General features: G+C 64.9%; 104 protein-coding genes and 2 pseudogenes (2 of these 106 only partly in view). 51 read left to right on the forward strand and 55 right to left on the reverse strand.

Translation table 11 applies throughout. The features are described from left to right. The 3 genes from ACK4MH_RS02575 to ACK4MH_RS02585 form a co-directional block, all read left to right on the forward strand. Positions 1-355, forward strand: the end of a protein-coding gene (locus ACK4MH_RS02575) for a Crp/Fnr family transcriptional regulator (protein ID WP_409714312.1). The gene continues 368 nt to the left of window position 1, outside the view; only the last 355 of its 723 coding nucleotides appear in the window; its start codon lies off the left edge, out of view; its stop codon occupies positions 353-355. A gap of 163 nt (positions 356-518) precedes the next feature. Beyond that, positions 519-713, forward strand: coding sequence for a hypothetical protein (locus ACK4MH_RS02580; protein ID WP_409714315.1), 195 nt, complete (start codon positions 519-521; stop codon positions 711-713). 142 nt (positions 714-855) lie between these two features. Further along, positions 856-1302, forward strand: a complete 447-nt coding sequence (locus ACK4MH_RS02585; protein ID WP_409714318.1) for a hypothetical protein — start codon at positions 856-858, stop codon at positions 1300-1302. Positions 1303-1452: 150 nt separating this feature from the next. Here the strand turns inward: ACK4MH_RS02585 and ACK4MH_RS02590 are convergent, their stop codons facing one another. From ACK4MH_RS02590 to ACK4MH_RS02605, 4 genes are all read right to left on the reverse strand, one after another. Further along, positions 1453-1992 (reverse strand): hypothetical protein, encoded by a 540-nt coding sequence (locus ACK4MH_RS02590; RefSeq protein WP_409714321.1) that lies wholly within the window; start codon positions 1990-1992, stop codon positions 1453-1455. Positions 1993-2002: 10 nt separating this feature from the next. Continuing rightward, positions 2003-3148, reverse strand: coding sequence for a zinc-dependent alcohol dehydrogenase (locus ACK4MH_RS02595; RefSeq protein ID WP_409714324.1), 1146 nt, complete (start codon positions 3146-3148; stop codon positions 2003-2005). A gap of 479 nt (positions 3149-3627) precedes the next feature. Next, positions 3628-5718, reverse strand: a complete 2091-nt coding sequence (locus ACK4MH_RS02600) for a glycoside hydrolase family 65 protein (protein ID WP_409714327.1) — start codon at positions 5716-5718, stop codon at positions 3628-3630. A 107-nt stretch (positions 5719-5825) separates the two neighbouring features. After that, positions 5826-7163, reverse strand: a complete 1338-nt coding sequence (locus tag ACK4MH_RS02605) for an alpha/beta fold hydrolase (protein ID WP_409714329.1) — start codon at positions 7161-7163, stop codon at positions 5826-5828. A gap of 161 nt (positions 7164-7324) precedes the next feature. On the opposite strand from ACK4MH_RS02605, the gene ACK4MH_RS02610 reads away from it, so the two are divergent. From ACK4MH_RS02610 to ACK4MH_RS02620, 3 genes are all read left to right on the forward strand, one after another. After that, positions 7325-8224 (forward strand): manganese catalase family protein, encoded by a 900-nt coding sequence (locus tag ACK4MH_RS02610; RefSeq protein ID WP_409714332.1) that lies wholly within the window; start codon positions 7325-7327, stop codon positions 8222-8224. A gap of 23 nt (positions 8225-8247) precedes the next feature. Beyond that, positions 8248-8487 (forward strand): DUF6894 family protein, encoded by a 240-nt coding sequence (locus tag ACK4MH_RS02615; RefSeq protein ID WP_409714335.1) that lies wholly within the window; start codon positions 8248-8250, stop codon positions 8485-8487. 113 nt (positions 8488-8600) lie between these two features. Further along, positions 8601-9269 carry a Crp/Fnr family transcriptional regulator gene (locus ACK4MH_RS02620; RefSeq protein ID WP_409714337.1) on the forward strand — a complete coding sequence of 223 codons (669 nt, stop codon included), beginning with the start codon at positions 8601-8603 and terminating at the stop codon, positions 9267-9269. Between the two features lie 8 nt (positions 9270-9277). Here the strand turns inward: ACK4MH_RS02620 and ACK4MH_RS02625 are convergent, their stop codons facing one another. The 4 genes from ACK4MH_RS02625 to ACK4MH_RS02640 all read right to left on the reverse strand — a co-directional run bounded on the left by ACK4MH_RS02625 (position 9278) and on the right by ACK4MH_RS02640 (position 15274). Further along, positions 9278-9700: a BLUF domain-containing protein gene (locus tag ACK4MH_RS02625; RefSeq protein WP_409714340.1), complete on the reverse strand. Its 423-nt coding sequence runs from the start codon at positions 9698-9700 to the stop codon at positions 9278-9280. A 29-nt stretch (positions 9701-9729) separates the two neighbouring features. Next, on the reverse strand, positions 9730-13419 hold the full coding sequence (gene glf / locus ACK4MH_RS02630) for a UDP-galactopyranose mutase (RefSeq protein ID WP_409714343.1): 3690 nt from the start codon (positions 13417-13419) through the stop codon (positions 9730-9732). Beyond that, positions 13416-14444: a UDP-glucose 4-epimerase GalE gene (galE, locus tag ACK4MH_RS02635; RefSeq protein ID WP_409714346.1), complete on the reverse strand. Its 1029-nt coding sequence runs from the start codon at positions 14442-14444 to the stop codon at positions 13416-13418. Before galE ends, glf begins: the two co-directional genes overlap by 4 nt. Before the next feature lie 137 nt (positions 14445-14581). Beyond that, positions 14582-15274 (reverse strand): IS6 family transposase, encoded by a 693-nt coding sequence (locus ACK4MH_RS02640; RefSeq protein ID WP_409714349.1) that lies wholly within the window; start codon positions 15272-15274, stop codon positions 14582-14584. A 784-nt stretch (positions 15275-16058) separates the two neighbouring features. On the opposite strand from ACK4MH_RS02640, the gene ACK4MH_RS02645 reads away from it, so the two are divergent. From ACK4MH_RS02645 to ACK4MH_RS02660, 4 genes are all read left to right on the forward strand, one after another. Then, the gene (locus tag ACK4MH_RS02645) at positions 16059-16265 is read left to right on the forward strand and encodes a ParD-like family protein (RefSeq protein ID WP_409714352.1); all 207 of its coding nucleotides are present in this window, start codon (positions 16059-16061) and stop codon (positions 16263-16265) included. Further along, a complete protein-coding gene (locus tag ACK4MH_RS02650) occupies positions 16265-16711 on the forward strand; it encodes a hypothetical protein (RefSeq protein ID WP_409714355.1) in 447 nt (148 codons plus the stop codon). Before ACK4MH_RS02645 ends, ACK4MH_RS02650 begins: the two co-directional genes overlap by 1 nt. A gap of 148 nt (positions 16712-16859) precedes the next feature. Next, positions 16860-17486, forward strand: a complete 627-nt coding sequence (locus tag ACK4MH_RS02655; protein WP_409714358.1) for a tyrosine-type recombinase/integrase — start codon at positions 16860-16862, stop codon at positions 17484-17486. A 125-nt stretch (positions 17487-17611) separates the two neighbouring features. Then, positions 17612-17836, forward strand: coding sequence for a hypothetical protein (locus ACK4MH_RS02660; RefSeq protein ID WP_409714361.1), 225 nt, complete (start codon positions 17612-17614; stop codon positions 17834-17836). Positions 17837-18394: 558 nt separating this feature from the next. Here ACK4MH_RS02660 and ACK4MH_RS02665 read toward each other — a convergent pair. The 6 genes from ACK4MH_RS02665 to ACK4MH_RS02690 form a co-directional block, all read right to left on the reverse strand. Further along, positions 18395-20179 (reverse strand): ATP-binding protein, encoded by a 1785-nt coding sequence (locus ACK4MH_RS02665; RefSeq protein ID WP_409714364.1) that lies wholly within the window; start codon positions 20177-20179, stop codon positions 18395-18397. Between the two features lie 313 nt (positions 20180-20492). Next, positions 20493-20684, reverse strand: coding sequence for a hypothetical protein (locus ACK4MH_RS02670; protein ID WP_409714367.1), 192 nt, complete (start codon positions 20682-20684; stop codon positions 20493-20495). 475 nt (positions 20685-21159) lie between these two features. Further along, entirely contained in the window at positions 21160-21660 is a 501-nt protein-coding gene (locus ACK4MH_RS02675) for a hypothetical protein (protein WP_409714370.1), read from the reverse strand. After that, complete coding sequence (locus ACK4MH_RS02680; protein ID WP_409714373.1) at positions 21660-22373, reverse strand: SOS response-associated peptidase family protein; 714 nt, start codon at positions 22371-22373, stop codon at positions 21660-21662. Before ACK4MH_RS02680 ends, ACK4MH_RS02675 begins: the two co-directional genes overlap by 1 nt. A 215-nt stretch (positions 22374-22588) precedes the next feature. Beyond that, positions 22589-22804: a DUF4287 domain-containing protein gene (locus ACK4MH_RS02685; RefSeq protein ID WP_409714376.1), complete on the reverse strand. Its 216-nt coding sequence runs from the start codon at positions 22802-22804 to the stop codon at positions 22589-22591. 192 nt (positions 22805-22996) lie between these two features. Further along, complete coding sequence (locus ACK4MH_RS02690; RefSeq protein WP_409714735.1) at positions 22997-23740, reverse strand: SDR family NAD(P)-dependent oxidoreductase; 744 nt, start codon at positions 23738-23740, stop codon at positions 22997-22999. An 84-nt stretch (positions 23741-23824) separates the two neighbouring features. Between ACK4MH_RS02690 and ACK4MH_RS02695 the strand changes: the two genes are divergently transcribed. The 5 genes from ACK4MH_RS02695 (at position 23825) to ACK4MH_RS02715 (ending at position 30907) form a co-directional block, all read left to right on the forward strand. Beyond that, positions 23825-24379 carry a TetR/AcrR family transcriptional regulator gene (locus ACK4MH_RS02695; RefSeq protein WP_409714379.1) on the forward strand — a complete coding sequence of 185 codons (555 nt, stop codon included), beginning with the start codon at positions 23825-23827 and terminating at the stop codon, positions 24377-24379. 456 nt (positions 24380-24835) lie between these two features. Next, entirely contained in the window at positions 24836-25363 is a 528-nt protein-coding gene (locus ACK4MH_RS02700) for an RNA polymerase sigma factor (RefSeq protein ID WP_409714382.1), read from the forward strand. Further along, positions 25353-26321, forward strand: a complete 969-nt coding sequence (locus tag ACK4MH_RS02705) for a FecR family protein (RefSeq protein ID WP_409714385.1) — start codon at positions 25353-25355, stop codon at positions 26319-26321. The genes ACK4MH_RS02700 and ACK4MH_RS02705 overlap by 11 nt, the downstream gene beginning before the upstream one ends. 97 nt (positions 26322-26418) lie before the next feature. Next, complete coding sequence (locus tag ACK4MH_RS02710) at positions 26419-29568, forward strand: TonB-dependent receptor (protein ID WP_409714388.1); 3150 nt, start codon at positions 26419-26421, stop codon at positions 29566-29568. A gap of 16 nt (positions 29569-29584) precedes the next feature. Beyond that, on the forward strand, positions 29585-30907 hold the full coding sequence (locus ACK4MH_RS02715; protein ID WP_409714391.1) for a fibronectin type III domain-containing protein: 1323 nt from the start codon (positions 29585-29587) through the stop codon (positions 30905-30907). A gap of 116 nt (positions 30908-31023) precedes the next feature. Here ACK4MH_RS02715 and ACK4MH_RS02720 read toward each other — a convergent pair whose 3' ends face one another. Then, positions 31024-31713 (reverse strand): IS6 family transposase, encoded by a 690-nt coding sequence (locus tag ACK4MH_RS02720; RefSeq protein ID WP_409714394.1) that lies wholly within the window; start codon positions 31711-31713, stop codon positions 31024-31026. Between the two features lie 800 nt (positions 31714-32513). On the opposite strand from ACK4MH_RS02720, the gene ACK4MH_RS02725 reads away from it, so the two are divergent. Together ACK4MH_RS02725 and ACK4MH_RS02730 are read left to right on the forward strand one after the other, a co-directional pair. Further along, complete coding sequence (locus ACK4MH_RS02725; RefSeq protein WP_409714397.1) at positions 32514-33017, forward strand: thermonuclease family protein; 504 nt, start codon at positions 32514-32516, stop codon at positions 33015-33017. A 159-nt stretch (positions 33018-33176) separates the two neighbouring features. After that, complete coding sequence (locus ACK4MH_RS02730; protein WP_409714400.1) at positions 33177-33509, forward strand: helix-turn-helix domain-containing protein; 333 nt, start codon at positions 33177-33179, stop codon at positions 33507-33509. A 381-nt stretch (positions 33510-33890) separates the two neighbouring features. Here ACK4MH_RS02730 and ACK4MH_RS02735 read toward each other — a convergent pair whose 3' ends face one another. Together ACK4MH_RS02735 and ACK4MH_RS02740 are read right to left on the reverse strand one after the other, a co-directional pair. After that, positions 33891-34100, reverse strand: coding sequence for a hypothetical protein (locus tag ACK4MH_RS02735; protein ID WP_409714403.1), 210 nt, complete (start codon positions 34098-34100; stop codon positions 33891-33893). A gap of 105 nt (positions 34101-34205) precedes the next feature. Next, entirely contained in the window at positions 34206-34493 is a 288-nt protein-coding gene (locus tag ACK4MH_RS02740; protein WP_409714406.1) for a SemiSWEET family sugar transporter, read from the reverse strand. A gap of 281 nt (positions 34494-34774) precedes the next feature. On the opposite strand from ACK4MH_RS02740, the gene ACK4MH_RS02745 reads away from it, so the two are divergent. The 6 genes from ACK4MH_RS02745 (at position 34775) to ACK4MH_RS02770 (ending at position 41412) form a co-directional block, all read left to right on the forward strand. Then, positions 34775-35152 (forward strand): DUF3060 domain-containing protein, encoded by a 378-nt coding sequence (locus tag ACK4MH_RS02745; RefSeq protein ID WP_409714409.1) that lies wholly within the window; start codon positions 34775-34777, stop codon positions 35150-35152. 445 nt (positions 35153-35597) lie between these two features. After that, positions 35598-36836 (forward strand): hypothetical protein, encoded by a 1239-nt coding sequence (locus ACK4MH_RS02750; RefSeq protein WP_409714412.1) that lies wholly within the window; start codon positions 35598-35600, stop codon positions 36834-36836. A 23-nt stretch (positions 36837-36859) separates the two neighbouring features. Continuing rightward, entirely contained in the window at positions 36860-37585 is a 726-nt protein-coding gene (locus ACK4MH_RS02755) for a hypothetical protein (RefSeq protein WP_409714415.1), read from the forward strand. Further along, the gene (locus ACK4MH_RS02760) at positions 37563-38339 is read left to right on the forward strand and encodes a hypothetical protein (RefSeq protein WP_409714418.1); all 777 of its coding nucleotides are present in this window, start codon (positions 37563-37565) and stop codon (positions 38337-38339) included. The genes ACK4MH_RS02755 and ACK4MH_RS02760 overlap by 23 nt, the downstream gene beginning before the upstream one ends. Further along, the gene (locus ACK4MH_RS02765; protein WP_409714421.1) at positions 38336-40096 is read left to right on the forward strand and encodes a type I secretion system permease/ATPase; all 1761 of its coding nucleotides are present in this window, start codon (positions 38336-38338) and stop codon (positions 40094-40096) included. The genes ACK4MH_RS02760 and ACK4MH_RS02765 overlap by 4 nt, the downstream gene beginning before the upstream one ends. Further along, on the forward strand, positions 40093-41412 hold the full coding sequence (locus ACK4MH_RS02770) for an HlyD family type I secretion periplasmic adaptor subunit (protein ID WP_409714424.1): 1320 nt from the start codon (positions 40093-40095) through the stop codon (positions 41410-41412). Before ACK4MH_RS02765 ends, ACK4MH_RS02770 begins: the two co-directional genes overlap by 4 nt. A 60-nt stretch (positions 41413-41472) precedes the next feature. Here ACK4MH_RS02770 and ACK4MH_RS02775 read toward each other — a convergent pair whose 3' ends face one another. Further along, positions 41473-42165, reverse strand: coding sequence for an IS6 family transposase (locus tag ACK4MH_RS02775; protein WP_409714427.1), 693 nt, complete (start codon positions 42163-42165; stop codon positions 41473-41475). Positions 42166-42244: 79 nt separating this feature from the next. On the opposite strand from ACK4MH_RS02775, the pseudogene ACK4MH_RS02780 reads away from it, so the two are divergent. After that, positions 42245-42628: pseudogene (locus ACK4MH_RS02780) on the forward strand (restriction endonuclease); the annotation flags it as partial. A gap of 301 nt (positions 42629-42929) precedes the next feature. On the opposite strand, the gene ACK4MH_RS02785 reads toward ACK4MH_RS02780, so the two are convergent. Both ACK4MH_RS02785 and ACK4MH_RS02790 read right to left on the reverse strand, forming a co-directional pair. After that, positions 42930-44027 (reverse strand): Fic family protein, encoded by a 1098-nt coding sequence (locus ACK4MH_RS02785; protein WP_409714429.1) that lies wholly within the window; start codon positions 44025-44027, stop codon positions 42930-42932. A gap of 110 nt (positions 44028-44137) precedes the next feature. Next, a complete protein-coding gene (locus tag ACK4MH_RS02790) occupies positions 44138-44302 on the reverse strand; it encodes a hypothetical protein (protein ID WP_409714432.1) in 165 nt (54 codons plus the stop codon). Positions 44303-44558: 256 nt separating this feature from the next. Between ACK4MH_RS02790 and ACK4MH_RS02795 the strand changes: the two genes are divergently transcribed. Next, positions 44559-45563 (forward strand): DNA/RNA non-specific endonuclease, encoded by a 1005-nt coding sequence (locus ACK4MH_RS02795; RefSeq protein ID WP_409714435.1) that lies wholly within the window; start codon positions 44559-44561, stop codon positions 45561-45563. A gap of 37 nt (positions 45564-45600) precedes the next feature. Beyond that, entirely contained in the window at positions 45601-45963 is a 363-nt protein-coding gene (locus ACK4MH_RS02800) for a hypothetical protein (RefSeq protein WP_409714438.1), read from the forward strand. On the opposite strand, the gene ACK4MH_RS02805 is transcribed toward ACK4MH_RS02800, so the two are convergent. The 4 genes from ACK4MH_RS02805 to ACK4MH_RS02820 all read right to left on the reverse strand — a co-directional run bounded on the left by ACK4MH_RS02805 (position 45964) and on the right by ACK4MH_RS02820 (position 49942). Next, on the reverse strand, positions 45964-46788 hold the full coding sequence (locus ACK4MH_RS02805) for an ankyrin repeat domain-containing protein (RefSeq protein ID WP_409714441.1): 825 nt from the start codon (positions 46786-46788) through the stop codon (positions 45964-45966). It abuts the gene before it with no gap. An 85-nt stretch (positions 46789-46873) separates the two neighbouring features. Then, positions 46874-47815: a hypothetical protein gene (locus tag ACK4MH_RS02810; protein WP_409714444.1), complete on the reverse strand. Its 942-nt coding sequence runs from the start codon at positions 47813-47815 to the stop codon at positions 46874-46876. Positions 47816-47883: 68 nt separating this feature from the next. Next, the gene (locus tag ACK4MH_RS02815) at positions 47884-48417 is read right to left on the reverse strand and encodes a hypothetical protein (RefSeq protein ID WP_409714447.1); all 534 of its coding nucleotides are present in this window, start codon (positions 48415-48417) and stop codon (positions 47884-47886) included. An 82-nt stretch (positions 48418-48499) separates the two neighbouring features. Then, positions 48500-49942 carry a hypothetical protein gene (locus ACK4MH_RS02820; protein ID WP_409714450.1) on the reverse strand — a complete coding sequence of 481 codons (1443 nt, stop codon included), beginning with the start codon at positions 49940-49942 and terminating at the stop codon, positions 48500-48502. 283 nt (positions 49943-50225) lie between these two features. Between ACK4MH_RS02820 and ACK4MH_RS02825 the strand changes: the two genes are divergently transcribed. Together ACK4MH_RS02825 and ACK4MH_RS02830 are read left to right on the forward strand one after the other, a co-directional pair. After that, on the forward strand, positions 50226-50741 hold the full coding sequence (locus ACK4MH_RS02825; RefSeq protein WP_409714453.1) for a hypothetical protein: 516 nt from the start codon (positions 50226-50228) through the stop codon (positions 50739-50741). Continuing rightward, complete coding sequence (locus ACK4MH_RS02830; RefSeq protein WP_409714456.1) at positions 50734-51270, forward strand: hypothetical protein; 537 nt, start codon at positions 50734-50736, stop codon at positions 51268-51270. The genes ACK4MH_RS02825 and ACK4MH_RS02830 overlap by 8 nt, the downstream gene beginning before the upstream one ends. A gap of 64 nt (positions 51271-51334) precedes the next feature. On the opposite strand, the gene ACK4MH_RS02835 is transcribed toward ACK4MH_RS02830, so the two are convergent. The 7 genes from ACK4MH_RS02835 to ACK4MH_RS02865 all read right to left on the reverse strand — a co-directional run bounded on the left by ACK4MH_RS02835 (position 51335) and on the right by ACK4MH_RS02865 (position 56739). Continuing rightward, positions 51335-52150, reverse strand: a complete 816-nt coding sequence (locus ACK4MH_RS02835; RefSeq protein ID WP_409714459.1) for a DUF1521 domain-containing protein — start codon at positions 52148-52150, stop codon at positions 51335-51337. A 98-nt stretch (positions 52151-52248) separates the two neighbouring features. Then, on the reverse strand, positions 52249-53049 hold the full coding sequence (sctT, locus tag ACK4MH_RS02840) for a type III secretion system export apparatus subunit SctT (RefSeq protein WP_409714462.1): 801 nt from the start codon (positions 53047-53049) through the stop codon (positions 52249-52251). Further along, positions 53050-53322 (reverse strand): type III secretion system export apparatus subunit SctS, encoded by a 273-nt coding sequence (sctS, locus tag ACK4MH_RS02845; RefSeq protein WP_409714465.1) that lies wholly within the window; start codon positions 53320-53322, stop codon positions 53050-53052. Between the two features lie 12 nt (positions 53323-53334). After that, positions 53335-53994 carry a type III secretion system export apparatus subunit SctR gene (sctR, locus tag ACK4MH_RS02850; RefSeq protein WP_409714468.1) on the reverse strand — a complete coding sequence of 220 codons (660 nt, stop codon included), beginning with the start codon at positions 53992-53994 and terminating at the stop codon, positions 53335-53337. A gap of 2 nt (positions 53995-53996) precedes the next feature. After that, positions 53997-54989: a FliM/FliN family flagellar motor switch protein gene (locus ACK4MH_RS02855; RefSeq protein WP_409714471.1), complete on the reverse strand. Its 993-nt coding sequence runs from the start codon at positions 54987-54989 to the stop codon at positions 53997-53999. A 2-nt stretch (positions 54990-54991) separates the two neighbouring features. Continuing rightward, positions 54992-55654, reverse strand: a complete 663-nt coding sequence (locus ACK4MH_RS02860; RefSeq protein ID WP_409714474.1) for a response regulator transcription factor — start codon at positions 55652-55654, stop codon at positions 54992-54994. Beyond that, positions 55651-56739 (reverse strand): sensor histidine kinase, encoded by a 1089-nt coding sequence (locus tag ACK4MH_RS02865; RefSeq protein WP_409714477.1) that lies wholly within the window; start codon positions 56737-56739, stop codon positions 55651-55653. The genes ACK4MH_RS02860 and ACK4MH_RS02865 overlap by 4 nt, the downstream gene beginning before the upstream one ends. A gap of 98 nt (positions 56740-56837) precedes the next feature. Between ACK4MH_RS02865 and ACK4MH_RS02870 the strand changes: the two genes are divergently transcribed. Next, the gene (locus ACK4MH_RS02870; protein WP_409714480.1) at positions 56838-57071 is read left to right on the forward strand and encodes a hypothetical protein; all 234 of its coding nucleotides are present in this window, start codon (positions 56838-56840) and stop codon (positions 57069-57071) included. 18 nt (positions 57072-57089) lie between these two features. Further along, a complete protein-coding gene (locus ACK4MH_RS02875; protein WP_409714483.1) occupies positions 57090-57764 on the forward strand; it encodes a hypothetical protein in 675 nt (224 codons plus the stop codon). A gap of 9 nt (positions 57765-57773) precedes the next feature. On the opposite strand, the gene ACK4MH_RS02880 is transcribed toward ACK4MH_RS02875, so the two are convergent. The 12 genes from ACK4MH_RS02880 to ACK4MH_RS02935 are packed head-to-tail and all read right to left on the reverse strand — an operon-like array spanning position 57774 to position 68620. Continuing rightward, entirely contained in the window at positions 57774-58421 is a 648-nt protein-coding gene (locus tag ACK4MH_RS02880; RefSeq protein WP_409714486.1) for a hypothetical protein, read from the reverse strand. After that, entirely contained in the window at positions 58421-58918 is a 498-nt protein-coding gene (locus ACK4MH_RS02885) for a hypothetical protein (RefSeq protein ID WP_409714489.1), read from the reverse strand. Before ACK4MH_RS02885 ends, ACK4MH_RS02880 begins: the two co-directional genes overlap by 1 nt. Further along, positions 58915-60237 carry a FliI/YscN family ATPase gene (locus ACK4MH_RS02890; RefSeq protein ID WP_409714492.1) on the reverse strand — a complete coding sequence of 441 codons (1323 nt, stop codon included), beginning with the start codon at positions 60235-60237 and terminating at the stop codon, positions 58915-58917. The genes ACK4MH_RS02885 and ACK4MH_RS02890 overlap by 4 nt, the downstream gene beginning before the upstream one ends. Continuing rightward, the gene (locus tag ACK4MH_RS02895) at positions 60234-60845 is read right to left on the reverse strand and encodes a FliH/SctL family protein (RefSeq protein WP_409714495.1); all 612 of its coding nucleotides are present in this window, start codon (positions 60843-60845) and stop codon (positions 60234-60236) included. The genes ACK4MH_RS02890 and ACK4MH_RS02895 overlap by 4 nt, the downstream gene beginning before the upstream one ends. Next, complete coding sequence (locus ACK4MH_RS02900) at positions 60842-61378, reverse strand: hypothetical protein (RefSeq protein WP_409714498.1); 537 nt, start codon at positions 61376-61378, stop codon at positions 60842-60844. The genes ACK4MH_RS02895 and ACK4MH_RS02900 overlap by 4 nt, the downstream gene beginning before the upstream one ends. Next, the gene (sctJ, locus tag ACK4MH_RS02905) at positions 61375-62100 is read right to left on the reverse strand and encodes a type III secretion system inner membrane ring lipoprotein SctJ (RefSeq protein ID WP_409714501.1); all 726 of its coding nucleotides are present in this window, start codon (positions 62098-62100) and stop codon (positions 61375-61377) included. Before sctJ ends, ACK4MH_RS02900 begins: the two co-directional genes overlap by 4 nt. 9 nt (positions 62101-62109) lie before the next feature. Then, a complete protein-coding gene (locus ACK4MH_RS02910; RefSeq protein WP_409714504.1) occupies positions 62110-62526 on the reverse strand; it encodes a hypothetical protein in 417 nt (138 codons plus the stop codon). A gap of 24 nt (positions 62527-62550) precedes the next feature. After that, a complete protein-coding gene (locus ACK4MH_RS02915) occupies positions 62551-62859 on the reverse strand; it encodes a hypothetical protein (protein ID WP_409714507.1) in 309 nt (102 codons plus the stop codon). Positions 62860-62900: 41 nt separating this feature from the next. Next, a complete protein-coding gene (locus ACK4MH_RS02920) occupies positions 62901-64052 on the reverse strand; it encodes a hypothetical protein (protein ID WP_409714510.1) in 1152 nt (383 codons plus the stop codon). A 9-nt stretch (positions 64053-64061) separates the two neighbouring features. After that, entirely contained in the window at positions 64062-65951 is a 1890-nt protein-coding gene (gene sctC / locus ACK4MH_RS02925) for a type III secretion system outer membrane ring subunit SctC (protein WP_409714513.1), read from the reverse strand. A 14-nt stretch (positions 65952-65965) separates the two neighbouring features. Further along, the gene (locus ACK4MH_RS02930; RefSeq protein ID WP_409714516.1) at positions 65966-67990 is read right to left on the reverse strand and encodes an FHIPEP family type III secretion protein; all 2025 of its coding nucleotides are present in this window, start codon (positions 67988-67990) and stop codon (positions 65966-65968) included. A gap of 51 nt (positions 67991-68041) precedes the next feature. Beyond that, positions 68042-68620: a lytic transglycosylase domain-containing protein gene (locus tag ACK4MH_RS02935; protein WP_409714519.1), complete on the reverse strand. Its 579-nt coding sequence runs from the start codon at positions 68618-68620 to the stop codon at positions 68042-68044. 402 nt (positions 68621-69022) lie between these two features. On the opposite strand from ACK4MH_RS02935, the gene ACK4MH_RS02940 reads away from it, so the two are divergent. The 4 genes from ACK4MH_RS02940 to ACK4MH_RS02955 all read left to right on the forward strand — a co-directional run bounded on the left by ACK4MH_RS02940 (position 69023) and on the right by ACK4MH_RS02955 (position 72233). Then, a complete protein-coding gene (locus ACK4MH_RS02940) occupies positions 69023-70252 on the forward strand; it encodes a flagellar biosynthesis protein FlhB (protein ID WP_409714522.1) in 1230 nt (409 codons plus the stop codon). Beyond that, entirely contained in the window at positions 70249-70635 is a 387-nt protein-coding gene (locus tag ACK4MH_RS02945; protein WP_409714524.1) for a FliO/MopB family protein, read from the forward strand. Before ACK4MH_RS02940 ends, ACK4MH_RS02945 begins: the two co-directional genes overlap by 4 nt. An 84-nt stretch (positions 70636-70719) precedes the next feature. Then, entirely contained in the window at positions 70720-71397 is a 678-nt protein-coding gene (locus tag ACK4MH_RS02950; RefSeq protein ID WP_409714527.1) for a hypothetical protein, read from the forward strand. A gap of 89 nt (positions 71398-71486) precedes the next feature. After that, a complete protein-coding gene (locus ACK4MH_RS02955) occupies positions 71487-72233 on the forward strand; it encodes a DUF6683 family protein (RefSeq protein WP_409714530.1) in 747 nt (248 codons plus the stop codon). Between the two features lie 285 nt (positions 72234-72518). Here the strand turns inward: ACK4MH_RS02955 and ACK4MH_RS02960 are convergent. Next, positions 72519-73211, reverse strand: a pseudogene (locus ACK4MH_RS02960) (IS6 family transposase). A 226-nt stretch (positions 73212-73437) separates the two neighbouring features. Here ACK4MH_RS02960 and agaR point away from each other — a divergent pair. Then, a complete protein-coding gene (gene agaR / locus ACK4MH_RS02965; RefSeq protein WP_409714533.1) occupies positions 73438-74232 on the forward strand; it encodes a transcriptional repressor AgaR in 795 nt (264 codons plus the stop codon). A gap of 45 nt (positions 74233-74277) precedes the next feature. On the opposite strand, the gene ACK4MH_RS02970 is transcribed toward agaR, so the two are convergent. Further along, positions 74278-76185, reverse strand: coding sequence for an NPCBM/NEW2 domain-containing protein (locus ACK4MH_RS02970; RefSeq protein WP_409714536.1), 1908 nt, complete (start codon positions 76183-76185; stop codon positions 74278-74280). A gap of 11 nt (positions 76186-76196) precedes the next feature. After that, on the reverse strand, positions 76197-77303 hold the full coding sequence (locus ACK4MH_RS02975; RefSeq protein WP_409714539.1) for an amidohydrolase family protein: 1107 nt from the start codon (positions 77301-77303) through the stop codon (positions 76197-76199). Between the two features lie 135 nt (positions 77304-77438). Here ACK4MH_RS02975 and ACK4MH_RS02980 point away from each other — a divergent pair, with 135 nt between their 5' ends. The 6 genes from ACK4MH_RS02980 (at position 77439) to ACK4MH_RS03005 (ending at position 87166) form a co-directional block, all read left to right on the forward strand. Continuing rightward, entirely contained in the window at positions 77439-79523 is a 2085-nt protein-coding gene (locus ACK4MH_RS02980) for a glycoside hydrolase family 36 protein (protein ID WP_409714542.1), read from the forward strand. After that, positions 79520-80428, forward strand: a complete 909-nt coding sequence (locus ACK4MH_RS02985; RefSeq protein WP_409714545.1) for an EamA family transporter — start codon at positions 79520-79522, stop codon at positions 80426-80428. The genes ACK4MH_RS02980 and ACK4MH_RS02985 overlap by 4 nt, the downstream gene beginning before the upstream one ends. 136 nt (positions 80429-80564) lie before the next feature. Next, a complete protein-coding gene (locus ACK4MH_RS02990; RefSeq protein ID WP_409714548.1) occupies positions 80565-81863 on the forward strand; it encodes a D-tagatose-bisphosphate aldolase, class II, non-catalytic subunit in 1299 nt (432 codons plus the stop codon). Beyond that, positions 81856-83019, forward strand: a complete 1164-nt coding sequence (locus tag ACK4MH_RS02995) for an SIS domain-containing protein (protein WP_409714551.1) — start codon at positions 81856-81858, stop codon at positions 83017-83019. The genes ACK4MH_RS02990 and ACK4MH_RS02995 overlap by 8 nt, the downstream gene beginning before the upstream one ends. Positions 83020-83035: 16 nt before the next feature. Beyond that, positions 83036-84001 carry an N-acetylglucosamine kinase gene (locus ACK4MH_RS03000; protein WP_409714554.1) on the forward strand — a complete coding sequence of 322 codons (966 nt, stop codon included), beginning with the start codon at positions 83036-83038 and terminating at the stop codon, positions 83999-84001. A gap of 342 nt (positions 84002-84343) precedes the next feature. Continuing rightward, positions 84344-87166 carry a TonB-dependent receptor gene (locus tag ACK4MH_RS03005; protein WP_409714557.1) on the forward strand — a complete coding sequence of 941 codons (2823 nt, stop codon included), beginning with the start codon at positions 84344-84346 and terminating at the stop codon, positions 87164-87166. A gap of 585 nt (positions 87167-87751) precedes the next feature. Here ACK4MH_RS03005 and ACK4MH_RS03010 read toward each other — a convergent pair. Continuing rightward, the gene (locus ACK4MH_RS03010; protein WP_409714560.1) at positions 87752-90265 is read right to left on the reverse strand and encodes an ABC transporter permease; all 2514 of its coding nucleotides are present in this window, start codon (positions 90263-90265) and stop codon (positions 87752-87754) included. Further along, positions 90262-90954 carry an ABC transporter ATP-binding protein gene (locus ACK4MH_RS03015; RefSeq protein ID WP_409714563.1) on the reverse strand — a complete coding sequence of 231 codons (693 nt, stop codon included), beginning with the start codon at positions 90952-90954 and terminating at the stop codon, positions 90262-90264. The genes ACK4MH_RS03010 and ACK4MH_RS03015 overlap by 4 nt, the downstream gene beginning before the upstream one ends. A 240-nt stretch (positions 90955-91194) precedes the next feature. Between ACK4MH_RS03015 and ACK4MH_RS03020 the strand changes: the two genes are divergently transcribed. From ACK4MH_RS03020 to ACK4MH_RS03040, 5 genes are all read left to right on the forward strand, one after another. Continuing rightward, on the forward strand, positions 91195-91734 hold the full coding sequence (locus ACK4MH_RS03020; protein WP_409714566.1) for an arylesterase: 540 nt from the start codon (positions 91195-91197) through the stop codon (positions 91732-91734). Between the two features lie 162 nt (positions 91735-91896). Beyond that, positions 91897-92109 carry a hypothetical protein gene (locus ACK4MH_RS03025; protein WP_409714569.1) on the forward strand — a complete coding sequence of 71 codons (213 nt, stop codon included), beginning with the start codon at positions 91897-91899 and terminating at the stop codon, positions 92107-92109. Between the two features lie 425 nt (positions 92110-92534). After that, a complete protein-coding gene (locus ACK4MH_RS03030) occupies positions 92535-94979 on the forward strand; it encodes a CHASE3 domain-containing protein (RefSeq protein WP_409714572.1) in 2445 nt (814 codons plus the stop codon). A 14-nt stretch (positions 94980-94993) separates the two neighbouring features. Next, positions 94994-95377 (forward strand): response regulator, encoded by a 384-nt coding sequence (locus ACK4MH_RS03035; RefSeq protein WP_409714575.1) that lies wholly within the window; start codon positions 94994-94996, stop codon positions 95375-95377. Beyond that, positions 95374-95643 carry an Hpt domain-containing protein gene (locus ACK4MH_RS03040; RefSeq protein WP_409714578.1) on the forward strand — a complete coding sequence of 90 codons (270 nt, stop codon included), beginning with the start codon at positions 95374-95376 and terminating at the stop codon, positions 95641-95643. The genes ACK4MH_RS03035 and ACK4MH_RS03040 overlap by 4 nt, the downstream gene beginning before the upstream one ends. Here the strand turns inward: ACK4MH_RS03040 and ACK4MH_RS03045 are convergent, their stop codons facing one another. The 5 genes from ACK4MH_RS03045 to ACK4MH_RS03065 all read right to left on the reverse strand — a co-directional run bounded on the left by ACK4MH_RS03045 (position 95644) and on the right by ACK4MH_RS03065 (position 100814). Then, positions 95644-96087: a hypothetical protein gene (locus tag ACK4MH_RS03045; RefSeq protein WP_409714581.1), complete on the reverse strand. Its 444-nt coding sequence runs from the start codon at positions 96085-96087 to the stop codon at positions 95644-95646. A gap of 14 nt (positions 96088-96101) precedes the next feature. Further along, on the reverse strand, positions 96102-96641 hold the full coding sequence (locus ACK4MH_RS03050; protein ID WP_409714584.1) for a hypothetical protein: 540 nt from the start codon (positions 96639-96641) through the stop codon (positions 96102-96104). Further along, complete coding sequence (locus ACK4MH_RS03055; RefSeq protein WP_409714587.1) at positions 96638-99355, reverse strand: hypothetical protein; 2718 nt, start codon at positions 99353-99355, stop codon at positions 96638-96640. The genes ACK4MH_RS03050 and ACK4MH_RS03055 overlap by 4 nt, the downstream gene beginning before the upstream one ends. Beyond that, entirely contained in the window at positions 99352-100173 is an 822-nt protein-coding gene (locus ACK4MH_RS03060) for a hypothetical protein (protein ID WP_409714590.1), read from the reverse strand. The genes ACK4MH_RS03055 and ACK4MH_RS03060 overlap by 4 nt, the downstream gene beginning before the upstream one ends. Before the next feature lie 113 nt (positions 100174-100286). Continuing rightward, positions 100287-100814, reverse strand: a complete 528-nt coding sequence (locus tag ACK4MH_RS03065) for a DUF4402 domain-containing protein (RefSeq protein WP_313444851.1) — start codon at positions 100812-100814, stop codon at positions 100287-100289. A gap of 255 nt (positions 100815-101069) precedes the next feature. On the opposite strand from ACK4MH_RS03065, the gene ACK4MH_RS03070 reads away from it, so the two are divergent. The 4 genes from ACK4MH_RS03070 to ACK4MH_RS03085 all read left to right on the forward strand — a co-directional run bounded on the left by ACK4MH_RS03070 (position 101070) and on the right by ACK4MH_RS03085 (position 107516). Continuing rightward, positions 101070-101705 carry a LuxR C-terminal-related transcriptional regulator gene (locus ACK4MH_RS03070; protein ID WP_409714594.1) on the forward strand — a complete coding sequence of 212 codons (636 nt, stop codon included), beginning with the start codon at positions 101070-101072 and terminating at the stop codon, positions 101703-101705. A 348-nt stretch (positions 101706-102053) separates the two neighbouring features. Further along, positions 102054-102713 carry an ImuA family protein gene (locus ACK4MH_RS03075; protein WP_409714597.1) on the forward strand — a complete coding sequence of 220 codons (660 nt, stop codon included), beginning with the start codon at positions 102054-102056 and terminating at the stop codon, positions 102711-102713. Next, positions 102604-104166, forward strand: coding sequence for a Y-family DNA polymerase (locus ACK4MH_RS03080; protein ID WP_409714600.1), 1563 nt, complete (start codon positions 102604-102606; stop codon positions 104164-104166). Before ACK4MH_RS03075 ends, ACK4MH_RS03080 begins: the two co-directional genes overlap by 110 nt. Beyond that, entirely contained in the window at positions 104163-107516 is a 3354-nt protein-coding gene (locus ACK4MH_RS03085) for an error-prone DNA polymerase (RefSeq protein WP_409714603.1), read from the forward strand. The genes ACK4MH_RS03080 and ACK4MH_RS03085 overlap by 4 nt, the downstream gene beginning before the upstream one ends. 340 nt (positions 107517-107856) lie before the next feature. Here the strand turns inward: ACK4MH_RS03085 and ACK4MH_RS03090 are convergent, their stop codons facing one another. Next, the gene (locus ACK4MH_RS03090; protein ID WP_409714606.1) at positions 107857-111465 is read right to left on the reverse strand and encodes a DEAD/DEAH box helicase; all 3609 of its coding nucleotides are present in this window, start codon (positions 111463-111465) and stop codon (positions 107857-107859) included. A 169-nt stretch (positions 111466-111634) separates the two neighbouring features. After that, positions 111635-113167 (reverse strand): S10 family serine carboxypeptidase-like protein, encoded by a 1533-nt coding sequence (locus ACK4MH_RS03095; protein WP_409714608.1) that lies wholly within the window; start codon positions 113165-113167, stop codon positions 111635-111637. 497 nt (positions 113168-113664) lie between these two features. Between ACK4MH_RS03095 and ACK4MH_RS03100 the strand changes: the two genes are divergently transcribed. Further along, positions 113665-114070, forward strand: the 5' portion of a protein-coding gene (locus ACK4MH_RS03100; RefSeq protein ID WP_409714611.1) for a TonB-dependent receptor domain-containing protein. It continues 2576 nt past the right edge of the window; only the first 406 of its 2982 coding nucleotides appear in the window; its start codon is at positions 113665-113667; its stop codon lies off the right edge, out of view.

Consider the following 114070-nt stretch of genomic DNA (forward strand, 5'->3'; position numbering starts at 1 on the left):
GATGTATCTGGCGCAACTGATCGACGAAGGCACGATGCGGGCCTGGATCACCAGCATGGGGCGGCGCGCCAGCATCGAACGCGTGGCGCACCTGATGTGCGAGCTCTATCTCAGGGCGCGGAATATCGGCCTGACGTTGGAACCCCGGCTGGCCGTGCCGCTGTCGCAGACGATGCTGGCCGACTCGCTGGGCATGACTCCGGTCCACCTGAACAGAGTGATGAAGGAGCTGCGATCCAGCGAAGCGATGACGTTGCAACGCGGCAGTCTGATCATCGAGGACCCGGCTAAGCTGATCCGCATCGCCGGCTTCGACGAGAACTATCTGCATCGGCGACTGCGACGAGCGATCTAAATCCGCCGTATCGGGTGCTTTTGCGCATTTGCGCATCCTGACCAACCTATGTTCGACGGCCTGCAGGATGCCCATGCCATGGTAATCCGCCGCCCGATTGATCGGGTGACAGAGCGATCGGCGCCTCCGCCGCGCTCTTGGTTCGCGGACTCCGGGATGTCGGATGATCTATTTCTGTTTCGTAGAACTCGAAGGCTGCAATGTTCCGTACATGGAGCCGATGCCGGTCGACACGCTTGAAGAAGCCGGTGAATACGCGCGCCGTCTCCTTTGCGATCAGCACAGGGCGTTGGGCGCCCACATCTTCGCCGACGAGGACTATCTGGGTACATTGACGCATAGCCAGACTACCAGCTGACGGTCGCTTGGGCAGTTCGGTAATGTCAGACTTTCATGCGGCAAAGAATGTTTTTCGCCCGCGCGCACAACTCGGTATGAGAGGTTCGAGGCGACCCCACAAACCGCGTTCGTTGTGTGAGGAAGACTTGGGAGGATTGATCATGGCGCCCAGGCTTAAGGTCTTCACCTGGTCGGACGGCTTCCGTGCTTTCTCGGTGGCGACCAGCTCACGGCCCAAGGCGCTGGAGGCCTGGGGCTCTAAACAGGATTTGTTTGCTGCGGGCCTGGCCAGCGAACTAAGCGGCGGGCCGGACTATGACGCCGCCGTGGCCTCGCCCGGAGAGGTAGTCGAGCGCGGCCTGACCATCGACATCGGCAAGATTTCGAAGCGCAAGCCGAGGACATCGGCCGCTCCCTCAAAGGCCAAGCGCGAGAAAATCGCCAAGCTGGAGGCGGCGCTGGAACGCCTGGACGCCGACTATCAGACGGCTTCCCCTGATATGGATGACAGGCAGCAGGCGCTGAACAATGCGCGCGCTACGCTGGACTGCGACCACGACAAGCAACGCAAGATCATGGTCGCCGATCTCAGGAGGGCGAGGGGTTAGGCCCTACCTACTGATAGCCGCCTTCTTCCTCGCGTTGGCGCGCCGCCTCTTCCTGGGCTTTATCACCATCGGCCATGTCTTCCGGATCGAGGTCTTCTTCGCGGGGTTGCGGGTCCATGGCGTCTCTCGCTTCTTAGGGGTTAATGACGGTTAGAAGGGAAGGTGGCGACGCCGCCGGTTCAGCAGCACCAGGCCCGCCACCGCGACGCCCACAACGGCCGCCGTCGCCAAGGCCGCTTGATGTCGGCGCTCGTATTTGACGAACCCCATCTCCACGAGCGGATTGGGCATCCGGCCGCGACCGATATCCTGAACCAGGCCTTCGACCGAGTTCACGCGGTCTGCGCCCATCAACAGCAGCCAATGGCCCCACTGGCCTTCGCTGAAGCGAAAGGCCGCGCGGCGCATCATGCCCGACAGACCGGCGGGGGGCGTCGATTCCCCGACCACCGCCGGGCGACGGCCGTATTCCACCGACTGAAGGATTTCGACGCCGGCGACCTGGGCTATGGGCGGCGTCCAGTTGGCGCCGGGACCGTCGTCGCGGCTGCGGTCGCGGATCGGCCAGGTCGGATCGTTCTCGGGATCGGCGTCCACGCCCCAGCCGACGACGGCCGTCGGATCGATCAACGGATAGGCGGCGGTTGGGGCCTCGTCGGCGGCGGCGTTGGCCTTATCGCTCTGTGTCATGGGGTTCCGATCACTCTGCATTGGGAATCAGGACAGGCTTGATGCAGCCGTCCAGCTTGGAGGAGAACAGATGATAGGCTTCGGCCACGTCCTCCAGAGGCACCCGGTGGGTGATCAGGCCCTTGGGGTCGATCCGGCCCGCCTGGACGTGATCGATCAGGCGCGGCAGCAGCCGTTTCACCGACGCCTGGTTGGCCCGGATGGTGACGCCCTTGTTCACGACATTGCCGATCGGGATCATGTTGCCGGTGGGCCCATAGACCCCAACGATCGAGACGACGCCGCCCTTCTTGACCGAATTGATCGCCCAGGCCAGCGGGGTCGCATTGCCCGCCTCCAGCTTGAGCTTCTTGCCGAACAGGCTGTGCCAGGCGTTGCCAGAGGCGTCTGCGCCGACGGCGTCGATACAGACGTCGGCCCCGATCTCGGTGATCTTCTTCAGGAAAACGACCGGGTCGCCGATCTCGCGGAAATCATAGACCTCCGCCGGGCAATAGGTGCGAGCGAACTCCAGCCGGTATTCGACGTGGTCGATGACGATCACCCGCCCCGCGCCGAACAGCCAGGCGCAACGCGCGGCCATCAGCCCCACCGGCCCGGCGCCGAACACCACCACCGTGTCGCCCTTCTGGATGCCGCCCATCTCCGCCGCCTGATAGCCGGTGGGCACGACATCGGTCAGCAGAACCGCGTCATCGGGGTCCATCCAGTCCGGGATCAGCGTCGGGCCGAAGTCGGCATAAGGGACGCGCACATATTCGGCCTGACCGCCGTCATAGCCGCCCGCCGTGTGGGAATAGCCGAAGATGCCGCCGACCGCCGTGGCCTGGGCGTTGGACTCATGACAGTTGCCGAACAGACCCTGTTTGCAGAAGTGGCACTGGCCGCAGGCGATGTTGAAGGGCACCAGCACCCGGTCGCCGCGCTTCAGGTTTTCGACGTCGGGTCCCACCTCCTCAACCACCCCGCAGAACTCATGGCCGAAGGTCATGCCGACCCGGGTGTCCGGCACCATGCCGTGATACAGATGCAGGTCCGAGCCGCAGATGCACGACCGCGTCACCCGCACCACGGCGTCGCGCGGATGCTGGATCACCGGCATCGGCTTGTGTTCGATCCGGACCCGTCGCGGCCCTCTGTAATCCATCGCCAGCATGCGGTTTTCCTTGTCCTGAAGGACAACCAACAGGCCTTTGACGGCGCGGTTCCTTGTGTCCGATGATGGACACCGGGCTTTGGCGAGAGCGACGACGGGCAGGCGGCGTTATACCCCGCGCCCCGACCGGACGTTTCGGTAGGGGCGATGTCGCCGTCGGGGTTGCGCCCTGGTTTCGGTTGAAGATGCGCGTGACGGGCTGGCCGACACGCCGTGCAGCAGGATCGACATCAGGCAGGTCAGGCCGCCCAGCGCCCACAGTCGTTCGCCCTGCCAGGAATGGCGAACAGGGGTTGCGCCGGGGTTGCGCAGATGATCGGCAGCGACAGCGGAACTTGCGGCGGTTAGGCCAAGAGGGTGTTCCGCGCGCCGGCGACGAACAGGATGATAATAGAGGGATCAGCCTGCCGCTCCGGACCGAAGACGCCGATACATATGCGTTAGCGCCGATCCGGTCCCACCGTCGGTCGATCTCACTTTCAGTGAAATTCGATGAGGGCCCGATCGGCCCCGTGATCTGCGCGCAGGGAGGCGGGCTTGCCGCAAAGCCAGATTCGCTCGACCGTGATGGCCTTCCAGCCTTGCGGCAGGACGACCGGGCGGTCGGGCCAGTTCGCCGGATCGCCTTGCGTCCGCAAACCGGTGAAGCCGAACAGCAGGCCCAGCAGCATCCCCGCCAGGTTGGCGAAGAAGGGTCCGGCGGCAGTCTCACTGTCGGGGTGGTCCGGACGGTATTCGAGGCATTGGTGGAAACGGCCGGCGTCGTAGGCGGCGTATCCTTCCTCGAACAGCTTCAGCGCCAGAACGCGGTCGCCGGCCCTGGCCGCCCAGGCGCCGTAAAGGGCGGGGAACATCGGCGAGCCGACATAGGCTTCCCAGTGCGACAGATAGAAGTCGAGCGTGCTGCGCTCCACCGCTTCGCCGGCCTCGTAGTCGCCTGGAAACAGCCCTGCGAGCGGAGACGGTGTCGCTCCCTTCGGTTCGTCCACCCGGAAGCCGTCATGCGCCGCGATGACCTGATCCGACCGGATCGGGAGGTAGAGATCCTCTCTTATCGCGCGCCAGGCCTCGGGCGGGGTGCGGTCCAGGGCCTCCGCCGCCGCGACGGCCCGGCCCAGCACGTCATGAACCAGCATCAGGGAGAAGGCGTCGTTGTCGGGCGGGTTAGGCACTTCTGCGGGTCCCGTGGCGCGCTTGAGTTCATATCCGCGCGTGGTGAGCGTCAGGCGGCTAACGATCCAGTCCGCGACGCCGCTGAGCACCGGCCAGGCGTCTTCGCGCAAGAAGGCCGCGTCGCCGGTCGCCTCTGCGAACAGGGCGAAGGCGCGGGCGACATGCAGGGACCCGTGATCCTCGTGCGCCGCGCCCGAGCCGCCGCCCGGGGTCGCCTCCTGCCCGGTCATCGGGGCGGCTTCCCATGGAAACTGCAATCCCTGTCGGCCAGACAGCCGGGCATTTGCGCCCGCCGCCGCCAGGCCTCGGCTGCGGAAATCCAGCACGGCCCGGGCGGCGTCGGGCTGGCTGAGGATCAGCGGAGGCAGGCAGAAAGCCTCGATGTCCCACATCACATGGCCGAAATAGTAGGTGTAGTCGCGCCACGTCGCGAGGCCGAAGATCGAGGTCGCCGCCGGCGACGCCGCGTGGACCGAACTGTTCAGATAGAAGAAGGCGGCGTCGATCAGTCCCTGATGCTCCGGTGTGGCGCCGACAGCGACGACGCGCCCTCGCCACAGCTCGCGCCAGGCTTCGCGGTTGCGAGCGCGCAGGGTGTCGAAACCCGACTGTGCGGCACGGGCCACGCGACGCACCGCCTCCTCATCCGGACGGTCATGGACGAGCGAGGGAACCAGAGCCGCCATCTGACGAAGCCGCACGCCGCGTTTGCCGACCATGCCCAGGTCATAGGCGGTCTGCAGCGGGCCGCTGGCGTCCCAGGCCGTGACGTCTCGCTCCGCCGCCGGAACGGTCTCGGTGATCAGCGCAACGCCGCAGGTCGATAGATTCCCCTCTGTCGACCAAAGCAGCGACCCGTCGCAGGCCACTTCAGGCTCGCCTGGCGTGTCGGTGCGACGGCGGGTAACCCGGCCGCGCAGATCTGCTGTCGCGACGCGGGCGCGGATTTGGACATGGCAGCGGGCGTCGGGATGGACGTTCAGCTCCTGCAGCACCACGGTCGGAGCGGTGCGACTGGCGAAGGTGACCGTCTCGAAGGCGACCTCGACGCCGCCCAACCGGGCTCGCCATCGGCTGGTCAGTTCGCCGGTTGCGAAGTCGTAGGCCTGGGCCAGGTCGGTCACGCACCACGGCTGATCCGACAGCCAGACGCCGTTGACGGCTACGTCGGCCTCCAGCGGATAGGGGACCGGTGAGGCCGCTTCGATCCGGCGTTCCGGATCCTCGCCGACGACCCCGTTGAGAAGACACATGCCGGGCGCCAAGGCCATCTCGCGTATGCGCAGCCCGACCAGGCCGTTGGCGATATAGGCGGGCAGGGCGCCGTCGCGGGGGCCGACGGCTTCGGCGGGGCTGATCGGCCGCCAGTCCTGTGGGGTCCGTTTAGCGCCAGCCATCCAGCACCTCCGCGATTTTTCGGCGCTCCGTCTTCTCCGCGACGGACATCCTCTGCATGTCGACGCACAGATGGACGGCCATCTTCGGTATGGCGTGTCGCAATGCGTCAGCCATGTCCGAGCGTTCCAGCAGGGAAGGGAGGGCGAACGCCTTCGTCGTCAGGCGTGACCTCTGTATCGGCATGATGCTCGATCAGGCCGCTCTCGACCTCGGCGCGGGAGAAGACTTCCTCCTGCCCGTCTTCGAGCAGTTGATCTTCGTCGTGGCCGAGACCGCCTTGGGCCAGTCCGGATCGGGGGTCGTTGGTGGCCGGGGCGGGTGTCGCGACGTGCGCGAAAGCCTCGACTGCAAATTCCGAGATCGCGGCGTTGTAAAGGTCGTGGCGTTCCAACAGGCCCATGTGGTTGACCCCCTCGATGTCCAGCCGCCGCCCCAGCGGAGCCGCATTCCTAATCGCCTCGCCGGCCGACGGCAGGGTGACGATATCGGCGTGACCCGTCACCACGAGCAGCGGGCCATCGAAGCCACGAACGGCGTCGGTGGCGTCCCAAGCGAACATCGCTAGATTGCCGCGCGCCGAGGCGCCGGGAGGATTGCGCGTAGACAACAGGCTGGTGTGGTCCAGCTGGCTGCGGGTCACATAGCGACCGAACCCCAGCCGATGCGCCAGATGCGCCGACCCGTTCAGATAGCCCTGCCAGGCGAACAGCCAGATCACGGGCTGAAGCACGATGGCGACCCACATCAGCGGTTCGAGCACCGGATGTCTCAGCGCCCTCATGACAGGCGAGGCGATCATGGTCTTGAGCGGGTTGGTGTAGGTTGTGTTCAGCAGGACCACGCCCTTGACCTGATTTCTTACCGCAGGTTCCCCATCGCGGATCAGCGTCTGGATCGCCATGCCGCCGATGCTGTGACCCACGAGGACGACGGGCCCGCCGGTCCATTCAACCACACGCCCGAGGTCGCGGGCGAAGGCCTCAAGCGAGATGTTACCGCGCGAGCGGCCCAGTCCCGGCAAATCCCACACGACCACGCGGAAACGATCGCCGAGAGCCCGGCGCGCGTAGTACCAGATCGTGCTGTCCAATCCCCAGCCATGAGTGAGCACCAGGGCCGGTGCGTCGGCCGGGCCGTGGCTTTCGACATAAAGGCGCGCGCCGTCGGGGCCGTCGATGATTGCGCCGTTCCCGCGTTCTGCCTTGGTTTTGTCCCTGTCCCCGCGCGCCAATAGGAAGCGGAGCGGCACATGGCCCAGCAGAGACCAGGCGATCAGCCCAAGGGCGCCCCAAAGACGCCAGTCTTCATAGACCCGCACCGCTTCTCCGGCGGGGTCCGTCACCACACGTCCGTCCTGCCACGACCAGAGGAGATAGACGGCCAGGGCGATCCAGAGGATCGATAAGACCCCCAGCAGTAGCCGGGTGAGGAAGGTAAGGGGCATGTCGGCATCCGGTGCGCAAAAACGCGCTCCGAGGCCAACCAGCCGTCCCCGACGGATGTTCCCCGAACGATCGGAAAAGCGCGCCAGTGTCCACGATGCGACTTTCGGAACAGGGGCCTTGGCGACCGGTTTGATCAGCCTGGCCTCAAAGGATCATCCCCATGTTCATGCACAACAAACGACTGATGTACACGGTGCGCGTCGCCGAGCCGAACCCCGGCCTGGCCACGCTCATGCTCGAACAATTCGGCGGCCCGCAGGGCGAGCTCGCCGCCGCCATGCGCTACTTCACCCAGGCGCTCGGCGAAGAAGATGCAGGCCGCAAGGACATGCTGCTGGACATCGCCACAGAGGAGCTGAGCCACCTGGAGGTGATCGGGTCGATCGTTTCAATGCTGAACCGCGGCGTCAAGGGACAGCTGGCCGAGGCGGCGCTGGAGGAGGCCGAACTTTACGCCTCTCTCAATGCGGGCGGTGAAAGCCACACCACGTCGATCCTTTACGGCGGCGCGCCGGCATTGGTGAACTCGGCCGGGGTGCCGTGGACCGCAGCCTATATCGACTCGATCGGCGATCCGACCTGCGACCTGCGCTCGAACATTGCGGCGGAGTCGCGCGCCAAGATCGTTTATGAACGCCTGATCAACTGCACAGACGATGCCGGCATCAAGGATGCCCTGGCCTTCCTGATGACCCGCGAGGTCGCCCACCAGAAGTCGTTCGAAAAAGCGCTCTACGCCATCGAGCCCAACTTCCCGACCGGCAAGCTCGCCGGCCTGCCGGAGTTTTCGGACAAATATTTCAACCTGTCCCAGGGCGAGGGCGACGCGCGGGGCCCGTGGAATGAAGGCGAGCAGTGGGAGTTCGTCGATGACTACGACGCCCAGGCCGCCGTCGATGGCGGTGATGGAACCGCAAGCGTCGAACTGTCCGTTCTCGAAACGGACGCTGTCGAGGCCTTCGCGACGCGAACGGCGTCGGATCCCAGCGTCAATCCCGTCACCGGCGCCGACCTCGGCGCAGGCCCGGGCGCAGGCACGATGACGCGACTGGAGGACTGACGGCGGCACCGCCCGAAGGCTGGATGCGGTACTTCTTTCATAGCGCCAATGGCGAAATCTTCACCGACAACGAAGGTGAAGAACTTGTCGATGACCTGGCGGCGCGGCGTGAAGCCGTTCTCCTGTTCGCCGCGCTGTTGCTAGACCACTCCGAGGCCTTCTGGGTGGACGGTCGGTTCAGCGTCAAGGTGATGGACGCCGGCGGGCGGGTGGTGGCGGAAGTCACCGCGTCACCCGGCGGATCGCCTTCCACCCCTCACTGAGGCGCGATCCGTTGCAGACTTAACGCATGTGAATGCAGCCCTGGACCGAAAGGCCCAGGGTTTTTTTCATGCAGACCTCTTTCGCCATGACGTCTCAACCGATGATGGAGCCCATGGCTCGTCCTGCAACCCTGCGGTTGTGGCGCGCGTTTGCGCCGTTGGACATGGACATAAGGGCTCGCGCTCTGCGCAGCGGCGGCGTGGACGCCGCCAAAAAGGGCGACGCCTTCCAGGCGCAAGGCGAGATTGCGGTGGTGCTCGGGGGCTGTCTGCTGCTGACAGTGGACCAGTCGCCCTTGTGTGCGGGCGTCGCGGGGGCGGGCGACTTGGTCGATCTGGGCGGTGGCGCCAGCGGGCGCTGGATCGCGGCGGGCGAGATTTATCGCGCTTCGCTGAAGACCTTCCTCGACGACGCTGGCGATGCCGGTCTTCGCTTTCTGCTTCTCGCCGCCGAGCGTCGACGGCAAGCGGCTGACGCCCGCCTGGCCTGCGCCATGGCCCACCCCGCAGTAGCCCGCGTCGCCAGCCTTTTGCTGGAGATCGACGCCGTCTGCGATGGGTCCGACGTGCCCCTGTGCCAGTCCGACATCGCCGCCATGCTGGCCCTTCGCCGCACCAGCGTAAACGCCGCTTGCCAGACCCTGCGCCGTGCGGGCGCTATCCGGACGATCCGTGGGAGGACGATCGTTCTGGATCGCCAGAAGCTTGCCGAGGCGGCGTGCTGTTCGCTCAGCCACGACAGTCTTCCAGATGGCGTAGCAGGCGACGTTTTCGCGGCCTGATCCGCGCCTCAGGACGCGCTTGGGTGGATCGCATCTTCGACCGCCAGACGATGCAGCAGCCGGATCGCTTCGCACGGACTTGTCCGTGACGCTTCAAGAACCTGATGCATCAGTGGCGCGAAGGACGGCGTCAGCCGTGGCACGGACATCGACCAGTCCTGAAACAGGCGTGAGGTGACCTGGCCCTGCTGCACGACGTCGATTTCGCAATGTCGGCTGTCCGACTCCAGCCGTCGCATCAGGCGGTCCAGACCCACGGCCGGTCCTTCCATTGCTTGGAAGAACCAGCCATCGTCGAAGACGAGACTGCCGGTGATGTGATCGCGGCTGTTGTTCCGCTCGGATACAGCCAGAATGTCGGCGATCAACGCAAGAGACGGCTGGAGCGTGTTCGCGCGGCTACGATACGCCCAGCGCTCCAGCTTGATCACTTGCCTTGGAGGTGTCGGGATGAGAGGGCTCAACCGGCGGGCTCGGCGAAGGCGGTCGAGACGGACTTGATCGAAGGCCGCTCAAGCCGTTCCGAAAGCCGGCGATAGGCGGCCAGAGCCTGACCCACGACCTGGTCCATATTGTAGTAACGATAGGTCGCCAGTCGCCCGACAAAACTGACGTCCGGCCGCGCCAGGGCCAGCGCTTCGTAGCGCTTGTAGAGCGCCTGGTTCTCTGGGCGAGGCACGGGGTAGTAAGGATCCCCCTCGGCCGACGGATACTCATAGGTGACGCTGGTCTTCGCGTGGATCTGGCCGGTCAGGTGCTTGTATTCGGTGACGCGGGTCTGGGGCGTGGCCTCGTCCGGGTAGTTGATTGTGGCGACGGCCTGGGCGTGCGGCTGGTTCAGGGTGGCGTGTTCGAACCGTAGCGAGCGATAGGGCAGCCGGCCGTAGCGGTGATCGAAGAATTCGTCGATCGGGCCGGTGAAGACCAGATGTTCGACATCCACCTGATCGGCGACCTCGCGATAGTCGACGCCGGTGCGCACCTCGATGTTCGGATGTTCCAGCAGGCGTTCGAACATGCGCGTGTAACCGTCCAGCGGCATGGCCTGGAAGACGTCGGTGAAATACCGGTCGTCGGTGTTGGTGCGGGTCGGAACCCGCGCCGTGACGGACCGGTCCAGCTCCGACGGGTCGAGGCCCCACTGTTTGCGCGTATAGCCGCGGAAGAAGGTCTCGTAGAGTTCGCGGCCGACCGCAGAGACCACGACGTCCTCGGACGTCTTGATCGGGGAGACCGGCTCGGCGCGCGCCTCCAGCCAGGCCGCCGCCTCGGCGTCTGTGTTCAGCTCCAGACCATAAAGCTGGTTCAGGGTGGTGCGGTTGATCGGGATCGGGGTCTGCTGATCGCCGACCTGGGCTAGGACGCGATGCTCATAAGGCCGCCAGCGCGTGAACCGCGACAGATAGGCGAACACCTCGACCGAGTTGGTGTGGAAGATGTGCGGGCCGTAGCGGTGGATCAGCAGTCCGGCGGCATCCAGTTCGTCATAGGCGTTGCCGCCGATGTGAGGGCGTCTATCGACGACCAGCACGCGCTTGCCGCCTTCGGAGGCGAGCCGTTCGGCCATCACCGCGCCGGCAAACCCTGCGCCGACGACAAGCACGTCATAGTCTGTGCGTGGCTTGCTACGCCGGATTGGCGCGCGGCTCGTCGCGGCTGAGGGCGTGCGGGTCCGGGTCACCCGGTCGAGCTGGGCGGTCATGCGCAGCAGGGTCTGGTCCCACGACAGTTCGGCCAGCAGGCCGTCGACCGCCGGAAGCCAAGCCGCCTTTGGACCACGCGCAAGCGCGAGGGCGGCCTCGCATGCCGCGATGAAGGCCTCCGGGCTGTCGGCGATTTCGACCCCTGGCAGGTCGCCATAGTGACGCACAACGTCGCGGATGGAGGTCGAGACAACCGGCCGGCCGGCCGCCAGATATTCCGGCGTCTTCGTCGGGCTGATGAAACGTGTCGACTCGTTGAGGGCGAACGGCATCAGGGCCACGTCCCACCCGGCAAGGATGGCCGGAAGATCGCCGTAGGCCGCGCTCCCGGGATAGGTCAGATTGGGCCGGCGCGGCAGTTCGCTCTCGGCGATCTTCACCACCGGGCCGACGACGACGATCGACCAGTCAGGTCGCGCATCGGCCACGGCGGCGAGCAGACCCAAATCCATCCGCTCGTCTATGACGCCGTAGAATCCGAAAGTCGGGCGATCGTCGCGCACCACTTCCATGTCGCGCGCCTGGCCAAAATGGTCGCGGTCGACACTGGAGGGGAAGGGGTGGATGTCGGCATGGAGGTGCTGCTTGGCCTCGAACAGGCTGTAGCCGCCGGTGAAGACCAGGTCGGCGTTTGCGATCAGTTCCTGCTCCAGCGGCCTCAGGCTGGCTGGCGCGAAACGGAAGTTGGCCAGCTCATCCATACAGTCATAGACGACCGCGCCCGCCGGGATGTGCCGCGAGATCGGCAGCATCATGGGCGTGTAATACCAGAGCACAGGAAGATGGACGCCACGCGCCGACAGCAGATCGTCCAACAGGTTCCGCAGACTGGATTCGACCTCGGCTGGCGACAGACCTTCAGGCAGGATCGGGGTGGCGACAATGACGACGCCGGGCTGGTCGGGCGTGAGGTGGAAGGCGACTTCGGCTTCGGGCTCGAAGATCGGCTCCTCGACGTAGATGACCGGCCGTGTGGCGGCGAGCCGCGTCATCAGATGCTGCGGACGCTGGAAGACGAAATCCCAACGCAGATGGGAGAAGCAGACCACGGCGGGATGGCTGGTATCGTCCTGGCGAAGGGGAACGACCGAGGTTGTGGGATCCGGAGCAGCCATGGACGAGTCTTTCAGCAAGAGGGAACGGGGCTCTGAAGGGATTGGAGGGGGTGCAGTCCGGCGGGCGTCGAGGGTCAGTCGCGCCGGTTCGGTCCACCAGCCCCGCACGGGGGCCGTGCCGGCCTCGCCAGCAGCAAGGGCAGTGACGAAGGCGGCCAGCGGGGTCGGGACGGGCGCGCCCTTGGACACGTCGAAGACGCCCGCCTCATAGGCATGGTTCGGCCCGACCAGCAGTCGGTCCCACCCCGCCGAGCCGAGCAAGGACCAGACGGTGACGGCCTCGACCGGAATTCCGGATCGGCGGGCGGCGCAGGCGGCGTCCCAGCACTGGGCCAGCCAGGCGATCTGTTCGTCGGCGCTGCAGCCGAGATGGCATTCGGTGACGGCGACCGGGCGGTCGTAACGCTGCGCCAGGTCCGCCAGCGCCTCGCCCCAGCGGGGGCGCCAAGTCTCCAGAGCGCGGACCGTCTCGATGTCCGCATAGGCCAGTTCGCCGTTTCCGCCGTGGCTCGCGGGCGTATGAAGCTCAAGTCGGTGGTCAAGAAACCGGTCGCTGGTGACGTAGGCGTTCATGCCGATCAGATCGGCCGGACAGGTTTCGTCGCATAGGCGATCCAGCCTCTCGGAATGCCCCATGTCATCCAGCATGGCGCGAAGCGGGTGGGCTGCGTCCACGCGACCGGCAAGTAGGTCCCAGGTCATGTAGCGTCGCAGGTTCTCAAACTCCGCCTGGGGATCGCATGGCGGGGTCGCCGTCACGTGGCCGAAGTCCTCGGTCTGGATCAGTCGCGCGTCGGGCGTGACGGTTCGAATGGACGTCATGGCGGCGGCGGTTGCGTCGATCTGGTTCAGAAGCGCGTTCCAGAACGCCTTGTCATCACGCTGATGCGGGCTCCAATGACCGTACAGGCAACTGAACCGCGCGGTGGTCAGGGGCTCGTTAACCGGGGTCCAGTCCCGCACCCACGGATAGCGCGCCGCGACGAGGCCGGCGAAGGCCGCGAGGCCTGTCGCGAAATCTGGCGTGGTCAGATCGGCCCATCGGGGCCCAGAGCCGTGATGAACCAAGCCGACGATAGGCCGGATTTCGAGCTCCGACAGCCGGGCCATATAGGCATCCGCCCAGGTCCAGTCATGGACGCTCGGCGCCATCTCGATCCGTTCCCACAACAGGGGGACCCGCAGGACGCGAAGACCCAAGGCATGGAATTGATCAAGGTCTGACAGACGGTCGTGATGCCCCGTCATCCGTATCTGGTCGATGACCTGGTCGCCAACCCGGTTGACCGTGCACTCCACGCCGCCCCAGATTTCCGGCGCGGCGGACGTCAAGATACGACCACGGCGAGCTGCGGGCGGAAGCCGAAGCGGGGTGCGCGGCGCCAAGCCACAGCGCTGGCCACAATGGCCGATAGGGAGGCGATATGAGGGTGCCAGCCCAGCCTTTCAGCGGCCTTGCGACAGTCCGCGACCAGCGCGGGAGGGTCGCCGGCGCGTCGTGCGCCGATCTGATGGGGGGAGGGGCGCCCGGTTGCCTGCTCCACGGCGGCCAGCACGTCGAATACCGAATGGCCCCGACCGCCGCCGAGATTGAACGCCGCGAAATGCTCCCCGCCCAACGGCAGGTCCAGAGCCAGACAGTGGGCCCGCGCCAGATCGGAGACGTGGACGTAGTCGCGCAGACAAGCGCCGTCCGGCGTCGGAAAGTCCGCGCCGAAGACCGTCAGCGCCGGACCGAGGCCAAGCGCGGCTTCGATCGCCAGGGGTATCAAATGGCTTTCGCAGCTATGAGCCTCGCCTAGGTCGCCGTCCTCGTCCGCGCCTGCGGCGTTGAAATACCGCAGGGCGACACCTTCCAATCCGTAAGCGCGGGCATGGGCGGCGATCATCCGCTCGGCCGCCAGCTTGCCGTCGCCATAGGGATTGATCGGAAGGGTCGGCGCGGACTCCGCCAAGCGGTCGTCCACCGCGCCGGTCGGCAGACCGTAAACGGCGGCGGTCGAGGAGAAGACCATCCGGCGCACGCCGGTCTCACGCATCGCCCACAGCACAGCGGCGACGCCGTTGACGTTGATGTCCCAGAAGGGCGCGGGATCTGCGGTTGAGCGTCCGACCTCGATCAGACCGGCGAAATGGATCACGCCGCTGATCCCGTAGTCGTTCATGACTTCCAAGAGATGGTCGCGGTCGCGCACGTCCCCGACCACCAATGGCCCCCATTGGACGGCGGCGCGATGCCCGTTGCTGAGATCGTCATAGACGACGGGGGTAATGCCGGCCCTATGCAGGGCTTTGGCGGTGTGCGCGCCGATGTAGCCGGCGCCGCCGGTTACAAGGACCGAACGTGAAGTTGTCATGGGGGCTCCTGCCAAAAGGAGCGCCGCCACAAGGCCTACGTTCCGAAAGTCAGGTGTTGGTCACAGCCTGCGGCAGCGTTGTCAGAGCGCTGTCAGGTTATCGACTTGAGGGCACAACTTGGTTAGCCCACCGAATCTCAGGCGGTTGCCACCGCCCAGGTCTCGCCAGCCCCCGTGCGAAAGTGACGGAGATTCCTACGGCTGATGAGATGTCGTTGGGCGTAGAAGGTGTTGTAGATCGCGGCGTGGGTAGTCAGAAAGCGCTGGGCTGACGCCTGGGATTTGAAGAGTTGCTGCTGCCGCTCTCGTCGGCGGATTGGTAGGTGCGAGTTTTCCGCTCGATTGTTCTCTCGAAGCCGACCCGGTGAATGGAGGTGCCGCAAGCCAAGTTGGCCCAGCGCCGCCTGGTACGATGCGAGCCCATCAGTCACGATCTTCTCTGGCTCAATGGGCTGGTTTCGCAGCAGACGCCGGAGCAGCCTCAAAGCCGCATCAGTGTCTCGCCGTCGCTGAACGACGACGTCCAGAACTTCGCCCTCATCATCGACCGCGCGCCATAGGAACATCCGCTTTCCCCCGATTGAGCAAACGACCTCGTCGAGATGCCAGCGTGGAGAAGGGGAGGGGCGAAGCTTCTTCAGCCGTCGTGCAATCTGAGGTCCAAACTTGATCGTCCAGCAACGGATCGTCTCGTAGCTGACGTCGATCCCGCGCGCGGCCATCAGCTCTTCGACGTCGCGAAAGCTTAGGCTGAAGCGAAAGTAGAGCCACACGGCCTGCCGGATCACCGCCGCTGGAAAGCGATGGCGCTTAAACGAGAGTGGCTTCACGAAATGCGATCTCCGATCAGACCGTTAGGCGGCTCTGAAGTGGAGACAAGTTAGCGTTAGACTGACAGCACCAAGCCGACGCTCAGATAAGCCGCTGCTGCCTATCCTTTTGGGCAGCGAAGGTATCCTCTAACAGGATAGTATCCGACAACCATAGCGTCCCGAGGCTGTCCGACAGTCGAGATTTCCTTGAATTCCCAGCATCGCTCTGGTCTCCGCTCAGAGGGTCCCATTGGCTCGAAGCGCATCTCCCTACCGCACACCCCGCCGTCGGTGATCCTTACAGCCTGAATTACAACGTGGCTGCCATCTGCCGAGCAAAACGAAAGCTCCGTGAAATCAGGATCGATGTGTCTAGAGGCCTGGGCTTGATAGTGCGTAAGATTGCGCTCTGCCGCTAAAGCTCTGAGCGCCGAACCGGCATTCGGAGCCGAGTTGGTGTAAGAAACCGAGGGCACGCAAGCTGACAAGAGCAATGCGATGACTAAGCCTGCCGTTCTCTGAGCGATGCTTAGCCCCATGGGCATAATCCTTTTTTCCAACTGAGACAGCTAAGTTGCCTCAGCCTGCGTCAGCTTTCCACCCCTAGCCGCAGTTCGGCGCGTCCGTTTTCCGGCCCGGAGGCCAACGCCGGTTTTCGGCGGTGAAGCCCAGGACTGAAATCGACCCTCTGCGGGCATCTCAGTAGCCGACTTCGTCTGCCGTGGAAGCCATGCCCGTGAAGCCCGAGATTGACAGCCTGATATACGGATCATAAACGCTTCGTATAGCGGAAGGAAAAGTGATGGGCCTCGTAAAAATCGACGATCAGCTGCATGAAGATGTTCGGCGGGCAAGCTCCGTCATGTGTCGATCCATCAATGCGCAGGCGGAGTTCTGGATAAAGATGGGCAAGCTGGCCGAAGCGAACCCGACCCTGACATTCAACGACATCGTCAGGGCGCAAATCGATGCGGCGGACGACCGGCATGCGTCGGCAGTCGCAGCTTGATGGATCACAGGGACAACATCCTATCCGACCCGATCACGGCCTTCCGCGACCAGATCGATCAGTTTTTTGCCCGGTACATCGATGCGTTCGCTCGTAGCGACGCGGAAGCCCTGAGTGAGATGTGGGAACCTGTCGGGCTATTTCCCTCGCCAACCGGCAACTTCGCCATGCCTCGGGATGCGTTTCGCGATCACTGCGTGACGCTGATGGACTTCTATCGGCAACAGGGCGTCGTTCGGCCCGTCGGTGAGGTCCTGTCGGCGGACGAACTGTTTCCGGATGTCGCTCAGGCGCGGATCGCTTACCGGATGTTGGGTCACGGGGACCAGCTGGTTGCTGAGTGGGAACATGTCTACATCCTCCGCCGAAGCGAAGCCTGGCGGGTGTCGCTGACGATCGCGGACGGTGAGATGGCGGCCTGGACAGCCCTGGGCGTTGGTCTCTGAGCCGAACCACATCGCGGACAGCGGCTCACCACCCCTAGCCGAACTGCGGAGAGCCTGCTCCAGGACCACGCCCGCGACGGTCCGGTTTTTGCGCAACGATGCCGTATGCGTATTCTGCGACGGGGGGCGTCGATCGCGGGAGGTGGCCATGAGCCAGCCCGATCTGTTTCGTATTCCTCGCAAATCTTGGAACGCTGGTCGAATGACCGGCGCCAAAGCACCGCTCAAGCCAAGGCACATCTGGGCGATCCGACAGCATTTGAAGTCGGTCGGCTCGGTCAGGGATCTGGCAATGTTCAACATCGCTTTGGACGCCAAACTACGAGGCTGTGACCTGGTGAAGCTTCGGCTCGGTGATGTTGCTCAAGGCGGTGTCATTCGGCAACGATCGACGATCATTCAGCAAAAGACCGGTCGGCCCGTACCGTTCGAAATCACGGAGGCCGCTAGAGAAGCTCTAGCTCATTGGTTGGAGCGCCGAGGACGACGGCGTGACGACTGGCTGTTCCCCAGCCGCAGCCGAGATGGAGAGCACATAGGCACTCGACAATATGCTCGCCTGGTCGATGCTTGGGTGAGGTCAATCGACTTGAATCCAAGCGCCTACGGTACCCACAGCCTTCGGCGGACAAAGGTGGCATTGATCTATAAGAAGACCGGCAATCTCCGCGCTTGCCAGCTACTGCTCGGCCACGGGAAATTGGAGAGCACTGTCAGGTATCTCGGCATCGAAGTGGATGACGCGCTGGAGATCTCGGAGCAGATAGACCTCTAAGCCAGCTTGGGACAATCCGCCGGAAAGCGGACTGTCCCAAGGTCTTGAAGGGGTGGAAAGCAGACATTCATTGCAACATGGATGCGCCGCTGCTCTGATAAAGCGAAGCTAGGGACTTGATCATTATGTTTTCCAGAAAGCTCAGATTTTTCTTCGCGCCGTTGTACGGATTCTTCGTCCTCGTGAGCCTGTGGCTTTACGGCATCCCTTCTGAAGTGTCCGAAGTCTTGTCTATCTTTGTGGTGCCCGGTCTGGCGGCTTATTTCCTGTATCTTTTGTATGGGGGAGTGTTCTCACGGGCGAAGAAGCTAGGAAGCAAGAGGCTGGCTCATTTTGATCAGCAACGCTGATGCTTCGGCCTGATAGCCGCTCACACCTCCGCATTGGGTCGAATTTGGTCCTGGGCTTCAGCACCGGAGGCAGACGTTGGCCTCCAGGCCGGAAAGCGGGCTGGGTCGGCGTCAGCTAGGGGTGGAAAACGGAAGCTGAGCACGACATCATTCGGCTCATGCTCCATTCAAAAATCACCCGATGGTCGGTCTTATTATCCGTCGCAGCATCGCTCTTGAGCTGTGAACGCAAACCCGATCTTTTCGCTGACCAAGTCATATGGATCGAGCGAGCGACAACGGAGGGGCTCGTGTGGATGACGCCCGGCATCGAGTGCCTGAAAACACCCGGAGCAGATGCAGTTCGCGTCGATGTTGGAGTGCTTGACCATAGGACTGCACTCGCCCGTGAACGCGAAATCGAGCGCCATAACCGAAACCTCCCTCGTAAGGTGGTCGTGAAAACTTGCGCCGAATAAAGGTCAGCTTCGGGTCGATTTCAGTCCTGGTCTTAGAGGCCGAAAGCGGACGTTGGCCCCAGGCCGGAAAGCGGTTGCGGTCGACGTCAGCCAGGGGTTGTCAGGCGACGTTGGCGAGCTCAGTTGACCGAACTGCCGTGATCGCCTGACACACTTGGTCCAATAGACGTGTCGCCTCTATCGGCTTGGAGATATGCCCGTCGGCTCCAGCTGCCATAGACTTCGCGACATCTTCTGGCATGGCGTTCGCCGAAAGCACGTAGATCGGTGTGGTGAGAACCTCGCCCGTTGCCTCTAACGCCCTGATTTTGGTGATGGCAGTGAGGCCGTCCATGACCGGCATCTGCATATCCATAAGGATCAGGTCGAAGGTCTCGCATTTTGCTGTGTTGACGGCGTCGGCCCCATTCTCGACGGACGTCAGACTGGCCCCACCCGCGCCCAGGATGAGCTCAACGACACGGCGATTGACGGGATGATCTTCGGCCAAAAGTATGCGAACGCCTTGTAAAGGTGCAGCTTCGATTTGATCTTCCTCGTCGGCCCGAACGGCCTGAGTATTTGAAGGAGCCTTGGCTAATTTCAGGGTCAAGGTGAAGGTCGCCCCCTTTCCGGGAGCGCCATCTGCGGTCAGCGTCCCTCCCATAGCACCCGCTAGTGCATGGGAAATCGACAGGCCCAGGCCTGAACCGCCAAAGCTCCGCGTGATTGAACCATCAATCTGCTCGAACCTGGAAAACAGCTTTGCTTGTGCGTTTGCATCGAACCCGATGCCGCTGTCTCGAACCTTAATGGTGAAGCGGGTGTGAGAGGCTTCAGGTTTCGCGGCCACTGTCAGGTGGATGCTCCCGCTGGGCGTGAACTTGACGGCGTTGCTCAGCAGATTGGCAATGATCTGCCTGACCCTCACGGCGTCGCCTATGTAAGCGTCAGCAGCGTCGGGATGGACGACGACTTGAAGGTCCAGCCCCTTTGCCTGGGCCTGGGGGTCGAACAACGCTGCACAAGCATTGACGGCGTCAGCCACGTTGAAGGGCTCGGCCAAGACGGTGAGCTTTCCCGCTTCGACCCTCGCAAGATCGAGAATATCTGTGAGAAGCGTCTCTAGAGTTTTCGCGGACCCCTCGATCAATTGGACCATTTCACGCTGATTTGAATCAAGATTCGTGCGCGCCAGTGCGCCGGCTACCCCCATGACCCCGTTAAGGGGCGTGCGTATCTCATGGCTCATGTTCGCCAAGAATTCCGACTTGGCCTGGTTGGCGGCCCCCGCTTTTTCAGCTGCGGCCTTCAGCTCTTCAGACGTCTTTTCCGCCAGATCCAGCGATGCCGATACGGCCCTGCTGTCCGCCAGTCCCCGTCGCGTCGCCGCGGCGAGATGAGCCACGTACATAAAGTTGGCGAGACAGACGAAGGCAGCGGTCTGCTTGCCCGGCTCGGTCACCAGCGAAATCAGAGGCAAGGCCAGAAGCAACAGGCCAAACGGCGCCGTAGCAGCCCAAACCATTGCGGCGGAGGAACTCGCGTGCAACCGCACATTCATCACCCCACCTGCAAGCACAGTGACAGCGAGCACTCGCCCCTGCCAACCTTCCATGAACCATGCCAACGGCGCGACGCTCGCAAACACGGTGGTGCTGACAACGACAGACGCGACAAAAAGCTGTTTACGCCAGTGGGGTGCGACAAACCCCTCCCTACGCATCGGCGCGCTTATCCAGGACGTGGCGAGTTGCGCAGCGACTGTCGCGATCAACCAAATGACCGGCCACGCTGCCGCGTCATGTAGAAAGACGGCTGCCGCGATTCCCACGCTGAAGAACAGCCGGATGGGAAACTCCCGGACGCGGCGGCGCGCAATATCGGTCCAGTCTTGATCTCGCATCTAGGCAAGATCACAGCGTTTGGTTGAGGGGCCGTGAACTTGTCCTAAAAATGTCAAAATGATATTTGCCGACTTGGCCGTGGTCATCGGCTGCTTGGTGGCTAACGTCCGCTATGGGTCGTGAGCGGTCTTTGGCTGTTGACCGCAAAACAGACTTACCCGGCTGCCCATCGCGTGATCAGATAGGCGCCGCCGGCGACGACCGCCCAAGCGGCGAGGCTGGCGACGACTAGGGCGATCACGCGCACCTTCCCTGACCACTTCGGCTCTGGTGCGCTCCATAGCGGGCTTCCGTTGTCGTGCTCGATCGACATCAGGCGAACGTCTGACTGATCAACTGGTCGGTCAGGTCCAGATGGGCTTCAAGAGCGGCGAGCGCTTCCGTTCGCGCCCGCTCAGCCGCTGCCCGATCGCCGGCCGTCAGGTGGGCCCCGAACTCGGTGATCTTGGCGGCGACCAGCTGCTCCGCCCCCATGGCGCGCCGCTCCAGCGTTCCGTCATCCATCGCAATTCCCCGTTGCGGTGATGCGGTCCAGCCGATGTCGCCACCGACCAGACCGCCTGACGCAGTTCCAGCACGAACCGCGACGGCTGCGGCTTAGCTTCGAAACGCAACTCTAACAACCTGGAGACGGATCATGGCCTCTAAAGAGCCTGCCTGGCTGGCGTTCGCCCGCCGCGCCGCCTCAGCCGGGCTAGATCACCAATAAATCGGCCGGACAGCGAACCGCTTATGCTGCGGGCGCGTTGGTGGGCTATGGATGAAAAGCCCCCACGCGATACCCCTATCGGTTACGAAGACGCGCCCGACGAGGTGAGCAAGGGCGCGTTCAAAATCTCTGGGCTAGCGATTGCGGCTGCTGCCGTCATCTGCCTGGCCCTGATTGCCGTGGTCGTAGTTCGATCAGGCGGCATCTAGGCGACAGGCTCCGCAACTGAGGCCGTCATCCTTTTGGGTGGCGGCCTTTCCCATTCTGGGTTCACCGAAGCGGGGTCTCCGCTATCACGATCTGCAAATCTTCATCGACATACGGGGCCAGGTAATCTCGCACCGGCTGTCGAAAACAGTCGTACCAAGGCTGCGAAGCCACGAAGTAGGACCAAAAGGGCCTGCCCTCCGCACTTTTCGAGAAGGTTCTGAGCGCAACCAGGTCCGGCACATAAAGGCGCCAGGCGATAGGTTCCGCCACACACCTGATCGCGGCGGCGATGATCTCATCCTGACCTGTCTTTGCTCTGACTCCCATTCGGTCAGCGAGGCGACTGTCTCGGTCGTAAAGATTGGCGTTGCGTTCAGTCAGAACGTCGCCGGCCAGACGGCTAGCGGCGATGCGGATGCCCCAGCTGTTCTCGGACGTGTAGGGATCGGCGTCGAAAAGCGCGGCAGCGGCGGCGCGCCGTTCGGGGCCTGGGTCTTGCGGGGGTGGCGGAGGTATCGGGGCAGTCTGCAGCGCCATGATCATGAGAACTAGAGCGGTCACTACATCTGCTCAGTGAGGTTGATTAGACTACCGCCTGCCAGTGGGCGTTGCAGTTCCTTAGCGATCTCCCACGGCGCCGACATCCACATTTCGATCTCGTTAGGTTCGGTGAGAATCACAGGCATCGCCTTGGGATGCACCGCCCCGACCTCAGCGTTCGGCTCGGTCGTCAGGAAGGCGAAGACGTCGATCGTCTCCACGCCGGTCTTGATCTTGCGGACGCCGGTGTGGGCCTGGAGGTGGATGCCGGCGAAGAAGGCCAGCGGATCGGGATCGTCACCCGCCAGCTTGAACCAGATCGGGCGGTACTTGCCGACCGCGTCCCTGCCCGGTTCGCTGAAAGCCGTGAACGGGACCAGGCACCGATGCGCCGTCGACAAGTGCGGGCGCCAGTGGCTTGAGCTGGTGTTGCGGACGTTGGTCGTCCCGCTATCGGGTTCGAACTCCAGGATCTTCTGGAAATCGACCTCGCTGCCCTTGGCTCGCAGCTTGTCGGCGCGCTTGGTCGCGTTGTCGAAGATCGCCTTCTTGGACGAAGGCATGCCACAGCGTGCGGAGGCGAGGATGCGTTCGTCGCCTTCCCATCTGACGATCGGCGCGGGGTAGTCGGGATAGATATCGCCAGGCGCCAGGTTGCCGACGGTCGATTGCATGGCTTTGGCCATGTCCATGATTGCCTGAGGACCGGAGCGCTGGCGATAGAGGTTGCACATGTGGCGACGCTCGCACGACGAACCGGGTTTGTGGAGTCACCCGAAACCGGACCGTCCTAATGGCAGCTAGGGGTCGGGAACCGTCTGATGCTAGCGGCCGAAAAGTTGACTTTCGAGCCGCACGCTGAATGTCGTGTTTCCGGCAATCAGTGAATTACCGATCCTGGCGCTCTTCTGATGTAAGGCCGTAGCCGGCATTGTCCCCGTATCTGCCGCTACTTCAGGCCGTCACTGGCTAAAGTGTACGCCACTATGGCGTTGGCGTGGCCGTGACCGAGGCCGTGCTCGTTCTTGAGAAGCGTGACGAGCTCCATATGCTTGGCGGGATAACCGGAGCGGACAATCTGCTGCCAATGAGCGATGGGCTCGCCATACTTCTTCTCGATAGAAGGGAAGTAGGAAACAGGCCCCTTCGGTGCGGCGTCGCTCATGTAATCTCTCCGAGATGGCGTCTGTCGTAATGAGAAAGGCTAGCACGAACGTCTGATATGCGCCTCTGCGCTAATGTCCGAAACTGGCGCATGACGGACGCTCCGAAGCAGGTGAGGGCATGGCGCTATTGCGCCTAAGCGCCATTCAGTGAAGTCGGCTGGGGGCAGAAGTCTGCTCCGCCCGGTTCCGTGTCAAACCGCCGCGACACCGCCGTCTACAAACAGCTCGTGGCCTGCGATGAAACTGCTGTCGTCAGACGCCAGGAAGAGCACGGCTCGCCCGACCTCATCGGTCTGTCCCAACCGCCCCAAGGGCACGTTCCGATTCAAAGTCTCTTCTGTTTCCGGTCGCGCATCCAGGAAGTTGCGCATCAGGGGCGTGGCGGTGCCGCCGGGGGCCACGACGTTGACCCGGATGCCCTGCGCCTGGAGGTCGGACGTCCAGCTTCTTGCGAAGGAACGCACGGCGGCCTTGCTGGCGTTGTAAAGCGATTGTCCGGGGAAACCCTTACTCCCGGCGATCGAGCCATTCAGGATGATGGCGCCTCCGGCCGACATCAGCGGCAACGCCTTCTGAACCGTGTAGATGACCGCTTTGACGTTCAGGTCGAACATGCTGTCGTAGTGGGCGTCAGCGATTTCCTCGATCGGGACGATCGCGTGCATGCCGGCGTTGGCGAACACCACGTCAACCCGGCCGTGGTCCTGCCGAACCCGATCGTAAAGCCGGTCCAGATCGGCGGAGTTTGTGACATCGCCTTGGACGCCGACAGCCGTCTTGCCGATCACCTTCACAGCCTCGTCGAGCAGTTCCTGACGGCGTCCCGTGACATAGACATGGGCGCCTTCGTCCGCGAATAGCTTCGCCGTCGCCAGACCTATGCCATCGCTGCCGCCCGTGATCACGACAACCTTGCCTTCAAACCGATGGGTCATTTTCAATGCTTTCCAATAAGTGGAGGGTTGCTCCACTTATATAGTGGAGGCATCCTCCACTTAGCAAGCGAGGGCGGTAAAAATTTGGACGACAATTCTGCTCTGCGCGCCGATGCGCAAAAGAACCGCGAGCGCATCCTCGCTGCGGCCGAAGAGATGTTTCTGGAACAAGGCACCGGCGTCTCGCTGGAGGATGTCGCGAAGCGCGCGGGCGTCGGTATTGGCACGCTGTATCGCCGTTTTCCAACGCGGGAGGCGCTTCTGGCGGGAGCCAGCAATGCGCGATTTCTCTCGGTGGCGGAGACAAGCCGTTTGCGCGGCGCGAAACTAGACTCAAGCCAAGCCCTACGCGCCTTTCTCGACGACCTGATCAAGAACACCAACCTCTATCAGAGCCTCGCTTTGTCGCTCGGCGCCGTCCTTGAATCCGGCACACCGGGCTGCAATGCGATCACTGCGGAGGGGGAACGACTGCTCAGATGCGGCCAGGAGGCAGGATCGATCCGCCAAGACGTCACCTTTGACGATCTGGTTCATGTGGTCGTTGCGATTTCCCTCTCCGTGGAGAGGAGCGCCTCATCTCGATCCCGCGTCCCGCATCTTATCGACCTCTTGTTCCAAGGCATCGGCATCCGCTGACGGAACCGAAATGGATTTGGTTGTGGCGCGCTGAGTCGTTCCCCTCGACATCCAGACTGGCGTATCGCCACTTTGAGTCTTCGTTCCGAGGGGGCGATGTCATCTTTTCGCCGACCGCCCTACGCGGCGGAGTGTCCTGTTTCCGGCGCGCGTGAATGGCCGGATCTGGCGCTTTGCAGACCTGCCAGGTCACGCAAGGAGGGTGCTTTGCGCCCAAGCGGCAGTCCCGGAACGAAACGGGACGTCAAGCACAGCAGCGCGCGCAAGCGACGTCCGCGATTTGCGCTCGATTCGGGCGTCACCGGAAGGCGGCGCCCTTACAAGTGCGAGCTATGCCCGCATGCATCCTCCCTCACTGCCGTAGGGACTTTCTCCGAACGGTTCGGCCTCGCATTCAAACTGACACGAAAGTTCGAGGTTCTCGTAACGCAACGCTTCTAGAGCGAAACCTTACTGTTGAGGAATGCGCGCGTGGTGAGCCATGAGCAGGAGGTCGGGCGAGCGCTTGTGGCGCATAATCGAACCCTCCTGGCCTATGTTCGCCGACGCCTGAGGTCCGCCGTCGATGCAGAAGACGTCGTGCAAGAGGCGATGGTTAGGGTGCTGTCGCGCGCGCGAGACTCGCTTATCGTGGATCCCCTTTCCTACGCGCTGCAGGCTGTGCGAAACATCCTGATCGACAACGACCGCGCGCGACCCCCGGTGTCGTTGGACGATCTGGAAGATGCCGACGCGCCGGCGGATGCAGCGGCGACGCCCCTGGAGGCGCTGGACATGACCGAGCGGCTTCGCCGCTTCCAGGTGACCCTGGAGGCTATGCCTCCACTACGCCGGGAGGTTTTCATTCGACGTCGGGTCGAGGAACAGGCCTATGATGTTATTGCACGAGATTTGAAACTGTCGATCGAAGCCGTCCATAAACACTACAGCCGCGCCGCCTTGATGCTGCGGCGCGCGGTGGAGGAGGGGCCTCATGCCGGCTGAGCAGAGCAACGAGACCGACGATCGCGTGGCTGCGCTCTGGGCGGACGAGCGTCTTGTGGGCGGTCTGACGCCGCTGCGACAGGCGGCATTGCAAACCTGGCTGGCCGACCGGCCGGACCGGCAGGCGCTCCTCGCGCGCCACGAGCGTTTGCTCGCTGATCCCGCCATTCTGTTGGCCGCCAAGCGCGTGTCGCGACAGGGCGCAGCCGAACGATCGGTTCGGCGTGCGCCGCGGTTCGCCTGGTCGACCACCGCCGGCCTGGTTGCGGCGAGCCTGGCGTGTGCGGTCCTGATTCACGCCCTGCCTCGGGGGGAGTTGATCCAGGGCGAACGCGGCCATGTGGAGGCGGTCACGCTGGGTGACGGGTCCACCGTTCGCCTGAACGGCGCAAGCGAAGTCCGCGCGGACCTGCGTCGGGACGCGCGCGCCCTGCGCCTCACCGGCGAGGGATTTTTCGAAGTGGCTGCGGACAAGCACCGTCCGTTCACCGTCGATGCGGGCGGCGTTCGCGTCACCGCTGTCGGCACTCGCTTCAATGTCGAGCAGCACGATACGCCGGGCGGTCCCCTGGTCGAGGTGATGGTGCTGGAAGGGGTCGTGGAGGTGACCTCGAAAGGGGGTGGGGTCACGCGCGCAAAAGCGGGTGAGAGAGTGCGGGTGCTCAAAGGCGCCATTCAGCACGCCTTACTGGATCAGGCCGATGGCGAAACCGCCTTGCCAGCCTGGACGGCAGGCTGGCTGGAGCTGGACGAAGCAACCCTGCTCAGCGTCATCGACGATCTGAACCGCGCCACAGGCGTCAGGGTCGACCTGTCCAGGAGCGGTATGGGACAGGCCCTGGTCAGCGGACGCTTCGCCTATGACCAGCCTGAAAACGCCTTGGCTGCGATCGCGCGATTGCATGGCTACACGCTGACGCGAAATGGCCCCGACCATTACGCCCTGTCAGAAGGTTAGGCGACGATAAGAGCAAGTTTTTGCGACAGCTGTCAGGTTGGCGGGCGGCGTCGTCTTCCCCTGTAGCGGTCACTTTCGGCCTCGGGGGAATGTTTCAATGTCGTATCGCAAAACCGGGCTGCTGGCCGCAGCGGCTGCGGCCGTTCTCGCGTCTGCGGCGGCGCCGGCTCAGGCCTGGCAGGCCACGCCGGGCGCCGAGGCCCGCGTCAGCATCAACGTGCCTGAGCAGGATCTGGATCAGGCCCTTCGCGCCCTGTCGCGTCAGACGGGACTGCAGATTGTGCACGATCCCAGCGTCACCCGGGGGCTGATCTCCCGGCCGGTATCAGGATCGATGGCTCCGCGCGAGGCGCTGCGTCGCATGATCTCCAGCTCTGGCGTCGAGGCGCGCGACATTCGCGGGGTGATCACACTGGTGCGGCAGACAGCCGACATTTCCACAGCCAGTCCTGACGCTGTCGTGGTCGATGACGTGGTGGTGGTCGGCTATGCCGCCGGCATGTTGCGCTCGCTCGATGCCAAGCGCGACGCCGACTTCATCTCCGACGTCATCAGCGCCGACGACATGGGCAATCTGCCCGCCAATAACGTCGCCGAGTCCCTGTCGCGCCTGCCGGGCGTCAACGCCGTGCGCAACCACACGACCGGTGAGGGCGACCGGATCACGATCCGCGGCCTGTCAACCGAGTTGAACAACTACACCATGAACGGGGTCCGCATTGGCGGCACCGGCTCGCCTGACGACAGTTTCTATCGCGGCGTCCGCCTCAGCTTTCTGCCCCCGGAAGGCATCGACTCCATCACTGTGGTCAAAAGCCTGACGCCGGATCGCGACGGCGACGCTCTGGGCGGCTCCATCGACATCCGCACACCGACGGCGTTCGATCACAAGCCGACCTATGCGGTGCTTTCCGCCTCCGCCGGCGTTTTGGACAAGTTCGACGATCGCACCTCTGGCGAGATTTCGGGGTCATTCGGCCAGCAGTTCAATGATAACTGGGGCGTCTTCGCCACCGCCAGCTGGTCGCGCCGCAAGTCCCAGTTCGAACAGAATGGAGTCGACGGCGATAACCAACCCCCGGTCTGGTACGACAACAGCGAGAGCCTGGGCTGGGATACTGACACTTTCGTCCTGCGCGGCATGGACTTGGCGTTCGGCGAGACCGAGGTGGAACGCAAGGGCCTGAACGTCAGCCTCGACTATCAGGGCAGCGACCACGATTTCCACTTTCGCAGTCAGTACAATGAATACACCCAGGACGAGTTCGGCAACCGCCTGAACTTCCGCAACGACACCAGCAAGAACTCGACCCGTCTGTCTCAGGTCGATCCTCGACAGACCGGTCTGGCGAACCCGGACGCCGCGATCATCGGATCGGGCGCCAAGGGCCGTATCTATTCCTATACAACGGCCCAGATCGTCGATCGTGACCGCGACGGCGTGATCACCGACGCCGACCGCTCGGTACGTTCCTACTATACGCTGAACGGCGCCTCCGGGACCTGGGATCCGCAGGGTTTCCGCTTGCGTCGTTTCTGGGAAGGCTCGCGCGAAACGGGCACGGTGATGTCGCTGAACTTGGGCGGCGTCAGTCGCTTCGGCGACTTCACCACCGACTATGACCTGTCCTACGCCCAGTCCGAGGACAACACCGACGACAGCTACGAGATGGAGTTCCGCAGCGACAAATACGGATGGCTTGGCAACAAGGGCGTCAACGTCACCAACTTCGGCGACAGCCGCTTTCCGAAATGGGTGCTGAACGACGCCGGCATGGCGGCGGTGCAAGACCCCGCGCAGTACGCCTATTCCGGTCTGTCTGGCGAGGTCGGGGGCGTCGAGGAGGACCTGTGGCAAGGTCAGTTTAACGTCGAATGGAAGCCGGCCTCGGCTTGGCTGGAATCGGTCAAGAGCGGCGCCAAATTCTACTCGTCCAAGCGCTCGACCTACAATGGCGAGTTCCTGGACCTGGACGCCGACGGCACGCTGGCGGACTTCTCCCCCTTCTTTGGCAAAGAGGTCGACGACCTGTTCGACGGTGAATACACCGGCCTTTATCGCCTGGGTGTGGTCATCGACAACGAGGCCATGCTGGCGGAACTGCAACGCGCCATGAACGGCGACAGCACCTTCTTCGAAGGCTTCGCCACCGACCCGTCCCAGGCGGAGCTGAGCGGCGAGGATAGCTTCGAGTTCCAGGAAGATATCCTCGCCGGCTATCTGATGGCCACCGCGCGGTTCGGCGAAGCCCAGATCATCGGCGGCGTCCGGGTGGAAAGCACCCGCAACGACATCTCGGCCTATGTGCTGGACGAGGTGCAGGGTCCGGGCTTCACCACCGACAAGAGCGACTTCGTCAACGTTCTGCCGTCAATCCATCTGAACTATGCGCTGGATCCCAGCACCAAGATCAGGGCCGCGATCTGGACCAGCTTTGCTCGCCCCGACATCGCCCGCATGTCGTCGTCGCGTGAGTACAGCTACGACGTGGATCCAGACGGCGACGGCGACGAGAACCCGACTTCGGACTGGCTGCTGGTCGGCATCGAACAGGGAAATCCCGATCTGAAGCCGATGCGGGCGATCAACTACGATCTGTCCATCGAACGCTACAACGGCAACACCGGCGCCTATTCGATCGGGCTCTATTATAAGGACATCCGAAACTTCCTGTTCCGCTCCTCATCCAGCAACATCCGCGACGGGACGGCGGGCGTGAACGTCAGCCCGGACGGCGTGACCATCTCCATGCCCAACAACGGCAAGTGGGCCAAGGTCTACGGCGTCGAACTGAGCGCCCAGCAAATCTTCCACTGGCTGCCCGGCGCCCTGTCGGGTCTGGGCGCGAGCGTGAACCTGACGGTGCAGCGGTCGGAAGCCGAAACCGGCATTTCGTGGCACCCCGACGGTTACACCCTGCCGCTGATGGAGACGCCGGAAGCCATCGCGAACGTCCAGCTGTTCTGGCAATATTCGGGCTGGGAAGCCTATGCGGCCTACAGCTACCAGTCTGAGTTCCTCGAAGGCATTCAGGACTTCGGCAACAATCCGTACGAGCAGGATTATGAGTTTGTGGATCTGAACGTGCGGCGCAAGCTGTGGGGCGGCGCCACCGCCTCGCTGCAGGTCCAGAACCTCTTCGACAACCACACGTACTGGTACACGGCCGGGGCCAGCACGGCGTCCAGCCGCGCCTACATCAAGAACGGTCGTTCGATCACGGCGGGCCTGACCTATGTCTTCTAAGCTTATGACGACGCTGATGCTTGGGGCCGCGTTTGCGGCCCTGGGCGGAGGGCAGGCCCTAGCTCAGGTCGAGCAGCGGCCCGAGCCGGCGCCGGTCCAGGCCTCCGACCGTCCCATCGCCCCGGCGACGGCGCAGCCCGAACGAATTGTGCTCAATCTCACCGCCGATCCCGCTCACGCTATGGCGGTCACGTGGCGGACCGCGCCTGGGATGACAGGTGAGGTTCAGGTCGCCGAGGCGCTCGATGGGCCGGACTTTATCGCTTCGGCGACGCGCCTGACGGCTGAAACTGACGACGCTGTGCTGGTGGTGCGCGAGGCCCCGGACTTCAAGGCCGCCTACCATTCGGCGGTGATGACCGGGCTGAAGCCGGCGACGGTCTATGTCTACCGGGTTGGGTCGGGTCAGACTTGGTCCGAATGGTTCCAGTTCAGGACGGCGGCGGAGACGCCTGAGCCCTTCACCTTCCTTTACATGGGGGACATGCAGAACAATATTCTCAGCGAGGCCTCGCGCACGCTGCGGATGGGGTTCCGCAAGGCCGGCGACGCCGCCTTCGTCATCCATGCCGGCGACCTGATCAACCGGCACGACAGTGACAACGAGTGGGGCGAGTGGTTCGCCTCCGGCGGCTTCTTATATGCCCAGACGCCGCAGATGCCGACGCCGGGCAATCACGAATACGGCCGTGGCCCGATCCTGAATCCCCAATGGCGCCGCCAGTTCACCCTGCCGGAAACCGGACCGGCGGGCGTGGAGCGGCTGAAGGAAACCGCCTGGGCCGTCGACTATCAGGGCATGCGCCTGATTTCCATCGACGCGCCTTTGTTCCATGGCGACGAGGCCATGCGCGGTGAGATGGTGCGGTGGCTTGATCAGATACTGGCCGACAATCCCAATCGTTGGACAGTGATGTTTTTACACTTCCCTCTGTTCTCGATCGATCCCGACCGCGACAACTCGCGTGTCCGTGACGCGCTGAAGCCCTTGATCGACAAATACAAGGTGGACCTGGTGCTCCAGGCGCACGACCACGGCTATGCGCGCGGCGCCATCGGCGAAGGTATCATGGGCAATGCGGGGCCGGATCATCGGTCGGACCACGGCTCGACCTATGTGGTGTCGGTCGCGGGGCCGAAGATGTATCCAGTGGCCAACCTGACCTGGGCCGAGCGGATGGCGGAACGGACCCAGACCTTCCAGACGCTCGACGTGTCCGGTGACGCCATCGTCTATCGCGCGTTCACAGCCACAGGACGGCTGCTTGATGGCTTTCGCCTTTTCAAAGGGCACGACGGCGTGCCGAGGCAAGAGCCGTTGCCGAACGGGGACCAATAGGCCAGAGCGCGAGAGGAAGCCGGCCATCTGTCGCCGTTCTTCCCCCTTGAATGAATGGTTGTAGCGCTGTCAGGTTAATCGAGGCGGGCCGCAACTGTCGTAACCCGATGAAAATCTCAGGCGGCGGCCGCCACCCACGCCGCCTCGGCTTCGGCGCGGAAGCGACGAAGGGTAGGGCGGGTGATCAGATGTCTCTGCGTGTAGAACGTGTTGTAGATCGCGGCGTGGGTGGTGAGGAAACGCTGGGCTGAAGCCTGGGATTTGAATAGCTGCTGTTGCCGCTCTCGCCGGCGGATTGGCAGATGGGAGTTCTCCGCCCGATTGTTCTCCCGCAAACGGCCTGGGGAATGCAGGTGCCGAAGGCCAAGCTGGCTCAAGGCCGCTTGGTAAGACGCGAGCCCGTCGGTGACGATCTTCTCGGGCTCGACAGGTTGGTTCCGCAGCAAACGCCGGAGCAGCTTCAAGGCGGCGTCGGTGTCTCGCCGTCGCTGGACGACAACGTCCAGCACCTCGCCTTCATCATCTACCGCGCGCCATAGGAACATCCGCTTCCCACCGATCGAGCAAACGACCTCGTCGAGATGCCAGCGGCGAGAAGGGGAGGGGCGAAGCTTCTTCAGCCGTGCGATCTGGGGTCCAAACTTGATCGTCCAGCAACGGATCGTCTCGTAGCTCACATCGATTCCACGCGCGGCCATCAGCTCTTCAACGTCACGAAGGCTGAGGCTGAAGCGAAAGTAGAGCCAGACTGCCTGACGGATCACCGCCGCAGGAAAGCGATAGCGCTTAAACGATAGTGGCTTCACGAAATGCGATCTCCGATCAGGCCTTTAGGCGGTCTGAAGTGGAGACAAGTTAGCGTTAGACTGACAGCACCCAGGGAGATGCAGCCCCTCAGGTCCGATCAGCCCCTCTTGCACCAAAACCTCTGCCAAGCGAGCGTACTTCTGCATGGGGAAGCGGTGACCGGGCGGAAGCGGAGCGCTGTAGGCCGGGTGATAGACGATCGGGGGAAGGGGGCGTGAGGTGGGCATGCTTATACGGTCACAACACGCTGGCGGCTGCGAGGCTGCATCTTCGCCAACAGCTAGTGTGAAAGCTGAAAATTCATCGCGCAGTGTGGATGGCGGAAATCTCCTACGCGACCTGATGCCTTGGCGTGGTGCAAAACCCACCAGTGGAGACTGACCAAGTAGCCTCTGGCTGATTGCAGCGGTTCGGAGAAATCGATCTCGGGCAAAGCGAAAGCGGGCATGACTGACCTGGTACGGCGGTTCACCGGTTCCTGGCGCCGCTAAGCCGCGTTCGTATTGCTGGAGGGCATCCGATTTGGAGGCAACGTTTGAGCCGCGCATAACATCCGATTGGCAATCCCAGGCGGGAGTTGAGCTTACGTCCGGCTTTGTCGCCGAGATGAGGCAATCTCCCTGCGGTGGTCCTGGACGGGCGGATACTGGCTCCAAAGGAGACAACCCATGTCCGTCACGCCCGACCTGATCCTCGCCGTCGCCACCCTGGTCAGCGCCATCGCCGGTTTGATCTGGTCGCTGCGCCGCAGCCGCTAAACCCGCACGATCTTCCGCCTCGTCTCGGCTAGGACCACCCCATGATCACCGCCCTTGTTCTCGCAGTCAGCCTCCAGTCCGCCGTTACCACGACACCCCTCGTCGGCCGCGCCACCGTCATCGACGGCGACACCCTGGAGATCCGCGGCCAGCGGGTGCGCCTGTGGGGGATCGATGCGCCCGAGAGCCGCCAGTCCTGCCAACGCGACGGCCAGGCCTACCGCTGCGGCACAGAGGCCGCCCGACACCTCGACAGCTTAATCAACGACCGTCCGGTGACCTGCACGCCCCAAGGCCGCCCCGACCGCTGGGGGCGCATGGTCGCGCGCTGCGAAGTCACCGCCGACTGCGCCCGCGACGAAGACTGCAAAACCTTCCGCCGTGACCTCGGCGGGTGGATGGTCGCCGCCGGCTGGGCTCTGGATTATCCCCGCTACAGCGACGGCGAACACGCCGAGCAGCAATACGACGCCGAACAGGCCCGCAAAGGCCTCTGGTCGGGACAGTTCGTTACCCCGTGGAGCTGGCGCGCTGGCCAGCGCTGAGCCTGCTGTAATGCGCAGGCGGCTGTCGCTAACCCTGCCACGAGAAGTTAAACTGGAGGCGCGTACTTGGGCTAAACCGCCACCTGTGCGCGGGTTTATCCGCGAGTGAGGTAGTGGGCGCTTGACGGTGCCTTCGACCTACGGTTTTCACGTGCCACCATGTCCCAGACTGAATACGAAAAGCGGATCGACGCACGCATTGGCCAGGGTGTTCGGGTACGGCGCGAAGCGCTTGGCTTGAGCCAAAAGGCCCTTGGCTCAGCGATCGGTGTGACCTTTCAACAGCTCCAGAAGTACGAGCAGGGGACGAACCGTATCGCCTCGTCCAAGCTCGTCCGGATCGCGGACGCTTTGGAATGCGAAGCATCGGAGTTGCTTGATGAGGAGGTCGGAGCGCAGCCGGGAGCGGGCCGGATGATCAGGGCGTGGAGCAGGCTCGATGCTAAACAGCGCGAGGCAGTCACGCGAATGATGGAGACGTTTGTTCGCTAGTCAGAGCGGGATGCGATGACGGAGCAATAGCGATGTTTGGTTGGCGCCTTAGTCTCGACAGCGTCGAACCATCAGAGTGATCAAGTCACGCGCTCCTGCGTTCTCCTACTCGCCTCATTCTGGCAGGGTGCGCCTATACAGTGGCATCAGATCCGCAAGCCGCAGCCGCCGCCGATTGCTTGGGCATTACGGCGAGAAATGGCGTCGCCATCGGTGGTGCACCCGCCCAAGACACCGTCATCGCAGGGGTGGAATATGTGCTCGGCGAGAAGTTCTGGCCGGCGACACCAAGCCGAGGCGAGGTAGTTTGCACACTCCGCAGCTAGCAAGTTCAGTCGGTGGCGGTCGAAGGCAAAGAAGTCTGGCGCCGTCGTTGATCGGCTAGCACCCGCGGCACAAGCCGGTCGGTACCGGATGCCGCCGGGTAGCCGACGTCAAAACCCAAACGAGTACAGTGGTTGAAAGCAGGATGCTGGACACCAAGCCGCCGATGGCGAGTACGCCGGGGTTGGTGATCTTCACCTTCGTGGCGAGTTTGATGTTGCCCGCCTTGAACGAAGCGGCGGCGGTGTTGAAAGTGTGCTGATCCATTGGGCTCTCCTGCTGGGAGCGCCAACAGCGACCCGCGCTACCAGTTCCAAAAACGCCCCCTACTCGGCGGGGCCAGACCCGCCCTTTGTGCCGCCTCGACTGGGTTCAGGCGTCTTTCGATTCCGGGTCGCCGTCTCGGAAGCGCCACTTCATGAAGAGCACTCCCGACGCCATCACGAGCGCGAAGCTATTAGACACGGTCACCGGCCAAGCCTGGGTCATCACGCCGTACCCGACCCACAGAATGAAGCAGGTTACGGTCAGCGAATATGTTTTGAGGCTGACTGATGAGGCGTCTCGCTCCTTCCAGATTTTGATCCCTTGAGGGGCGAAGCTGGTGATGGAGCAGATGGCTGCAGCCGATCCGACAATGTTGGCCACGAGGTCGTTCATGGGCTCGCAACGGCGCGTAGCGAAGCCCTGTTCCAATGTGCGGGAGCGTACCCGACTACAGGAAGCGCTCGCGGTGGGTCAGCAACTTCAGTAGACTGTCAGCGCCGATCAGCATGTTGGCGAAGAGGTTCATACAAAAACCAATGCCCACTTGCCCAGCCGTTCCGTGACATTGAGCGTCGAGCCTTCAGGCTCCGCTATCGAGGTCCGCTTTTTTTGGAGGGCGATCTTTTGCCATGATCACCGGTGACCCTTCGGCATACCAAATCATGAGGCCGCCTATGCCTAATCGATTGTTCGTCACCACGCTCGCTTTTGGTGTCGCCCTAGCGTTCAGCGCCGCAGCTGGCCCGCTTGAACAATCCGGAACAACCTCCCGGACGAGCGAAACCCTAGAGCTCAATGGCGTGGATCAGCGCCAAGCTTTACCATGCGATGGTCGCCAGGTCGTCATCGCCGGGTCAGGCAATGTCATTGAGTTGACCGGAACCTGCGCCGGGCTCGATCTTGCGGGGGTGGATAACAAGGTCGAGATCAATCTGGCGCCCGACGCGCATGTGACCGTGGCGGGCGCAGGTAATCAACTACGCTGGAGTTCCACAGGTCGCCCTCGCATCAGGGTAGAGGGCGTGGAAAATGAAGTGATGCGGCTAAATTGAACGCCTTCGATAAAAGGCGAGCCTAAGGCGCTCTAGCGAGGCTGTCATCCTTCGAGGTGGCGGTCTTGATCGTTCGGGGGCCAAGCCGCCAGGTCCCGATAAGGCTAGCCCCCGGTCGCCCGCCTCGGCGCGGGTCAGTATCTTGCTGGCATCGCTGCTACCGACGGCAACCTTGATGTCTCGGATGCGGATGCCGTCGGCGATGGATTGGGGGCGGCCGGACTGCAGCGCGCTCAGCCGACTAATCCAGTCGTCCGTCTGAACCGTGATCAAGCCGGGCTTGAGGCTATCCTCACCGGGCGCCCTGTCGCTCTAATGATAACTATCTGTTTCGCAATAGTTATAAATTATGCGACCGAAAGTCGCAGGCGTCTAGAACAACTTGTGCGCGCTAAGATGCCGCGTGCACAAACTCCACCATAATATGGGCTGTGGAGTTTTAGAGATGACGGACTGGCTGGTTGAAACCGGTAGCGAGAGTGCGCCGCCCCCTCCTTTGAACGATGACGCGACGAGGGGCCTGCCGGGCGATTGGGCTGAGTGGACCGCCGCGGTCGAAAGCGAAAAGGACGCGGAAGAGGAAGGTATGGTCTCTCTGAATTCCTATCCTTACGATACGGGCGACGGCTGGTATCCTGGTGACCCTGGCGGCGGCGGAAACTCGGGCGGTGATACCGGCGGTCAGCAATTGACCACAGAAGAGCTGTGGCTCCAGTATGAAGTGCTGCTCGGTGGTTCAACGTACTCGAGTTATTTCGAGGTCAACTACGAAGGGCAGAAAGATTACACTTGGACGAGTCCGGGCTACGATAGTCTAGAGCACATGTTGAATGGCGAATTGTACTGGGGCGAGATCGACCCGGAGTTCCTCGAGGCAGCCGGGCTGACCAACTATGATAATAGTTGGTCAGGATTTGACCCGGCGAGCAATGACTTCACTAATGGCGGAACGGTCGCACGGCAGACTGCGTACATGAACACTGCATCCGGACAGCAAGAAATCCTAACCTATTGGGCCGAGACGACTTTCGTCCCGAACCCCGGCGGCCCAGACAACATCGTAATCACGATGCATGCCCGTTCAGTTTTGTGGGGGATAGACGAGTCCAAAATTATCGACGCGTCCGGTTCTGATTGGTTCCGCCGGGGGGTCGAGACGCTGGACCTCGCTGGCGCAGTGCGAAATACTGAGGGGCTTTTGGGCCTCTACCAGAAGTTCGTTGATTCAGCGACGGACATCCCGCCTGACTCGCAGGCAGCAACGGTGCGTGAGTCGAATGCGAGCTATTGGCGAGCGGATGTTACCAATGCGGATGGAACTGCACTCGGCTCGGTCGAGGTCACCCCCGACGGCTTCCGGATTTATAATCAGATGGGGCAACTCATACAGTTTGTTCCCCCTCAATACGACGTGCAGTGGAACTCCATTGCTGGAGCTGAGGAGCGTCAAGGACATTACTCTCGTGAAGGGCGCTATGGGATCGCGTTCGCTCAACAGGTCGCGATGGCACCGGCGACCGCGGCCTCCGCGACGTTGGCCTTCTTTTCCTCGCTCGGCTTCGACATCGTCTCGAGTGCTGTTTCCGATGGATATTTCGGGAAGGAACTCGCAAAGGCACGGTTCTATGAAGCGGCTTATGAAGTCCGCAAGATGCAACTCGCCCAGGGATGGTCTGGTAGCTAAGAATGATAGTTGGGTTATTGAGTATGCGTAGAATTACTTCAGTGACGCTGGCGGCGATGATCGCCGCTAGCTGCGCCTCAGCGCAAAATACTGACGGTGCTGTCGTCGAGACCCCTGCGGGCGTGTCAGTAAATGGGTTTGTCGGCGACGGAACCGTCACACTTCTTGAAGAGAAGTTGCGTCCCGGCGGCGAACTGAAAATTCACAGTACGGGTGGATCGACCGCAGCGGCGCCAAGAGTCGTCAGCCTTCTGGAAAGGACTGATGCTACTGTCGAAACAGTGGGAAGCTGTTTCTCATTTTGCGCCCTCTACGCCGTCCTACCAGCGCGCTCTGCGCGAGTGACCGAGGGTTCCACGCTGCTCTTTCATAGTACTCCGGCCTTGTGGGAGAAGCTGCGGCGCCACAGGCCCCAACTCATCAGCGAGGGAGTTTCCGCGTTGATCGATGAGACTTCTCGCGCTTTGGGCGAAGGGCTTCGCAGGCGCGGAATAGATCCAGCAATTCTGGAATGCATCGACAATGCGACGGAGCCGAGGATTGACGAAACACGGCGACCGTTGACTGACGGGCGTCCACGCATTCCGTTCGGCAAGGAGTTCGTATGGCTGTCGCCAGCTGTTCTCGAGCATTTCGGCGTGCGGAACATTCAGTTCGAGTGGACTTTGGCCGTCGATGCGCGGGATAGCTTTGAACGAATGAACAATCTGACTGTCGCCTGGATCGATGACCCTGCTCAGTGTGCGTGACATCACGGACAGTGTTTCGATCCTCGAAGTGCCCGCCGTTGCCGGTCTGATGGAGTGTAGAGCGCTTCCTGAGCTGCAAGCGCGAATCACAGCATTGGACAACAGTTCTAGAGCGTTTATCGACACCTTTGGTCTCGAGACCCGTGCGGCCGCGATCTCGCTTCGATATCGGAGACCTGAGCATCCCCGGCTTGTAAAGAGGGTCTTCGAGCGTTCCGCGATTGAACCTCATCTTCTGTCGTCATGGCGGCATCTCGCCGATCGTCCGCTCGCCGCCGACAAGATCGCTGAGCTCGCTGGTCGGCTCTGCGGTCGAGCGGTCGGCTACGCGGCGTCGAGAATGCAAACTCATCCAGATCCATCTGGGCGCATGACCGTCTATGCGCCGCGGGCTCAACAAAATAGCTGGCCGCATTTGATCATGGCCGCAGAAAGTGCATGCAACTGCCCCATCAATTCGGCACTGGCCGCGTTCTGCATCTTTGTCGTATGCCATCCTCTGCGGGACGGTAACGGTCGGGTCGGCCGAAGTTTGATCCACGGCGGTTTGGCGAGAGCAGGGCTGATCAGTGCGCCTGTTCTTCCACTGGCGCCAGCATTCCTTGGTCGGGGCCCTCAGATCGGGGAGGTCATGGCAGCCTTTAGCGCCACGGGCCAGTGGTCAATCGCCCTCGATTGGGCTGCCGAGGTTCTCGCTGAGGCATGCGAACTGGCAGAAGCGGTTTCCCGCTTGCCGGCGAGTGCCGATCAATGAGTCGCGCTCCGGTTCCAAGGCGACAAAAGAGTTTACCCGCTACGCCGCTCGATGAGGCCATCAGGTCCTGTCGGCCCTACCTGCGCTGGGCGATTTTCTTCAGCGCCCTAGTCAACCTCCTGTTCCTGACTCCCACCCTCTACATGATGCAGGTCTACGACCGCGTGGTCCCGACGGCGGGCTTGGGCACGCTGGGACTATTGACCGGCATCGCCGTTTTCGCGCTGGCTTGCCTAGCTGTTCTGGACTGGCTTCGCGGGCGAATTCTATTCCGGGCCAGCATCAAGCTGGAGCGCCTACTTTCACAGCCGATCCTGGAGCGGGTGATCGTCGCCCGGACCGAGCGCCGCCCGACCGAGGCCGGCCTTCGGGAACTCGACCAGGTCAGAGCCTGTATCTCCGGCCCCGGCGCGCTGGCCTTGCTTGATGCGCCCTGGACGCCTCTCTATTTGCTGGTCTGCTTCATGCTTCATCCGGCGATTGGGCTCCTGACGCTTGTCGGCGGAAGCGGTTTGATCCTCTTGGCGCTCGCCAACGAGCGAGAAAACCGCGAACGACTTGCGCGTTCGATCAACAACAACGCCGCTGCTTATGCCGCGCAGGATGGAATCGCGGCTCGCGCGGAAGTTGTGCGTGCGCTCGGAATGGTCGCCGTCACTGTTCGCCGGCAACTGATGCAGCGACAGAATGCCGTTCGCCAATCCGCCGTGGCCCAGCTTACCGCCGGCGTCTATTCAGGCTGGATTCGTTTCGTCAGGTTGGCCCTGCAGGCGGCGTCCCTGTGCCTCGCGGCTTATCTCGTCGTCAAAGGCCAAATATCGCCCGGCGCGATCATCGCGTCGTCGATTCTTCTGAGCCGGGCCGTGGCACCGGTCGAGCAACTTGTTGGCAACTGGACCGCACTCGTTCAAGCGCGAACGAGCTGGAACGCTCTTTCGGATCTGTTCGGCAACGTCGGAACCGAGAACCCGCATCGCACGGGCCTTCCTCGTCCGGAGGGGCGTCTTCAGCTTCGCGGAGTATCCTTGCGCGTGGCGGATAGCCAGCCCCCCCAGCTTCGCAACCTTAACCTTGTCATCAATCCGGGAGAGGTGGTCGGCGTCACGGGCGACAGCGGTTCAGGCAAGACGTCGCTGGCGCGGGTCGCCTCCGGCGGTATTGCTCCGACAATCGGAGAGATTCGATTGGGGGGCGCCGAATATCGCGCTCGAGACGGCGACGAACTAGCCAAGTTCATCGGCTATCTCCCTCAAGTGCCGACGCTGTTCCCGGGCACCATCCGAGACAACATCTCCCGCTTCGCGATTGCCGGCGCGGTCACCAACGCGGAGATCGATCAGGGCGTGATCGACGCCAGCATCGCCGCCGGCTGTCATGAGATGATTCTTAAACTCCCCAATGCCTACGACACCGTCCTTGGGTTAGGCGGCTCGGGAGTTTCGGTCGGTCAGTCCCAGCGCATAGCTCTGGCTCGTGCACTCTATGGGGCACCTGCTTTACTCGTCTTGGACGAGCCCAATGCAAACCTCGACCGTGAGGGCGAAACGGCTCTTAGAACATGCCTCACCAAGGCCTCCGGGCGAGGGTGCGCCATTCTCTTGGTTGCGCACACGTCCCGCGTCCTAGCTCTGGCAGACCGCATCGTCGTGATGAAGGACGGCGCAATTCACAGCAGTGAACCGCGAGCCAAATCTCTGCTTGGCGAGCCCGCCCCTGACGACCGAACCGTAAGTCGATCGTGGGAGGCCGCGGAATGAGCGCCATCGAAGCCGACGTCAGCGATGCGATGGGACGGGAAGTTCGGATCGGATTGGTTGTTACAATTTGCTTCTTCGCGATCTTCTTGGGATGGGCGGCTATCACGCCCCTGTCGGCAGGCGCCTACGCTCAGGGGCAGGTGGCCGTGTCTGGCAATCGACAGGCGGTTCAGCATCGCGAAGGCGGCACCGTCGCCCGGTTGGCTGTCAGCGAGGGCGAACACGTCGCTCAAGGCCAGATTCTGATGGAACTGGCGAGCGGAGAGTTGCGCGCATCTGAGCGCGCCCTGGCGTCGCAGGTTATCGCCGGTCTTGCCCAAAAGGCGCGACTGATCGCAGAGCGTGAAGGGCATAGTCAGTTCGAAATGCCCTATGGCTTGATTGACCTGTCCGAAACAGACCGAGCGCTTGTCGAGGACGCCTTGCAAATTCAACGACGGCAGATGATCGCACGTCGAGACAGTCGAACGGCACAAGTCACAGCCCTGCGTCTACGGATCGCGCAGCTTCGCGATCAGGCCGACGGATATCGTAATCAAGCCGAGGCGAACGCCGAGCAACAGCGCCTTGTCGTCGACGAACTGGAAGGCGTTCGCGCTTTGGCCGCCCGTGGCTATGCGCCGGTCACGCGGGTTCGTGCTCTCGAGCGCGCGGCGGCGGAGCTTCGCGGTCAAGCCGGCTACTTGCGGGCAGAGGCCGCCCGAACGCAGCAGCAAAGTCTGGAGATCGACGAACAAATCCGAGCAGTCCCGACGACCTTAAGGGAGGAGGTGGCCGAACAGTTGCGCGAGATGGAAGTGCAACTCAATGACACTGTGCCGCGCCTCTTGGATCTGCGCGACCAGATCGCTCGCTCGCAAATCCGCAGCCCATCCTCAGGCGAGGTCGTCGGATTATCGACCTTCACCGAGGGCGGGGTCGTGCAGCCCGCACAGGTGCTGATGGAGATCGTCCCTGATGACGCCGCTCAGGTGATCGTTGCACAGGTCGATCCGATCTACATCGACAGTCTGTTTCCCGGACTGGCCACTGAAGTGCGGTTCCCCGGCCTGAAACGGCAGAACCCCCCGATCCTGCGCGGCCGCGTCATGCTCCTTTCGCCTGACGCCATAACAAACGACCAAACTGGGCAACGGCACTTTCGGGCGGAGATTGTCCTCCCTCGCGAAGAGCTCGCCAAGCTCGGACCATCTGCCGAGACGATCCGAGCAGGCATGCCGGTCGAAGTCGTCATCCTGACCCGTAAGCGGACAGCTCTGGCGTATCTCGTTGAGCCACTGTCCCGCAGCATTTGGAAAGCGGGCAGCGACGGTTAGGCTCTCGAGCGCTGTCAGGTTAATCGAGGCGGGCCGCAACTGTCCCCACCCGACGAAATCTCAGGCAGCTGCGGCCACCCAAGCCGCCTCGGCTCCGGCGCGAAGACGGCGGAGCGTTGGTCGGCTGACGAGATGTCTCTGGATGTAGAAGGTGTTGTAGATCGCGGCGTGTGTAGTGAGGAAACGCTGGGCTGAAGCCTGGGATTTGAATAGCTGCTGTTGCCGCTCTCGCCGGCGGATCGGCAGATGGGAGTTCTCCGCCCGATTGTTCTCCCGCAAACGGCCTGGGGAATGCAGGTGCCGAAGGCCAAGCTGGCTCAAGGCCGCTTGGTAAGACGCGAGCCCGTCGGTGACGATCTTCTCGGGCTCGACAGGTTGGTTCCGCAGCAAACGCCGGAGCAGCTTCAAGGCGGCGTCGGTGTCTCGCCGTCGCTGGACGACAACATCCAGCACCTCGCCTTCATCATCTACCGCGCGCCATAGGAACATCCGCTTCCCACCGATCGAGCAAACCACCTCGTCGAGATGCCAGCGGGGAGAAGGGGAGGGGCGAAGCTTCTTCAACCGCCGTGCGATCTGGGGTCCAAACTTGATCGTCCAGCAGCGGATCGTCTCGTAGCTCACATCGATTCCACGCGCGGCCATCAGCTCTTCAACGTCGCGAAGGCTGAGGCTGAAGCGGAAGTAGAGCCATACTGCCTGGCGGATCACCGCCGCGGGGAAGCGATGGCGCTTGAACGATAGCGGCTTCACGAATTGCGATCTCCGATCAGGCCATTAGGCGGTCTGCAGTGGAGACAAGTTAGCGTTAGACTGACAGCACCTACTCGCGGAAGTTTGCGAAGGGTTGGGATTTCGAACGACGCTGACACGCCTTGCGAAGGATGGGGGGGTTGACCTCGAGGTCGAGGCTGATGGAGCGCGTTACCTTATTGAAGTGAAGCACTGGTCCGCGCCGGCTTTGGTTGGTGCCACAGTCGTCTCGCAGTTTGCTGAGGTGGTCGTTTCTCAAGCCGCAGCAAAAGGGCTTCTTCTATCATCGTCCGGCTTTCGACCAGTGGTTCTGGCTGAAAGACTTGAGATTATTCCGTCTCGGGTGGCTCTCGGTGATGGCCGCAAGATCATCGGCCTGTGCCAGCGCTACGCTCTGAGCAGCGAGTTTGTATGGTGGCCAAAGACCGACCTTGCTGAAATTTTATTTGAAAAGACGTTCTAGGGCTGCATGACGGCCACCGGCAAGTAGAGTGTCATAAAGGTTCCAATAAACCCGAAACATCTCTTCGATACCCGCCGCGCGCTGTGACACTTCTCCCGGGCCACCTTTGATATGGATGAAGATGTTGAGCGTAGGACTCAAAGCTTTGTGCCCGGCTGCCGCAAGTCGTACAAGGTCATGACGTTCGTTGCCTCGTTGCCTCGATGCGATGATGCGCCAGTCCGTCTTCAATTAACGTAAGCGGCGATTTTCACGGCGTTTGCAAGTCGGCGGGCTCGCACAATGTGCACCTTGGTGAAGGTCAACGGGCCAGCGAATAGCTCGTGCTGCGCCCTCCGTGAGCATCCTTTTCCAAAACTTCCCGCCGGACTAGATCGCTGATATCGCGGAGCGCCGTATCGGGCGACGTCTTCGCCAGCGCCGCCCACTTGGCATTGGTCAGCTTGCCATCGAAACCGTCGAGCAGCCGGTTCAGCACCTTTCTCTGGCGTTCATTCAGCGGCTGATCGGCCAGGGCCTCCCAGAACCGGGCCTTGCGCATGACGCTGGCTAGGATTGTCTCGGCGCCGTCGAAGGCGCGGTCGAGGCAGGCGATGAACCACAGCAGCCAGGCGGTGATGTCCCGGCCGCCTTTCTGGGTCGCCTCCAGCGTCTCGTAATAGGCATTCCGCTCTGCGCGGATCTGGGCGGACATGCTGTAGAAGCGCTGTGCCGTACTCTCGGCGCGGGCCAGGGCGAGGTCGGCTATGGCGCGGGCGATGCGGCCGTTGCCGTCGTCGAAGGGGTGGTTGGTGACGAACCACAAATGGGCGACGCCAGCCTTTAGAACCGGGTCGGGGGCAGCCGTTTCGAACCAATTCAGGAAGGCTGTCATTTCGGCGTTCAGGCGGTCGGCGGCCGGAGCCTCGTAGTGGACGCGTTCGCGGCCGACCGGTCCTGAGACGACCTGCATCGGGTCGCCGTCTGGGGTGCGCCAAGCTCCGACGGTGATCTTGGTCATGCCGCTGCGGCCCGTCGGGAAGAGGGCGGCGTGCCAGCCGAACAGGCGGTCAGCGGTGAGCGGCTCGCCATAGCTCTGGGTGGCGTCGAGCATCATTTCGACGACGCCCTCGACGTCGCGATCCGCTGGGACCAGGCCGACGACATCCATGCCCAGGCGGCGAGCGATGGATGAATGGACCTGGTCTCGGTCCAGGACTTCGCCCTCGATCTCGCTGGACTTCAGCACGTCCTCGGTCAGGGTGCGGAGGACGGCCTCTTCGCGCAGCGGAAAGCCCAAGGCCTCCATGCGGCCGATCAGGCGGCCCTGACGATGGCGCACGGCGGCGAGCGGTTGGGCGAGGGCGCTGTCGTCCCAGGTCAGGTTGGGCCAATCGGCCAGTTCGTGGATGTAGGTCATATTTGCCGCGCTTCCTGCGGTGAATGTGTATGCTATTCGCCTCAAGGGCAAGATGTAATCGACGCAAGCTGTGCGGTGATTGTCGGGTCTATTCACCGCATGCCTCTCGATCAGGCCGCGAGCTGCCGGGGGCCGGAGGGTTGCAATGCGATGGACACGCCTTTCGCCGCGAGCGGCCGACCGACGAGGTCCTTCAGTCGGGCGAAGGCCGTCTGGCTGGTGCAGAGGATGCGCTGTTCATCGGGCTCCCATCTGGCGTGATCCAGGTAGCTCACCGCCGCACCTTTGCGCCTAAGTCGGCATTCGGAGAAACTGGACTGCTGTTCGACGCCCGCCTTCCTCCCTTGGCCACTAGGGACAATCCCAGCTCGCGCTGGTCTCTGTCCCACTAGGGACAATCCCAGCTCGCGCTGGTCTCTGTCGTCTCTAGTCTGCCGGTATTGAATAGCGAAAGCGCGCCTCATGTCAGCGATCCACTCGCATACAGGTATGGGACCGTCTCGGCCGGAGCAGAATGTCCCGTCGCCGGCCATGCAATTGCTGGCCGAGAGCCGGTTGGCGGGGGTGTTTGATGTCAGGGCGCTGGCGGAGGGCGTGTCGCAACTGGCGCAACTGAACGTGCAGGGGGCCGTGCAAGTCCTGAATGACCTGACGGATGTGCTGGCCCCGCTGGACCTGGCGCGGCTGACTTCGGATGTGGTCGGCGTCATCACCGCCCTCGGAGAAGGGCTCGGGCCGGTGGTAGAGGGGCCGGTTGGCGGCCTGGCTGACGGGGTCGCCGGCGGCGCTCGCGACCTGCTGGACGGGACGGTAGACACCGTGGCGCGAGCAGCGACGCCGCTGAGCTTCGATCTGACGCGGCGTATCGACGGGACGGTCGTGGGCCTGGCCCTGACGCGTCCGGAGCCGTCGGGCCTCGGCGAAGCCGTAGATCGGACGTTGGGTCAGGTCCTGTCTTTCGGATCGCGCCCGACATTGGCCGAGGTCGGCCCGGTCACTGCGACCGCTACTCTATCCGCGGTTGGTGCGGCGACAGGTACGGAGCGGACGGCGGTCGTCGGGCGCAACGAGGCGACTTGGACCCTGGGCGCACAGGGACGTCCCGTTCGGGCCGAGGCGACGCTGAAGGAGGTCTTCACCGATCTCGAGCGAAGCAGCGCCGAGACGCGGGCGCAGGGTGATGCGGAGGATCGCGGCGTCGAGGGCGACCATGGCGGGCACATCATCGGCCATCGTTTCGTCAAGGACCAGGGGTTGGACAACCTTTTCCCCCAGAACGGCGACTTCAACATCTCGGCTTACAAGACGCTCGAGAACGAGATGGCCGACTGGGTCGAAGCCGGCGCCGAGGTGCGGGTCACGATCGACCTGCTTGGCGGCGGGGATCGACCTGTGCAGGTCCGTGTCGCCTACGAGGTGCTGAGCGCCGCCAGCGGAGACATCGTCTATGAGAACACTGTCCTGTTCCGGAACCAGGCCGATCATACGTTCGATCGTACGCCGTCTTCGGATACGACGGGTCTGCTGAACGGATGAACCTGAGGAGATCGCGGTGGATCAAGACCGCGCCGACATGCTGATCGAACAGATCGGCGGCATGATCATCGCCGACGAACGCTACGCCGATCGTAAATGGTCGGCGATTTCGGTCGTGGCGGTTCTGGATGGCGGATCCAGCCAAGTCAGCGGTTACAGTTACGATCTCCAGGGACAGGCGCATGCAGGCGCGCCACGTAATACGAACTTGCACGATCTTTTCGTCGAGTTGCAGGCTGTGACGCAGGTCGACGGGCAGTCGCCTTGGAAGACCTGTCTGGTGCAGATCAAGCGCGAGGAACTGAAGACCCGGATCGAGTTCGAGTACGACGACGCAGCGCGTTGGAAGGTGACGCCCAAGACGTTGAACATCATGCCAGCGCGGCTAAAGCCCCACTAGTCAGTCCGGCCAGAGGCGACGCATCCGGTCGACGATTTCGGGGGATGGGGTGCGACCGCCCTGGGCCTCGGCGGGGGGCCAGCGACCAGCAAGGACCTGGGCGCGCACCGCCTCGGCTGAAGGCGGTGGTAGGCGCCAGCCCGCGGCCTTGAGCCGGGCCAGGACGCGGTCGCGGGCCTGGGCTTCTTCTGGCTCTCCCGGCCGAACTGGAGTGGTCGCGGCGGCGGCGATCGTGTCGCCATTTACGCCTACGGCCCATGGATCTGCGCCGAGTTCCAGCAGCAGTTCGGCGATCCTGTAGTTCTGCATGGCCACCGCGCTTTCCAGCGGCGTGCCGCCGGTGCGATCCGCGCGGTTCACATCCGCCCCATGATCCAGCAACAGGCGAACGGCGCCTAGCGAGTTGAGCGAAATCGCCTCGTCCAGCGGCCAGAAGCCGTCGGCGCGGATCGGATCGGGCCTGGCGCCGGCCTGAAGCAGCGTCAGGGCGTACCAGGGTTCCCGCGCCCGCAGAGCAAGGCTGAGCGGAACCTCGCCGTTCGGACCGTCGGGCAAAGCGCCCTTGGCGAGCAGCAATCGAACCATAGCAGGGTCGTCGCGCGATATCGCCAGGGTCAGTAGATCCAGGTCGCGGCCATCGCTGATCCGAACCAAGGCCGGGTCGGCGTCCAGCAATCGACGCGCGGCGTCTGCGTCGCCATCGCGCACGGCCTCGACCATCTGGCGGGTCGAATGACCCTGGGCGCCCAAGGCCCGGACTTGATCGGCCGTGGGCAGGGTGGTGCCGGAAACAAAGGCGCCGGCGCGGGCGTCGCAGCCGCTCATCAGGACTCCCGCAAGAACAATCGATGTGAAGACGTGTCTGGTCATCCTGACGCTCAACGGCCGGCGGGTCGAGGGCGTTCCTGCATCAGCGGGCCGCATCCAGGCTGGACTGGAACCATTCGACGCCGTGCAGGGCTCCGGGGCCGGCATCCCACCATGACTGGCCCTCGGGCGGGGTCGGTTCGATCGGGATGCGATCGCCGACGGCGGGGGCGGCGTCACCGACCGCGCCGCCCAGCAGCGCGCCAGGTAGGCCGAGAATGATCGCGCCGAGGCCGCCGACGATCAGGCGGTCGCCGCCGTCCTGAAGCGCGCTGAGCGGATCACCGCGCAGATAGAAGGCGTCGATGTCCGGGGTGGCGCGGCCGCCTGACCGAGCTGCATCGATGGTCGAGGAATGCAGGCCGGCGGCGTTGAAGGTGTCTGCCTCGTGGCCTGATGCCAGAGCGGCAGCCGAGGCCAGGCCGCCGCCCAGCGAATGGCCGGTCAGGGCGACGTCGGCGCCGACGGCGGCCAGTCTCTGTCCGATGCGCAGGGCCTTGTCATAATGCTCGGACGAGGCGCCGATCGCCTGCTGACCGTTGTTGATCCAGTCATCGCCAGTCGCCGAGCCGCGGAAGGCGACGACATATCGGGTCTCGCCGCCCTCATCGCTGACATAGACGCGGGCGCGGAAGCTGGCGTCCGGACGCTCCAACAGGTCGGGTGTCAGACGCAACCGGTCCAGATCGTCCTGGCCAGCCACACGCCAGCCGTCGGGTGGATTAGGCGTGTCGTTATAGACGTCGGCCGAAAGAGCCAGGTGAGTGCGGGCTTCGTCCAGATTGGAAACGTCGGACTTTTCCGAGGGCGCGGCGACTGCGCCGGCGTCTGAGAAAGCTTTGGGTGCGAAGGTCTGTGGGGCGGCCCAGTCCTGAGCAATACGCGGGTCGAACGTCAGGCCAGCGGAGGTCGCCCCAGTCGGAACTGTGTCGTGAACCGAGTTCTGGTTCTGGAACGATGTCGCGCCGATCCGGTCGATCTGCATGGCCGCCTCCCGATAACTATGGGAGCGATGCTAGCGCGGGTCGGCGAACCGCGATGCTGGGGTCTTCCCTAGTCGGGCTGATAGGCGGCGGCGCGGAAAGCGTCGTCAAAGGCCGAGCGGGCAGGGCGGGGCAAATCGGCGACGGCCGCAGACAGCCAGGCTTGCAGGTCGTCGCTGGCGGCCGGAGCAGAACGGCCGGTTCCCCTGGAGAAGGCGGCAAGGGCGTCCGGGTGCGACGACAGAACGGCGCCGACGCCGCCCGCGAAGAAGCCGGCGTCCTCGGCGTGGGGATACCAGACGGCGCCGTCCTGATTATCGGGACGGGCAAGATCGTCGCCCCGGTTCAGGATGAGGGTCAGCTGGCGGCCGAGATTTTCGGCCTGTCCCTGTTCGACCATGGCGGTCGCATAGCGGCGCAGGGCGGACTGGCCGCCGATATCACGTTCCAGCCGGTCGATGACGCCGACGGGATCGGCGTCGAAGGCGGCGATCAGGGCCGGGAGGCTGGACCGGTCGATGTCGGCGCTCGCCGCAATGAATTCGTCAGTTGCTACAGGCGTCGCCGGTGACGGAGAGACGGCCTTGTTTTGTTCACAGGACATCAGGGTCATCGCCGTCGCAGCGATCAGGATCAGTCGCGGAGATCGCAAGCGGCGTCCTTTCGGATCGATGGAGAGCGAGCTGTCAGTTCAGCGGAATCCGCGTCACGGACTCCCAACCCTCATTGTAGCTGACTTCTGCAGGACCGTCATAGGGTCGACCGTCGGCCGCCGTGGGCGTGGTCAGGTCCACGATGCTCTCGAACAGGTCCGCCTGGCCGCTCTGGTATTCGCTCAGGGCCGTATCCATGGCCTGTTCGGTAAGCCAGCCCGTAGCGTCGCCGACGCCCGGCCCCGGGAGCTTGCCGGTCGCAAAGCCGAAGATTGTCTTCAGGGTATCGACGTTCTCGGCGGCGCTCTTGTTCACGCCCTCGAACGCCTGATGCAGGGCGCCGGAGAAGTAGCCCATCCGTTCGGCGGCCGGGAAGAAGACGCCGCCGTCCTGTTGCGTCGAGGCGGTGAAGCGCGACAGCAAGTCGCCGCTTAGGTCATTGCCGCGCGCCAGCTGATCGACCAAGCCGCGGATGGTCTCGGCCCCGCCCTCCTGACCCAGGGTTTCCTGCAGGAAGGCTGTCATGCCCTTGCCGGCTTGATAGTCCTGCTCCAGCGCCTCGACCACGCCGTTGACATCGGACTTCAGCAGCCCTTCCAGGCTGGAGCGGATCTGGTCGGCGGCCTCGCCCGAGCCGACGGTGGGGGTGAAGACGCCGTTGGCGCCGGAGACCGTCTCCATCTGGCGGCCGGCCAGTTCGAACACGCGGGCCTTCAACTCGGCGTCGGTGCTGGTGGCGGCGGCGTCGATGACATCGCCAAGAGGGCCGGCGTCATAGGAGTAGGTCGGCGCGCCGCCCGACATATTGGCGTACATCACCTGTTGGGTCGCCGCCTCGAACACGCCCGACAACTGGGTGTCGCTCAGCTTGCCATAGGCCGCGCCCAGGGCGGTCTGGTTTCCGCCCAGACTGGACAGAACATTGGCGACCGCCAAGCCTTCCGTATCGCCCAGATCGCTGATCATGACGCCGCCAAGGCTGTCGTTCTCGGTGATTTGGGCGGCCAGCTCTCCGACGAAATCCGTCTTTACATCGGCGGTGGCGTGGGTGGCTACGCCTTGGGCCAGTTCCAGCTTCTGCTCGCGGTTGTCATAGGCGTTGTAGAGGCGTTCCAGCTGGGTCGCATCCAGGGAACCGCCGAGGTCGGCGTGCAGGTCGCGGCGTTCATCCACGCTGAGACCTTCCCCCATGCCAAGGACGCCGCCGCCGTTGTCGAGCTCGCCGGTCCATTTGTTCAGCTCGGCGTCGGACAGTTCGGAGATGACGGCGTTGCGCTCCTCGGCGTTCAACCCCGCCAGGGTTTGGTTGATGTCCTTCAGGTCACCGTGGGAAACGTCGTTGAACCAGCCTTCCTCAAGCCGGTCGCGGATCGTGCCGACCGCCTGATCGACCCGGCTGGTGGAGACCGTGCTGGCTATGGGTTGCGAGGGCGGCGCGGCCACATAGCTGGACGACGAAACGGGAGTGGCGGTCATGGAAGACTCCTGGATGCAGTTCCCGGCGCTTGGCGCGAGTTTCGTGCAGAGCCTAGGCGGAGGTGTCGGCCCGGATAAGTCAGGGGCGTCCATAGCTAGGGACAACCCCTATGGGGTCGGCCGGCTTATGCGGGCGGCTAGGGAAATCCCCGATTTTGTCGCCGCCCGATCGGATCAGAATAACGGCACGGATCAATGCGTCCCTGTTCTGGAGCCGTCTTATGTCCGTCACTGCCTCCGCTGCCTCCAGCGTCTCTGGCGTCAACCCATTAAAGGCCATTCCATGAAACGACGGATGAGTTTCGCCCGGTCGATGCCGGTCGCGGTTCTGGTGATCGGCCTGTCGGCCTGTGGTCAGCCGGCGGCGGCTGATCGCCCCGCTAACGAGGCTGCGGCGGATGCGGCCCCGAAGGCTGAGGTGTCGTCTCCGGTCGCATCACCCGTGATCGCCGGCGCCTATAGGATGGAGGGCGCGCGGGTCGGCGACCTGACGCTGGAACAGGCTTCGAGCGGCTGGAAGATTCGCCTGCGGGGCGGCGTGCCGACCGATATGGGCGCTTCGACCCCGGCGGATTGCGAACTGCAGGCCGAAGGGTCGCTGGCGGGTGATCAGATCAACGGCGCCGTCGTGCCGTTCGAAGGCGACATCAGCAGCGTGACCGCCCAAGACCTTCAAGGGCATGCCTATGTGGTGACGGTGCGGATCAGCGGCGAGACCGCCAGTGTGACGACCGACTATGACGGTTGCGGCATGGGCGCCGATCTCAATGGAGACTACAGGCGCGCGACCGGTGGCTGAAACCGGCGCGGTCACGGCGGCGGGCGGGGTCAACGCGAACAGCGGCCCTTCCGACGCGCGTGATGTCCGGTCGCTGGCGTCCAGCGTCGCTTTTAAGGCCATAGCGGGACTGGCGGGGGCGGTGCTGGAAGGCGCGGCCCAGCCGGACCCGGGCGAGAGCATGGATCGGGGCGTGGCCCTGTCGCAGGTCTGGGCCGAGCAGGGCCAGCAGGGCGGGGCTGTGGTCGCTGGCGACATGCGTATCCTGGCGGCCCAGACGGGCCAGGCGGTCGCTGGACGGTTGAGCGCCGTGTCGCCGATCGAGACCGGGAAGATCGACCGCGCCATCGCCGACTTCGTCCGCGCTCTTCAGGTTCATGCCGCAGCGGTTCCCCACATTACAGCGCCCGCCTTGGTCGAGCCTTTGGCGCGCGCCCTGGCCGCCGGTTTCCTGCGCGAGGAGGGCCCGATGTCGTCCCGCTCCAGCGCGGTCGAGCAGTTCGTGCGAATGGTCGAGACCTCGACGGAAAGCCTTTGTCGCAGCGAATGACGAAAACCCCGCGATCCGGGGGCGGATCGCGGGGTTTCGGGCGGCGACGTCCGACGTTCGGCGGTCAGCGCGCCTGGATGAGGCCTTGGGCAAGGCGTGATCCATTTCTTTCGCCGACGTCCGCAGCGGACACGGCTTCGGCCATGCCGGTCAGGACGCCAGCCAGAAGCCAGGAGCCCAGCACGCTGCGCATGGCGTCGCTGAAGGCCTGGAGCGTTTCAGGCAGACCGTCATTGCCAATCTTGGTCAGGTTGAAGTCGTTCTGGCCGACGGCCTGTTCGGTGATGCCGCTGGTCCAGCCCGACGATGCGCCGTCGTTCTCGCGAATGGTCAGGCCGTCGCTGAATGCGGCGTCCAGGGCGTAGCCATTGTTGCTCATCGAGATGGACAGGTCGCCCAGCTGATTCTGGCTGACGCCGTCGATGATCATGGCCTGGTCGCCGCGTGTGATGACCAGTTGGCTGGTGACGGTGGCGTCGGGGTTCGGACCGAAGGGTTCGGTGTTGATGGTGATCTTGGTCCCGTTCTCCAGCTCCAGGGTCATGGTGTCCCAGAAGTCGCCGACGTGCTGGCCGTTGTAGTTGAAATGGGGGTCGCCCCAGATCTGGGTGACATTGCCCTGGGCGTCGCGGACGACGAACTCGGAGTTCGCCTCGTTGATCTCCAGCGTATAGCCGTCGCCCAGATCGACGGTCGCCTTGCCGTCCTGAGGCATGGAGGCCGAGAAGGCGGGGGCGGCGGGCTGGAAGGCGCCGGCCATCATCGTTCCCATCTGGAAGGCCATCTGGGTGAAGTTGGATGCGGTCGCCAGACGGTCGGCGACGGCCCCCAGCACCAGCGTGCCGACGGCGTTGGAGAAGGCGGTGTTGATGTTGGTCATCGGTGGGCCCCACGGTTGAGATTGCGTGGATCGACAAGATCATTTCCAGCGACGCCGTTGTAGCTGGGGCGGTCCCCATCAGGGACGACCCTAGCCCCTCATACCCCTGCGGCGCGGCCCATGGATTTCAGCACGTTCAGCACCACTTCGCGGCGGCCTACGATCTCGTTCAGCAGGGTTTGAACCAGGCCGGTCATCATGATCAGTATGATCAGCGTCGCCAGCCATGACTTGATCGACAGGGAGAGGGAGAAGACGTTCAACTGCGGCGCATAGCGGTTGACCAAGCCCAGGCCCGCATCGGTGATGAACAGGATCACAAGGGGCGGTGAGGCGAACAGGACCGACAGGGTCATCAGCCGTGTAAACTCGCCCTCGAACAGGCTGAGGCTGCTCATGGTCAGGACCGGCGTCAGGCTGCCGATCGGCCATATGACGAAACTGTCCAGAATGGTGCCGACAAGCATCAGCAGCCCGCCCGAGAACATGAAGACGAAGTTGGCCAGTCGGCCCAGGAACTCGCCGTTCAACGAGGTCTGGTGTCCGCTGAGCGGATCGACCACCTGGGCCATTGTGGCGCCGACCTTGGTGTCGATGATCTGGCCCGCCGCCTCGAAGGCCCACAGCATGGTGGCGAAGAAGAAGCCGATGACGATGCCGATCAGGGCCTCCTTGCCGAACAGCAGAATCCATTCGACGACCGGCAGGGTCATCTGCATGACCTGCGGCTGCATGGTCAGGACCGCCAGTCCGAAGACCAGGAAGATGGAGTTCCTGACCATGGCCGGGACGGTCTGGGGCGACAGCAGCGGCATCAACAGGAAGGCCGTTGCGATACGCGTCGTCGACACCGCCAGCAGGATGGCGTTGTCGAACAGGTTCTCCAGACCGCCGAACACCTAGCGGCGCACCAGGGCCGGGAACTCGGTGAAGATGCGGTCGCCGAACTGATACAGGCTGCCGCCCAGCAGGGCGGCGGTAGCGAAGAGGGTCAGGACGATGGCGAAGAATTTGGCGGTGTACTGAAGCGTCTGTTCCTGGATCTGGGTCGCGGACTGGACCACGGCCACGATCAGCCCGACCACGGAGGCGGCGATGATCGGCGGGGCGGACAGGAAGAGAACGAGCCAGAGCGCCTGATTGACGATCTCGATGGCCTGGGCGTTCATCATGGGGCGTCTCCTTCAGACGTAACTGAGCACAAGGCCGTGGGCCAGCTTCACCCAGCCGTCGATCAGGACGAACAGGAGCAGCTTGAACGGCAGGGATACGGTGGTGGGCGACAGCATCATCATGCCCATCGCCAACAGGATGTTGGAGACCACAAGGTCGATGATCAGGAACGGCAGGAAGATCAGAAAGCCGATCTGAAACGCGGTCGCCAACTCCGACACGGTGAAGGCGGGAACGACGACCAGGAAGTCGCGGCCGGTGATCTCGGCGCGCTTTTCCGGGGCCGAGATGCGCTGGGCCGTGCGCAGGAAGAAGGCGCGCTCGCGGTCGGACGAATGTTTGATCAGGAACTCGCGCAGCGGTTCCTTGGCCTGGTTGGCGTAGGAGAACAGTTGCTGGGTGTCGCTGAGGGCGGCGGTCGGCGGCATGTTGTCGGTCGCCTCGGCCATCTTCTGACCGACCGGGAACATGACGTAGAGCGTCAGGATCAGGGCCATGCCGTTCAGCACGATATTGGGCGGCACCTGTTGCAGGCCCAGCGCATTGCGCAGCAGCGACAGCACCACGACGATCTTGGTGAAGGAGGTCACCATCACCGCGACGAAAGGCGCGAGCGCCAGCAGGATGACGGTGACGAGGGCCGAACCGGGAGAGAACTGCGACAGATCCATGGTCAGTGCGTCTCGCTGTTTTCGGCGATCGTCTCGATCAGTACGGCGTGGGCGTCCCCCAGCGACACCAGCCGCCCGCGCGCGAAGCCTCGGCCGGCACTGGACAGGGTGACGGCGAGGTCGACGGGCAGGTCGGGCAGAGGCAGGACCGAGCCGGGCACGAGACCGGTCAGGGCTTTCAACGACACCGCCGTCTCGCCCAGATCGACCGTGACGGCGACGCGCGCATCCGAGGCTGGAACGAGATCGGGCGCTGTCGCCGTGGGCGGCGCGACGTCCGATGGGGCCTGATCGGTCATGCGGCTTTCCTTGGTCTGATGGGTGAAAAGTCGGGTCGTCGGGGAAAAGAGGCCGACCGCCGTTCCGGCCGCGCCCTGGGCGGACAGGCGCAGACGCCAGCCGCCGTCGATGATGGGGAGCAGCACCAGGTCGCCAGGCCGCAGGGCGCCGATCTCGGCAGGAGAGAGGAGTGGACCCTCGGCCTGAAGACGAACAGGCAGGGGAATGTCCAGCGCCTGGAAGGCATCGCCGGCGCGGCGCAATCGCCGCGCCACGCTGGGCGCCAGCGACAGGCGCGCGGCGTGCAAGGGGCGTCCGTCCGCGTCGGCCAAGCCGACCGTGATCCGCACGGCCCCTGCCAGATCGACGCGGGTGACGCCCTCGGGTCGCAGGGCTTCGGCGCCGGCGTCTTCCAGCGTCCTGAACAGCGGCTCCAGCAGGGAGACGACGGACAGCAGGGCGGCGTGGTCCTGGCTGGTGAAGACCGCGCCGTCCGCCATGAACGGCGCGACCTGGATCGGGCCGTGCGGGGTGGAGAAGGCGACCTGGTCCACGACGCTATCGGCGTCGGCCTGGGTCTGCGGCGCGGCCGAGACGGTCAGTCTATCGACGACATGGCCGTCCAGCGCGGCGAGGGCGGCGTTGACGCCCAAGGCGGAGTCTTCGTCCAGACGCGGCAGGCGGGGCGGGGCGTGTTCGGCAGCATCCACCGCCATGCTCAACCCTCCTCGACCTGGCCGGACACGGCCATGCGGACCAGATGGGTCAGGGTCGGGGCCTCCATCTTGGTCATGATGCGGGCGCGGTGCAGTTCGACGGTCTTTGGGCTGATGCCCAGCTCATAGGCGATCACCTTGTTGAAGGCCCCGGCGACGACCAGGTCCATCACCTCGCGTTCGCGGGCCGTCAGCCGGGCCAAACGCTCTTGATAGGCCAGGGCGCCGGGCGTGGCGGACGGCTCGGCTTCGGCCGCGACGGTCGGGCCCGAGCGGAAGGCCAGGGCGATGGCGTCTTCCAGCGCCTGTTCCTGGAACGGCTTTTCGAGGAAGGTCACGGCACCGCGCCGCATCGCCTCGACCGCCAGGGGCACGTCGCCGTGGCCGGTCATGAAGACCACCGGCTGGGTCAGGCCGCGCTCGCGCGCCGCATCCATCAACTCCAGCCCCGACATCTCGGGCATCCGCACGTCGAGCAGGAAACAGGCGGGCTCGGTCGGACGGTCGGCCATGGCGTCCAGAAAGGCCTTGGGTTCCTCCCAGCATTCGACCTCGTAGCCCAGGCTTTCCAGCCACCAGGCGGCGGACTGGCGGAACTCGGCATGGTCGTCGACTAGGCAGATGCGGCCGGCGGATCGAGCCGTTTCGGGCGATGCGGCGGTCATGCGGATACCTCCTCGGGTGCGGCGAGCGGCAGGGCGATGTGAAAGACGCTGCCCCCCTCTGGCGCGGGGCTGAACCACAGCCGGCCCCGGTGCAGTTCGATGATGGAGCGACAGATGCCCAAGCCCACGCCCATCCCCCCGCTGCGGGTGCTGAAGAAGGGTGAGAAGACGCGTCCGGCGGCGTCTTGCGGAATGCCGGGACCGGTGTCGGTCAGGGTCAGTTCGATCTGGCGCGTTTCGGCGATCTCGCGCGCGGCGATGGTCAGGGCCCGACGCGGCAGGTCGGCGCTGCGCATGGCGTCCAGGGCGTTGCGGGCCAGATTGACCAGCACCTGCTGGATCATCACCGGATCGCCCAGCACAGCCGGCAGGTCGGCGGGCGTCTCGGCGCGGGCTGTGACACGGTCGCGCGTGATCTCCCAGTCCAGCAGCTCTAGGGTGTTCCTGGCCAAACGCGCCAAGTCGAGGCGCTGGACCTGGGGCTGGCGCTGATCGACGAAGGTGCGGACCCGCTGGATCACGCCCGAGGCGTAGAGGGCCTGTTCGGTCGCCCGTTCCAAGGCTTCGGTCCCGACCTCCTTCGTCAGGGCGTCGCGATCCATCCGCGCCTTGAGGCCGCGCAGGATGTTGGCGATGGAGCCGATCGGCTGGTTCAGTTCATGGGCGATCATGGTCGCCATCTCGCCCACAGACAGCACGCGTGAGGTCAGCAGCAGCTCCTCGCGGTCGGCCAGATGGCGCTGCTGGGCCTCCTGGCGTTCGGCCGCGTCGGACAGTTCGACAAAGATCCGATCGCCGGATCGGGCCAGGCGGGCGTCATGAACCCGCTTGCCGCCGGGCTGGACGATCAGGGCCGTGGCGGTCCCGGCGCTGCGGGCGGTGGTCAGGGCCTGAGCCAGGCCTGGCAGACGCGCGTCGACGGTTTCCAGCGACGCCCCTTCGGTCAGGTCGGAGAAACAGGCGGCGAAGGCGTCCGAACGCCAGACCAGATCGCGCCCGTCGAAGGCGACAGCGCACAGGCCCAGCGCAGAGACGGCTTCCGCCGTCCAGTCCGACGGCGTTTCAAGGCGAAGCGCGGCGGTCATGGGCGCGCCCCCGCTAGGGATATCCCGAATGGCGCGGCGGATCGTTCAAGCCTAGACAGGCGTCCTAACGTGGGTCCATCCGCGTCGAGGAGAACGTCATGAACACGATCCGCACCGACAACGCCTCGATCTCCGGCGTCTGGTCGCGCGATCTGTCGGGCGTCACGCCCCAGGCGGCCGGCCAGAGCAAGGGCAGCCAAGCCTTCGCCGATTTTTCCGCCTTCGCCGGTGATGACGCGCGTGTCAGCATTTCCGGCCGTCTGGACATGGACGAGGCCGCCGGCGCGGTGGCCAGCTATCTGACGGAAGCCCGAGACAACGGCTTCGGCTGAGGCTATGCCTCGGTCATCGTGACCGACCTTATCATCAAGTCTGAACCCGACTGGGCCGGGGCGGCTCAGGCCCTGGTCGATGGGCTGAACGGCCAGACGACGGTCGATGGCCGCGTCACCGTGTTGCAGCGTATCTGCGACGGCCTGGGCGAGGCGCTCTATCCCGGTTTCGTCAAACTTCTGGCGGCCGCGGCGCGGTTCGGCGATGGGCCGGCGCGGGTGCTGGTCGCCGACGCCCTGGCGCGCGCCCTGGTTACCGATCGGCTGCCGACCGTGCGCCTGCCCGCCTGGGGCGCGGCGGCCTTCTCCGGCTTGCCCGGCATGGGAGGAATGGGGGGCGGCGGTCTGATGACCAATGCGCGTAGCGTCGGGCCGCTTGAGTTCCTGTGCATCTGGCTGACGCGCGACGTGGTCGGACAGCCGCTGGAGGACGAGGCGTTCGAACGGGCGGCGACCCTGGTTCTGACCCTGGTCGCGGCCTCGCCCGAGGCGATGCGCCTCTATGCCAGCAAGCTGGCCGACGACGCCGACAATCCCATCGAGGGGTTGCACAATCGCCAGAGCCGACGCCTGGTGCGGCTGATGGCCGAGGGGATGGTGGCGAACCGCGCGCCCGCCGACACCGTCAAGGCGGTGCTGGACGCCGCCCGCGCGGATCGGGATCAGGGTCGCTGGAATTTCACGCCGCGCTGAGGCCATGGATCACCGCGCCTGATCGACCGGGCGGTGGATGCTGTCGGGATCGACTTGGGCGACGCTGACATCGCCGACGTGGACGCCTTTGGCCTCCAGCCGGCGACGCATCAGTTCCAGGGCGCGCTCCAGCTCCGGCGTCGAGCGCTGGTGAGCGGCGAGTTGCAGCGACAGGCCGCCATCCGCCATCCGCATCACCCCGAACCCGGCCAGGGCGAAGGCCTTGTCGGTGAACTGGACCTGCATCCCCTTGGCCGCGTCGGCCTGAGCGGCCAGCCAGGCCTTTTCCATCATCATGGCCATGGCCTCGGCGTCGCCGGTGAAACCGACGGTCCCGATCTGTCCGGCCTGAAGTCCGGCGAACGCCGTCTGGCCCGTCAGGGCGGTCACGCCTTCGGCCTTGTCCGCACGGTCTTCCCTGGAAAGGCTGTCGTCCTGATTGCGGTCGTCGGCCCGGTCGCGCACGGGTTCGACCTCGTCGTCGCGTTTCAGGAATTTGGGCTGGCGTTCGCCGGCCTCCAGGCCCTGACGACGCGCAGCGGCCTGATCCATGGCGGCCTCGAAGGAGGCGGCGCTCCAGGCCGAAGGGGGCTGAGAGGATCCGCGCGACGGCGTCGGCGTGCGGGGCTGGGTGTTGTTCGTCACGGCGTCGGCCATCAGGCGCGTCCTCCCATCACCAGTTGAAGGCGGGGGCGACCCCGGTCCTCGAATTCGCTGTGTTCACGTTCCTCGCGCTGACCGGCGCGGACGGCGACGGCGCGGCGCAGTTGGCCATCAACCGCGTCCTGGCGGGCGGTGGCGCGCATCAGGGCGCGCAGGGCGTCGTCGCGTTCGGTCATGGCCTGTTGCACGGCGCGGCGATCGTCCTCGCGCGCCTGGTTCTCGGCCGTGCGGCGATCGGCGATCAAGCCACGCCGCGACAGGGCGCCTTCGATAAGCTGAGCATCCCCGCCCGCGCCCGAGGCGAACCATTCGTCCAGATGTTCGATGTCACGGCCCAGGGCGACGATGGCCGCCTCGCGCGCCTGTAAAGCGGCTTCGGCGCGGGCCAGGGCGTCCTGGGCGACAGCCACGACACGGCGCGCGGCCTCGACCCGCTGGGCGCGCAGTCGCAGCAGACGGCGCAGGGCGGTGATCCGGTCGCGGCCGCTCATGACGCCGCCGCCATCAGCTGGTGCAGGGCGTCGTCGGCGCCGACGCCTTCGTGCGCGCCCTGTTGAAGCAGGATCCGCAAGGCCGGCATCCGCTGCACGGCTTCGTCAGCCAGAGGATCGCCGCCCGGCTTGTATTCCCCGATCTGAAGCAGGAACTCGATCTCGGCGTATCTGGCCAACCAGGCGCGGACCTTGCCCGCCGCCGCTTGGTGATCGCGCGAGGTCACGCGCGGGAAGACCCGGCTCAGGCTCGTCAGCGGATCGATGGCCGGATAGTGGTTCGCTTGGGCCAGTTTGCGCGACAGATAGATATGGCCGTCCAGGATCGAGCGGACCTCCTCGCCTATGGGGTCGCCGCCGTCCTCGTCCTCGATCAGCACCGTGTAGAAGGCGGTGATGGACCCGCCCTCGATGGCGCCGGCGCGTTCGAACAGGCGCGGCAGTTCGGCGAAGACCGAGGGCGGAAACCCGCGTCGAACGGCCGGTTCGCCGACCGACAGGCCGATCTCGCGCAGGGCGCGGGCGAAGCGGGTGACGGAATCCATCTGCAGCATCACGCGCCGGCCCTGGGCGCGGAAACCCTCGGCGATGGCGGTGGCGGCATGGGCGGCGCGGACGCGTTCCATAGCCGGGCGATCCGAGGTGGCGACCACCACGACCGAGCGGGCAAGGCCGTCCGGGCCCAGGCTGTCGTCCAGGAACTCACGCACCTCGCGGCCGCGTTCGCCGATCAGGGCGATGACATTGACGTCGGCGGCGCAGTGCCGGGCGAACATGCCCATCAGGGTGGACTTGCCGCCGCCGGCCATGGCGAAGACGCCGACGCGCTGGCCCACGCCTACGCTGAGCAGGGTGTCGACCGCGCGCACGCCGGTCGGGAACAGGTCGCTGATCGGCGGCCGATCCAGCGGATTGGGCGCGTCGGCATAGACGTCGCGCAGGGGCGCAGGGCCGACGATGGGGCCCAGCCCGTCCAGAGGGTTTCCAAAGGCGTCGATCACCCGACCCAGCAGGCCGGGGCCGGACAGGATTTCGGTGCGTTCGTCCCCGGCGATGACCTCGGCGTCCAGACCCAGGCCGTTCAAGCTGGTCAGGGGCGTCAGGATGGCCGAGCCGTCGCTGAGGCCCACCACCTCGGCCTTGACGGAGGGGCCGCCGGACGGGTCGCGGATCTCGACCTGCTGGCCGATGCGGGCGTTCAGGCCCGTGGCGCGGATCGTCGTGCCGAACGCCTGGACCACCCGTCCGCGCCGATCGACAGTGCGGGCGCGGCGCAGCGCATCGTGCAGACGTTGGTCGTTGGCGGCTTCGGGGGTCATGCGGCCTGATCCCGTTCGAACACCCGTTCCAGGGCGGCCAACTGGACCTCAAGCCCGGCGTGGCTGCGCCCGGCGGCGGTCTCGATGATGCAGTCGCCGGGGGCCAGAGTCTCGTCGGCCTCGACCGCGATGGGGGCGCCGATGGGCCACAGGCGCGTGGTCACGGCGCCGACGCTGGCGGGGGCGACATGGACGGTGATGGGGGCATCGGGCAGGACGTCGCGGACGGCACGCTCGGTCAGGGCGGCGAGCGTGGCCTCCGGGCCAAGCTCGACGGCGATGCGGCGCACGACGTCCAGCGCCAACCGGCCGGTGGCGGCGCGCATCTGCTCACGCACGGCTTCCATTTCCTCGTGCAGGCGAGCGACGACTTCGGCGGCTTCGCGGGCGGCGAGGGCGCGGCCCTCCTCGTAGCCGGCGGTGAAACCTTCGGCATGGCCGGCCTGGCCCTGGGCGGTGCGATAATCATCGATGACCGCCAGGCGGGCCTGGGCCAGGGCGACCAGTTCGGCAGCGCGCGCGACCTGGGCGGCGTCCTCACGCGGGATCACCGACTGGTCCGTCAGCAGCGCCGCGCCGGGGGCGGAGGCGATCAACAGATAGGTCATGCGGTCGCCTCCGTGATGCGAAGCGCGTGATAGCGGGCGGCGGCGGCCTGTTCGGCGTCCAGCCGCAAGAGGGGGGCGGCCAGGTCGCGGCCCATCCGCTCGGCCGTCGGTTCGTTCAGCCCCGCAAGCAAGGCCGCAGCGCCCAGGCCCTGGAGAACCTCGGGATCGAGCGAGGCCAGGGGCGGACTTTCCGGGCGGTCCGTCGGCGCCAGGAGCAGCACCTGGTCCAGAGCGTCTTCGCCGATCGCGAGAGCCACGGCCCCCAGAACGCGACCATCGATGGTCGAGGCCAGACGCCCCGACATCAGGACGGCGCCGGCGACGACGGCCAGACGGCGGCGCTCGTCGTCCGCCCAGCCGGACCAGACTGGCGCCGCGATCACGGCCTGATAGTCGAGCGGCGTCGATGCCGCGCGCAATTGGCGGGCCAGCAAGCGTGCGCGGGGCGAGCGCGCCTGATCCCGTGCGCCGTCCAGCGTTCGGGCGCGACGCCACAGGGCGTCGCGATGGGTGCGGACATCCACCAGGGTCAAGCGACCTCGCCTTTCGGCTTGGACCGCCCGTCCTTGCGCTTGGGCCTGCGATACAGGCCATAGACCCCAAGACCCGCGGCTCCCAAAATCAGAGCGCCCATGGGCAGGCTGAGCTGGGTGTAGGTCGGCTTGGCCGGCTCTGCGAGAACATCCCCCGCTGGGAAGGCGACGACCGTGACCTTGTCGTACGGCAGGCCTTCGATGGAGTTGACCACCAAGGCCTTGATCGAACCCGTCTGGGACGAGATGTCGTAGTCCGGCCGGTGCTTGATGAAGACTGAAGCGGACGACGGGGGTTTGTCCTCAGCGAGAGGATCGCTTTCCGGCACGGCGATGTGGACACGGGCCTGGACGACGCCGTCGATGGAGGAGATGGTCTGACCCAACTCCTGTTGCAGCGCGAACATCATTCGCATCCGCTGCTCCATCGGCGAGGAGACGAAGCCCTCCTTTTCGAAGACCTCGCCCATGCTGGCGAAGTTCTCGCGGGGATAGCCCCGGTCGTGAAGGACCGCGACGGCGCGCGAGAAGTCGCCGCTATCGGCCTTCAGAACCCAGACCTCGCCGTCCTTGCTCTTGGCCGCGTCGATGCCTTGGGACTTGAGCACGGCCGCCATCTCGTTGGCGTCGCGTTCGGTCAGGCCGCCATAGAGCTCCTCCTGACCGCAGGCGGCGAGGAGGAGCGTGACGGCGGCGACGGCGGCGAGCGATCGGATACGCATCACCGCCCCCTACGACTGTTGCCGGAACAGCTGTTGCAGGCCGTCCGATGTGCGGTTGGCCATGTTGGAGGTCAGTTGGCAGTTGAACATGAACTCGTGGCAGCGAACGGTCATCATGACCATTTCGCCCGGGGTCATGCCCGCGCCGCTGTTTTCGGCCTTCTGGGCCATGGCCGAGAGGTCGGAAGCCTGGCCGTTCACCTGTTCCAGAGCGCCCATCATGGTCTTCATGACGCCCGTTGGTTCGGTCGGCCCGGTCGGGGCCGGAGCCGCCGACGGACTGACGTGGAGCAGGTTCTGGAACTGCACCGCCTGACCGAGGGTGGCGTTATAGCCAACGTCGATCTGCTGGGGCTGGAGCTGCATCTGGGGCTGCAGCATTTCCGGTGGCATTGCGGCCATGGCCGCTGAGGCGTCGAAGGACATGCGTCCCTCCTGTCAAAAAGGGGACTAGTTCTTGCGGGCCATGGTCTCCAGCGCCTTGCCGACGGAGTCGGTCGAGGTGGAGGAGGAGTTGGCCATGAAATTCATGCGCATCGACTCGGCGGTCAGCATCGCCATCGTCGAGGGCTTGTCCTCGCCGCCCGGACCGATCTGTTCCGACAGTTCGGTGATGCGGCCGGCCTGGGCGTCCAGAGTTTGGCCCCAGGCGTGAGCCATGGCTTCGAACCAGGACCCGGGTCGGGCCTTGTCCTTGTCGCTGTTGAGACCGGGCGTGACCGCCAGCATGCTCAGACCGTTCAGACCTTGGGATGACATAGACGTTTCTCCTTTGGGTTGGACTTGGGGTTGGTGGGCGTTCAGAAATTCAACTCGGATCGGCTGCCGTTTCGCTCGACCAGGACCTTGGTCTCCTCGATCGAGACGATGCGGTGGCCCGTGGGCAGGACCGCGCCGGGGAAATAACGCGCGCCGTCGGCGGTGGTTACATGGCCGCGCGGGCCGCCGATGACGGAGACGACGCGCTTGCCGCCGCCTTCCTGCATGTCTTCGAAACGGCCGCCCTCGTCGGCGCCCGGCAGCATGTTGATGTCGATGCGACGCACGCCCTTGACCTCAGTCATGGCGAGGCGTTGCAGACGGCCGGCTTCTTCCTGGCTGCTGCCGACGACGTCCAGGCGCACCAGGCCGACCCCTGCGGATCGGGCAGAGGCCTCGACGCCGTTGGCCAGGTAGAAGTCCTCGACCTGACGGGCCATGCCTTCCTGGCTCTGGACCTGAAGCCGGGGCTGCCAGTCGTGGGCGGCCATGAGACGTTGCAGCCGGGCGCGGTCGGCGTCGGAGGCCACCATGCCCTCGATGCGGAGGTCGCCTTCGCTGGTTTTCGTCACCGCCAGATCGGTGAAGCCCTCGTCCTGAAGGACGCCCTGAACCTTGGCCGGTTTCGGCTGCATCTTGGGCCAGGACGGCACGCCGGAGCTGATGGCGAACAGGGCGGACACGGTGATCACCGCGATCAGCAAAACCGGCACGAACTTCACCGAGCGCGACACCAGGGCGTTGGTGTTGTTCAGCAGATATTGCCAAGACTGGCCGGGTTGAGGCTCGTCGTCATCCTCATCATCGATGATGGGGCGGCCGGCGGTCAGGATGCGCTCGGCCTCGCTCCAGCGCGGGCTGTCGGGGTCGCCGATCGCCACGGCGTTGTCGCCGATCATCAGCGGCAGATACAGCGGCAGCAGGGCCTGGGCCGGGGCGGTCAACTCGTGCCCCAGAAGGACGACCTTGCCCTCCAGCAGTTCAAGATCGGCGGCGTCCGTACGGGCCTTAAGCTTCAGCCGGACGCCCTGTGCGCTGGGATCACGCAACACGATGTCGGCGTCCAGATCATGGCCGACCGTGACCGCCTGACCCCGTTCCAGCGGCGCCGACGCGCCACGCACGCGTCCGGCCAGCACCTTGAGGACCAGGGTTTCGATCTCGGCTATCGATGCGGTGGCGGCGTCGGTCATGTGGGGGCTTCAGCGTCCTGACGGCTGATAGGGAACGGCGCCCGCAGGCAGCGGGGGCAGGGGGGCGGAGGGCAGGGGATCGTTTGGCGGCGACGCCTGCTGATTGAAGCCCATGCGCGGTCCGCCCTGCGGCAGGGCCGGCGCCGCCGGCAGGGGCTGGGCCTCGGGCGAACCGGGCGTGGCGCCGAAGTCGAGGCGCGGTCCCGCCACGTCGCCGCCGATCGGGGCCAGGCGCGGGGTGATCAGGAACAGGCGCTCGACCCGGCCCGTAGAGCGGGACGAGCGGCGGAAGAGCAGGCCCAGGCCAGGAATGTCGCCCAGGATCGGCACCTTGCCGACCGAGTTGACATCCTGCTGAACCACCATGCCGCCCAAGAGCAGGCTCTGGCCCTCCACGATCATGGCCTGGGTGTTCAGTGCCGCGCGCTCGACCACGGGAATGTCGTCGACGCTGGCGTCGGTGACCGAACCGTCCTCGATCTCGACCTGCATGCGGATGCGGGTCTGGTTCTGGTCGCGCAGGACGTGGGGCGTAACCTTCAGGGTCGTGCCGGCAGTGACGTTGAACAGATCGACGTCACGCTCGCCTTCCAAGCCGACGTAGAAGCTGCGGGTGTTCTCGAACAGGGCCTGGACGTTGGACAGGGTCACGACCTGGGGCCGCGAGACGATCCGTGCGACGCCTTCGTCCTCCATGGCGGTGATGCGCGAGACGAAATAGTCGCCGTTGCCGATGATGGAGGAGATGGCCAAACCGTTATTGCGGGGCGTGATGTCCTGGCCACGACGAAGGCGCAGGTCGTTGGCCGTTCCGTCGCCGAACAGGACGCCGCCGCGGCCGTCGTCGAACCGCCAGGTGATGCCCAGTTCGCGGGCACGCGTGGTGTCGATGTCGATGATCGTCGCTTCGATCTCAAGCAGCTGGGGTTCCTTGTCCAGCGCGGCGATCAGGGCCTCGTAGGCGCCCATCCGATCGGCTGTGTCGCGCACGATCACGGCGTTCAGACGGGTGTCAGCCTGGATCCGGGCATGTTGCACGGGCGCGCCGCCCGCCAGTTGTTCGTCCGCGACGGCGGCGCCGAGCGTGTCCGGCGTGGCCGAGAATTCGTCGGGATAGTAGCCGGTCGACTGGACGCCGCCCTGCGACGCCAGGCCCTGGCCGCGCAGACCCTGGACGCGTGGCGCGTTGCGGGTCTCGATACGGCGGGCGACGGCGCCGTTGGGGTCGTTGCTGACCATGGCGCGCAGGATGGAGGCGACGCCGGGGATGACCGTCTCGCTCTGGGCGGTCTTGAAGGTGACGTCGTCGGCCCAGGCGTAGCGCAGGGTGAAGACGCGATACTCATATGTCGGCTGGGCCGCTTCGGCCCGCGCGCCAGGCCCGGCGCTGGCGATCTCGCTGATCTGTTGGATGAACCGACGGGTGCCGTTAGCGACCAGCATCTGGCCCGCGCCCTGAAGCGTGTTGCGGCCGTCGGTCAGGCCCATCTCCTGGGCGGTGGCGCGGACGCGACGCAGCGCCTGAGGCGAGATGGGCATCGACTGGGTGGTCAGTTCCGACGTCTGGTAGATGTAGACGGCCGCGCCATCGTAATAGCCGACCAGGTCGAAGGCCTCCGCCACCTGGGCGTAAACGTCCGACGCCGAGCCGCTGAAGGCGCCGTTCACGGTTCCACGCAGGTTGGGGCTGATCACGACGGGTACGCCGATCTGGCCGAAGAAGCTTTGCAGGAACTGGCCCACCGGCTGTTCGCGCGGCGCGATCTGGATCGTCTGCGAACCGATCGGCGGGTCACCCGCCGCTGCGGGAACGGCGAAGGCCAACAGGCCGGCGGCCGCCAGCATCGCGATCGACGAGGGCGTGAAAGGCGTTCTGCGCTTCGAAGGCTGAGACGTCATGCAGGGTCCTTGGTTCAGGCCGCGGCGGCCGAGGGAGGGGAAACTTGCGAGGAAGCGGTCGGGGCGGTCGTCGTTACGTCCAAACGAGGCAGGGCCACGCGGCCGACGATATCGAGCTTCAGGCTGGGCAGCAGCTCATGGAACGAGAGGGCGGGTGTCTCGAACAGGTCCGGCTCCACCAGTTTGCGAATGTGCCGTCGCAGGTCGATGGCGGTCAGGACGGCGTCAGCATCGGCCGCTCGGACCGCGTCCCGAATGGCGTCGATGGTCGCGCGCGCCATGTCGGGATCCAGGGCCAGTTGCTGGCCGGCCCCGCCGACGCGGATGGATTCTCGCAGATGCTGTTCCAGCGCGGGTTCCAGCACCACGGCTTTCAGGACGCCTTCCGGCGCATAGCGGTGGCTGATCTGACGGCGCAGGGCGACGCGGGCGAACTCGGTCAGGGCCAGCGGATCCTTCTCGCGCTGACCGGCGTCGGCCAAGGCTTCCAGGATGTCGCGCAAATTGCGCAGCGGCACCTCTTCTTCGGCTAGGCGGCGCATGATCTCGGCGATCCGGGCCAGCGGCAGGGCGCGCGCCACCTCTTTGACCACTTCGGGATAGGATTCGCCGGCGCGGGTCAGCAGGGCGGACGCCTCCTGGATGCCGATGAACATGCCGGCGTTGCGGCGCAGCAGGGCGCGCACGCCCAGCACCGTCTCACCGACCGGATCCTCGGCGGCGACCAGATCGCCCGATCCCAGCGGCGCCTCGAAGGCCATCAACCGCCAGCGATCCGGCGCATCAGCCGCGCCATAGCGCACGGTGACGCGAGGCAGGGCGACGCCTAGAGAGTTCTCGAACTCTTCCAACAAGGCTTCGAGGGCGGCGGTGATCCGGTCGGATTCGAAGGTGCGGATGGCGCGGCCCTGGACCTCCAGCAGCAGCGGGGTCATGGCGGTGCTTTCCATGGCGCGGGTCTGCGCCTGTTCGATCGGCCCCTCGGCGTCGTTGGCGGCGCGGCCGGTCATGGCCTTGACCCGGCGGCTGGCGCGCTTGCGCCAGTTCGGCTCGATCATCACCGCGCCCAGCATGGCCGCCGCGCCCAGCAGCAGGAAGACGATGGTCGGGAAGCCGGGCACCAGGGCCAGGAGCCAGCACATGCCGCCGGCGACCAGGAAGACCTTGGGTTGGGCCGATAACTGGCGGTGCATCGAGGCGCCCAGGTGCAGGTCACCGCTGTCGCCGTCGCCGCTGCGGGTCACGATCAGACCCGCCGCCATCGCCGCCAGCAGGGCCGGGATCTGCATGACCATGCCGTCGCCGATGGTCAGGATCGAATATTTGTGGACCGCCGCGCCGAAATCGAGCCCGCCCTGCAGCATGCCGACCGCCAGCCCGCCCAGCAGGTTGATGACGACGATGATGATGCTGGCGATGGCGTCGCCCTTCACGAACTTCATCGCGCCGTCCAGATTGCCGTTCAGCTTGCTTTCCATTTCCAGCAGCTTGCGGCGACGTTTGGCTTCGTCCTTGTCGATCAGGCCCGAGCGCAGGTCGGAATCGATCGACAACTGCTTGCCGGGCATGGCGTCCAGGCTGAAGCGTGCGGCGACCTCGGCCACCCGTTCCGCACCTTTGGCGATGACAATGAACTGGACGACGGTGATGATCAGGAAGACCACCAGTCCGACGACCAGATTGCCGCCAGCGACCATGTTGCCGAAGGTGTTGATGATCGCCCCGGCGTGGCCTTCCAGCAAGATCATCCGCGTCGTCGCGATCGACAGGGCCAGGCGGAACAGGGTCGTGATCAGCAGCAGGCTGGGGAAGACCGAAATCTCGACGATCGAGGCGATGTAGATCGAGACCAGCAGCAGAACGACGCCGGCGCTGATGTTGATGGCCACGAGCGTGTCGATGGCCAGCGACGGCAGGGGCATGATCATCATAGCGATGATCGCCGCCACGCCCGCCACCAGGAACAGGTCTGAGAACTGGCCCAGCCCGCGGCCCGAGGTGCGCGGATTGAAGAAATTCAGCGGGTTGGCGAAACGCATGGAACGCGCCTTCTTGGCTGCCGGCGGATCAGGCCGGTGAGGGGATCGGGCCTATCGGGTGGAGGCGCGGCGCGCCTGGAGAAGCTGGTCGTAGCGGGCCAGCACATTGCGGACGTAGGCCTGGGTCTCGCGGTAAGGCGGGACCCGACGGCCGTATTTCTGAACCGCGCCCTCGCCGGCGTTGTAGGCCGCCAGCACGAGCGTCAGATTGTTGCCGAACAGCCCCTGAAGTGTCTTCAGATAGGCCGAGGCGGCGTGAACATTGGTCTCCGGCTCATAAAGGCCGGCGGGGTCGGCGACGCCGAAACGGGCGCCGGTCGCGGGCATGACCTGCATCAGGCCGCGTGCGCCGACGGGCGAGGTGGCGCGCGCGTTCGACGCGGATTCCACGCTCATGATCGCCTGCAACAGATCGGGATCGATGTCGTGACGCCGGGCGGCCGCGACGATGACGTCCCGATACTGGCTGGTCTGATATTGCGCGGGCGCTGTCCGCGTCCGACCGGAGCGGGAACGTGCAACGGGAGCTTGTGGAGAAAACGCCAGACCGGCGGAACCGATCGCATCTACGGGCGTCTGGTTCTCATAGGTCAGCAACTGCTGCGAGGCCGAGGGCGTGCTTGCGCACACCGGCCAGTTTCCCAGCGCTAGGGCGAACCGACTGACAGAATCGGCCGAAGCGACCAGATTCGACCTGCTGCTGTTACAGTCCTGCGCCTCCGCATCCTGATAAGGATGCGCAACTAGAAGCATCGATATGCCAATGGTCAAGCATAGCTTTTTCATAGCTCGTTTGACCTCCGCTTCTCGAAACAACGGTGTTGCGTTACGTTGATATGGGTGACCATGAATGTTGTCAACGAAGTGGCAAAGATTGATTTTTTGCAACTCGGTTAACATCGTCATGTCTAATTGTGCGTATTAATCAGTGTCCTGATCGGCTTTTAAGCGTTGCCGTAAGCGGGTTGCTCTGGCGCCCTTCAGTGACGAAATTTCGCGTCGTTTCCGTCGCATCCGGGAGATTCGATCCTCATGGCCGAGAAGAACGACGGCGGGGACAAGACAGAACGTCCGACACCCAAACGCCTGCAGGATGCACGCAGGAAGGGTGACGTCGCCAAGAGCAAGGACGTCGGTTCGACCGCCGTCCTTTTCGCCTGGCTGTTGGTCGGCCTGCTGTTGTCCGGCACGGTGTTCGATCATTTCGCCGGCCTGTTCGACGAGGTGTTCCGCGTCATGGACCAGCCTTTCGGCGACGCCTACGAGCAGATCGCCTGGTCGGCGGCGCGGCGGCTGGTGCTGATCATGGCGGTCCTGATGCTGCCGGTCGCCCTGTTCGCCTCGGTCGTGGAGTTCCTGCAGGTCGGGCCGGTCCTGACGTTCGAGAAGATGACGCCCAAGATGGACCACATGAACCCCGGCGAGGGGCTCAAGCGGATGTTCAACACCGACAATCTGTTCGAAGTCGGCAAGTCGCTGATCAAGACCGTGCTGCTGCTGGGGCTGACGGCCCTGCTGTTGTTCGGCCAGATCGACCGCATCCTGCGCCTGCCGGGCGCCCAGCCGGGCGAGGTTCTGGGCGCCTTCGGATCGACGGCTTTCCACTTGCTGGGCTGGACCCTGGTGGTGTTCGTCTTCATCTCGATCCTGGATTCCTCGTACCAGCGCTTCAGCTTCATGAAGAAGATGCGGATGAGCCATCGCGACATCCGTCAGGAGGCGAAGGACATGGAAGGGGATCCGACTGTGAAGGCCCGCCGTCGCGAACTGGCGCAGGAATGGGCGCAGTCGAACGCCGTCGGCTCGGTGCGGGGCGCGGCCGCCCTGGTGGTCAACCCGACCCATATCGCCGTGGCCCTGGCCTATGATCCGACCGAGCATGTGGTGCCGGTGGTGGCGGGCAAGGGAGACGGCATGATCGCCGGCGCTATGCGCGACATGGCCGAGCGCGAGGGCGTACCCATCATCCGCAACGTGCCCCTGGCGCGGGCGCTGCACGAACAGGTGCCGGTCGAAGCCGTGGTGCCCGAGGACATGTTCGCCGCCGTCGCCGAAATCATCCTGATGGCGCGACGCCTGCGCGACGACGCGGCGCGGGGCGAGCGGTTGCAGCCGGTCGAGATGGCCGGCGACTCTGACGAGCAGCCCGCCGTCGCGCACGAAACCGCACCGGATCGGTCCGGCAATTCCGGTCCGCTCTTTCCCGCCATGCCCGAGGACGGCATGGTGACGCCCCGTTCACCGTCGCCGGAGACCCGATGAACCCGCTTGGAATGCTGATGGACCTGTTCACGGTCCTGGTCGCCATGGCCCTGGTGCTGGGGCTGGCCTTCTTCTCGATCCGCTTCCTCAAGAAGGTCCAGACCGGAACCCCGAGCGGGGACGAAATCCGCTTCGTTCGCGCCCTGCCGCTGGGACCACGCGAGCGCGCGACGGTGGTGATCTGGCGCGACGAGGTGCTGCTGCTGGGCGTCACGGCGGGCGGCGTCACCGTGCTGGATCGCCGAACGCGTACGCCCGAGGAAATCGCCGAGGACGCCGCCCGCGTCGAGGCCGCCCAGGCCCAGACGGCCGCCATGCCTAAGCGTCTGAAGGCGCTGCTAGGGAAATCCCTAGCTGGGGAACGGCCTGACTACCGGCGATAGGGGAGGGGTGGTTTTGTGACGACGTCGGGTTTCCGGGCGATGCGCCTGCCCGGCGGACCGGAAACCCAAACTCGGAGATTTCAGATGTCATTCCTCGGTATCGGCGGCGGCGGCAACCTCTTCAGCACCCTGGTCAGCACGGTGGCTCAGACGGCTCTGGCCACCGTGACAGGAGGCGCCTCGGCCCTCATCCAGGCGGCCCTGACCCAGGCCATTTCCTCAATCGGCCAGCAAGTCATCCAGATGGTCGGTCAGCAACTGGGCCTGCCGCAGTCGGTCATCGACCTGGCCCAAAGCGCCTTCGCTGCCAGCTCGGGCAACACGGGCGGCGCCTTCCAGAGCATCGGTGAATCGGCCGCAGGCCTGGCGGCGGCCACCGGCGGCGGCGCCTTTGAAGCGGGCGAGATCGATCGTCAGATGAACGACATCGTTCAGGATCTGGTCGACAAGACCCTGGAGAAGGCCCGCACCGGCGGCCGCGACGAGGACGGCAACACCGTCGGCGGCGGCGCCAACGGCAAGAGCTTCATGCTGCGTCTGGCGCTGGCCCTGGGCAGCGTCCTGGACGCCAAGATGGAGCGCATGGCCGAGATCGGCGAGAAGATCGACGCCGAAAGTCAGAAGAAGAAGCCCCAGATGGGCAGCCTGTCCGCAGAAATGACGGCGGTGGGCAAGGAACTGGACTTCGTCTCCCAGGCCCTGAACAACGCCCTCAAGTCGATTGGCGAATCCGCTTCTACCCTGGCGAGAAAGCAAGGCTAGGCCTGACGGACAGACGACATCGGACGGCGGGCGAAACCTTCGCCCGCCGTCTTAGTTTTAGTGAAAACCGGTTGAATGGAGCGAGGACCATGAGCATCAGAACGGACATTCTCGGCGCAGTCGCGGCAGTCGCGCTTCTGGGGGCCGGACCGACCGTGGCTCAGGACTATGCGTTCCAGGGGTTCGCGACATCCGACGCCATGAACCAGATGCACGCGGCCATGCGGGACAGCATGATGTCCTCAGGCGATGGCTCGGCTTCGTCTGCCAGAGGGGCCGCACCTCGCGCTCTTGCGGCTCCGTCGGGGGGCGTGGTCCGCACGACCTATCGCGCCTCGCCTGCCGTCTCCACGCGGGTCAGGTCTCAGTTCGCGGAATTCGTCGGCAGAAATTCGGGTCGCGAGGCGGAGCAGCGCGTGCGATCCGTGCTCACGAACGGAGATCCCATCGGCAGTTGGTCCGGCATCGTCCGGTCCGATGGCCTGCGAGCCGGCGATGTGGCGGACGCCATGGCCGCCTATTGGGTGATGAACTGGGTCATCGCCAATCAGGGCGATAACAACCGCACCCAGACCCTGGCGGTTCGGGATCAGGTTCGTCGTTCGATCGCAGGCGGACCGGTCGCGAGGCTCGACGACGCCGGTCGTCAGGAGATGGCCGAGGTGCTGATGTTGAACTTCCTCGTGCAGCATGCGGCCTATGTGGACGCCATGCAGCGCGGCGATGACGCCATGGCGCGTCGTTTGGGCGATGCGGCCGTCACTCGGTTCAGAAACGAAATGGGCGTCGATCTTCGTCAATTGCGACTGACCAATGCCGGCCTGACGCCAGCCTGAAAGGGTCAGGGCGAAAGCCCGGCGGCCAATCCTTCAAAGATCACGGAGGACAGTGTGGCAGGCGTCCCCCTCTACCACTATGCGGTGGTTGCTCTGGGCCTCGTCGCCATTCTGACCTTCCTGTTTTTCCGGGCGCTTACCTCTAGGAAACGTGACTGAAAATGGAGTCCTTTCAGGGCAATCGCATTGGGTCGCAACTGGCCCAAGCGGACAGCCGTGAAGGAGCGTTGTCAGCTTAAGTCGGCGGGCTACAGATTGGTTAGGCCACTCAATCTCAAGCGGTAGCTACTGCCTAAGCCTCACCAGCCCCCCGCGAAAGCGACGGAGGTTCATACGGCGGATGAGATGTCGTTGGGCGTAAAAGGTATTGTAGATCGCTGCGTGGGTGGTGAGAAAGCGCTGGTCTGACACCTGGGATTTGAATAGCTGCTGTTGCTGTCGCTCTCGTCGGCGAATCGGAAGGTGAGAGTTTCTGCTGGATTGTTTTCTCGCAGTCGGTCAAGCGAATGTAGGTGCCGCAGGCCAAGTTCGCCCAGCGCCGCCTGGTAGGACCCGAGGCTATCAGTCACGATCTTCTCTGGCTCGGCAGGCTGGTTTCGCAGCAGACGCCGGAGCAAGCTTGAAGGCCGCATTGGCATCCCGCCCTCGCTGAACGACGACGTCTAGCACTTCGCCGTCATCATCCACCGCGCGCAGAAAAACATGCGCTTCCCACCTTATCGAGTAAACGACCTTGTCGAGATGCCAACGGGAAGAAGGGGAGAAGCGAAGCTTCTTCGGCCGCCGTGCAATCTGAGGTCCGAACTTGATCGTCCAGCAGCGGATCGTCTCGTAGCTCACATCGATTCCGCGCGCGGCCATTAACTCTTCAACGTAGCGAAGGCTGAGGTTGAAGCGAAAGTAGAAGCACACGGCTTGACGGATCACCGCCGCTGGAAAGCGATGGCCCTTAAATAAAGTGGCTTCACGAAATGCGATCTCCGATCAGGCCGTTAGGCGGCTCTGAAGTGGAGACAAATTAGCGTTAGACTGACAGCACCACCGCTCAGGGGACCTGGGCGGCCGGTCCTCCGATAGGGAAGGATCATCTGGACGCGATGAATGTCGTCTCGTCCCAGCTTTCGTTTTGTAGGCAAAGTGAAAACCGGATATGCATGACCCGTAGCGATCGGCGCCGCGCGGTGGCGTAGGGAGACATAGTTGCATGGCGGATGGTTCTCGCGTGATGTCGCGCGACACCTCGGAGCGTCGTCGTGAAATCACGACCATGGTTCGAACACGCGGCAGCGTTCAGGTTGCGGCCCTGTCCGAGATGTTTCACGTGTCCATGCAGACCATCCGCAAGGATCTGCAATACCTGGAGGAACGCGGAGTCGCGACGCGCGCCTATGGCGGGGCGATCAGCACCGAGGTGGTCAACGCCCCGGTCGAGCCGGCCATCGAGACCAAGCGGGTCAGCCACACCGAGGCTAAGGAGCGCGTCGGCAGGATGGCGGCAGGCATGGTCAAGCCGGGCGATTCCATCATGCTGGACTCAGGCACGACGACACTTCAGGTTGCGCGCTTCCTGCCCGACGACGAAGATCTGACCGTCGTCACCAACGACTTCGATATTCTGAGCGTGCTTGCGCAGAAGCGAAAGATAAAGATCGTCATGCTTGGGGGGGAACTGCGGCGGCGCAACATGGCCTTTTATGGGGCGCAGACCGTGGCCGCGCTAGACGACCTGTTGCTGGACAAGCTGTTCCTCGGGGTCGATGGGCTCGATACCGAACGGGGCATCACCACCCACCACGAACCCGAGGCCCAACTGAACCGTCGGATGGTCGAGACGGCCCGCGAAGTCATTGCGGTCACCGACGCGTCCAAGTTCGGCAAGATATGCCTTCACCGCATCATCGGCTTGAACGACCTGAACGCCCTGGTCACGGACACGGGCGCGCCGGCCTATATCGATGAAGCGGCCGAGCGGCTGGGGTTTCAGCTTCACAAAGCCTGAAGGGGGGGGCGACGCCGCCTGAAAGGGCGACGCGGCCCGACCCCGTCAGCGGCGCAGGGCCGCGTCGCCCCAGGTGACCACGAGCGGCAGGTCGCTGGTCATGTCTTGCGATCGCGCAACCATCTCCACGATGCGAACGCCGCTTATGTCGGCGGCGAGGGTGCTGGGCGCCGCCCCAAGGCGCATGGGCGCGCTCTCGGCCAGCAGCCTGCCATCGCCATAGACGGCGAAGCGTACCGGATCGCGCGTGTTGCGGGTGGAATCGTCCACACCGACGCTGGCCTGGAAGCGTGTGTAGCCCGCGTTTCGCACTTCCAGGCGTGAGTTAGTCAGCACGCCGAGCCCCGTATCGAAGGCCTGGCCCGCGACCTTCAGGCCCTGGTCGTAGGGTGTGGCGTCGGCCTGGGCGCCGCCCCAGCCGGAATAGGTCGGGCGCTCGCCCGAACCACGCGTCTCACCCCACACATTGCGCATCCGGTGCACGACGGGGTCCGGTTCCGGCGCGATCACGCCATCGACCGCCACATTCACGTCGCCCGGAACTTCGGACAGATAGACGCCGTCGGCCAGCTGCCGGACGCCTGCCGCCTCGAACACCAGGGTCTGGCGCGGCGCCAGCATGAATTCGGCCTCTCCGGTGAAGGTCGAGGCGGACTTGTCCCAAAGGTTCTGAAGCTGGACCGGCGCATCGCCTGCGAACTTCAGATGGGCGGCCGTCAGGGTCACCTCGGTCTCGGCGAAGCCGCGGTTGAAGAGGGCCACGGCCTTCTTTCCATTCGACAGCGTCTTGACGATGATCTGCACGTCGTCCGACGCATAGGCGATGACCCCCTGATGGCCGGCCGGATCCTGGTTCAGCCGCACGATGTCGGCATTGCCCCAGATGTCCATCAGGCTTTGCGGCGCCTGGCGCAGGTCATAGCTGATCAGCAGCGGGGCATTGATCATGGCCCACAGGGCGAAGTGGGACCGGGCCTCGGTCAGATGGTTCTGGTCGAAGTCTCCGTGCCCGACGAAGAGGATGTCAGGATCGTTCCAGGCGCCGGGCTTGGCGTAGAGGGCGCGGGTCGAGGCGCTGTCGAAGTTATGCAGCATCCGCGTCCAGGTCGGGGTGATGTCGCCGCTGGTCCGCCACATGTGGCCGACGTTCTTGCCCCAGGATCGGACGTCGGCCGAACCCCAGTTGCAGATCGCCAGAATATAGTCGCCGTCCGGATTGTGTTTGTGCAGCGACTGGGCGACTTCGCCGTAGAGGGCCTGAACGGCAGGCACGTCGGTGCGGTTGATCGAGACCTGATCGATCAGAGGCGGCACGGGGGTGTAGGCGTGCTCGCGCACCAGCGGGTTGTCTGGCCCATAGACATTGATGCCGCACGCATCGACCTTGATGTAGTCGAAGCCCCATTCAGCGAAGTAGAGCCCGATGTCCTGATCGACATGGCCATGGAGACCGACTTCGCGTTCCGCGGTCGTGCCTTCCGGCAGGTTCGGTGAATGCAGGTCATACGCCTGAGAGCAGGCGTTGCGGCCGATGTCGGTGTAGATGCCGGCCTTCAGGCCCATGGCGTGCAGAGTGTCGGTGAAGGGCCGGAAGCTGGAATCCTGGCCCTCGATCCGCGCGGACGGGAAAATCGCCGTGCGAATCTCCAGACGTCCGTCCGACTGCCGTCGCTTGAGCCACCAGCCGTCGTCGATATTGACGTAGTTATAGCCAAGGTCGGACAGGCCGCTGTCGACCATGGCCTTGGCTGCGCCCAGGACCTTGGCTTCGTCCACCTCGGTGCGAAAGGCGTTCCACGAGTTCCATCCCATGGGCGGCGTTCGCGCCTGCGACCGCTCGGGGATCGACCATGCGCCACGGGCCGCCAAGGGATCGGTTTGAGCGATCGCCGGCCAAGCCAGGCCGAGAAGGCCGCAGACGGCGACGGACGACAGGAGGGTGCGGACGGTCATGGGATCTCCGATCAGCGGCTGGGACGCGAGAAGAACTCGCGCCGTGCATTGGCGTAATAGATTTTGTCGATCACCGACCGGGGCAGGGCCAACCCCTTCGCATCGGCGTCGATGTCATCGACGCGCTGGGTGTCTGCGGTGGCCAGATAGGTCCAGTCCGACGACCACACCTGATGGGCCGACTGCCTGAAGACCTGCGCGTCCTCTCCGGGATTCAGGGTCAGATCGGTGCCGTAGAGAATGCGGTCCTGATACTTGACGAAGAAGTCCCGAACCTTGCGGTGGTCGCGGACGGACTGGTGTTGAATCTGGGCCATGCGGGCGGCCAGTTCGATGACGGCGTTCGGATGGGCGTCGAGGAATTTCGCCGCCTCGTCGACGTTCCATTCCAGGCTGGCCATGTGTGCGCCGACGACGTGAAGGTTCGGATTGCGCGCGACCATCGCATCGCGTCGGGCCATCAGATCCTGATAGCTCGGCATCTCCGGGTGGAGATACATGTGGTACTCGGGATGGGCCGAGAAGTAGAGCCGGTCGTTCCGGGTCGTCATCTGGTCGAGCGGCAGCCAGCAGTTATAGGGTTCGCCCTGATGCGCGATGAGTGGAACGCCCGTGTCGGCTAGGCGGCTGAAGACGGGATCGAAGCCCGCGTCGTCGATGAAGATCAGGGTTCCCTCGGCGTCACGTTCGACCATGCCGATGTTCTTCCACACCTTCACGGCTAGCGCGCCGCGGCGGACTTCGGCATCGATCAGCGCATTGGTGCGGTCCGCCCATCCAGGCTGGCCGAACCCCTGCATCGAGAAGGTCGTGGCGTAATGGAAACGCTCGGGGTTCGCCTCGGCATAGTGGTGCGCCACCTCCGCCTGGTCGCTGATGGAGGGGAAGGCCGGATAGTCGACATTGATCGACAGGATTTCGAAATTGTCGGCCGTCGCCTGGTCGAGGAAGGCGTCGTCGGCGACATTGACGTGCACATGGGCGTCGATCTTGCGCACACCAGCGAAATCCGCTGCGGCGTAGGTTTCGCCCTCAGCAAGGGTGGTGCAGGCGGACAGCGCCGCGCAGGCGAGGAGCGGAGCGGTCACAGCGAGCGCCCAGCGCGTGTTGAACCTCATGATGGTCTCCATCCAACCGAAATCAGCAGACAATGAAACATGTTCAGATGTTTCGTTGTGCATCTTTTTGTTTGCCTTTGGAAAGGGGGCTATGCAAGGCTATTTCCAGGATGATCGTCAAAAGAGGGTGCGACGATGATGACGAAACCTCTTCTTCACCGCCGTGGTCTGCTCGCCCTGCTGGGGGGGACGGTCCTGGCGACAGGTGCGACGGGCGCGGGGCGCGCCTGGGCGGGGCCGGCGGTGGCGCGCGTCGGGGACGACGTTCTGACGGTCGAGTTCGATTCGGCCCTGAACAGTCGGCTGATCTCCGGGCTTGCCGGACAGCCGGTCGCACTGACCGATTTCGCCGCTTCAGAGACGGTGACGCTGCAAGACGACCGGATCATCGACAGCTTCGCCTTCGTCGATCGGAGCCAGGCCGCGATCAGCGACGCTCATGGCCAGGGCGTGCGCCACGTGTTGCGCGGTGTTTCCGCCGAGGGGCTGGAAAAGACCGTCAGTCTGAGCTTCTACGACCGCTATCCCGGTTTTCCGCTGGTGAAGGTCGCCTGGCGCCACACGCGCGGCGAACCGCTGGCGATCAAGAGCTGCCGCGTGGGGGCGCATACGCTGAAGTCGTCCGGCGCGGGCTTCTGGTCCTGGTCCGGCTCGACGCACGCCGATCGCCGCGACTGGGTCCAGCCGGTGAAGGATGGCTTCGAGCAGGCCAACTTCATGGGCATGAACGCCTCCGACTACGGGTCGGGCACGCCGGTGGCCGACGTCTGGCGGCCGGACGCTGGCATCGCCGTCGGCCATATCGAGCTGACGCCGAAGCTGATCTCGCTGCCGATCATCGCTTCGGCGGTGGGTGCGTCCGTGGCTCTGGAAGAGGCGCGGGCCGTGACGTTGAGCCCCGGGGACGCCATGAGCTCGCTCGACGCCTTCGTCACCGTTCACCGGCGCGACTATTACGCGACGCTCGACGCCTATCGTCGGGTGATGGCGGACCGCGGCCTGGCGGCGCCCAAGGCGCCGGAAGGATCGTATGAGGCGATCTGGTGCGCCTGGGGCTACGATCGGAACTTCACCGTCGCCGAAATCGAAGGCACCTACGCCAAGGTCAAGGATCTGGGCTTCAAATGGGCCGTGCTGGACGATGGCTGGCAGACCAACGAGGGCGACTGGGCGCTGGACCCTCGCAAGTTCCGCACTGAGGCGGACATGATCGCCTTTGCGCGCAACATCCGCGCGGCCGGTCTGAAGCCCCGGCTGTGGCTCGCGCCCCTGGCGGTCGATCCGGGGTCGGACCTGCTGCACGACCACACCGACATGCTGCTGCTCGACGAGAACGGCGCGGTGCAGGACGTGACCTGGTGGAACGCCTTCTACCTGTGCCCCGCCTACCAGCCGACGCGGGACTACACCCAGGCGCTGATCCGCAAGATCATCGGCGAGTGGGGCTATGAAGGGCTGAAGCTGGACGGTCAGCACATGAACGGGGTCGCCCCCTGTCACAACCCGGCCCACAACCATGCGCGCCCGGAGGAGTCGGTCGAAAAGCTCCAGGACTTCTGGAAGATGGTCTACGACACGGCGCGCGAAGCCAATCCTGAAGCCGTCGTCGAGTTCTGCCCCTGCGGCACGTCTTACGCCTTCCACAATCTGCCCTACACCAACCAGGTCCCATCGTCGGATCCGTTGTCGTCCTGGCAGGTGCGCCTGAAGGGCAAGTCGCTCAAGGCGCTGATGGGCCGCGACGCCGCCTATGCCGGAGACCATGTCGAACTGAGCGACGGCGGCGACGACTTCGCGTCGTCCGTCGGCATCGGGGCGGTCATCTCGACCAAGTTCACCTGGCCGAACGAGGGCCGGGGCAAGGACGCGAACTTCCGACTGACCGCCGAACGCGAGGCGGTGTGGCGCAAGTGGGCGGATATCTACAACGCCAAGATGCTGCCCAAGGGGAAGTACTTGGGCGAGCTGTACGACATCGGCTTCGACAAGCCGGAAGCCCACGCCGTCGAGAAGGATGGCCGGCTGTACTATGCCTTCTACGCGCCGGAATGGGACGGACAGGTCGAGCTGCGCGGCCTGGGTGAGGGCGCCTATCGCCTGACCGATTATTTCAACGGTGCGGACCTGGGTACGGTGACGGCGGAGGCCGCGCGTATTCCCGCCCGATTCCAGCGGTTCCTGCTGATCGAGGCCGTTCCCATGCAAGGCGCACGCGCGTGACCGACACTCCTGCGACCTCTCCCATCACGCCCGCCGTCACTTCGCGTCGCTGGCTGCTGTTCGCCTTTCTGACGGTCGGTCTGTGGGGGGTATGGGGCGCGTTTGCGGGCATCTCCGCCCAGCGCGGCTTCCCCGAAACGCTGGTCTATTGCGTCTGGGCAGTCACCATGATCTTGCCGGCGGTGGTCGTCATGCAGCGCGAGAAGTGGAAGCTGGATCGCGATCCCAAGTCGATCCTCTTCGGTCTGCTGATCGGCCTGACCGGCGCTGGTGGGCAGATGATCCTGTTCTATGCGGTGACGACGGGTCCGGCCTATCTGATCTTCCCGATCATCTCCCTGTCGCCGCTGATCACCATCCTGCTGTCGTTACTGCTGCTGAAGGAGCGCACCTCGCGGCTGGGGGCGCTGGGTGTGGCCCTGGCGCTGGTCGCCCTGCCCCTGCTCGACTTCTCGCCGCAGGGCTTCTCGTTCACGCAAGGGTCGACGTGGTTTCCGCTGGCCTTGATCATCATGGCCTGCTGGGGCGTGCAGGCCTACTTCATGAAGCTGGCCAACAACCACATGAGCGCCGAGAGCATCTTCTTCTACATGATGCTCAGCGGTTTGCTGCTGACCCCGGCGGCTTTGGCGATGACGGACTTCTCAAAGCCCATCAACTGGGGCTGGGACGGGCCGTGGCTGGCGGCGGTGATCCAGATGCTGAACGCCGTGGGCGCCCTGTTCCTCGTTTACGCCTTCCGGCACGGCAAGGCGATCGTGGTCTCTCCGCTCACCAACGCCGGCGGACCGCTGGTCACCGCCGTGATTTCGCTGCTGATCGTCGGCGTGATGCCGGGCGAATTGAAGATGGTCGGTCTGGCGTTGGCCTTCATCGCGGCGGCGCTTCTGGCGACCGCCGCCTAGTTCGGCTTCAGCGTTGGAAAGTCCAAGTTTCGTCTGCTGATGTATGAAACGCGCCGTGAAGTTTCGGTTTCATTGCTTTGGTTGCGTTTCAGGTGGACTTCAGTAGAGTGGAAACCTGTCACCGAAAGGATTTCCTATGAAGGCGATGCGCGACCTCGTCGCCCGGCACAAGTCCGGGCAGGCTTGTGGCATCTATTCCGTATGCTCGGCGCATCCGCTGGTCATCAAAGCCGCGTGCGTTCACGCGCTCGATACCGGGCTGGACGTGCTGCTGATCGAGGCGACCTGCAACCAGGTCAATCAGGACGGCGGCTACACCGGCATGACGCCGGACAAGTTCCGCGACTTCGTCCACGCCATCGCGCGCGACGCCGGTCTGCCGATCGATCGCGTGCTTCTGGGCGGCGATCACCTGGGGCCCAATCCGTGGACCGGCCTGCCTGCCGAAGAGGCGATGGCGAAGGCGGAAGTGTTGATCGAGCAGTATGTGGCCGCCGGTTTCCGCAAGATCCATGCGGACTGCTCCATGTCGTGCGCCGACGATCCGACGCCCCTGCCGGAAGACACGATCGCTCGCCGCGCCGCGCGGTTGATCAAGATCGCCGAAGCGACGCAGGCGCGCGTCGGCGGCGAGGCCTGCGTCTACGTCATCGGCACAGAGGTGCCTGTGCCGGGCGGGGCCGCCGAAGACCTGCCCGAGTTGGAAGTGACCACGCCCGAAGCGGCGCTGGCGACGATCGAGGCGCACCGCATCATCTTCGCGGCCGAGGGCCTGGCCGAGGCCTGGTCGCGGGTCATCGGCGTGGTCGTCCAGCCGGGTGTCGAGTTCGATCATCACAAGGTCATCGACTACGAGCGCGCCAAGGCGGTCGATCTGAGCGCTGCGCTGCACGGGCAGTCGCACATCGTCTTCGAGGCGCATTCGACCGATTACCAGACCGCCGGAGCGCTCAAGGCCCTGGTCGAAGATCATTTCGCCATCCTCAAGGTCGGGCCGGGCGTGACCTTCGCCCTGCGTGAAGCGCTGTGGGCGCTGGACGCCATCGAACGCGAGTGGATCGGCGAGGAGCGCGCGTCGCGGTTCCGCCATGTCGCCATCGAGCGAATGAAGGCCGATCCGCGCAACTGGGCCAAATACTACCATTCCAACGGAGCGGACCTGGAGTTCGATCTGCAGTACAGCCTGTCCGACCGGATACGCTATTACTGGCCGGACCCGTCCATCGTGGCCGCCCAGGATCAGATGTTCGCCAATCTGACGGCCAATCCGCCGCCGATGGCTCTGATCAGCCAATATCTGCCGGCGGCCAACGCCGCCCTGCGCGAGGCCGCGCTGCCCTCAAATCCGACCAATCTGGTGATCGCCCATATCGGCGCGACCCTGGAAGCCTATCGGACCGCCTGCACCCCCGAGCCGGAGTTCGCTTATGTCTGACGTCACCCAATTGGGGCTCGAAGAGTCCGAACTGGAGCGGCTGGGGGGGCTGTGGACTGCGCGCGAGATTGCGCAGCAGCCGGCGATGTTGCGCGAAACCCAGAAGCTGTTGATGGCCCGCCGCGCCGAGATCGAGGCGTTTCTGGATCCGCTTTTGGCCCTGCCTGGACTTCGCATCATACTCACGGGCGCGGGGACTTCGGCCTTCGCCGGCGAATGCTTGGCGCCGGTGCTGTCGGCGCGTCTGGGCAGGCGGGTCGAGGCCATCGCGACGACGGACCTGGTCTGCGCCCCCCACCTCTATTTCGAGGCCGAGACGCCGACCCTGCTCGTGTCGTTCGGCCGCTCCGGCAACAGCCCGGAAAGCGTAGCGGCGATTGAGCTCGCGGACCGTCTGGTGAAGACCCTGAGCCATCTGGTGATCACCTGCAACGCAGAAGGCGCCTTGGCCGCCTATGGTCAGGGGCCGCGTGGCCTGACCGTGCAACTGCCCGAGGCCACGCACGACCGCAGCTTCGCCATGACATCGAGCTTCTCGTGCATGATGTACGCCGCCCTGGCGGTGTTCAGCGGCCTGGCCGTCATGGACGCACGGGTCGAGGCCATCGCGCGCGCCACCCAGGCGGTGATCGCGAACTATACCTCGGTGATGCAGTCCGCCGCAGCGGAGGGCTATCAGCGCGTCGTCTATCTGGGCAGTCACATCTTCAAGGGTCTGGCCAGGGAATCGGGGCTGAAGCTGCTGGAGCTCACCAACGGCGCGCTGGTGACGATGTTCGATTCACCGCTGGGATTCCGGCATGGCCCCAAGACGATCGTGAACGATCGTACGCTGATCGTCGTCTTCTTCTCGAATGACGCCTACACTCGCAGCTACGACATGGACCTTTTGGACGAGCTGCGCCGCGACAACGACGCCGCCCGCGTCATCGCCATAACGGCCCAGGAGGGTGTGGGATTGTCCGAGCAGGACCAGATCAGCGTACAGGGCCTGACGGCCTCGGACGATGCGGACCTGCTGTTCCCCTATATCGTGGCGCCCCAGATGCTGGCCTTCTTCGAGTCCCTGCAGCTGGGTTTGAATCCCGACAAGCCCAACACGTCAGGCACTGTGAATCGGGTTGTGCAAGGCGTGCGGATTCACGAGTTGAGCTGATGCGGGGGCAGGGAGAGTGAGCCTGTCTGACGGGTGTTATCTGGGCGTGGACGGCGGCGGCACCAAGACCGCCTTCGTGCTGGTTGACCGCGCCGGCCGCGAGCTTGCCCGACACGAGGGCGGTTCCAGCTATCACGTCGATATCGGCGTCGAGAGGCTGCACGTTCTGCTCCACGACGGCGTCCATTCGGTGCTGCGGCAGGCAGGGGCGTCGGCGGATGACGTTCTCTACGCCTTCTTCGGATTGCCCGCCCATGGCGAGGATTCGCAGATCCAGCCCGTTCTGGACGTCATTCCAGAGGCTTTGCTTGGGCATCGCCGCTATGCCTGCGGCAACGACATGATCTGCGGCTGGGCCGGCTCGCTCGCCGGCGAGGACGGGATCAATATCGTCGCCGGCACCGGCTCCATCGGATACGGCGAGCGCCAGGGCCTGTCCGCTCGCGGCGGCGGATGGGGCGAACTGTTCTCGGACGAGGGCTCCGCCTACTGGATCGCCATCCAGGGGCTGAACGCCTTCTCGCGCATGTCGGATGGTCGCCTTTCGCGCGGACCCCTGCATGATCTGCTGGTGCAAGAGTTCGCCCTGACGAACGACCTGGACCTGTGCGCCCACATCTATTGCAGGAGCGCGCCCCAACGTGACCGGATAGCCGCCATTTCGAGGCTGGTCGCGCGTGCGGCCGTGCAAGGTGACGAGGCCGCACGTCGCATCTTCGTCGACGCGGGCGAAGCCCTGGCCCAGATCGTGGACACCATCCGACAGCGGCTGGAGTATCGGCCCGGAGAACCCGTAAACCTGTCCTACTCAGGCGGGGTGTTCCAGAGCGGCGAGCTGATTCTTGATCCCTTCAGGCGGCGGCTTTCGGCCTGTTCGCCGGACTACAGGATCATTTCGCCGCGCTACAGCCCGGCCATCGGCGCCGCCATCTATGCGGCGCGTCTCGACGGCGCATCGCTCGGCATCGCCGTCGCCGCCTGATCGGGCCGTCGCATCTCGATTGTCTGGGCCTGGACCTGGACCGCGGACGTCATGAAGTGACGAGGTCGAGAGATGTCGGTAGGCCCCAATTCGAGACCCTTATGACCTCTTTCGCCCCTGGTTCCGGGTTGGCTCAGGCGAGGCGTGCGCCCCTTGAGCAGGATATTTGCCGACGGCAGCGGTCATGTCGGCTCTGCGGATGCTCCCGCCAAGAAGTTTCGTTACGTATCTATTTGACAGTTTCGCGAAACCGTAGTTCCCTTTTGTAGCGTTTTCTTGACTGAACCGAAGCCTCGGCAGTTCAAGCGGCGTTCGTCGATCATGCGGGAAAAGGGGATCGCAATGTCACGTCGTCTATCACTTCGAACAGCCGCTCTAGCGGGCGTCGGTTTCGCAGCCTTGTTGTCCGTCGGCACGGCTCACGCCCAGTCAGCCGACGCTGATGAAATCGAAACAACGGCTGACCAAGCCCAGCAGGTCGATGAGATCGTCGTCGTGGGGACGCGGGGAAGCATCGCCCGCGCGGTGGGTCTGAAGCGCGAATCCGGCACGGTGCAGGATTCCATCAGCGCGCTCGAACTGGGCATGTTTCCGGACGACAACGTCGCCGACTCCCTGAGCCACATCACCGGCGTTTCGATTTCGCGTACTGCGGGCGGCGAGGGGCAGAGCGTCAGCGTTCGGGGATTGGGCCCCGAATACACGCTGTCGACCTTCAACGGCCGCATCCTGGCGACCGACGGCGCGGGACGCGACTTCGCGTACGATGTCCTGCCTTCCGACGTCATCAGCGGCGCCGATGTCATCAAGGGCGCCGAAGCGGCGAACACGGAGGGCGCGATCGGCGGCCTGATCAACCTGCGCTCCGCCAGCCCCTTCGACCAACGCGGCCAGCACGGAATCATCCGCGTCGAGGGCGACCGCAACCAGATGTCCGAGTTGGACGGCAGCAAACTGTCGGCCGTCTACAGCAACACCTTCTTCGACGGCACCTTCGGCCTGATCCTAGGGGTCGTGAGCGAACGGCGCGACGACCGTTCGGACGTCGCCGGCAATGACGGCGGCTGGACCCGCAACCCGGATCCGACGGACGAGAGCTGGCTGTGGGGCAACGCCTGGGGCGGCAATATCGACCCGAACGGCAACGGTGAACTGGACGTCGAGGAGTACGGCCTGATCGGTCCTGGCCAGTTCCGCGTGGGTTCGATTCTGGAGAAGAAGAAGCGGACCGCCTATACGGCGAAACTGGAATGGCGTCCGACCGACAACTTCCGCCTGGTCGTCGATGGCCTGTCGACCAAGCTCGACTCACCACAGGTCGGCTACCAGCAGTCCTTCTACACGCTGTATGCGCCCGGCCGCTGGTCGAACATGGTGATCAATGACGGCATCGTCACCAGCTTCGACATGGCCAATCCCGATCCTGAGCAACGCCTCAATCCGGAACTGCTGAACCAGACCACCTACCGGGTCGTGGAGACCCAGCTTTACGGCGTGAACGCCCAGTGGGACGTGACCGACAGCCTGACCCTGACCGGCGATGTCTATCGCTCGACGTCCAGCCGGAACTCGGGCGGTCAGGACAGCTATGTCGTCCTGCGGATGAACCAGGCCAATACCGCGCAGATCGCGCTGAACGGCGCCTATGTGCCCGACGTCACCATCAACTTCGATGACGGTCGCGATCTGTCCAGCGGCCTGGCCAACGGCGAGTTCACGGATTCGGATTTCAACACCCACTACTTCTCGCTCGCAGGCGACAATATCGAGGACGAAATCACCGGCGCCGCCTTCAACGGTCGTTGGACCGCAGGTATCGGCTGGCTCGACAATGTGCAGTTCGGCGTCAACTATACGGATCGCAGAAAGTCGCGGGATCTGGTCAACAACTCTCTGACGGGCGGCGCCGACTACTATTCCGGGACCTACGCGATCAATGTCGGGAATCTGGGCGGCGGCGTGATCTCGAACAGCTTCACCTTCCCCAACTTCATGAGCGAGTTGAACGCGAAATTCCCGCGCACCTTCCTGGCCTTCGACATCGCCAGCTATCAGGCGGCCTTGGCCGCCTATGACGGCAATCCGCGCCCCGGCGGCGGCGTTTACGACTACGCGGCGGCTGCGCCGGTGTGGAACCCGCTGCAGAGCTATCGCGTCAGCGAGGAATCCTGGGCCGGCTTCCTTCAAGCCAATCTGTCGGGCGAGCGCTGGAGCGGCAACATCGGCGTCCGCGTGGTCCAGACGAACACCAGCGCCCAGGCCTGGGACGCCAAGATCCTCGACATCATCGAGAATGGCGCCTTCAACTATACGGCGGTGTACGACAACCCGACGGCGATCACCCAGGACAACGACTACACCTACGTCTTGCCGTCGATAAATCTGAACTATCGCATCACCGAGGAACTGCGTCTGCGTCTGGGCGCGGCCAAGACCATGGCCCGTCCGTCGGTCGAGACCCTGGCGCCGACGAACACCACCGAAAGCGTGTCATGGGGCGAGTTCACCCAGATCTACGGCGGCAACGCGGCTCTGAAGCCGTATTCGGCCGTGCAGTATGATGCGTCGCTGGAATACTATTTCCGCCCGAACTCGATCTTCAACATCGCCGTCTTCAAGAAGGACATCGAGGACCAGATCACCACCAGCTGGGAACCGGGGCAGGACATCGGCGTGCCGGGGTATCTGTTCAACGTCCAGCGCCCGATCAACGGCGACACGGCCGAGGTGCACGGCGTCGAAATCGGTCTGCAGCACTTCCTGGACAACGGCCTGGGCGTGCGGGCGCAATACACCCGCAACTGGTCCAAGAGCTATGTCGGGGATCTGGAGCGGCCGCTGGAAGGCATCGCGCCGTCGGTCTATTCGCTGGGCCTCTTCTACGAGCGTGGGCCGCTGTCAGTGAGCGCGTCGGCGGACCATACGGATGGTTTCGTCACCGCGATCAACGTCCTGGGTGAAGGCTACAACGAAGAAGCCGACCCGATCACCTGGGTCACGGCCCATATTTCCTACAAGGTGACGGACAACATCGACATCTCGCTGGAGGGCCAAAACCTCCTGGATGAAGCGAACACCTATTCGATCAACGGCAACCCCTTGCTGCCCCAAGGCTATTATCGATACGGGGCGTCCTACAAGCTGGGTGTGAGCTACAGGTTCTAAGCCGCCTGCGCCGCAATCCCACGTGGCCGAGCCCGTCGCTTCCGCATCAACGCCGATGCGTAAGCGACGGAGTGTCTCGCGGCCCCAGCCTGGTGCATGCATAGCAGGCAGCCCAAGAGCCTCATGGCCGCGTCATCGTCCCGGCGTCGCCGGATGACGAGATCGGGCATTTCCCCTTAGCGTTTAGACTGACAGCTCGCGAGTGGCACATGCTTGCGGTGTGAGGAGACTTTCTATCTTTGGACTGACAGCACCGCCACCCCGCAACTATGTTGTCTCTACTATCTCAAAGTCAGCAGCATGAGCCGCGTCACCGGACGCTGACCCGCTCATAGCCCTGTACTGACAGCCTATGAAAAGCGCCTGGATGCTCAGATCGGTGAGGCTTTTGCGACGGCGTCGAGACGCCTAGCTTCACACAAGTGCAGCTGGGCAACCGATGGGGGTCACTTCCCGACAAGCGCAGAAGTAAGAACCGCACCACGTAATGGTTCACCTAAGGCGCGGACGAACCGGGCTGGCGTGCCAGTCGGCGCGTTCTGGCGACGTGTGATCGTCCGAACGCCCTTGGGGATGTCGCCGTCGTCAGTCCGATCGGAGAACCGGTGCGGGGCGCCGCGACAGGGCGTGCAGGGCCGCCAAGCCGCCGCCCAGGGCCGCGATCCCCGTGGCCCCGGTCAGCAGCAGGACGACGCCGGTCCAGTCCATGCTCCAGGTCGCCTTGAAGGCGAGGGTCACGACCGGCCATGCGCCGGCGGCGCCCAGGAGCAGGCCGGCGAGGCCGGCGATGGCGCCGACCAAACTGTATTCGACGAGGTAGGCGGTCAGAATCTGGGCGTGGGAGCCGCCCAAAACTTTGAGGACGGCCGCCTCGCGCGCCCGCTCGCGCACGCCCGCGGCGATGGCCCCGATCAGAACGAGCAGGCCGGCGAGACCGGCGACGGCCGCGGCCCCGCGGATGGCGAGAGCGAGGCGGTCGAACAGGGTGGCGGCGGCCTCAAGCTGTTCGCGGACGCTGATGATGTTCACTTCGCGGAAGTCTGCGCCAAGCGTCTGGGTCAGGGCCCTTTCCTCGGCGCGTGTAGCGCGGGCGATGGCGACGCTGCGGGGATTGGCGCCTTCGATGGCGGCGGCGTTGAGGACGAGCAGGAAGTTGGTCCCGAAGCCGCCCGGTTCGGTCCGGCGCAGGGCGGCGATGCGGACGTCCATCTCTCGACCGAGCAGTTGCAGGGTCAGGCTGTCGCCGACCTTGAGATCGGCCGCCTTGGCCAGATCTTGCGAGAGGGCGATCTGTGGCGGACCGGCGTAGTCGGCGGCCCACCACCGGCCGGAGACGATGTTGGCATCGTCCGGCGCGCCGGCGAGCGCGGTCATGAGAATGTCCTGATCGAAGGCCCAGCGTTCCCCTTGAGGCAGGGCGTCCAGATCGACGGGCGCGCCCTTCAACCGCACGATCCGCCCCGTGAGGAGAGGAAGTCGCCGATAGCGATCCGGTCCGGGGTCGACCATCGCCTGGGCCACCGTCGCATCGAACGCCGCCCCGCGATCCGCCGGGATTTCGGTGAAGACCACGGACGGGGCCGATCGCGGGGCGACCTCGGTGATCTGGCCGAGAAGGCTGGACTGGATGAGGACGACCATGGCCAGAAGCGCGACGCCCAAGCCGATGGCGGGGGAGGCGGTGCGCGCCGCCGAGCGGGGGCCGGCGAGATTGGCCAGCCCCAGGCGCACCGCGCCGCCGGCGTGTCGTCTCAGGCGTCCGGCGAGGGCTGCCGCCGCCCGGCCGAGCAGCCACAGAAGGGCGAAGGCGATGACCGTGCCGCCGATTAATGCCGCCGCCGCAAGTTTCGACGGCGCGGTCCACAGTGCCAGGCCCGCAAGTCCGAACGCGGCCAGCACGGCGAACATCAGTTCGACACCGAGGACGGGCCGGTCGGTGAGCTGGCGACGGAACAGGGCCGACGGCGGCGTCGCACGGGCGCGGGCCAGGGGCGCGAGCGCGAAGGCGGCGGCCGCCAGAAGGCCGAAGGCCCCCGCCTTGACGAGCGGCGCGGGATAGACGGCGAAGAGGGCGGGGATCGGCAGGCTGTCCTTCGCCAGCACGCCGATGACGAGCGGCACGACGGCGCCGATTACGAGACCGATGGCGACCCCGACGGCGGCCAGCACCCCGATCTGGATCAGATAGATGTCGCGGATCAGCCCACCCTCCGCGCCGAGGGCCTTCAGCGTCGCGATCGACGGCTTGCGGCCTTCCAGATAGGCCGAGACGGCGCCCCCGACGCCGAGCCCGCCGGCCACGAGAGACGCCAGGCCGATGAAGCCGAGGAAGTATTCGAGCTGATCGATCAGTCGCCCGGCGCCGGCGGCGGCCTCGGACCGATCCCGGGCTTCGAGCCGAGCCTGCGGAAAGCGTTTCTCTATGACCGCGATGGCGGCCTTGGGATCGACGTCGGCGGGAAGGGCGATGCGCACCGCCTCGCCGAACAGGCCGCCGGGAGCGAGCAGGCCGGCCCGTTCGACGGCGGGGACCGTCGTCACCACGCGGGGACCCAGCGCAAAGCCCCGGCCCAGCCGGTCGGGTTCGGCCAGAAGGACGGCGCGCGCGACGAACGGCGTTCCGCCCACCGTGAAGGTGTCGCCGAGCCTGAGGGCGAGGCGGTCCAGCAGTCCCTGTTCGACGACGGCGCCTGCCACGCCGTTCTCGACGCGCAAGGCCGTGGCCAGATCGGGCGCGCCGGACAGTTCGACCGCGCCGACCAGGGGATAGGCGGCGTCCACCCCACGCATGTCCACGAGGCGACGTCGGCCGGCGCCGGCCTCGGCCATGCCGTTAGCCCGCACCGAATAGGCGACCGGACCCAGGGCGGCGAACGCGGCGCGTTGGTCGGGGCTGAACCGGCCCTGGTCGAGGCTGAAGACGACGTCCCCGCCGAGGATCTCCCGCGCCTGACTGGCCAGCCCCTGGCGGAAGGCCTCGGCGGTCGAGCCCGAGGCGGCGATCGCCGCCACGCCCAGCGCCAGACAGGCCAGGAAGATGCGGAACCCCGCGATCCCGGAGCGGAGCTCGCGGCGGGCGAAGCGGAAGGCGAGCTTCACGCGGAGGCCTGCGAGGGGGTGACGACCTGGCCGTCGCGCATCGTCACGATCCGGTCCGCGCGGGCGGCGAGACGGTCGTCATGGGTCACCAGGACCAGGGCCGCGCCGCTGTCGCGCACGAGGTCGAACAGCAGGTCGGCGACCAGGGCGCCGTTGGTTCCGTCCAGATTGCCGGTCGGTTCGTCGGCGAACAGGAGTTCCGGCCCGACGGCCAGGGCGCGGGCCAAGGCCACGCGCTGCTGTTCGCCGCCCGACATCTGATGGGGATAGTGCGACCGCCGGGCGCCCAGGCCGACCCGCTCCAGCCAGTTGCGCGCCTGAGCGACCGCATCAGGCCGGTGAGCCAGCTCCAGCGGCGCGGATACATTCTCCTCGGCCGTCATATTGGGAAGGAGGTGAAAGCTCTGGAACACCAGGGCGGCGCGCCCCCGACGCAGACGGGCGCGGCCGTCTTCGCCCAGAGCGGCCAGATCCTGATCGAACAGCATCGCCCGGCCGCAGGTCGGCGTCTCCAGGCCGGCGGCGATGGAGATCAGCGACGACTTGCCCGACCCGGAGGGGCCGACGATGGCGACCGTCTCTGCGGGCGCCACGACCAGGTCCACGCCGCGAAGGATCTCCACGGGCCCTGCGGCCGAGGGCAGGGTGAGGACGACGCCGTCGAGGACGAGCGGAGCGGCTGAAGCCATCGATATGTCGCTTGCTGCATTGGGAGGAGGAAGGTCGGTCCCTATATGGGTGCGCAGATCATGACTCCAAAGCCCTCCTCGCCCATGCCGCCTATTCCTCGCCGCACGCTCCTGACCGGAGGGCTGGGGCTCGTGCTCGCCGGATGCAGCCCCTCGGAAGAGAACGCGTCAGAGACGCCGGCTAAGCCCTCGGCTTCCGCTCCGCCCACGACGGTCCCTGCGGGCGCGCCGGAGAAGATCGTGACCCTCTTGGGTGATTCCATCACGGCCGGCTTCGGCTTGCCATCGGCCGAGGCTCTGCCGGTGCGACTGGAAGAGGCGTTGCGTGCAAAGGGGCTCAGGGTGAGGGTTCGCGGGGCCGGGGTGTCGGGCGACACGACCGGCGGCGGGCTGGCCCGGGTCGGCTACAGCGTCCAGGACGACACCGATCTGTGCATCGTCGCCCTTGGGGGCAACGACATGCTTCAAGGCGTGGATCCGAAAACGGTCCGGGCCAATCTGGAGGCCATCATCGCATCGCTGAAGGCGCGCGACATTCCCGTCCTGCTGGCGGGGATGAGAGCGCCACCGCAGTACGGCGCCTACGCCGCCGAGTTCGACCGCATCTTCGTGGATCTGGCGCGCCAGGACGATGTCCCGGCCTATCCCTTCCTGTTGGAAGGCGTGGCCCTGGATCGTCGCTACAACCAGCCAGACGGCATCCACCCCAACGCCCAAGGCGTGCGCATCATCGCCGAAGGTCTGGCGCCGGTCGTGGCGACCGCACTGTCTGGCGGCTAGGGAGACGGCGAAGGTCATGGGATCGCCCTTGAACCCCCGTTCGCCCATCGCCATCTCGGGTCTGCCCTTCCTGGGCGTTTCCTCCCAAATCGACTTCCGGCCTCGTCGCCCTGTGCGACGGGGCTGATTTTTGTCCGGAACGATCTCCTGTCCGAGCGCGCCATGCCCAAAGCCAACGACACCGTCCATCTGCGCTTCACGCTGAAGGGCGAAAGCGGCCCGTTCTGGCAGACAAATGCAACGGTCGCCTCGGTCGGCAGTGGAACCGCCCTGCTCGATGGCCTGGATCGCCAGATCGTCGCGCCCGTCGCCGACTTCCGGCGGGCAGGCGAGGGCCGCTGGACCCTCGATTTCGAGGTGCGATCAAGGCCCTGATAGGATCGCGTTTTCGCACGATTGCGCACTTCTCACGCGGAATGTCCGCTTCTGGTGCTTCTCGGACACTTGCCGACAATGAAATTTTGGCATCGCTTGCTTGGCTATCCTGCGGCACCACTCCCGACTAGCGGAAGCGGCCGGTCCACCGATCGCCTTCGAGCTTCAAAAACGGCCGGCTATTCCGCCGGGGTCGGTTGACGGAGCGACACCCGGCGGCAGCGGGTCCACCTATCTTCCGTATGGAAATGGCGCCGACAGAACCTTCTGTTGTCGTGTGGCCCCGATCGTGGGAGCCTGCTGCATCGTTTGGCGCAAAGAAACGCGCTTCGTGATTGAGCGGGCGTCTTCGAGCCTGCGTCGGAGACCTTCGCTTGCCGACCTTGAAGCGCGTCGTAATCACGAGACCCTACCAGCAAGCCCTGTTGGCCGCGTTGGCTGTCGCCGTCCTGCTGGGGCTGGCCTTCGTCGGACTAGAGCTTCGGCTTGAATTTGATCGCGCGCGCGCATTGCGAGCCGAGGTCGAGCGATCCCATGTGGCCCGCGCCCAGTTGCTGCAAATCTTCTCGTCGATGCAGGACGCCGAGACGGGCCAACGGGGCTATGTGATCACGGGACAGGCCAGCTATCTGGAGCCCTATAACAGCGCGGCCCGTGCGCTGGGGGCCGAATTGCCGCGGCTGAAGGCGCTCTATCGCGACAATCCCGAACAGGCGGCCAATCTGGCTTGGCTGGAGACACTGATCGCCCGCAAACAGGCGACGATGCGGGCGGGTATCTCGGCGCACGACACCCAGGGTCGCGAGGCCGGGCTCGACGCGGTCTCCAACGGCGTCGGAAAGGCGGCGATGGACGATATTCGCGTCGCCGTCGACCGGATGGTGGCCGTCGACGCCCAGGCGCTTGCTGATGTGACGCGGCGCGCAGATGCCCGCAGCCGTATGACCGAACGTTTGGTGGCAGGCGTGTTCCTGCTGCTGATTGCGGTGGTCGCGTCGAGCGGTTTTCTGGTCTGGCGTTATGTTCGGACGCGCCGCGTGCTGCTCGACGCGGTGCAAGCGACGGCCGCACGTCAGACGGCCATTTTCGACAGCGCCATCGACGCCATCCTGACGCTGAATCCCAGCGGCAGCGTCGAGACGCTGAACACGGCGGCGACGCGCATGTTTGGCTGGACCGCGCCTGAACTGGGGCGTCGCGATGTTTCGGTCTTGATGGATTTGGGCGGCGATGGAGAAACAGCTTTCCTGACCCGGATCGGCGCCAATCGCGAAGATTTCGAACAGGGCGTCGTGCGTGAACTCACCGCCCGCCGCCGTGACGGCACGACCTTCCCCGTGGATGTGGCCTTGAGCCCGATGACTTTGCCGACGGGCGTGCACTTGGTGGCGGTGATCCGTGACATTTCGGAGCGGCGTCGCGTGGAGGAGATGAAGCAGCAATTCGTCTCTACCGTCAGTCATGAGTTGAGGACGCCCTTGACCTCGATCGCGGGGTCTTTGGGCCTGCTGGTCGGGGGGGCGGGCGGCGTGCTGCCTGAGAAGGCGGGTCGGTTGATCGGCATCGCTCATTCCAACAGCCAGCGGCTGGTTCGGCTTATCAACGACATCCTGGATGTGGAGAAGATCGAGTCGGGTCAGATGACGCTGGATCTGGCGTCGCTGGACCTGCGCGACATTGCGCTGCGCTCCCTGGACAGCGTGCGGGGTTTCGCCGACGGCCTGGGGGTCAGCCTGGCGCTAAGCGAGGGTGCCGAGGCGCCTGTCAGCGGCGATGCTGATCGGCTGGTGCAGGTGGTGGTCAATCTGCTGTCCAATGCAGCCAAGTTCTCGCCTTCGGGCGGGGTGGTCGAGGTCAGCGTCGTGCCCGAGGCGCGGATTGCGCGGCTTAGCGTGCGCGACCATGGGCCGGGCATCCCCGACGCCTTCCGCGCGCGCATCTTCACCAAGTTCGCCCAGGCCGATGGCTCCGACACCCGCCAGCGCGGCGGGACAGGGCTGGGGCTCGCCATCGCCCGCGAGATCGCGGAACGACACGGAGGGCGGCTGTGGTTCGAATCGACACCCGGCGAGGGTGCGACCTTCCATCTGGACCTCCCGTTGGCCATCCGGGTTTCCGATACGGTCCCCGGAACCGGCCCGAGATTGCTGATCGTCGAGGATGATCCCGACGCCGCCGAGGTGCTGCGCGTCATGCTGGAGCAGGACGGGTTCGAGGCCCATGTCGTCGCCACCGCGCGGGGGGCGCTCGACGTGGTTCGGCAGGAGCGTTACGCGGCCGTTCTGGTCGATCTGCAGCTGCCCGATGCGGACGGGATCGGTCTGATTCGCGCCTTGCGGGGCCATGCGGCGACACGGGATCTGCCTGTTGTCGTGGTGTCGGCGGACGTGGCGCGCGGCAAGGCGCGTGGACGGTCGTTGGAGGTGCTGGACTGGCTGGAGAAGCCGTTCGATCAGAGCCGGCTGAGATCGGCCGTCGCTTCTATCCTGGATAGACTGGAGACGCGCCGTCCCTCGATCCTTCATGTGGACGACGATCCGGATATCCTCCAGGTGACGGCTTCGACCCTGGCGGGGGTTGCAGAAATGTTGGGAGCGGGCAGCTTGGCCGATGCGCGCCGCGCTCTGGCCGTCGCGCGTCCCGATCTGGTGATCCTGGACCTCGGCTTGCCGGATGGGTCGGGTCTGGAGCTTCTGAAAGAGTTGGGAGACGATGCAGGCGGATCGATTCCGGTCGTCGTCTATTCTGCCCAGGAGATGGACGCCGCGCTGGGCGAAAGGGTCGAGGCCGTGCTGGTGAAGTCGCGCACCTCGCTGGCGCACCTGGCCCGTACCGTGCGGCGTCTCACCCACAAGGACGTTCGCAACTGAGCACTGGAGCCGCCATGCCGATCACCCTGATGCACGTCGACGACGAGCCGGACATCCGCGAGGTGGCGGCCATGGCGCTGGAGCTCGATCCCGAGATCAGCCTGACCAGCATGGCGTCCGGTGAAGCGGCGCTGGAGCAGCTGTCGGCGGGCGCACGTCCCGACGTGATCCTGCTGGATGTCATGATGCCGCAGATGGATGGACCCGGCGTGCTGTCGGCGCTGCGCCGGATGGAGGGGCTGGCCGAGACGCCGGTCATCTTCATGACGGCGCGCGCACAATCCGGAGAGATCGATCGTTTCAAGACCCTGGGGGCGATCGGCGTCATCACCAAGCCGTTCGACCCAATGACCCTGGCCAGTCAGGTCCGGGATCTTTTGGCCGAAGCCCGCGCTTGACCGTCGATCCTCTGGCCGAGTTGCGCGACCGTTTTCGCAAGAAGGCGAAAGAAGAGGCGTCGGCCATTCGTCTGGCCTGGGCAAGAGGCGCGGAAGGGCTTCAGGACGTCGAGCATCTGGCCCACGGCCTCGCGGGCGCAGCGGGCATCTTCGGCTTCGTCGAAGTCGGAGCGGCGGCAGTGGCGGTGGATGGGCGTTTCGCAGCGGGTGAGGTTCCCCGGGAGGAAGAGGTCGACGCGCTGGTGTCCGCCATCGACCGAATCTGACTATTCGTAGTCGATGGTCAGGGGCAGGGTGGTCAGGACGGCGCTGTCCGAAGCCGGCCCCTGCTGTCGCAGCCGACCCGTAATGCGCAACAGATCGCGACCGTCCGCATCCATGTGGGACACGCGCACGGTCGAGACATCGCCGGTATTGGCGCTCCAGATCTGGACATCCTCCACGATCGACACCCCCTGATCGGAGGTCAGGGTTTCCGGCACGCGGATGCGATAGACCCGCCCGGGATCGCCGCGGACCATCACGACCGACGGCGCATCGGGGCGGCTCGCATCAGACACGACCGATAGCGACGCCGACAAGGTGTCCGGCTGAATCGACCTGACGTGGACGGCCGCGACGCTCAGGCTGCGCTGCACCTCCAGCGAGCCCCGCGCTGTCTGGGCGAAGGCCGGCGCCGTGACCAAAGGGGCGATCAGAGATGCGATCAAGGCGAGACGAGCGATCATTGAACCAGGGCCACGGTGACGATGTAGTCGTAGCTGTGGTTTCCGCTGGCGGCGTTGGCGGCCAGGGTCACGTCCATGCCCAACCGCAGGGTGGCGCTGCCGAGCAGGCCCAGCGGATTCAGGTCGAACACCAAACTGGCTCCTTCGGATGGCGCAGACCCGCTGCGATAGCTGGCGCCCGACAGTGATGAGACGCGCAGTTTCGATATGGTTGCGGGTCCTGACCCGGCGACCGGCGTGATCGTGACCCGCACATAGCGCAGGGCGCACAGGCCCGACAGGTTCAGCAGACCGCAGTTGATGGTCAGGGTCGGCGTTGTCACCGACGCACTGGACAGGCGGATGGCGTTGCCGGAGACGCGGGTCACAGTTCCCGTGGCCGAGATGCTGAAGACCGTCGTCGCATTGCCCCGGATTGTCGTACCCAGGGCGGGCGCGGTGGCGGGCGACCTCGTAACCGTCGCCTGAGCCTGAGCGCCTTGGGCCGCCGCCAGCAGGGCGCCGATCGCGAACAGGGGGGCCAGGACACGGTTCATGGCTGACCATCCTGGCCCAGGCGCACACGCACCTCGCCGCCCCGAACAAAGCCGCCGTCAGCCGGCACAAACAAAGTCACCGGCGCCGCCAGGCTCATGCCATGCGTTCGGGCCTGATCCGTCTGGAGGCGTAGGGCGTAGGCGCCGGGCGGGACGCCTTCGAAGAACAGGACGCCGGCGTGGTCGCTGCGCGCCTGGATCGCTTGGCCGTCGCGTTCGGCGACCAGTTCGACGTCCAGCGCCGCCAGCGGACGCGCTGCGCCGTCGTCTCGTATGAACAGGGCGGTCAGTTCGACCTCGGCGCTGCGCGCCATCGGCCGGTCGATGACGAGGGTGCGTCCGGCGCGGGGCACGATCTCGATCACGCCGGCGCCGCCGATCAGGAAGGGATCGTCGATCGCCTCGTCGTTCAGGCGAATACGCGCGACGGCGGCGTCCCCGAGGCCGGTGGCGAAGACGCGACCCGCCTCGTCGGTCACCTCGGCGCCGGCAGGCGTGTCCACGACCAGGCCGCCGACGCCCTGTTCGTCCGTTTGGCGCAGGCCGTCGCCGTTGGCGTCGATCCAGGCGTTGACCGCTACTGCTCCACCACCGGCTACGCCGGGTCGGGTCATCTCGTAGCGACGCTCAAGCGGATCATAACCAAAACCGAAGCCCAGTTGCAGACCGATGCGCCAGTCCTTGCGCTCGGTCTCATAGGCGACGTTCAGCGCCAGATCGAAACGCCGCGCGCGCCACAGGTTCGAGGCCTGGAAGCTGGTCGCCGGCCGGGGGCCGATGGCGCGCACGACGCCGAGGCGCAGGGCGTTGGCGTCACTGATTTGCCAGTCCACGGTCGCATAGGCGGTGTCGACGCCCGGATCCGGCGACAGCTCATAGGACACGCCCGCACGCGCCTGCAGCCGGGCCGAGATAAGGGTGGTGACATCGCTGGCGCCCAGCCAGCGACGGCGGCTGGCCAAGGCGGTCTTTTCGGCCTCATAGACGACGCTGCTGGAGGCGTAATAGCGGCCTATGGGCGCTGAGGCTCGCAGTTCGGCATTGGTCGTCAGACTATCGTCCGCGCGCTGAAGCCTGCGCACATTGAACGACAGCGGCACGGCCAGTCCTCGGGGACCCGATACCTGACCGTCCAGCCGCAAGTCGGTGGCGCGGGCCAGCGGCGCTTGGTCGCTGACGCCCAACTGTCGAGTCTCATCGATAAAGTCGCCGGCGTATTCCGAATGGCGGCCGACGATAGAAACGCCAAACGGCCGCGCCGCTGCGCCCAGGGTGACGCCCCGCCCGCCCTGATCGTCGAAGGCCGCGTCGACCTGGGCCGCCACGGCGCCCAGGGATCCGCGTAGACCCAGACTGCCCAGGGTGCGGGTCGCCTGACCCTGGGGCCGATAGCGGGCGGCGCCGGCGCTCAGCGTCAGGCCGGGGGACAGCCCATAGTCGGCCAAGGCCACCAGGCGCGTGGCGCCGGCCTCGGCCATCATCGGGGTCTCGCCGCCGCCGACATCGAAGACCGTCAGCCCCTGCTCGGCCGCGCCGAGCCGCAGGACGAACCGGCCGGCCTCGACCTGGCCCGTTCCGAAGTTGATGCGTCGCACCACCTCGCGTCGCTGGCCCTGGGAGCCGTAAAACACCAGGCGCAGCGTGTTCAGTCCGAACGCCAGCGGTACGTCCAGAAATTCATAGCGCCCCTGCACCGGCGAGGTCTGGGCGCGCTGCAGCACCTCGTTGACATACAGTTCGACATCCTCGCCCAGCGCCAGTTCACCGCGCAGGTTCAGCGGCGTGGCAAGGTCCAGATTCTCCAGCGGCGCGGAAGTATAATAGAGTCCACGTCCCGCATAACTGGCGGCGCCGATGGCCATGGATGGGGTGAAGATGTCGCCCACGCCGGCACGCGTCCCGCCCAGCGGCCCGAGGGCGCGCCCGTAGGGATCCTTGCGGCTGAGGGTTACGCGAACATCGCTTATGCGGCCGTCGTCATCAGACCCGGCATAGGCCTCTAGTCCAGCATGCAGCAGGTCGCCGGCGGCGCGGATGTCATAGCGGCTGGCCTGATCGATCCCGTCACGCGCCAGTTGGCCGCCGATGTTGACGTCGAAAGACGGTGCGGTGAACAGGCGATAGGGCGTCGCCAGCCGGGTCCCTTCGTCCTGCGGAGCGCCCACGGCGCTGGCGCGGCGCTGCTCGCGTTCGGCCCGTTGTTGAAAGGGCAGGGCCTCGGTCGCCGTCAGGGCCAGAACCTGGGCGCTGGCATCGGCCTTGATCCGAACCGGCAGCAGTTGTTCCAGCAAATCTGCGCGGACATAGAGGTCGCCGTCGTAGATGGCGGCCTGGTCTGTGCTGAAGGGGATGATGCGCCCCTGCAGCGTCGCCTGGCGTGTCGTCAGATCGACGACCAGGCGCCGGTCTGGCGACAGCACCCAGCCCTCGGCCCGGCGTTGGCCGGGAAACACGCCGACGGCCAGTTCCAGCACCCGCGAGAACTCGCCCAAGGGGACGAAGACGCCCGAACGGGAGGCGTACACATTCATCGATTCAGCCAGTTGCAGGTCGCCGGCGCGCACCTCCATCCAAAGCAGGTCGTCGGCGCTGAAAGGCTGAGGATCGGCGGCGATCACCAGATTGCGCATCAGGGTTTGGGCGAACGCGTCCGATGAGCCCATGGCGGCGGCGAGCGCAACCGCCGCCGCGCCGGCTGAACGGGCCGTGATCACGGAGCGACGAGGGTCGTCATCGCCAGAACCTCGCCCTTGTGCGCATCGTCGTCGCGATAGATGACCGTCAAGACTTGGCCTGCGCCAATCGCGGCCGGAAGCGCGGCGACCATCGTGCGTCGGGCGACCTCGGGATAGACGGCGACGCCGCGCACGGCGGTGATGATCTTCGCGTTGTCGCCTTGACCCGACAGGATTTCGACATCGCCATAGACCGAGCTGGCGCCCAGCCGAACCAGGTCGAGCGACAGCAGGCGCGCCTCCCCCTCCTGCACGATGGCGGGGTTCTCGATCGCCGCGCGGGCGTCGGCAGGGCCGTCGCGCACGATGACGGGAATGCTGACGCTGAATAGGGCCACGACCTGCAAGGACACCTCGCCGCCGCCCGGCTGCGTCGCCTGCTGGACGGTGAAGCCGGTGTCCTCGGACGGCAAGGCGGTGACGGTCAGGTGGGTGCGGTATTCGCCCGCGTCCGCGCCGGGGCGGGCCCGCACGCGGATGGCCTGGCTTTCGCGCGGCTGCAAGGTGATGCGCCGCGGCGTGTACTGAACCAGGTCGCCGGCCGAGTTGACGGCGATTTCCGGCCGGTCGGCGGCGGCGACGATCTGGCCGTCGGCCAGCATGATCCGGTCCACGGTCTCGACCGTGTAGGTGGCTTCGCTATCGCCCTGATTGAAAATATAGACCGTGGCGCTGCGCTCGCCGGGACCGAACACGACGCGCTTGGGCGAGATGTTCAGATCCGCCCCGACCTGGGCCTCTGCAGAACCCGCAATCAGCAGGAGCGCGAACGCAGGGATCAGTAATCGCAGGCTCATGGTGAAGGCCGTATGCAACAGGGACGCGAAACGATGGCCCCAAGACCCTATCGTGGGGTTAATGGGCCCAGCTGTCTCGCCCTCCTGATGCAGCGGAAACATCCCGCCTGGCCTTAGTTGTAGGCGGCCGAGACGGTGAACGTCCCGGTGTAGGCGCCGGTGGTCGTGGTCGAGGCGACCGGCACGGATCCACCGACCGTGAAGGCCAGCGAACCAGCCGACCCAAGGGCGTTCGACAAGGTCTGGCTGGCGGCCGAACCCGTCAGGCTGTTCGAGGTGGTGACGACCAGGGTGTCGGTGCCATTGGCCATCGAGAAGGAGGCCGGGACGGTGACCGAGACCGACTGGCCGCCTTCGCCGGCGACCGTGAAGGCGGCCGCAGCCGGAGCGTCGCCCGAGCTCAGGCCAACCACGCCGCCGGTGACGGAGCGGGCGCCGGCGGCGCTGATCACGGCCGTGCCTGAACCCGTCGCCGGGCGAACCACGGTGCCGAATTTCAGGTCGGCGGTTTTGGTAAGGGTCAGGGGGCGGATCACGGTGATCGAACCCGAACCGGTCGTCGATGCGCTCTGGGCCATGGCGGGGGCGGCGACGGCGGTCAGGGCGATGGCGGCGGCGACGGTCAACGACTTGATGAACATGAAACTCTCCAACTTTTTTCGGGGTGCGTCACGGAGGGTTCCGCGGCGGCGTTGGAGAGCCAAATCATCCCGATTTCGTCCGGGGTCCACAAGCGGTCCGTGAAAAACGGGCGAAATCGAACCAAAGTTATAGGCTTTGGCCGTTGTTTCCAGTCAGCGGGCGGGCGAACTCAAGGGAATGCGAAGACGCCGAGCTTTCTGGCGGGGTTGGATTGATTTTAAGCGACGGGTAACAATCACGGGGTGTAATGACCCATGCGCTGGATCGTCTTGATCGTTGATGACCACCCATTGGTCGGGCAGGCCTTGGAGTTGTCGATCCGGGCGGCTTACCCGCATTTGGACGTCGGCCGTGTAACGTCCGCCGCCGAAGCTGAGCAATACGCCCGATTGCATGGACCCCGGGTGAAGCTGGTGATGTTGGACTTGTTGTTGCCCGACGCCGAGGGCTTCAGCGCGCTTTTACGGCTTCAGCAATTGCTGCCTGACAGCGCCGTGGCGATCGTCTCATCGCGCGCCGACTTGCATTCGATCAGCATGGCCCGGGCCTTCGGTGTTCAGGGCTATTTGTCCAAGGCTGCTCCGGTCGAAACCCTGGTGAACGGCGTGGGCGCCCTTTTGCGCGGCGAGGAACTGTTTCCGCACGACGCACAGGCCGACGAGGCCGTGATCGACTTTCACAAGCGCGTGGCACGTCTCTCTGCAGCCCAGTTGCGGGTGCTGCGGGCCCTGTCGGATGGCAAGCTGAACAAGGAAATCGCCGGCGAGATGAACCTGACCGAAGGCACGGTCAAACAGCACGTCTCTGCGATCCTCAAGAAATTGGAAGTCAACAACCGCAGCCAAGCGGTGCTGGCGGCCGCCCCGTTCATGAGAACGTTGTCACGTTAATCCCAAGGCCGCGTCTTTAGGAGCGCCGGCAATCCTGCGCGACGAGCCATTCCGCGAGCAAGCCGACATGGGCCAAGCATACCGGGCAATCGGAGAATTGCATCGACGCTTCATCCAGACATGCGCAAGCATGTCCATCGCCTCGTAAGTCAGCCCTTTCCCAGGCGTTGCAACCGTCTCGCTTGACTCCATCCCAGGGTCAGGGCGCATATAGAACATATGAGGAACATTCATTCTCAACCTGACGCTCTGGCGTCGCTGAAGTCTCGCTTGGACGCCTTGGATCGGGCGAGCGGTCTTCGCTTCAGCTCGGGTGTGCGTGAGGGAAGTGACGACGACTTTGCCACCTTGGGCAAAAGCGTGGTTCACGACCTCTACGCCGCTGGGCCAGCAGACGCCGTGGCGGTCAACGCTTTTGGTCTTGGCATGGCGCTGCGGGCTGCGGCGGGGCGGCCCATCGTCTGGGGACTGCACGAGATGATGGCCCAAGAGGCGGGACGGCCCCATGGGCCCGGCCTGCATGAGATGGGGCTGTCGCCGCGCGATCTATTGTTGGTGAGGACGCGCGATGTGCAGAGCTTGTTGGCTGTAGGCGAGGAGGCCCTGCGCAGTCCGGCCGTGGGCGCCGTGCTGTTGAGCGCCTGGGGCGAAGCCAAGGCCTTTAGCCTGACAGCTAGCCGGCGACTGGCCTTGGCGGCCAAGAGCAGCGGGGCGACCCTGTTCCTGGCGCGTGCGGGCGCACTGATCAGTCCCAGCGCGGCCGAGACCCGGTGGTCGGTGTCGTGCTGGGCTTCAGAAGCTCTGGAAGGGAGAGCGCCGGGGCGGCCGTCTTTTTCGGCGACCCTGCTGCGGCGACGCGGCGGGGGCGAACCGAGAACCTGGACCTTGGAGTGGGATCGTGACGCCCGATCCTTCCGAGAACCGGCGCCGCTATCTGGCGCTGTGGTTCCCCTGGTTGCCCAGCGACCGGCTGAGGCGTGGGACGCCAGCGGCAGACGCGTCGCCTGATCCCGCGCCTGTCGTTCTCGTCGAAAAGATCAGCGGCGCCCTACGCCTGGCCGCCGTCGATCCGGCGGCGGCGCGGGTGGGCCTGACGCCCGGCCTGACCTTGGCCGATGCCCGCGCGCGAACGCCGTCCCTGCGCACCGTCGTCCATCGACCGGAAGCAGATGCGGCCCTGCTGTTGCAGGTGATGGAGGATTTCGGCCGTTTCACCCCCATGATCGCCGAAGATGCCCCGCACGGCCTGATGCTGGACGTCACCGGCTGCGCCCACCTGTTCGGCGGCGAGACCGGCCTGATCCGCGCCGCGCATCAGCGCGCAGGGCGCATCGGCCTGGAGGTGCGCAGCGCCCTGGCCTCCGCGCCCCAAGCGGCGCGCGGGCTGGCCCGGTTCGGGCCGGGCGGTCTGTTCGAGGCTGGGCAGGATCGACAGGCCGTGCGCCGGCTGCCGATCACGGCGCTGGAATTGACTCAGCGTGACGCCCAGGCCCTGCAACGCGCCGGACTGAAGCGGATCGCTGATCTGGATGACCGTCCGCGCGCGCCTTTGGCCGCGCGTTTCGGCGCCGATTTTCCAGCCCGCCTGGCGCGTGTCTTGGGCGACGAGGACATCCGCATCACGCCGCACCGCCCGCCGCCGCCCATCGTCGTGGACCGCGTCTTCTTCGAACCCATCCTCACCGACGAGGATGTAGGCCGCGTTCTGTCCGACCTGCTGATCGAGACCGCCGATCGCCTGGATCAGGCGGGTCAGGGCGGCCGAGCCTTCGAGGTCGGCTTCTACCGCGTCGATGGCCAGGTTCGCCGCATCGTCGCAAGAACGGGACGCGCGACGCGCGATGTGTACGCGGTGCTGCGCCTGTTCCGCGAACGGTTGGCGGCGCTGGCCAATCCTCTGGATCCCGGTTTCGGCTTCGATCAGATGCGGCTGTCGGTTCTGGAAACCCAGACGATGAAACCCGCCCAGCGTGGTCTGGAGGGGGACCGACCCAACGGCGAGGACTTCAGCCGCCTGATCGACCGGCTGACGGCGCGGCTGGGCCCCGAAGCGGTGCTGAGTTTCGAACCCCTAGGGTCGCACATCCCCGAGCGCGCCGCACGGATGGTCCCGGCGACCATGAAAGGCTTCCGACCGGCCCATGATTGGCCGGATTTGACCCCTGACGATCCGCCGTTGCGCCCCTTGCAGATGTTCGAGCCGCCCCAGCCCATCGACACCCTCGCCGAGGTGCCTGACGGCTCTCCTCTGAGGTTCCGCTGGCGGCGAGTACTGCATGAGGTAGCTCTGGCCGAGGGACCGGAGCGGATCGGCGGCGAGTGGTGGCGCGCGCCGGGTCAGAAGACGCGCGACTATTACCGCGTCGAGGACCGCGAGGGCCGCCGCTTCTGGCTGTTCCGCCAGGGTCTGTATGGCGAGACCGACGAGCCGCGCTGGTTTGTCCACGGCCTGTTCGCATGATCGCGCCCGCATATGTCGAGCTGGCGACGACCAGCAACTTTTCCTTTCTGCGCGGGGCGTCCCATCCCAAGGATCTGGTGCTGACCGCGATCCTGAGAGGGCACACGGGGCTGGGTCTGGCCGACCGCAACACGGTCTCCGGCGTTGTGCGGGCCTGGAGCGCCCTGCGCACGATCCGCGAGGACGGCCTGTCGCCCCCCGATGTCGTGCGGGACGGCGGCGGCCCCGGCGAAGTGACCTATGTCGAGGATCCGCTGAACGATCCGGCCCTGTCGCAGATGGTCAAGGAGCGGGCGGCGAGCTTCAAACTGGCGACGGGTGCGCGTCTGGTCTTCAACGACGGGACGCCCGACATCATCGCCTATCCCGAGACGCGCGCCGGCTGGGGACGGCTGACGCGGCTGCTGACCCTGGGCAATCGCCGGGCGGTGAAAGGCCAGTGCGAGATCGGATTGCGCGACCTGCTGGCCGCGCCCGAGGATCTGCTCCTGATCCTCATGCCGGGGGCACGGTTGGATGGCATAGGTCAGACCTTGGCGCAGTTGATCGATGCGGCGCCCGGCGCGGTCTGGCTGGGCGCGGTCATGGGGCGCAACGGCGACGATCGCCGAAGACTGGCGCGGCTGAAGACGCTCTCGGAACAGAGCGGCGCGCCGCTTCTGGCCGTCAACGACATCCTCTATCACGACCCGGTCCAGCGCGACCTGCAGGACGTGCTGACCTGTATTCGCGAAGGCGTGACCATCGAGGACGCGGGTCGTCGCCTGAACGCCAATGCCGAACGCTGGCTGAAACCGCCCACCGAAATGGCCCGCCTGTTCCGCGACGCCCCCGAGGCTGTCACCGAAACCGCGAACGTCTTGGTTCGCATCGGCTTTGATCTAGGCGACATCAGTTACCAGTATCCCGAAGAGACGACCCCGCCTGATGAGACGCCACAGGGTTGGCTGGAGAATCTGACCTGGCGTCATGCCGAGATGCGCTATCCCCGCGGCCTGCCCGACAAGGTGAAGGCGCTGCTGGAGAAGGAACTGACCTTCATCGCAAAAGCCAGCTACGCGCCGTATTTCCTGACCATCTATGACATCGTGCGTGTGGCGCGCGACAAGCGCATCCTGTGCCAGGGCCGGGGTTCGGCCGCCAACTCCGCCGTCTGCTATGTGCTGGGGATCACGGCGGTGGACCCGGCCGAATCCGACCTTCTGTTCGAGCGCTTTTTGTCCTCCGACCGGGGTGAGCCGCCCGACATCGACGTCGATTTCGAGCATGAGCGGCGCGAAGAGATCATCCAGCACATCTACACCCGTTACGGCCGCGAGCGCGCCGGCATCGCCGCCACCGTCATCCGCTACCGCCCCAAGAGCGCCATACGTGACGTCGGCAAGGCGCTGGGCCTGACCGAGGACGTGACGGCCCGCCTGGCCTCCAGCCAGTGGAGCAGCTGGGGCGCCGAGATCGGCGAACGCCATGTCGAACAGGCTGGTCTGGATCCCGCCAACCCCATGATCCGACGTGCGGTGAAAATGGCCATGCGATTGCTGAACTTCCCCCGCCATCTGTCCCAGCACGTCGGCGGCTTCGTCCTGACCCAAGATCGGCTAGACGAACTGGTTCCCATCGGCAACGCCGCCATGCCGGATCGCACCTTCATAGAATGGGACAAGGATGACATCGACGAACTGCGCCTGATGAAGGTCGATGTGCTGGCGCTGGGCATGCTGACCTGCATCCGCAAGGCCTTCGACCTGATCCGCGCCCATGCGGGCGAGGACTGGGCCTTACATACAGTCCCGCCCGACGACCCCAAGGTCTACGACATGCTGTGCAAGGGCGACTCCATCGGCGTCTTCCAGGTCGAGAGCCGCGCCCAGATCAACATGCTGCCCCGGCTCAAGCCGCGCCGCCTCTACGATTTGGTGATCCAGGTGGCCATCGTCCGGCCCGGCCCGATCCAGGGCGACATGGTCCATCCCTATCTGCGTCGCCGCAATGGATTGGAGCTGCCGGACTACTCGAAGCCTGGACCGCAGTATCCCCAGGACGAGCTGGAACAGGTGCTGAAGAAAACCCTGGGCGTGCCCCTGTTCCAGGAGCAGGCGATGAAGGTCGCCATGGTCGCCGCCGAGTTCAATGAGAAGGAGGCCAACGGCCTGCGCAAGGCCATGGGCACTTTCCGGGGCGACGGCACCCTGCACACCTATGAGGACCGGATGGTCGGCAAGATGATCGAACGCGGCTATGACCCGACATTCGCCCAGCGCTGCTTTGATCAGATCAAGGGGTTCGGCTCCTACGGCTTCCCCGAAAGCCACGCCGCTTCATTCGCCCAACTGGTCTATGTTTCGTCCTGGATCAAACGCCACCACCCGGCGGCCTTCGCCTGCGCGCTGCTGAACAGCCAGCCGATGGGTTTCTACGCCCCGGCCCAGATCGTGCGTGACGCAAGCGACCACGGCGTCGAGGTGCGCCCTGTCGATGTCTCGTACAGCCAGTGGGACAATAGTCTGGAAGGCCCGAGCACACAGCCGACGCTGCGCATCGGCCTGCGTCAGATCGACGGCTTCCGCGAAGATTGGGCCCAGGCCCTGGTCGCCGCCCGCGCCTTCTCCGTGTCCGACATCGAGACCCTGGCCCGCCGCGCCGCGCTGCCGTCCGCCGCCATGCGCAAACTGGCCGACGCGGACGCCTTCCGATCTTTAGGGCTGGACCGCCGTGAAGCCCTGTGGGCCGTGCGACGCCTTTCCGACGACGCACCCCTGCCCCTGTTCGCCGCCGCCGACGCCCGCGAACTCGGCGCCGAACCCGACGCCCGGCTGCCGACCATGCCGCTGGGCGAGCATGTCGCCGCCGACTATCAGACCCTGCGCCTGTCGCTGAAGGCGCATCCCATGGCCATCCTGCGTCCCATCTTCGACGCCGCAAACATCCTGACCTGCGCCCAGACCGAGGCAACACGCGGCGGCGCCCTGGTGCGGGTGGCAGGCGTGGTTCTGGTGCGTCAACGTCCCGGCAAGGGCAACGCCATCTTTGTCACCCTTGAAGACGAAACGGGCATCATCAATGTCGTCCTGTGGGCGCGGATGTTCGAACAATTCCGCCGAGAGGTCATGGCCGCCCGGCTAATGGCGGTCGAAGGCGTCGTGGAAAAGAGCCCGGAAGGCGTCGTCCACCTGGTCGCCCGCCGCGTCATCGACCGATCCAGCGAACTGTCCCGCCTGTCCGAAGATCACGACACCGCTGTCCAGCTCGCCCGCGCCGACGTCGTCGCCAATCCCCAGCCGCCGCGCCACACGCCACACCGCCATCCTCGCGATACGCGTATCCTGCCGGGATCGCGGGATTTCCATTAAGGGCCAAAGGCGGCATTGGCATCCGAGCACAAAGCGGACATGCTTGCCGTCAGTCGATGCCTTAACCGATCAAGCTTTTGAGCACGATGGCGGTCTCCTTCTCTATCATGACGGCACTAGCTTCTACGTACAGGTCGACATCGACCCCATCAGCGCCGATCGACAACAACAGCGAATAGCGAGCCCGGTCGGATTGCCGTCCTTTGCCTACATGGCTCTTCCACCCTTCAGGCGCTGGGTGAACGGCTATGGCGTTATGTTAGACTAGGTCATCAGCTTTGCCTCGCCAAACGTCAGTACCGTGTGAGATGGTCTTTCGCTTGGTGACTAACCCGCGCTCCTAACGTGAACGCGAGACGGGGAGGGACATCGCCAGGTCTTTGGCATGGCCGACACCGCGCCATGCGCCATGGGAGCCGACGACGTAGAGGCGTTGTTTTGCGCGGGAGACCGCGACATTGAGAATGTTGGGCGTGCCGGCGGCCCAGGCTCGTGCACCGTTCTGCGAAGCCTTTGGGGCGCCCAGGACGAGGATCACGGCCTCGGCTTCGCGACCCTGCACCGTGTGGATCGTGCCCACGCGATCCGTCAGCCATTCGTCGATATCGACGCCGAACTGAGCGAATAACTCTCTCTCACCCTTCAATCGCGCTCGCAGCTCCTGCGCGACGATGCGGAACGGCGTGATGACGAACACGTCCGGATTTCGAATGCCCGCAGCGGCGATCTTGTGCAGCAGAGACACGACCTGTTCGCCTTCGTCGGGGCTCCATTTCGAATCCGCGTCGCCGTCGATGTCGTGCCAGGTCGATGGACCAAGACCGTCGCCGATGGCGCTGACCTTTTGGCCCGGCGTGTGGACCATTTGACCGTCGTAGGCGATCCGGTTGGAGATGCTGAACATCGGCTCCTGGCAACGCCGGTGGACGAGCAGAGGAATCCCGACCTGGCGGGGGCCGACATCCGATTTGAACGCCGCCTGGAAGGGCGACACCCGGTCGGCCACGATCTGGGTGGACGCTTCTGGCGCCAGCCAGGAGGGGCGATGAATTTTGAAGAAGTCGGCGATCTCGACGTTCAGCCGTTCGGGCAGGGTGACCACTGGAGGGATCTGCAGCGGATCGCCGACGATGATCGCGCGCCGCGCACGCATCACGGCGCCGATGGCGGCCTGAGGCAGGGCCTGGCCCGCCTCATCGACCAGAAGCCAACCGAGGCTGTCGGGCGGCAGGTCGCCCAGCATGCGCTCGACCGAGGCGAAGGTGGTCGAAAGGACCGGCGTGACCATGAACAGCGTCGACCACAATTCGCCGAGCAGGGCCCGCTTGGCGGGATCCTGGGGCGGGCCGCCCGAAAAGACGTCCATCAGGACGGTCAGGTTGTGCAGCACCTTCTGCGCCGAGGCGTCGATGAACGCCTTGTGCACGTCCATGGCCGCGATGAAGAGGTCCTCGCGCTTGCGTTGAAGCGCCTCAGGCAGCCAGGGCGATTCAAGGTTGGAGGCCTCATGTCCACGCTCGAAGAAGGCGTCATCAATGATGTGCCGGCCCAGCAGAGGACGATGACCTTCCAACCGGCCGTCTAGCAGCACGACCCGTTCGCGAGGTTCGATCAGGGCGCGGTCGGCGCGGGCGATCTCCAGGGTCAGCGCCTCGAACTGGCTGGTGCAGGCGTCAAGCGCTTGTTGGGCTTGGCGGCATTCGCCATTGGCGACCTCGGCCGCAGCCAACAGCGGCTGGTTTTCGGCGTTCCAGCGTCGGCGTACTTCGCGGCGGAACAACCAGGCGAAGAAACATGGGCGGTTCTGGCGATGGCGTTTGATCGCGTCCTTGGCCTGCTTGGCTGCAAGGCTTGCGACGTTGAGGTCCGCGTCCAGCATCGCTCTGTCAGATTGGATGCGTTGGAGGCTTTCAACGCGTGAAGCCTTTTCGGCGAGGCGTTCGGCGACCTCTCGTTTCGCCGCTGCAAGATTGAGCGCGATCTGGCGCACGCCTTCCAATGCCGCCAATTCGTCCTGGATTTCGCGGTGCAGCGTCATCAGCCGCTGGCGTGCGCGTCGCCAGTTGGATGTGGCCTCCTGCGGGCTGGGAGGCGCTTCTTCGATGACGACTGCGGGCGTTGTCCGCTCGATCACCTTGTCCGTCTCGGGATCCTTGATCTCGCGTATGACGGCGTCGCCCTTTGCGGCTTTCAGATAGACCCGGAAGCCGTGATCGTCGTCCCACCAGAACGACCTGGAGAAGGCCGCGCGGTTCTTGGCATTGCCCAGGACCGCCGCGATCAAGCCCCAGGTCTGAAGCGGTTCGATGGTGCGCGCAGCGGTCGCTTCCGCCCCATCCTCAGACGTGTCGGGGCGATAGACGAAGTCGCTGATGGACTTGAAGTAGCTCAGCTCTGGTCGGCCGATCGCCTTGGCCGCCGGAAGTTCGCGACTGATGTTCTCGACAGCCTTGTTGTTGCTGGAGGCGACCAGCACCTCGTGGCCACGCAGGCTGGGATCGAGCTTGTAGAGCTGGAAGAAGCCAGGGCCGCCGAAGGTCCACCGCTCGCCTGAGGCCTTGAAGGCTTCCTGCGGATCGTCGAACGCCGCCATCGCCAGGGCGCGATCCAGCACGGCGGCGGCGACGATATCGCGAAGGAGGGTCGTCTTGCCTGTGCCGGGCGGACCATTGACGGCGATCATGCCGCAAGCTGTCGCCAATTCCGACCGTGCGAGATTCACCGCCGCCTGTTGCAAGAGCACGAGGGAATGGCCGCCGGCGCTGGGCCAACGCGCCGCTGGCATCCTGGCCGGCGCTACGGCGTCTTCGACGGCATGGCGGTCGTTCAGCATATCAAGGACGTGAGTCGGCCGCTCGCTGCCCAGATATTGGCGTAGCGTTCGGGGGGCGGTCTGTTTGCGGCAGTGGATGGCGGCCTTCGCCAGATCCGTCATGAAGAACGAGTTCAGCAGCGAGGCTTCCGGCGGATTCTTGGCCTTGAAGTAGTGAAAGACCCGCAGAGCGAACGTGGGCGCTTCGACCAGGTGATCTGGCAGTCCAAACCGCTCGACCAGGTGGGCATAGGCGCGCGCGATGGTCTCCCGGTCCAGCGGAAGGGGCGCGCCGGCTTCGTCGGTTCGACGCAGGATGTCATCGAGCGCTTGAACGACCTTGGGCTCAAGACCGGGCCAGGCGCCGAGCGCTTCCAGCTTGAGCTTTAGGGCGAGTGGCAGGGCCCAGCCGAAGCTTGAGACGGCGATGCCGTTGTCCTGAACCAAGAGGCCATTGCGGTCGACCAAGATGGCGGCGATCGCCGACTTTTCCCGGGCGCGAGTTCTGCCTTCCTCATCGGAGCCGAAGGCCTTGACCAGGTCGGCCGTCGCCTTCTCCATCGGGATCGCGCCGAGGATGATCTGATAATAGAGCTGGTAATTCGGTTTCGACTTTTCACCTCGTTCCCAAGGTAATGGGCCTTTGCCCAGCTCCGCGACGCTGGCGTGCTGGCCTAGGGCCAGGTCGTAGGGGCGCTTGTACGTCTGAGGCGACAGGGCTTCCAAAGCCATCCATGCGCCCAGCACGCCGTCGGGCGTATTGGGTTCGGTCGGCCGACCAGGATCGAAGGCCTCTTGGAGATCATCGCTCCAGGCCTTCGCGGCGGCGGCGACATGCTGCGTGCGGTTGGCCCTGGGCGTAGAGGCTGGCGACGGGGCAGGGGGCGACGAAGTCTTGGCGCGTGTGGGCTTCGTCTTTGTCTTTGCGGGGGCGGCCGCAGGACGAGGCCGCGCGGCGGCTTGGCTGAGCAAGACTTCCTGGGCGCGCAGGCGCAGCTTTGCGGCGCGGTCGGTTTTGCGGAAGCTCAACTCGTGCTCGATCTCGCCCATAACAACGGAACCCGCCTTGGCTTTGGCGAACAGCCCCTCCAGCTGGACGATGGAGTATTGGACGTAGGGACGCTTACTGGACGGCACTGAGGAAGCCTTTGACGAGGAGGCGAGCGGTGGCGGAGTCGGCGACAGAGGCGACGTGCGCCTGATCTTGGTGCTGATCCGCGATCCTAAATCACAACCTTAAGCATTCAAGACAATCCCGTCCATGGCGAGGGGAGCGGCGCTGACGCCAGATGTCTTGCAATCTTCCTCAGCGCGAACTGGACACCATATCGGCGATGTCCTGGCTGAACTGGAGACGTGTTGCCGGGTCGCGATAAAACATGTGGCCGCCTTCGTAGCAGCGATAGGTCATCGCGGTGCGTAAGGGCGACGGGAGGATATGTTCCGTCGCCGCGTCGCGCGCACAACTCGCCAGGGAATCGTAGCGGCCCGAGGCGACGAGCACTTTCAGCGTCGGCGACAGGGTGAGGGCGTCTTCGGTCGCGGGAAGGGGCGGGCCGATGCGGGGAGGGCCGCCGCCGCGGCGGATGGCTTCGCTGATGGCGGCCTGGACCACTTCGGGGCTGGCGTCCTCGATGGTCGCATAATTCCAGCGGGCGCCGACGCTGTCCGGGAAACGGTCGTGCGGGGCGTAGCCGACCTGAACCTCGTCCAGCCCGACATAGGCGAGGTCTGTGCGGTAGTTCAGCGTGCGGCGCAGGTAGCGGTCGATCGCCGGGTTGAAGGCGTCGCGCGGGCTTTCGGTCAGTCGCATGTCGAAGATGTTCAGCGTCTTTCCCTGGTCCTGCAGCAGGCCGCGCAGATGCTGGCGCGGGGTGAAGGTCAGGGTGGCGCGGTCGATCTGATCTGTGGGAACACCGGTGAAGCGCGACAGGCCGGAGATCACCGTGTCGCGTTCAGCGTCCGTCAGTTCGGCGCGGCGGGCCACGGCCGGTTCGTAAGTGGTGCGAGCCCAGGATTCGGCAGCCGCGCGGGCGGCCTCGGCAGTGGTTCCCAATTCGGCGGGCAGTTTGCCGTGGAAGAGGGTGACGGGCGCCAGGTCGACGACGCGCAGAGCCGTGGCGGTCTCGGATGGGAGGCGGACGGTGTTGAGGCCGTCGCCGCCGGAGATCAGGATCAAGCCCTTGATCGGAACGCCTTGACGCAGAAGGCGGTAGCCGACGCTCGCGGCGCGGCCGGCGCCCCAGCTTTCGCCGGCGAGGTAGATGGGGCGATCCTGAGCGTCGTGCAGCAGGAGCCAGGATCGGACGAATTCGGCGACCGAGGCCACGTCTCCGACCGTGCCGTAGAATGCGTCGGCCGCCTGCGTGCTCGTGGGGCGGCTGAAGCCGGTGCCGATGGGATCGACGAAGACGAGGTCGGCGCTCGTCAGCCAGGTTTCGGCATTGTCGACCAGATGGTCGCCTTCCCCGCGACGGGGGCCGGCGACTTCGAAATGAAGGGTGGCCGAGTTGGCGCCCGGTCCGCCGTTCCAGACGAAGATCAGCGGGCGTGGCGAACGACTGGGCACGCGGTAGGCGATGTAGCCCATATAGCCGAGAGCCTCAGTGGTCTCGACGTCACGGATCGCGACCCGGCCGACCTCGGCGAGGTGATCAAGGCGGCCGTCGGCCAGGCGGATGGTCTGATGCGTCTCGACCGGCGCGGGCGGCACGACATCGCGTTCTGAACGGGCGGCGCTCATCTCGGCGGCGTTCACCGGGAGAGCGATCATGGCGGTCAGCGTCAGGCCGCAGAGAAGGCCGGCCGTTCGTCTGACGATCCGTGTGTGAAGACTCATGTGTCGGCTCCCCGTTTGCAGGAGCAGGTTACGCAGTCGCGTCCGCAAGCGTTATGCAAACTCCACGTGATGGCCCGGTGTCGATGGCATGAACGCCGTGGTCTTGAGACCTCTGGCGAATAGACGCCGTCGGAGAGGTGATCTGCGTTCCCGCAATATCTATGCGCGATCTGTCGGCCATTGCGGCGTGTGGGGGCGAGCGCATCCTTGCTCTCCTGCCTGTTGCTGAGCGTCGATAGGGCGAGATTTGCCGAGGAATGATGGCTCCGGCTTGCCTGACGGTCGGATGTGTTGGGCGTGTCTCCAATTTTGGCTGAGGAATATTTCAGTCGCTTGAATCACATCGTCTGCATGAAAGTTGTGTGACGATCCGCTTGCGGCCAGAAATAGGAAAGAATGTGCAGGTCGCGCGGGGTTAGCCTTTCAGCAGAGGCGGGATGACGGGGGATGTCGTCCGGCGATCCTGAAACGTAGATCGAGGGGATACGATGACGCGGATGTCGATGAAGAAGCGCCTGCTGGCCACGACCGTGGCGGGGTCCGCCTTGTTCCTGCTCGGCGGAGCGGGCTCGGCTCTGGCCCAGACCGCCTCGGCGGCGCAGGCCCAGGACGAGACCCAGGCCGTGGACGACATCGTCGTCACCGGGTCGCGTATCCGCCGCGTCCAGACGACGACGGCCGCACCGGTCTCGGTCATCGACGCCGAGGTGCTGTCGGAACGGGGCTTCGTTCAGGTCGGTCAGGCGCTGAACCAGATCACCTCCGCGACGCCGTCGACGCCGGTCGCCAGCGGGTCCGGTTCGGCGGCGGGTTCGGGTCAGCAGTTCCCCAACCTGTTCGGCCTGGGCGCCGGTCGCACCCTGTCGCTCGTGAACGGTCGGCGGTTCGTCACCTCGTCGTCCG

This window comes from Brevundimonas sp. (assembly GCF_046295075.1).
GTDB lineage: Bacteria > Pseudomonadota > Alphaproteobacteria > Caulobacterales > Caulobacteraceae > Brevundimonas.

Excerpts from the sequence above, each read along its gene's own strand:
- ACK4MH_RS02580 (WP_409714315.1), top strand. The coding sequence starts at position 519 with ATGATCTATTTCTGTTTCGTAGAACTCGAAGGCTGCAATGTTCCGTAC.
- ACK4MH_RS02585 (WP_409714318.1), top strand. The coding sequence starts at position 856 with ATGGCGCCCAGGCTTAAGGTCTTCACCTGGTCGGACGGCTTCCGTGCT.
- ACK4MH_RS02590 (WP_409714321.1), bottom strand. The coding sequence starts at position 1,992 with ATGACACAGAGCGATAAGGCCAACGCCGCCGCCGACGAGGCCCCAACC.
- ACK4MH_RS02595 (WP_409714324.1), bottom strand. The coding sequence starts at position 3,148 with ATGCTGGCGATGGATTACAGAGGGCCGCGACGGGTCCGGATCGAACAC.
- ACK4MH_RS02600 (WP_409714327.1), bottom strand. The coding sequence starts at position 5,718 with ATGGCTGGCGCTAAACGGACCCCACAGGACTGGCGGCCGATCAGCCCC.
- ACK4MH_RS02605 (WP_409714329.1), bottom strand. The coding sequence starts at position 7,163 with ATGCCCCTTACCTTCCTCACCCGGCTACTGCTGGGGGTCTTATCGATC.
- ACK4MH_RS02610 (WP_409714332.1), top strand. The coding sequence starts at position 7,325 with ATGTTCATGCACAACAAACGACTGATGTACACGGTGCGCGTCGCCGAG.
- ACK4MH_RS02615 (WP_409714335.1), top strand. The coding sequence starts at position 8,248 with ATGCGGTACTTCTTTCATAGCGCCAATGGCGAAATCTTCACCGACAAC.
- ACK4MH_RS02620 (WP_409714337.1), top strand. The coding sequence starts at position 8,601 with ATGGCTCGTCCTGCAACCCTGCGGTTGTGGCGCGCGTTTGCGCCGTTG.
- galE (WP_409714346.1), bottom strand. The coding sequence starts at position 14,444 with ATGACAACTTCACGTTCGGTCCTTGTAACCGGCGGCGCCGGCTACATC.
- ACK4MH_RS02645 (WP_409714352.1), top strand. The coding sequence starts at position 16,059 with ATGGGCCTCGTAAAAATCGACGATCAGCTGCATGAAGATGTTCGGCGG.
- ACK4MH_RS02650 (WP_409714355.1), top strand. The coding sequence starts at position 16,265 with ATGGATCACAGGGACAACATCCTATCCGACCCGATCACGGCCTTCCGC.
- ACK4MH_RS02655 (WP_409714358.1), top strand. The coding sequence starts at position 16,860 with ATGAGCCAGCCCGATCTGTTTCGTATTCCTCGCAAATCTTGGAACGCT.
- ACK4MH_RS02660 (WP_409714361.1), top strand. The coding sequence starts at position 17,612 with ATGTTTTCCAGAAAGCTCAGATTTTTCTTCGCGCCGTTGTACGGATTC.
- ACK4MH_RS02665 (WP_409714364.1), bottom strand. The coding sequence starts at position 20,179 with ATGCGAGATCAAGACTGGACCGATATTGCGCGCCGCCGCGTCCGGGAG.
- ACK4MH_RS02670 (WP_409714367.1), bottom strand. The coding sequence starts at position 20,684 with ATGGATGACGGAACGCTGGAGCGGCGCGCCATGGGGGCGGAGCAGCTG.
- ACK4MH_RS02680 (WP_409714373.1), bottom strand. The coding sequence starts at position 22,373 with ATGTGCAACCTCTATCGCCAGCGCTCCGGTCCTCAGGCAATCATGGAC.
- ACK4MH_RS02685 (WP_409714376.1), bottom strand. The coding sequence starts at position 22,804 with ATGAGCGACGCCGCACCGAAGGGGCCTGTTTCCTACTTCCCTTCTATC.
- ACK4MH_RS02690 (WP_409714735.1), bottom strand. The coding sequence starts at position 23,740 with ATGACCCATCGGTTTGAAGGCAAGGTTGTCGTGATCACGGGCGGCAGC.
- ACK4MH_RS02705 (WP_409714385.1), top strand. The coding sequence starts at position 25,353 with ATGCCGGCTGAGCAGAGCAACGAGACCGACGATCGCGTGGCTGCGCTC.
- ACK4MH_RS02710 (WP_409714388.1), top strand. The coding sequence starts at position 26,419 with ATGTCGTATCGCAAAACCGGGCTGCTGGCCGCAGCGGCTGCGGCCGTT.
- ACK4MH_RS02715 (WP_409714391.1), top strand. The coding sequence starts at position 29,585 with ATGCTTGGGGCCGCGTTTGCGGCCCTGGGCGGAGGGCAGGCCCTAGCT.
- ACK4MH_RS02725 (WP_409714397.1), top strand. The coding sequence starts at position 32,514 with ATGATCACCGCCCTTGTTCTCGCAGTCAGCCTCCAGTCCGCCGTTACC.
- ACK4MH_RS02730 (WP_409714400.1), top strand. The coding sequence starts at position 33,177 with ATGTCCCAGACTGAATACGAAAAGCGGATCGACGCACGCATTGGCCAG.
- ACK4MH_RS02735 (WP_409714403.1), bottom strand. The coding sequence starts at position 34,100 with ATGGATCAGCACACTTTCAACACCGCCGCCGCTTCGTTCAAGGCGGGC.
- ACK4MH_RS02740 (WP_409714406.1), bottom strand. The coding sequence starts at position 34,493 with ATGAACGACCTCGTGGCCAACATTGTCGGATCGGCTGCAGCCATCTGC.
- ACK4MH_RS02745 (WP_409714409.1), top strand. The coding sequence starts at position 34,775 with ATGCCTAATCGATTGTTCGTCACCACGCTCGCTTTTGGTGTCGCCCTA.
- ACK4MH_RS02750 (WP_409714412.1), top strand. The coding sequence starts at position 35,598 with ATGACGGACTGGCTGGTTGAAACCGGTAGCGAGAGTGCGCCGCCCCCT.
- ACK4MH_RS02755 (WP_409714415.1), top strand. The coding sequence starts at position 36,860 with ATGCGTAGAATTACTTCAGTGACGCTGGCGGCGATGATCGCCGCTAGC.
- ACK4MH_RS02760 (WP_409714418.1), top strand. The coding sequence starts at position 37,563 with ATGACCCTGCTCAGTGTGCGTGACATCACGGACAGTGTTTCGATCCTC.
- ACK4MH_RS02765 (WP_409714421.1), top strand. The coding sequence starts at position 38,336 with ATGAGTCGCGCTCCGGTTCCAAGGCGACAAAAGAGTTTACCCGCTACG.
- ACK4MH_RS02770 (WP_409714424.1), top strand. The coding sequence starts at position 40,093 with ATGAGCGCCATCGAAGCCGACGTCAGCGATGCGATGGGACGGGAAGTT.
- ACK4MH_RS02785 (WP_409714429.1), bottom strand. The coding sequence starts at position 44,027 with ATGACCTACATCCACGAACTGGCCGATTGGCCCAACCTGACCTGGGAC.
- ACK4MH_RS02795 (WP_409714435.1), top strand. The coding sequence starts at position 44,559 with ATGCAATTGCTGGCCGAGAGCCGGTTGGCGGGGGTGTTTGATGTCAGG.
- ACK4MH_RS02800 (WP_409714438.1), top strand. The coding sequence starts at position 45,601 with ATGCTGATCGAACAGATCGGCGGCATGATCATCGCCGACGAACGCTAC.
- ACK4MH_RS02805 (WP_409714441.1), bottom strand. The coding sequence starts at position 46,788 with ATGAGCGGCTGCGACGCCCGCGCCGGCGCCTTTGTTTCCGGCACCACC.
- ACK4MH_RS02810 (WP_409714444.1), bottom strand. The coding sequence starts at position 47,815 with ATGCAGATCGACCGGATCGGCGCGACATCGTTCCAGAACCAGAACTCG.
- ACK4MH_RS02815 (WP_409714447.1), bottom strand. The coding sequence starts at position 48,417 with ATGTCCTGTGAACAAAACAAGGCCGTCTCTCCGTCACCGGCGACGCCT.
- ACK4MH_RS02820 (WP_409714450.1), bottom strand. The coding sequence starts at position 49,942 with ATGACCGCCACTCCCGTTTCGTCGTCCAGCTATGTGGCCGCGCCGCCC.
- ACK4MH_RS02825 (WP_409714453.1), top strand. The coding sequence starts at position 50,226 with ATGAAACGACGGATGAGTTTCGCCCGGTCGATGCCGGTCGCGGTTCTG.
- ACK4MH_RS02835 (WP_409714459.1), bottom strand. The coding sequence starts at position 52,150 with ATGACCAACATCAACACCGCCTTCTCCAACGCCGTCGGCACGCTGGTG.
- sctS (WP_409714465.1), bottom strand. The coding sequence starts at position 53,322 with ATGATGAACGCCCAGGCCATCGAGATCGTCAATCAGGCGCTCTGGCTC.
- sctR (WP_409714468.1), bottom strand. The coding sequence starts at position 53,994 with ATGGATCTGTCGCAGTTCTCTCCCGGTTCGGCCCTCGTCACCGTCATC.
- ACK4MH_RS02855 (WP_409714471.1), bottom strand. The coding sequence starts at position 54,989 with ATGGCGGTGGATGCTGCCGAACACGCCCCGCCCCGCCTGCCGCGTCTG.
- ACK4MH_RS02860 (WP_409714474.1), bottom strand. The coding sequence starts at position 55,654 with ATGACCGCCGCATCGCCCGAAACGGCTCGATCCGCCGGCCGCATCTGC.
- ACK4MH_RS02865 (WP_409714477.1), bottom strand. The coding sequence starts at position 56,739 with ATGACCGCCGCGCTTCGCCTTGAAACGCCGTCGGACTGGACGGCGGAA.
- ACK4MH_RS02870 (WP_409714480.1), top strand. The coding sequence starts at position 56,838 with ATGAACACGATCCGCACCGACAACGCCTCGATCTCCGGCGTCTGGTCG.
- ACK4MH_RS02880 (WP_409714486.1), bottom strand. The coding sequence starts at position 58,421 with ATGGCCGACGCCGTGACGAACAACACCCAGCCCCGCACGCCGACGCCG.
- ACK4MH_RS02885 (WP_409714489.1), bottom strand. The coding sequence starts at position 58,918 with ATGAGCGGCCGCGACCGGATCACCGCCCTGCGCCGTCTGCTGCGACTG.
- ACK4MH_RS02890 (WP_409714492.1), bottom strand. The coding sequence starts at position 60,237 with ATGACCCCCGAAGCCGCCAACGACCAACGTCTGCACGATGCGCTGCGC.
- ACK4MH_RS02895 (WP_409714495.1), bottom strand. The coding sequence starts at position 60,845 with ATGACCTATCTGTTGATCGCCTCCGCCCCCGGCGCGGCGCTGCTGACG.
- sctJ (WP_409714501.1), bottom strand. The coding sequence starts at position 62,100 with ATGCGTATCCGATCGCTCGCCGCCGTCGCCGCCGTCACGCTCCTCCTC.
- ACK4MH_RS02910 (WP_409714504.1), bottom strand. The coding sequence starts at position 62,526 with ATGTCCTTCGACGCCTCAGCGGCCATGGCCGCAATGCCACCGGAAATG.
- ACK4MH_RS02915 (WP_409714507.1), bottom strand. The coding sequence starts at position 62,859 with ATGTCATCCCAAGGTCTGAACGGTCTGAGCATGCTGGCGGTCACGCCC.
- ACK4MH_RS02920 (WP_409714510.1), bottom strand. The coding sequence starts at position 64,052 with ATGACCGACGCCGCCACCGCATCGATAGCCGAGATCGAAACCCTGGTC.
- sctC (WP_409714513.1), bottom strand. The coding sequence starts at position 65,951 with ATGACGTCTCAGCCTTCGAAGCGCAGAACGCCTTTCACGCCCTCGTCG.
- ACK4MH_RS02930 (WP_409714516.1), bottom strand. The coding sequence starts at position 67,990 with ATGCGTTTCGCCAACCCGCTGAATTTCTTCAATCCGCGCACCTCGGGC.
- ACK4MH_RS02940 (WP_409714522.1), top strand. The coding sequence starts at position 69,023 with ATGGCCGAGAAGAACGACGGCGGGGACAAGACAGAACGTCCGACACCC.
- ACK4MH_RS02945 (WP_409714524.1), top strand. The coding sequence starts at position 70,249 with ATGAACCCGCTTGGAATGCTGATGGACCTGTTCACGGTCCTGGTCGCC.
- ACK4MH_RS02950 (WP_409714527.1), top strand. The coding sequence starts at position 70,720 with ATGTCATTCCTCGGTATCGGCGGCGGCGGCAACCTCTTCAGCACCCTG.
- ACK4MH_RS02955 (WP_409714530.1), top strand. The coding sequence starts at position 71,487 with ATGAGCATCAGAACGGACATTCTCGGCGCAGTCGCGGCAGTCGCGCTT.
- agaR (WP_409714533.1), top strand. The coding sequence starts at position 73,438 with ATGGCGGATGGTTCTCGCGTGATGTCGCGCGACACCTCGGAGCGTCGT.
- ACK4MH_RS02970 (WP_409714536.1), bottom strand. The coding sequence starts at position 76,185 with ATGACCGTCCGCACCCTCCTGTCGTCCGTCGCCGTCTGCGGCCTTCTC.
- ACK4MH_RS02975 (WP_409714539.1), bottom strand. The coding sequence starts at position 77,303 with ATGAGGTTCAACACGCGCTGGGCGCTCGCTGTGACCGCTCCGCTCCTC.
- ACK4MH_RS02980 (WP_409714542.1), top strand. The coding sequence starts at position 77,439 with ATGATGACGAAACCTCTTCTTCACCGCCGTGGTCTGCTCGCCCTGCTG.
- ACK4MH_RS02990 (WP_409714548.1), top strand. The coding sequence starts at position 80,565 with ATGAAGGCGATGCGCGACCTCGTCGCCCGGCACAAGTCCGGGCAGGCT.
- ACK4MH_RS02995 (WP_409714551.1), top strand. The coding sequence starts at position 81,856 with ATGTCTGACGTCACCCAATTGGGGCTCGAAGAGTCCGAACTGGAGCGG.
- ACK4MH_RS03005 (WP_409714557.1), top strand. The coding sequence starts at position 84,344 with ATGTCACGTCGTCTATCACTTCGAACAGCCGCTCTAGCGGGCGTCGGT.
- ACK4MH_RS03015 (WP_409714563.1), bottom strand. The coding sequence starts at position 90,954 with ATGGCTTCAGCCGCTCCGCTCGTCCTCGACGGCGTCGTCCTCACCCTG.
- ACK4MH_RS03025 (WP_409714569.1), top strand. The coding sequence starts at position 91,897 with ATGCCCAAAGCCAACGACACCGTCCATCTGCGCTTCACGCTGAAGGGC.
- ACK4MH_RS03035 (WP_409714575.1), top strand. The coding sequence starts at position 94,994 with ATGCCGATCACCCTGATGCACGTCGACGACGAGCCGGACATCCGCGAG.
- ACK4MH_RS03050 (WP_409714584.1), bottom strand. The coding sequence starts at position 96,641 with ATGAACCGTGTCCTGGCCCCCCTGTTCGCGATCGGCGCCCTGCTGGCG.
- ACK4MH_RS03060 (WP_409714590.1), bottom strand. The coding sequence starts at position 100,173 with ATGAGCCTGCGATTACTGATCCCTGCGTTCGCGCTCCTGCTGATTGCG.
- ACK4MH_RS03065 (WP_313444851.1), bottom strand. The coding sequence starts at position 100,814 with ATGTTCATCAAGTCGTTGACCGTCGCCGCCGCCATCGCCCTGACCGCC.
- ACK4MH_RS03070 (WP_409714594.1), top strand. The coding sequence starts at position 101,070 with ATGCGCTGGATCGTCTTGATCGTTGATGACCACCCATTGGTCGGGCAG.
- ACK4MH_RS03085 (WP_409714603.1), top strand. The coding sequence starts at position 104,163 with ATGATCGCGCCCGCATATGTCGAGCTGGCGACGACCAGCAACTTTTCC.
- ACK4MH_RS03095 (WP_409714608.1), bottom strand. The coding sequence starts at position 113,167 with ATGAGTCTTCACACACGGATCGTCAGACGAACGGCCGGCCTTCTCTGC.